This window comes from Oceanospirillum sanctuarii, assembly GCF_002150805.1.
Lineage (GTDB): Bacteria > Pseudomonadota > Gammaproteobacteria > Pseudomonadales > Halomonadaceae > Oceanospirillum > Oceanospirillum sanctuarii.
In genome coordinates, this window is the sequence record NZ_MTBA01000006.1 from 1 (window position 1) to 115,343 (window position 115,343).

At 50.0% G+C, this 115,343-nt stretch carries 104 protein-coding genes and 3 tRNA genes (1 of these 107 running past the window's edge); 49 read left to right on the forward strand and 58 right to left on the reverse strand.

All coding sequences use genetic code 11. From position 1 onward, the window contains the following. The first annotated feature begins 216 nt into the window (after positions 1 to 216). Positions 217 to 1,575: a hypothetical protein gene (locus BV405_RS17705; protein ID WP_176330149.1), complete on the forward strand. Its 1,359-nt coding sequence runs from the start codon at positions 217 to 219 to the stop codon at positions 1,573 to 1,575. A gap of 116 nt (positions 1,576 to 1,691) precedes the next feature. On the opposite strand, the gene BV405_RS12520 is transcribed toward BV405_RS17705, so the two are convergent. The 12 genes from BV405_RS12520 to BV405_RS12575 all read right to left on the reverse strand — a co-directional run bounded on the left by BV405_RS12520 (position 1,692) and on the right by BV405_RS12575 (position 15,160). Beyond that, a complete protein-coding gene (locus BV405_RS12520; protein WP_086481238.1) occupies positions 1,692 to 3,908 on the reverse strand; it encodes a CHASE2 domain-containing protein in 2,217 nt (738 codons plus the stop codon). A 227-nt stretch (positions 3,909 to 4,135) separates the two neighbouring features. Next, positions 4,136 to 4,212: transfer RNA gene (locus BV405_RS12525), tRNA-Met, on the reverse strand. A 160-nt stretch (positions 4,213 to 4,372) separates the two neighbouring features. Continuing rightward, positions 4,373 to 4,449 (reverse strand) — tRNA-Met (locus BV405_RS12530). 81 nt (positions 4,450 to 4,530) lie between these two features. Further along, positions 4,531 to 5,622, reverse strand: coding sequence for a redox-regulated ATPase YchF (gene ychF / locus BV405_RS12535; protein WP_086481239.1), 1,092 nt, complete (start codon positions 5,620 to 5,622; stop codon positions 4,531 to 4,533). A gap of 96 nt (positions 5,623 to 5,718) precedes the next feature. Further along, a complete protein-coding gene (pth, locus tag BV405_RS12540) occupies positions 5,719 to 6,309 on the reverse strand; it encodes an aminoacyl-tRNA hydrolase (RefSeq protein WP_086481240.1) in 591 nt (196 codons plus the stop codon). 31 nt (positions 6,310 to 6,340) lie between these two features. Beyond that, positions 6,341 to 6,961: a 50S ribosomal protein L25/general stress protein Ctc gene (locus tag BV405_RS12545; protein WP_086481241.1), complete on the reverse strand. Its 621-nt coding sequence runs from the start codon at positions 6,959 to 6,961 to the stop codon at positions 6,341 to 6,343. Between the two features lie 127 nt (positions 6,962 to 7,088). After that, positions 7,089 to 8,033, reverse strand: a complete 945-nt coding sequence (locus BV405_RS12550; RefSeq protein ID WP_176330150.1) for a ribose-phosphate diphosphokinase — start codon at positions 8,031 to 8,033, stop codon at positions 7,089 to 7,091. Positions 8,034 to 8,119: 86 nt separating this feature from the next. Continuing rightward, a tRNA-Gln gene (locus BV405_RS12555) sits at positions 8,120 to 8,194 on the reverse strand. A gap of 12 nt (positions 8,195 to 8,206) precedes the next feature. Further along, positions 8,207 to 9,070 carry a 4-(cytidine 5'-diphospho)-2-C-methyl-D-erythritol kinase gene (gene ispE, locus BV405_RS12560; protein ID WP_086481243.1) on the reverse strand — a complete coding sequence of 288 codons (864 nt, stop codon included), beginning with the start codon at positions 9,068 to 9,070 and terminating at the stop codon, positions 8,207 to 8,209. A gap of 197 nt (positions 9,071 to 9,267) precedes the next feature. Next, on the reverse strand, positions 9,268 to 9,942 hold the full coding sequence (gene lolB / locus BV405_RS12565; RefSeq protein ID WP_176330151.1) for a lipoprotein insertase outer membrane protein LolB: 675 nt from the start codon (positions 9,940 to 9,942) through the stop codon (positions 9,268 to 9,270). 27 nt (positions 9,943 to 9,969) lie between these two features. Continuing rightward, positions 9,970 to 11,877, reverse strand: coding sequence for a tetratricopeptide repeat protein (locus BV405_RS12570; RefSeq protein WP_086481245.1), 1,908 nt, complete (start codon positions 11,875 to 11,877; stop codon positions 9,970 to 9,972). Between the two features lie 316 nt (positions 11,878 to 12,193). After that, complete coding sequence (locus BV405_RS12575) at positions 12,194 to 15,160, reverse strand: transporter substrate-binding domain-containing protein (protein WP_176330152.1); 2,967 nt, start codon at positions 15,158 to 15,160, stop codon at positions 12,194 to 12,196. 280 nt (positions 15,161 to 15,440) lie between these two features. Here BV405_RS12575 and hemA point away from each other — a divergent pair, with 280 nt between their 5' ends. The 5 genes from hemA to BV405_RS12600 all read left to right on the forward strand — a co-directional run bounded on the left by hemA (position 15,441) and on the right by BV405_RS12600 (position 20,728). Then, on the forward strand, positions 15,441 to 16,703 hold the full coding sequence (hemA, locus tag BV405_RS12580) for a glutamyl-tRNA reductase (RefSeq protein WP_086481247.1): 1,263 nt from the start codon (positions 15,441 to 15,443) through the stop codon (positions 16,701 to 16,703). A gap of 125 nt (positions 16,704 to 16,828) precedes the next feature. Then, positions 16,829 to 17,914, forward strand: a complete 1,086-nt coding sequence (gene prfA, locus BV405_RS12585) for a peptide chain release factor 1 (protein ID WP_086481248.1) — start codon at positions 16,829 to 16,831, stop codon at positions 17,912 to 17,914. Between the two features lie 4 nt (positions 17,915 to 17,918). Continuing rightward, positions 17,919 to 18,794 (forward strand): peptide chain release factor N(5)-glutamine methyltransferase, encoded by an 876-nt coding sequence (prmC, locus tag BV405_RS12590; protein WP_086481249.1) that lies wholly within the window; start codon positions 17,919 to 17,921, stop codon positions 18,792 to 18,794. Between the two features lie 546 nt (positions 18,795 to 19,340). Then, positions 19,341 to 19,853: an Lrp/AsnC ligand binding domain-containing protein gene (locus BV405_RS12595; RefSeq protein ID WP_086481250.1), complete on the forward strand. Its 513-nt coding sequence runs from the start codon at positions 19,341 to 19,343 to the stop codon at positions 19,851 to 19,853. A 131-nt stretch (positions 19,854 to 19,984) separates the two neighbouring features. Beyond that, the gene (locus tag BV405_RS12600) at positions 19,985 to 20,728 is read left to right on the forward strand and encodes a HesA/MoeB/ThiF family protein (RefSeq protein ID WP_086481251.1); all 744 of its coding nucleotides are present in this window, start codon (positions 19,985 to 19,987) and stop codon (positions 20,726 to 20,728) included. A gap of 38 nt (positions 20,729 to 20,766) precedes the next feature. On the opposite strand, the gene ehuR is transcribed toward BV405_RS12600, so the two are convergent. Further along, positions 20,767 to 22,152: a MocR-like ectoine utilization transcription factor EhuR gene (ehuR, locus tag BV405_RS12605; protein ID WP_086481252.1), complete on the reverse strand. Its 1,386-nt coding sequence runs from the start codon at positions 22,150 to 22,152 to the stop codon at positions 20,767 to 20,769. Between the two features lie 252 nt (positions 22,153 to 22,404). Between ehuR and BV405_RS12610 the strand changes: the two genes are divergently transcribed. Further along, on the forward strand, positions 22,405 to 23,028 hold the full coding sequence (locus BV405_RS12610; protein WP_086481253.1) for a LysE family translocator: 624 nt from the start codon (positions 22,405 to 22,407) through the stop codon (positions 23,026 to 23,028). A 140-nt stretch (positions 23,029 to 23,168) separates the two neighbouring features. Here the strand turns inward: BV405_RS12610 and BV405_RS12615 are convergent, their stop codons facing one another. From BV405_RS12615 to gatC, 11 genes are all read right to left on the reverse strand, one after another. Continuing rightward, positions 23,169 to 23,852, reverse strand: coding sequence for a DNA-3-methyladenine glycosylase I (locus tag BV405_RS12615; protein ID WP_086481254.1), 684 nt, complete (start codon positions 23,850 to 23,852; stop codon positions 23,169 to 23,171). Between the two features lie 100 nt (positions 23,853 to 23,952). Then, complete coding sequence (locus tag BV405_RS12620) at positions 23,953 to 25,293, reverse strand: RsmB/NOP family class I SAM-dependent RNA methyltransferase (protein ID WP_217895652.1); 1,341 nt, start codon at positions 25,291 to 25,293, stop codon at positions 23,953 to 23,955. A 116-nt stretch (positions 25,294 to 25,409) separates the two neighbouring features. After that, on the reverse strand, positions 25,410 to 26,105 hold the full coding sequence (locus BV405_RS12625) for a DUF47 domain-containing protein (protein WP_086481256.1): 696 nt from the start codon (positions 26,103 to 26,105) through the stop codon (positions 25,410 to 25,412). A gap of 20 nt (positions 26,106 to 26,125) precedes the next feature. After that, entirely contained in the window at positions 26,126 to 26,992 is an 867-nt protein-coding gene (locus BV405_RS12630; protein WP_217895653.1) for an inorganic phosphate transporter, read from the reverse strand. Then, positions 26,917 to 27,165 (reverse strand): hypothetical protein, encoded by a 249-nt coding sequence (locus BV405_RS17795; protein ID WP_217895654.1) that lies wholly within the window; start codon positions 27,163 to 27,165, stop codon positions 26,917 to 26,919. Before BV405_RS17795 ends, BV405_RS12630 begins: the two co-directional genes overlap by 76 nt. Before the next feature lie 324 nt (positions 27,166 to 27,489). Beyond that, positions 27,490 to 28,491, reverse strand: coding sequence for a glycine betaine/L-proline ABC transporter substrate-binding protein ProX (gene proX, locus BV405_RS12635; protein ID WP_086481257.1), 1,002 nt, complete (start codon positions 28,489 to 28,491; stop codon positions 27,490 to 27,492). 124 nt (positions 28,492 to 28,615) lie between these two features. Next, on the reverse strand, positions 28,616 to 29,710 hold the full coding sequence (gene proW / locus BV405_RS12640) for a glycine betaine/L-proline ABC transporter permease ProW (RefSeq protein ID WP_086481258.1): 1,095 nt from the start codon (positions 29,708 to 29,710) through the stop codon (positions 28,616 to 28,618). A gap of 24 nt (positions 29,711 to 29,734) precedes the next feature. Beyond that, entirely contained in the window at positions 29,735 to 30,925 is a 1,191-nt protein-coding gene (proV, locus tag BV405_RS12645) for a glycine betaine/L-proline ABC transporter ATP-binding protein ProV (protein WP_086481259.1), read from the reverse strand. 423 nt (positions 30,926 to 31,348) lie between these two features. Continuing rightward, positions 31,349 to 32,794 (reverse strand): Asp-tRNA(Asn)/Glu-tRNA(Gln) amidotransferase subunit GatB, encoded by a 1,446-nt coding sequence (gene gatB / locus BV405_RS12650; protein WP_086481260.1) that lies wholly within the window; start codon positions 32,792 to 32,794, stop codon positions 31,349 to 31,351. A gap of 73 nt (positions 32,795 to 32,867) precedes the next feature. Continuing rightward, positions 32,868 to 34,322, reverse strand: coding sequence for an Asp-tRNA(Asn)/Glu-tRNA(Gln) amidotransferase subunit GatA (gene gatA / locus BV405_RS12655; protein ID WP_086481261.1), 1,455 nt, complete (start codon positions 34,320 to 34,322; stop codon positions 32,868 to 32,870). A gap of 137 nt (positions 34,323 to 34,459) precedes the next feature. Further along, positions 34,460 to 34,747 (reverse strand): Asp-tRNA(Asn)/Glu-tRNA(Gln) amidotransferase subunit GatC, encoded by a 288-nt coding sequence (gene gatC / locus BV405_RS12660; RefSeq protein WP_086481262.1) that lies wholly within the window; start codon positions 34,745 to 34,747, stop codon positions 34,460 to 34,462. A 243-nt stretch (positions 34,748 to 34,990) separates the two neighbouring features. On the opposite strand from gatC, the gene BV405_RS12665 reads away from it, so the two are divergent. From BV405_RS12665 to tldD, 7 genes are all read left to right on the forward strand, one after another. Beyond that, the gene (locus BV405_RS12665; RefSeq protein WP_086481263.1) at positions 34,991 to 36,031 is read left to right on the forward strand and encodes a rod shape-determining protein; all 1,041 of its coding nucleotides are present in this window, start codon (positions 34,991 to 34,993) and stop codon (positions 36,029 to 36,031) included. 185 nt (positions 36,032 to 36,216) lie between these two features. Further along, a complete protein-coding gene (gene mreC / locus BV405_RS12670; protein ID WP_086481264.1) occupies positions 36,217 to 37,098 on the forward strand; it encodes a rod shape-determining protein MreC in 882 nt (293 codons plus the stop codon). A 1-nt stretch (position 37,099) separates the two neighbouring features. After that, positions 37,100 to 37,564, forward strand: coding sequence for a rod shape-determining protein MreD (gene mreD / locus BV405_RS12675; RefSeq protein ID WP_245832319.1), 465 nt, complete (start codon positions 37,100 to 37,102; stop codon positions 37,562 to 37,564). 101 nt (positions 37,565 to 37,665) lie between these two features. Beyond that, complete coding sequence (locus BV405_RS12680) at positions 37,666 to 38,265, forward strand: Maf family protein (protein ID WP_086481266.1); 600 nt, start codon at positions 37,666 to 37,668, stop codon at positions 38,263 to 38,265. A 64-nt stretch (positions 38,266 to 38,329) separates the two neighbouring features. Next, positions 38,330 to 39,793 carry a ribonuclease G gene (rng, locus tag BV405_RS12685; protein WP_086481267.1) on the forward strand — a complete coding sequence of 488 codons (1,464 nt, stop codon included), beginning with the start codon at positions 38,330 to 38,332 and terminating at the stop codon, positions 39,791 to 39,793. A 135-nt stretch (positions 39,794 to 39,928) separates the two neighbouring features. After that, positions 39,929 to 43,870 carry a YhdP family protein gene (locus BV405_RS12690; RefSeq protein ID WP_086481268.1) on the forward strand — a complete coding sequence of 1,314 codons (3,942 nt, stop codon included), beginning with the start codon at positions 39,929 to 39,931 and terminating at the stop codon, positions 43,868 to 43,870. 20 nt (positions 43,871 to 43,890) lie between these two features. After that, positions 43,891 to 45,324: a metalloprotease TldD gene (tldD, locus tag BV405_RS12695; RefSeq protein WP_086481269.1), complete on the forward strand. Its 1,434-nt coding sequence runs from the start codon at positions 43,891 to 43,893 to the stop codon at positions 45,322 to 45,324. Positions 45,325 to 45,426: 102 nt separating this feature from the next. Here the strand turns inward: tldD and yjgA are convergent, their stop codons facing one another. Further along, positions 45,427 to 45,942: a ribosome biogenesis factor YjgA gene (yjgA, locus tag BV405_RS12700; protein WP_086481270.1), complete on the reverse strand. Its 516-nt coding sequence runs from the start codon at positions 45,940 to 45,942 to the stop codon at positions 45,427 to 45,429. 135 nt (positions 45,943 to 46,077) lie between these two features. Between yjgA and pmbA the strand changes: the two genes are divergently transcribed. Continuing rightward, positions 46,078 to 47,448: a metalloprotease PmbA gene (gene pmbA, locus BV405_RS12705; RefSeq protein ID WP_086481271.1), complete on the forward strand. Its 1,371-nt coding sequence runs from the start codon at positions 46,078 to 46,080 to the stop codon at positions 47,446 to 47,448. A 159-nt stretch (positions 47,449 to 47,607) separates the two neighbouring features. Here the strand turns inward: pmbA and mgtE are convergent, their stop codons facing one another. The 12 genes from mgtE to BV405_RS12765 form a co-directional block, all read right to left on the reverse strand. Next, positions 47,608 to 48,963, reverse strand: a complete 1,356-nt coding sequence (gene mgtE, locus BV405_RS12710) for a magnesium transporter (protein ID WP_086481272.1) — start codon at positions 48,961 to 48,963, stop codon at positions 47,608 to 47,610. Positions 48,964 to 49,094: 131 nt separating this feature from the next. After that, positions 49,095 to 49,379 (reverse strand): HPr family phosphocarrier protein, encoded by a 285-nt coding sequence (locus tag BV405_RS12715; RefSeq protein ID WP_086481273.1) that lies wholly within the window; start codon positions 49,377 to 49,379, stop codon positions 49,095 to 49,097. A gap of 14 nt (positions 49,380 to 49,393) precedes the next feature. Beyond that, complete coding sequence (gene rapZ / locus BV405_RS12720; protein ID WP_086481274.1) at positions 49,394 to 50,257, reverse strand: RNase adapter RapZ; 864 nt, start codon at positions 50,255 to 50,257, stop codon at positions 49,394 to 49,396. Between the two features lie 190 nt (positions 50,258 to 50,447). After that, complete coding sequence (ptsN, locus tag BV405_RS12725) at positions 50,448 to 50,897, reverse strand: PTS IIA-like nitrogen regulatory protein PtsN (RefSeq protein WP_086481275.1); 450 nt, start codon at positions 50,895 to 50,897, stop codon at positions 50,448 to 50,450. A gap of 22 nt (positions 50,898 to 50,919) precedes the next feature. Further along, positions 50,920 to 51,228, reverse strand: a complete 309-nt coding sequence (gene hpf / locus BV405_RS12730; RefSeq protein WP_086481276.1) for a ribosome hibernation promoting factor — start codon at positions 51,226 to 51,228, stop codon at positions 50,920 to 50,922. 83 nt (positions 51,229 to 51,311) lie between these two features. Continuing rightward, entirely contained in the window at positions 51,312 to 52,853 is a 1,542-nt protein-coding gene (locus tag BV405_RS12735; RefSeq protein ID WP_086481277.1) for an RNA polymerase factor sigma-54, read from the reverse strand. 25 nt (positions 52,854 to 52,878) lie between these two features. Next, the gene (gene lptB, locus BV405_RS12740; protein WP_086481278.1) at positions 52,879 to 53,604 is read right to left on the reverse strand and encodes an LPS export ABC transporter ATP-binding protein; all 726 of its coding nucleotides are present in this window, start codon (positions 53,602 to 53,604) and stop codon (positions 52,879 to 52,881) included. Then, entirely contained in the window at positions 53,601 to 54,173 is a 573-nt protein-coding gene (lptA, locus tag BV405_RS12745) for a lipopolysaccharide transport periplasmic protein LptA (RefSeq protein ID WP_086481279.1), read from the reverse strand. The genes lptB and lptA overlap by 4 nt, the downstream gene beginning before the upstream one ends. 4 nt (positions 54,174 to 54,177) lie before the next feature. Further along, positions 54,178 to 54,873, reverse strand: coding sequence for an LPS export ABC transporter periplasmic protein LptC (gene lptC / locus BV405_RS12750; protein ID WP_086481280.1), 696 nt, complete (start codon positions 54,871 to 54,873; stop codon positions 54,178 to 54,180). Between the two features lie 3 nt (positions 54,874 to 54,876). Further along, positions 54,877 to 55,416, reverse strand: a complete 540-nt coding sequence (locus tag BV405_RS12755; RefSeq protein WP_086481281.1) for a KdsC family phosphatase — start codon at positions 55,414 to 55,416, stop codon at positions 54,877 to 54,879. 65 nt (positions 55,417 to 55,481) lie between these two features. Beyond that, positions 55,482 to 56,447: a KpsF/GutQ family sugar-phosphate isomerase gene (locus BV405_RS12760; protein ID WP_245832320.1), complete on the reverse strand. Its 966-nt coding sequence runs from the start codon at positions 56,445 to 56,447 to the stop codon at positions 55,482 to 55,484. 11 nt (positions 56,448 to 56,458) lie between these two features. Continuing rightward, positions 56,459 to 57,418 carry a calcium/sodium antiporter gene (locus BV405_RS12765; protein ID WP_086481283.1) on the reverse strand — a complete coding sequence of 320 codons (960 nt, stop codon included), beginning with the start codon at positions 57,416 to 57,418 and terminating at the stop codon, positions 56,459 to 56,461. 234 nt (positions 57,419 to 57,652) lie between these two features. On the opposite strand from BV405_RS12765, the gene BV405_RS12770 reads away from it, so the two are divergent. The 9 genes from BV405_RS12770 (at position 57,653) to hisD (ending at position 64,571) form a co-directional block, all read left to right on the forward strand. Next, positions 57,653 to 58,477, forward strand: a complete 825-nt coding sequence (locus BV405_RS12770; RefSeq protein WP_086481284.1) for an ATP-binding cassette domain-containing protein — start codon at positions 57,653 to 57,655, stop codon at positions 58,475 to 58,477. Then, the gene (gene mlaE, locus BV405_RS12775; RefSeq protein WP_086481285.1) at positions 58,477 to 59,259 is read left to right on the forward strand and encodes a lipid asymmetry maintenance ABC transporter permease subunit MlaE; all 783 of its coding nucleotides are present in this window, start codon (positions 58,477 to 58,479) and stop codon (positions 59,257 to 59,259) included. Before BV405_RS12770 ends, mlaE begins: the two co-directional genes overlap by 1 nt. 1 nt (position 59,260) lies before the next feature. Continuing rightward, the gene (gene mlaD, locus BV405_RS12780) at positions 59,261 to 59,725 is read left to right on the forward strand and encodes an outer membrane lipid asymmetry maintenance protein MlaD (protein ID WP_086481286.1); all 465 of its coding nucleotides are present in this window, start codon (positions 59,261 to 59,263) and stop codon (positions 59,723 to 59,725) included. Between the two features lie 86 nt (positions 59,726 to 59,811). After that, positions 59,812 to 60,474 (forward strand): MlaC/ttg2D family ABC transporter substrate-binding protein, encoded by a 663-nt coding sequence (locus BV405_RS12785; protein ID WP_176330153.1) that lies wholly within the window; start codon positions 59,812 to 59,814, stop codon positions 60,472 to 60,474. A gap of 4 nt (positions 60,475 to 60,478) precedes the next feature. Then, a complete protein-coding gene (locus tag BV405_RS12790) occupies positions 60,479 to 60,799 on the forward strand; it encodes an STAS domain-containing protein (RefSeq protein WP_086481288.1) in 321 nt (106 codons plus the stop codon). A 140-nt stretch (positions 60,800 to 60,939) separates the two neighbouring features. Then, positions 60,940 to 61,197 (forward strand): BolA family protein, encoded by a 258-nt coding sequence (locus tag BV405_RS12795; RefSeq protein WP_086481289.1) that lies wholly within the window; start codon positions 60,940 to 60,942, stop codon positions 61,195 to 61,197. A 28-nt stretch (positions 61,198 to 61,225) separates the two neighbouring features. Next, positions 61,226 to 62,488, forward strand: coding sequence for a UDP-N-acetylglucosamine 1-carboxyvinyltransferase (gene murA, locus BV405_RS12800; protein WP_086481290.1), 1,263 nt, complete (start codon positions 61,226 to 61,228; stop codon positions 62,486 to 62,488). Between the two features lie 18 nt (positions 62,489 to 62,506). Further along, positions 62,507 to 63,151: an ATP phosphoribosyltransferase gene (hisG, locus tag BV405_RS12805; protein ID WP_086481291.1), complete on the forward strand. Its 645-nt coding sequence runs from the start codon at positions 62,507 to 62,509 to the stop codon at positions 63,149 to 63,151. Between the two features lie 109 nt (positions 63,152 to 63,260). Beyond that, positions 63,261 to 64,571 carry a histidinol dehydrogenase gene (gene hisD, locus BV405_RS12810; RefSeq protein ID WP_086481292.1) on the forward strand — a complete coding sequence of 437 codons (1,311 nt, stop codon included), beginning with the start codon at positions 63,261 to 63,263 and terminating at the stop codon, positions 64,569 to 64,571. A 121-nt stretch (positions 64,572 to 64,692) separates the two neighbouring features. On the opposite strand, the gene BV405_RS12815 is transcribed toward hisD, so the two are convergent. From BV405_RS12815 to BV405_RS12870, 12 genes are all read right to left on the reverse strand, one after another. Further along, positions 64,693 to 65,565: a DMT family transporter gene (locus BV405_RS12815; protein ID WP_086481293.1), complete on the reverse strand. Its 873-nt coding sequence runs from the start codon at positions 65,563 to 65,565 to the stop codon at positions 64,693 to 64,695. A 120-nt stretch (positions 65,566 to 65,685) separates the two neighbouring features. After that, positions 65,686 to 66,351: a helix-turn-helix domain-containing protein gene (locus tag BV405_RS12820; RefSeq protein ID WP_086481294.1), complete on the reverse strand. Its 666-nt coding sequence runs from the start codon at positions 66,349 to 66,351 to the stop codon at positions 65,686 to 65,688. A 75-nt stretch (positions 66,352 to 66,426) separates the two neighbouring features. Further along, positions 66,427 to 68,310, reverse strand: coding sequence for a sensor histidine kinase (locus tag BV405_RS12825; protein WP_086481295.1), 1,884 nt, complete (start codon positions 68,308 to 68,310; stop codon positions 66,427 to 66,429). Between the two features lie 206 nt (positions 68,311 to 68,516). Further along, positions 68,517 to 70,112, reverse strand: a complete 1,596-nt coding sequence (gene purH, locus BV405_RS12830; protein ID WP_086481296.1) for a bifunctional phosphoribosylaminoimidazolecarboxamide formyltransferase/IMP cyclohydrolase — start codon at positions 70,110 to 70,112, stop codon at positions 68,517 to 68,519. Positions 70,113 to 70,198: 86 nt separating this feature from the next. Next, entirely contained in the window at positions 70,199 to 70,477 is a 279-nt protein-coding gene (gene fis, locus BV405_RS12835) for a DNA-binding transcriptional regulator Fis (RefSeq protein ID WP_086481336.1), read from the reverse strand. 29 nt (positions 70,478 to 70,506) lie between these two features. Beyond that, entirely contained in the window at positions 70,507 to 71,520 is a 1,014-nt protein-coding gene (gene dusB / locus BV405_RS12840) for a tRNA dihydrouridine synthase DusB (protein ID WP_086481297.1), read from the reverse strand. A 222-nt stretch (positions 71,521 to 71,742) separates the two neighbouring features. Then, a complete protein-coding gene (locus BV405_RS12845; protein ID WP_086481298.1) occupies positions 71,743 to 72,945 on the reverse strand; it encodes a DUF3426 domain-containing protein in 1,203 nt (400 codons plus the stop codon). A 155-nt stretch (positions 72,946 to 73,100) separates the two neighbouring features. After that, a complete protein-coding gene (prmA, locus tag BV405_RS12850; protein WP_086481299.1) occupies positions 73,101 to 74,000 on the reverse strand; it encodes a 50S ribosomal protein L11 methyltransferase in 900 nt (299 codons plus the stop codon). Between the two features lie 203 nt (positions 74,001 to 74,203). Next, on the reverse strand, positions 74,204 to 75,544 hold the full coding sequence (accC, locus tag BV405_RS12855) for an acetyl-CoA carboxylase biotin carboxylase subunit (protein ID WP_086481300.1): 1,341 nt from the start codon (positions 75,542 to 75,544) through the stop codon (positions 74,204 to 74,206). A gap of 56 nt (positions 75,545 to 75,600) precedes the next feature. Then, on the reverse strand, positions 75,601 to 76,053 hold the full coding sequence (gene accB / locus BV405_RS12860) for an acetyl-CoA carboxylase biotin carboxyl carrier protein (protein ID WP_086481301.1): 453 nt from the start codon (positions 76,051 to 76,053) through the stop codon (positions 75,601 to 75,603). Positions 76,054 to 76,171: 118 nt separating this feature from the next. Next, positions 76,172 to 76,630, reverse strand: coding sequence for a type II 3-dehydroquinate dehydratase (aroQ, locus tag BV405_RS12865; RefSeq protein WP_086481302.1), 459 nt, complete (start codon positions 76,628 to 76,630; stop codon positions 76,172 to 76,174). 447 nt (positions 76,631 to 77,077) lie between these two features. Then, positions 77,078 to 77,542, reverse strand: coding sequence for a protein-disulfide reductase DsbD domain-containing protein (locus BV405_RS12870; protein ID WP_176330155.1), 465 nt, complete (start codon positions 77,540 to 77,542; stop codon positions 77,078 to 77,080). Positions 77,543 to 77,895: 353 nt separating this feature from the next. On the opposite strand from BV405_RS12870, the gene BV405_RS12875 reads away from it, so the two are divergent. Together BV405_RS12875 and BV405_RS12880 are read left to right on the forward strand one after the other, a co-directional pair. After that, on the forward strand, positions 77,896 to 78,954 hold the full coding sequence (locus BV405_RS12875; RefSeq protein WP_086481304.1) for a DUF2333 family protein: 1,059 nt from the start codon (positions 77,896 to 77,898) through the stop codon (positions 78,952 to 78,954). Between the two features lie 183 nt (positions 78,955 to 79,137). Beyond that, positions 79,138 to 79,518, forward strand: a complete 381-nt coding sequence (locus tag BV405_RS12880; RefSeq protein ID WP_086481305.1) for a Gfo/Idh/MocA family oxidoreductase — start codon at positions 79,138 to 79,140, stop codon at positions 79,516 to 79,518. 102 nt (positions 79,519 to 79,620) lie between these two features. Here the strand turns inward: BV405_RS12880 and bktB are convergent, their stop codons facing one another. Together bktB and BV405_RS12890 are read right to left on the reverse strand one after the other, a co-directional pair. Continuing rightward, positions 79,621 to 80,799: a beta-ketothiolase BktB gene (gene bktB / locus BV405_RS12885; protein WP_086481306.1), complete on the reverse strand. Its 1,179-nt coding sequence runs from the start codon at positions 80,797 to 80,799 to the stop codon at positions 79,621 to 79,623. A 160-nt stretch (positions 80,800 to 80,959) separates the two neighbouring features. After that, entirely contained in the window at positions 80,960 to 82,600 is a 1,641-nt protein-coding gene (locus BV405_RS12890) for a fatty acid--CoA ligase (protein ID WP_086481307.1), read from the reverse strand. 317 nt (positions 82,601 to 82,917) lie between these two features. On the opposite strand from BV405_RS12890, the gene BV405_RS12895 reads away from it, so the two are divergent. After that, positions 82,918 to 83,949, forward strand: coding sequence for an AraC family transcriptional regulator (locus BV405_RS12895; RefSeq protein ID WP_086481308.1), 1,032 nt, complete (start codon positions 82,918 to 82,920; stop codon positions 83,947 to 83,949). An 82-nt stretch (positions 83,950 to 84,031) separates the two neighbouring features. Here BV405_RS12895 and ppa read toward each other — a convergent pair whose 3' ends face one another. Continuing rightward, the gene (gene ppa, locus BV405_RS12900) at positions 84,032 to 84,565 is read right to left on the reverse strand and encodes an inorganic diphosphatase (protein WP_086481309.1); all 534 of its coding nucleotides are present in this window, start codon (positions 84,563 to 84,565) and stop codon (positions 84,032 to 84,034) included. A gap of 368 nt (positions 84,566 to 84,933) precedes the next feature. On the opposite strand from ppa, the gene BV405_RS12905 reads away from it, so the two are divergent. Next, positions 84,934 to 86,658 (forward strand): bifunctional serine/threonine-protein phosphatase/kinase, encoded by a 1,725-nt coding sequence (locus tag BV405_RS12905; protein ID WP_245832321.1) that lies wholly within the window; start codon positions 84,934 to 84,936, stop codon positions 86,656 to 86,658. 136 nt (positions 86,659 to 86,794) lie between these two features. Further along, positions 86,795 to 87,238, forward strand: coding sequence for a VF530 family protein (locus tag BV405_RS18125; RefSeq protein ID WP_086481310.1), 444 nt, complete (start codon positions 86,795 to 86,797; stop codon positions 87,236 to 87,238). Between the two features lie 289 nt (positions 87,239 to 87,527). Here the strand turns inward: BV405_RS18125 and BV405_RS12915 are convergent, their stop codons facing one another. After that, entirely contained in the window at positions 87,528 to 88,757 is a 1,230-nt protein-coding gene (locus BV405_RS12915; RefSeq protein WP_086481311.1) for an MFS transporter, read from the reverse strand. Between the two features lie 224 nt (positions 88,758 to 88,981). After that, the gene (locus tag BV405_RS12920; RefSeq protein ID WP_086481312.1) at positions 88,982 to 90,247 is read right to left on the reverse strand and encodes a 6-phosphofructokinase; all 1,266 of its coding nucleotides are present in this window, start codon (positions 90,245 to 90,247) and stop codon (positions 88,982 to 88,984) included. A 341-nt stretch (positions 90,248 to 90,588) separates the two neighbouring features. On the opposite strand from BV405_RS12920, the gene mpl reads away from it, so the two are divergent. From mpl to BV405_RS12935, 3 genes are all read left to right on the forward strand, one after another. Then, the gene (mpl, locus tag BV405_RS12925) at positions 90,589 to 91,995 is read left to right on the forward strand and encodes a UDP-N-acetylmuramate:L-alanyl-gamma-D-glutamyl-meso-diaminopimelate ligase (protein ID WP_086481313.1); all 1,407 of its coding nucleotides are present in this window, start codon (positions 90,589 to 90,591) and stop codon (positions 91,993 to 91,995) included. A gap of 147 nt (positions 91,996 to 92,142) precedes the next feature. Beyond that, positions 92,143 to 92,799: a flavin prenyltransferase UbiX gene (locus BV405_RS12930; protein ID WP_086481314.1), complete on the forward strand. Its 657-nt coding sequence runs from the start codon at positions 92,143 to 92,145 to the stop codon at positions 92,797 to 92,799. 32 nt (positions 92,800 to 92,831) lie between these two features. Then, positions 92,832 to 93,350, forward strand: a complete 519-nt coding sequence (locus BV405_RS12935) for a hypothetical protein (protein WP_140054607.1) — start codon at positions 92,832 to 92,834, stop codon at positions 93,348 to 93,350. Positions 93,351 to 93,423: 73 nt separating this feature from the next. Here the strand turns inward: BV405_RS12935 and BV405_RS12940 are convergent, their stop codons facing one another. Genes BV405_RS12940 through BV405_RS12950 form a run of 3 tightly spaced genes read right to left on the reverse strand, consistent with a single transcriptional unit; the run spans position 93,424 to position 96,232 of the window. Next, entirely contained in the window at positions 93,424 to 94,284 is an 861-nt protein-coding gene (locus BV405_RS12940; RefSeq protein WP_086481316.1) for a DMT family transporter, read from the reverse strand. Positions 94,285 to 94,323: 39 nt separating this feature from the next. After that, positions 94,324 to 95,289 carry a GGDEF domain-containing protein gene (locus BV405_RS12945; protein ID WP_176330156.1) on the reverse strand — a complete coding sequence of 322 codons (966 nt, stop codon included), beginning with the start codon at positions 95,287 to 95,289 and terminating at the stop codon, positions 94,324 to 94,326. Next, positions 95,282 to 96,232 carry a GGDEF domain-containing protein gene (locus BV405_RS12950; protein ID WP_086481318.1) on the reverse strand — a complete coding sequence of 317 codons (951 nt, stop codon included), beginning with the start codon at positions 96,230 to 96,232 and terminating at the stop codon, positions 95,282 to 95,284. Before BV405_RS12950 ends, BV405_RS12945 begins: the two co-directional genes overlap by 8 nt. Positions 96,233 to 96,641: 409 nt before the next feature. Between BV405_RS12950 and BV405_RS12955 the strand changes: the two genes are divergently transcribed. The 14 genes from BV405_RS12955 to BV405_RS13020 all read left to right on the forward strand — a co-directional run bounded on the left by BV405_RS12955 (position 96,642) and on the right by BV405_RS13020 (position 109,422). Beyond that, positions 96,642 to 97,898 (forward strand): glutamate-5-semialdehyde dehydrogenase, encoded by a 1,257-nt coding sequence (locus BV405_RS12955; protein ID WP_086481319.1) that lies wholly within the window; start codon positions 96,642 to 96,644, stop codon positions 97,896 to 97,898. Between the two features lie 168 nt (positions 97,899 to 98,066). Then, a complete protein-coding gene (gene nadD, locus BV405_RS12960) occupies positions 98,067 to 98,726 on the forward strand; it encodes a nicotinate-nucleotide adenylyltransferase (RefSeq protein ID WP_086481320.1) in 660 nt (219 codons plus the stop codon). A gap of 199 nt (positions 98,727 to 98,925) precedes the next feature. Beyond that, entirely contained in the window at positions 98,926 to 99,303 is a 378-nt protein-coding gene (rsfS, locus tag BV405_RS12965) for a ribosome silencing factor (RefSeq protein WP_086481321.1), read from the forward strand. Then, positions 99,300 to 99,767 (forward strand): 23S rRNA (pseudouridine(1915)-N(3))-methyltransferase RlmH, encoded by a 468-nt coding sequence (gene rlmH / locus BV405_RS12970; RefSeq protein ID WP_086481322.1) that lies wholly within the window; start codon positions 99,300 to 99,302, stop codon positions 99,765 to 99,767. The genes rsfS and rlmH overlap by 4 nt, the downstream gene beginning before the upstream one ends. 33 nt (positions 99,768 to 99,800) lie before the next feature. Beyond that, positions 99,801 to 101,681, forward strand: coding sequence for a penicillin-binding protein 2 (gene mrdA / locus BV405_RS12975; RefSeq protein WP_086481323.1), 1,881 nt, complete (start codon positions 99,801 to 99,803; stop codon positions 101,679 to 101,681). Next, complete coding sequence (gene rodA, locus BV405_RS12980; protein WP_245832322.1) at positions 101,678 to 102,826, forward strand: rod shape-determining protein RodA; 1,149 nt, start codon at positions 101,678 to 101,680, stop codon at positions 102,824 to 102,826. Before mrdA ends, rodA begins: the two co-directional genes overlap by 4 nt. Positions 102,827 to 102,929: 103 nt before the next feature. Beyond that, positions 102,930 to 103,964 (forward strand): lytic murein transglycosylase B, encoded by a 1,035-nt coding sequence (gene mltB, locus BV405_RS12985; protein ID WP_086481339.1) that lies wholly within the window; start codon positions 102,930 to 102,932, stop codon positions 103,962 to 103,964. A 13-nt stretch (positions 103,965 to 103,977) separates the two neighbouring features. After that, on the forward strand, positions 103,978 to 104,859 hold the full coding sequence (locus BV405_RS12990) for a septal ring lytic transglycosylase RlpA family protein (protein WP_245832323.1): 882 nt from the start codon (positions 103,978 to 103,980) through the stop codon (positions 104,857 to 104,859). A gap of 185 nt (positions 104,860 to 105,044) precedes the next feature. Continuing rightward, positions 105,045 to 106,211 (forward strand): D-alanyl-D-alanine carboxypeptidase family protein, encoded by a 1,167-nt coding sequence (locus tag BV405_RS12995; RefSeq protein ID WP_086481324.1) that lies wholly within the window; start codon positions 105,045 to 105,047, stop codon positions 106,209 to 106,211. Positions 106,212 to 106,451: 240 nt separating this feature from the next. Next, positions 106,452 to 106,721 (forward strand): HP0495 family protein, encoded by a 270-nt coding sequence (locus tag BV405_RS13000; protein ID WP_086481325.1) that lies wholly within the window; start codon positions 106,452 to 106,454, stop codon positions 106,719 to 106,721. Between the two features lie 90 nt (positions 106,722 to 106,811). Next, positions 106,812 to 107,405 carry a lipoyl(octanoyl) transferase LipB gene (gene lipB / locus BV405_RS13005; protein WP_245832325.1) on the forward strand — a complete coding sequence of 198 codons (594 nt, stop codon included), beginning with the start codon at positions 106,812 to 106,814 and terminating at the stop codon, positions 107,403 to 107,405. 36 nt (positions 107,406 to 107,441) lie between these two features. Further along, positions 107,442 to 108,434, forward strand: a complete 993-nt coding sequence (gene lipA / locus BV405_RS13010; protein ID WP_217895659.1) for a lipoyl synthase — start codon at positions 107,442 to 107,444, stop codon at positions 108,432 to 108,434. A gap of 99 nt (positions 108,435 to 108,533) precedes the next feature. Further along, a complete protein-coding gene (locus tag BV405_RS13015; RefSeq protein ID WP_086481328.1) occupies positions 108,534 to 108,821 on the forward strand; it encodes a hypothetical protein in 288 nt (95 codons plus the stop codon). 37 nt (positions 108,822 to 108,858) lie between these two features. Next, a complete protein-coding gene (locus tag BV405_RS13020; protein WP_086481329.1) occupies positions 108,859 to 109,422 on the forward strand; it encodes a CBS domain-containing protein in 564 nt (187 codons plus the stop codon). Positions 109,423 to 109,501: 79 nt separating this feature from the next. Here BV405_RS13020 and BV405_RS13025 read toward each other — a convergent pair whose 3' ends face one another. After that, positions 109,502 to 110,062, reverse strand: a complete 561-nt coding sequence (locus BV405_RS13025; RefSeq protein ID WP_086481330.1) for a D-sedoheptulose-7-phosphate isomerase — start codon at positions 110,060 to 110,062, stop codon at positions 109,502 to 109,504. Positions 110,063 to 110,154: 92 nt separating this feature from the next. On the opposite strand from BV405_RS13025, the gene BV405_RS13030 reads away from it, so the two are divergent. The 3 genes from BV405_RS13030 to aceF form a co-directional block, all read left to right on the forward strand. Next, a complete protein-coding gene (locus tag BV405_RS13030) occupies positions 110,155 to 111,087 on the forward strand; it encodes an ROK family protein (protein WP_086481331.1) in 933 nt (310 codons plus the stop codon). A gap of 431 nt (positions 111,088 to 111,518) precedes the next feature. After that, complete coding sequence (aceE, locus tag BV405_RS13035; protein ID WP_086481332.1) at positions 111,519 to 114,185, forward strand: pyruvate dehydrogenase (acetyl-transferring), homodimeric type; 2,667 nt, start codon at positions 111,519 to 111,521, stop codon at positions 114,183 to 114,185. Between the two features lie 136 nt (positions 114,186 to 114,321). Further along, on the forward strand, positions 114,322 to 115,343 hold the 5' portion of the coding sequence (gene aceF, locus BV405_RS13040; RefSeq protein WP_086481333.1) for a pyruvate dehydrogenase complex dihydrolipoyllysine-residue acetyltransferase. It continues 946 nt past the right edge of the window; the window shows 1,022 of its 1,968 coding nt (coding positions 1-1,022); its start codon is at positions 114,322 to 114,324; its stop codon lies beyond the right edge, outside the window.

Genomic DNA, 115,343 nt, shown 5'->3' on the forward strand with positions numbered 1-115,343 from the left:
CCAGAGCCAACTCCTGAGCCGGAACCAACTCCTGAGCCGGAACCAACTCCTGAGCCTGAGCCAACGCCTGAGCCAGAGCCAACGCCTGAGCCAGAGCCAACTCCAGAGCCGGAACCAACTCCTGAGCAGGCAGCAGGTGAATATCGTGTAGCTGTTGCTACTCCATCATTACGCAGAAAATTTAATATTACATCTGAGAGTAATAAAGATGTGTCTTTGCAGATGTTGGATGGGAAGGTTTACCGAATTGAAGATAAGAACTCGAATAGCAGTGAACTTCTGATTGCTACCAGTGAGATCACTCAAACCACTAAAACAGATGATCACAACACGTATGGCTGGGGTTATTGGACAAGTTTTACTCATAACAACAGCAACATTGAAGGCAATCTGTTCTACTTTTTTGTAGATAGCCTCAATACACCTGATTTGACCTCCCAGGCTTTTGTCAATCAGGTCGCTGAGTTCTCTTTTGCTGGTGGTTATGCGATCGATGCCTCAGGAAGTTCTGCATACGATTTAAGTGAGTCCACCATGAGTGTTAACTTCAGCAGTGGCGGTTTCTCTACAACATTGAGCGCAGTATCAGAGGCTGCAGAGTGGAGTGCGTTGGGTAGCGGAAATTTATCAGACCTTTCCAACCTCAATTTGTCAGGTTCAGTGATTTATTCTGATCAATCCAATGCAGACGTTGCTGGTCTTTGGGATTTGATGTGGGGAGGAGATGAAGGCCAGCTTCTGGGAGGGAGTTTTAAACTGAGCGGTGGCAAAGGGAGATCCAGCGATTACATTGAAGGGGTTGCGGCTTTTGATTCTGATTTAATTGTTTTCGATACTGCAGCAGAGCAGAACAATGCCACCACTTTCGGCCTGATCTCCACTCAATGGGGTGATGCTGGTTCACAGGGAACTGACCTGTTTGCAATAACCTCGCAGACCACTTCTTCAATCACTGAAGAGTTGTATATTAATTCAAATGGCGCTTTACAGTCTTTTGAAACCGGAAGCTCCTGGATCACTTTGACCAATGATCAGCTTGCATTGGTCGAGTCCGGATCCACAACACTGTCAGATGGTTCAGAGGTTAACTGGGGGCGCTGGGGAAGTCTTCAGGCAGCAGACTATGAGGGCACAACAGAGAACCTGCAGCAGCTTCACTATATGTTAGCATCTAATCTGACATCATCTGATGTGCTGGCAGCCAAAACAGGTACTGTCAGTTACAGTCTGATTGATGGAACAACGCCGACAATGATCGCATCGGATGGCACAGTAAGTTTGGCTAGTCTTGATTCAATGACGATCGGTGTTGATTTTGATAATGACTCTATGAATGTTTCGATGCAGGTATCTTCCGAAACACTGGGTGGTGTGCTTTCTGCATCAGGTTCCGGGCATTTAGACAGCTTTACCGGTTCCGGTGTCAGTTTGGATGTATCCGGAGCGACCACCGGCACGGGTAATATTCAGGGGCAGTTTGTTGGAGCCGATGCGGAAGGGATTATGAGCCTGTATGAACTGAATACTGCTGCAGGTGATATCAGTGGAACCTCTTTGTTGGAACAAGCTCGCTAAAGAGGCGGGGGTACATCGTCGCATTGTTCGATTAAGTGAATAGGGTGATCCTGAAACAACAAAAAGCCGGAGAAATTACTCCGGCTTTTTCGTTTCTGTCGCTTAGTCTTGCAGGGCTATTTACTTGTGTGGGTAAAAACGCCATCCCAGTCTGCGCCGGGAGGGTTCTCGCGGTAGAGTTCGATGCGCTCCAGATATACTTCGTAAATCATGCGAGAATCCGCTGCTAACAGCTCTTTAAAGATACGCTCTGCGTAGCCCCACTCCTGTTGTCGGAAGTGTGTTAGTGCCTGACTGTAGCGCTCCAGCAGTTGTTTGGTTTCTGCTTCAACCTCTTCCTTCAGCGCAATCGGCTCAAAAATAGCCACAGGCTCGTGTTTACCTTTCACTTTAACAAGATCAAGCTCACGGTAGAGATAGTCGTCAGCAGCCGCTGCTGTGGTCTCACTGACCATGAGATCCACACCATATTGTTTCGTGAGTCCTTCCAGTCGAGAGCCAAGGTTAACGGCATCACCCAGAACGGTGTAAGCCATACGGAATTCAGATCCCATGTTGCCGACGTTCATCGGGCCGGTATTCAGACCTACGCCGATCTTTAATTCGGGCCAGCCGCGTTTCTTAAACTCTGGTCCCAGCTCCTTCATGATCTGAATCATTCGAAGACCTGCTTCAACCCCGTGTTTGGCATGCATAGGATCTTTCAGGGGAGCTCCCCAGAAGGCCATGATGGCATCTCCCATATACTTGTCGATGGTGCCCCGGTATTCATGAATCACACCTGTCATCGGCGTCAGGAAGGCGTTCATCAGGCGGGTCAGCTCTTCAGGGTTGAGTCCTTCTGAAATTGTTGTGAAGCCACGAACATCAGAAAAGAGCACGGTCATTTCCCGGCTTTCACCCTCCAGAGAGATGCTGCCAGGATCATCATTCATCTCATCAACCAGCTCCGGCGGTACATATTGTCCGAACAGGCGGGTCAGTTGGCGTTTACCTCTGGACTCAACAAGATAACCATAAGCCAGTTGGTAGGCGATAATCAGAGCGCTGAGCAGGACAGGCGTTGCCAGTGGGAATACCCACTTATAATCTGTCCAAAGTAGCAGGTTGCCATACCAGATACCGGTAAAGATCAGAGATGAGCCGATCAGAATCGGAAGTGGGTTGAGTTTCGGCAGGGCGAACGTCAATAATAGTCCCAGAATGGTTAGTACCAGAATTTCACCACCAATGGTGTAGGTGGGCTGGTGTTTAAAGGACTGGTGGAGAATACCTGCAATCAGGTTCGCGTGTACTTCTACCCCGGGATAAACACTCTGGACTGGCGTGGTTCGCAGGTCCAGGAGGCCCGGAGCACTTGCGCCAAGGAGGACGATAGCCCCCTGAAGCTTTTCTTTTGGCACCGTTTGTTTAAAGACATCGATGACAGAGATGTACTCAAAAGTTCCCCGACCGCCGTAGTAGGGCACGAGCGCGCCGGTTTGGTTATCCACAGGAATGCGGAAACCACCAACATCGAGTGCTTCCAGAATGGGGTTCGTCTCATCCCCACTCATAATAAATTCTACCGGCGGCATTCCCAGCACGCTTCGGACAACGCCCAGTGACAGAGACTGGTAATAGTTACCTTTGTACTCCTGAATCATAGGCACACGGCGGAATACCCCGTCCTGATCAACGAGGGGGTTATCAAAAAATCCTGCCGACAGGGCATTGGCCTGGTGAATAGGTTGATTACCGGAAAAGCGCTCAGCTTTGGGTATCGGTAGCAGTGTTGGCGGAAGAGGGCTATTGATAGGTAGTGGTTCAGGCAATACGCCTACTGAGGGCGTTGCCTCCTCCGACTCGCGATCCAGATAAAACCCAAGAATGGCGGGAGTCTGGCTGAGAATTTCTGCCAACTGCCGGTCACCGTCCATTGACTCCAGTAAGGGGGAGATCGTTGGTGTCAGTTCTGGTTGCTCTTCCATTAATCGCTGGAGAACCTCCATTGCGCCACGTCGATCGGGTTCAGGAAAAACAATATCGAAGCCCAGTGCGCTGATGCCGTATTCGCCAAACAGAACATAGAGCAGTTCGGCAACATACTCCCTTGGCCAGGGGAATTGACCGATCTCCCGCAGGCTGTCCTCATCGATATCGATAATCAGAATCTGTGGGTCACCCTCTTTGGGGAGTGTCATATTGATGCGAATATCGTAGGCGATCTGTTCCAGTCGGTTGAACAAACCGATATTCCAGTAGCCAATTGAGTGAAGCAGAAAGACAGCAAGGATGGCGAGACTACCCAGAGGTCGAATCAAGGGCGCAAGAGCTTTTTTTAGCGAGTCCATGGCAGACGGGTCTTTATCATGTGATTGTTTTTTCTGAGCATACTATACAACACGGCATAATGCGGTATCGGGATGCCATTTCCTTTTCAGGTCAGTCTCTTCTTCAGGTGCGCAGATGAATGCAGAGAGGTAGTTTTCTGATCGTTTGAAAGAAAAGGGCGCGGATTACAGATAAGGAATTGCAGGCATAAAAAAAGCCGCTTCATTAGAAGCGGCTTTTCAGAATATGGTGGCTATGGCGGGACTTGAACCTGCGACCCCAGCATTATGAGTGCTGTGCTCTAACCAACTGAGCTACATAGCCAAACTTGATTGAACCTTTCGGTTCGTCAGCAAGTGGCGCAAATTATCTTTACTTCGCTGTGTTGTGTCAAGCTGAAATTAAAATAAATTCAGAAAAAACAACAAGATAGCTTTTGCAGTAAAGAAAAAAGCCGCTTCAGATGAAGCGGCTTTTTAAAATATGGTGGCTATGGCGGGACTTGAACCTGCGACCCCAGCATTATGAGTGCTGTGCTCTAACCAACTGAGCTACATAGCCATTTGCGGGAGCAGATTATACTGTAAATCACTCCCGCTGCAAGCAATAATTTGCTTGTTTTTCGCGTTACCGTTTCAATTATTAAACATTGAAGCGGAAATGCACCACATCGCCATCTTTCAGGATGTAGTCTTTACCTTCAAGACGCCATTTGCCGGCTTCTTTAGCACCCTGTTCACCTTTGAATTCGATGAAGTCATCGTAACCAACAACTTCTGCGCGAATAAAGCCGCGTTGGAAGTCGGTGTGGATAACGCCAGCGCCTTCAGGAGCGGTCGCGCCGATTTTAACGGTCCAGGCGCGAACCTCTTTAACACCTGCGGTGAAGTAGGTCTGCAGACCCAGCAGGCCATAACCGGCACGGATTACACGATCCAGACCCGCTTCTTCCATGCCCAGATCAGCCAGGAACATATCGCGTTCTTCATCATCCAGCTCAGCGATTTCTGCTTCCAGTTTGTTACAAACCGGAACGACGATTGCGCCTTCTTCTGCAGCGATGTCTTTAACCACATCCAGATACGGGTTGTCTTCGAAGCCGTCTTCATCAACATTCGCGATGTACATGGTTGGTTTAACGGTCAGGAAGTTGTACGAACGCAGCAGTTTTTTCTCATCATCGTTCAGGCCAAAGCTACGCAGCGGCTTACCTTCAGCCAGGTGCGGCTGAATTTTTTCCAGCAGGGCTTTTTGGGTCTGAGCTTCTTTGTCACCGCCTTTGGCAATCTTAGTCAGACGGTGGATCGCTTTATCCACAGAGTCCATATCTGCAAGAGCCAGTTCCATGTTGATGATCTCGATGTCCTGAGCCGGATCAACACGGTTAGCAACGTGGATTACATTTTCGTTGTCAAAGCAGCGAACAACGTGAGCGATAGCGTCAGTTTCGCGGATGTTAGCCAGGAATTTGTTACCCAAGCCTTCACCTTTGGAAGCGCCTTCTACCAAGCCTGCGATATCTACAAACTCCATAGTCGTTGGCAGAACACGCTCTGGGTTTACGATTTCAGCCAGCGCATCAAGACGGGGATCGGGCATAGGCACGATACCAGTGTTGGGCTCGATGGTGCAGAAAGGGAAGTTCTCGGCATCGATGCCGGATTTGGTCAAAGCATTAAACAGCGTCGATTTACCTACGTTTGGTAGGCCGACAATACCGCAGTTAAAACCCATGATGATGATCCTGATATGCGTGGTTGAACCGGCGCGTTTGCCTGCTCAAATAATGGCAGACAGAGTCCGGTAAGAAACCGGCAGGGGGAGATGTGATCAGGCGGATTTGAAGCTGTGCAGGCGGTTCATAGCAGCGGGCCATTGGCCTTTCACTGCATCGGGTAAGGCTCTTATGGCTTCATCGATACAGTCATCAATAGCGTGTTGCTCTGACTTAGGTGCCCGACCCAGCACATATCCGGTAACCTTATCGCTACTGCCCGGATGGCCGATTCCAAGCCGTAAACGGTTGAAACCTTTTTCATTACCAAGTTTGCTGATGATGTCCCGCAGACCATTATGGCCGCCGTGACCTCCGCCCTGTTTAAAGCGTGCTGTACCCGGAGGAATATCCAGCTCATCGTGTGCGACCAGAATCGCAGCAGGGGGGATTTTGAAGAAACCGGCAACAGCAATCGTAGACTGACCGCTACGGTTCATGAAGGTGGTGGGAATCAACAGATGAAGGCCTTTACCTTCAAAGCGGGCCTTGGCATAGAGCCCATGGTATTTCTTTTCGGGACGCAGGCTAGCACCGCAGTGTTTCGCCAGCGCCTCGACAAACCAGGCTCCGGCATTGTGACGGGTCTGCTCATACTCTGCTCCGGGATTGCCCAGACCAACGATTAGCTGAATACCTTCACTCATACCGAAACCTCGTTCAGAAAGTCAGCGTGGATTACTCCTCGCCAGCTTCCTCTGCTTCTGCAGCAGCACCTTTAGGAGCGGCAACAGTTACAACAGCTGCATCGTGATCTGCACCTTTGGTCAGCTCAACGATTTCTGCACCTGCTGGCAGTTTCAGGTCAGACAGGTGAACAGTCTGGCCTTTTTCAACTTTAGACATGTCTACGTTGATAGCAGCTGGCAGCTGGCTAGGCAGTGCGCGTACTTCAACTTCAGCTTTCTGGTGCTGAATCACGCCGCCCTGGGTTTTAACACCTTTACAGTCAGCTTCGTTCAGGAAGTGAACAGGAACGTGAACAGTCACTTTGCAGTCTTCGCTTACACGCAGGAAGTCAGCGTGCAGGATAACTTCTTTGTACGGGTGACGTTGCAGGTCTTTCAGGATAACTTGCTCGTTATCACCGCCTTCAATGTTCAGTTCCAGGATGTGAGTGAAGAAAGCTTCGTTTTCCAGCTTTTTGAACAGCTCACGTTGCTCAACTGTAATTGCTACAGGCTCTTTACCCAGACCGTAAACGATCGCAGGAGTAGTACCTTCCAGACGACGCAGGCGGCGGCTCGCACCTTTCCCCTTGTCGCTGCGAACTACAGCATTCAATACGAAATCAGACATGTTTATTTCCTCAATTTATATAAAGTCAGCGCAGGTTACCGCGACCAGAAACCTGCAGCATTTTTCAAACAGATACCTGTTTTGAAAATCGTTCAGCAAAGATGTTCAGCAATTAGCCTTGGGTTAATTAGCGAAACATGGCGCTGATGGATTCCTCGTTGCTGACACGGCGAACCGCTTCAGCCAGAAGACCGGAAAGCGTCAGTTGGCGGATCTTACCGCACTTCTGAGCTGCGTCAGTCAGAGGAATGGTGTCTGTGATGATCAGCTCATCCAGAACAGAATTACGGATATTGTCGATAGCCGGGCCAGACAGAACCGGGTGAGTTGCGTAAGCAACAACACGCTTAGCACCATGGGATTTCAGGGCTTCTGCGGCTTTGCACAGAGTACCTGCAGTATCAACCATGTCATCAACCAGTACGCAGGTACGATCCTGAACGTCACCGATGATGTGCATAACCTGAGCTTCGTTTGCTTGTGGACGACGTTTGTCGATGATCGCCAGATCCGCATCATTCAGTTGCTTCGCGATAGCGCGGGCACGAACAACACCGCCAACGTCAGGAGATACAACAACCAGATCTTCGTAGTTCTGGCGCTCGATATCGTCCAGCAGAATTGGGGAGCCGTACACGTTGTCTACAGGAACATCGAAGAAGCCCTGAATCTGGTCAGCGTGCAGGTCAACAGTCAGAACGCGGTCAACACCAACAGCTACGATCATGTCAGCAACAACTTTAGCGCTGATAGGTACACGAGCTGAGCGAACGCGGCGATCCTGACGGGCATAGCCGTAGTAAGGAATAACAGCGGTGATACGCTGTGCAGATGCACGACGCAGTGCATCAACCATCAGGATCAGTTCCATCAGGTTATCGTTGGTAGGTACACAAGTAGACTGAATAACAAAAACGTCTTTACCACGAACGTTCTCGTTGATTTCAACAGCCATCTCGCCGTCACTGAATTGACCAACCGTGGCATCGCCCAGACGAATGTCTAAACAATCAACAACTTTGCTGGCTAACTGGGGGTTTGCATTCCCCGTGAACACCATTAATTTTGACACGTGTAACTACCTTTGGATTCAGTCTGACGGGAGTAAATGCGGGCCGGGTCTGCAGTTCTTATGACTGTCATACCAGAAAACAGAAATGGCTGGGGTACCAGGATTCGAACCTGGGGATGCTGGAATCAGAATCCAGTGCCTTACCGCTTGGCGATACCCCAACTTTATACCGATTAGATGGCGAGAGTTGAATGCAGCGGGGATCTGTTTTTTCCCCAGGCTACAAAGCCCTGCCAGTGCTCCGGTAACGCTGCCAAAACAGCATCAGCTGTTTCTTTATCGTTAAATCCTGCGAAAACGCAGGCACCGGTGCCGGTCATCTGTGATTTGCCATGCTGACTGAGCCAATCGAGTGCTTCCGCAACCTCTTTATAAGCTGCTTTAGCGATCGGTTCACAGTCGTTATGGCCGCCCTGATCAAGTGCGCGCGTAATTGTCATGATTTCGGTATCTCTTGTCAATTCGGGATGACAAAAAATTTCCTGAGTGGAGATATGACAATCGGGGCAAATCACCACATAACACAGCTCTTTCGGCTCAATAGGGCTTAGTTTTTCACCGACACCTTCTGCCCAGGCGGCAAAGCCACGGACAAAAACAGGTACATCGGCACCAAGAGCCAAACCTATTTCAGCCAGTTCATCAATTGAGCAGCCTAACTGCCAGAGGTGATTCAGGCCGATAAGCGCCGTAGATGCATCTGAGCTGCCGCCTCCTAAACCGCCACCCATAGGGATTTTTTTATCCAGTTCGATGGTTACATCGTTTAGCGGTGTGGTGTTGCCTTTTTCTCGACAGTAGCTGATCAGGCGAAGGCCTGCTTTAACAATCAGATTATCTTCATTGGCAACGCCTGGAATCTCGGGGGTTAAGACGATCACAGGATCTGATGAACTCTTATCGCCCGGGCTGAATGTCAGCTGATCGCAGAAATCAAGAAACTGAAACTGAGTCTGAAGCAGGTGATAGCCATCGTCACGACGACCAATAATATGAAGCATAAGGTTCAGTTTGGCAGGAGCAGGCAGAGTCAGCATTGTTCAGATAACCGCTTTTCAGTTGTCGGTGGCAGGCTGCAGATTAAGGCTGGAGCAGATTAGCAGCGCTGAAAATAATGGGGAGCGATTATAGCGGATGCTGAGATTAGGGAAACAGGCTCGGTGAGCAGGAGCTTATTAAAAAACTCCTGCTTATAGCTAGTGATTGCTGGGGCTGGCTTTAATAGGGGGAGTCGCTATTTCAGTAAAGAGATCTGATGTTCCGGCAGTGACCACTGGTTAATGATAAAGGTCAGCTCCAGCTTTCCCTTAGCGATCTTCATTCGGCCGGGAAGTTTAGGCGCAGCGGAGTCAGAGTTGTTAACAGTGCGATAGCGATCATAGCGAATATCCCAGCCATCCTGTTTCAGGCGGGCTACCTGCTGTTCGTTATTCAGTTCAGATTGATAATCAGATCCGGGGGCGGGCAAGGTGCGAACCCAGTAGAAAAGGCTGCTTAGTGGCAGATCCCAGCCAAAGTGATTATATAGCAGGCTTTCCGGTGAACGATCTGCGAAGCTGCCTTCATCAGGAATCGTCAGTACAACCTGATAAGGCGTACCTTCCAGCATTGCACCGGTCTGGCCAAAAGGGCCGCTTAACGTCAGAGTGTAACTATCCCCTCTCTGTAGCCATTGGATATTAGCGCTGTCGGAACTTTCGGCGGTTTTCAGGCGGATTTTTCCGGCAATTTGCCAGTGGGTCAGTTGCGACAGGTTACGGGTATGCTCATCCATAAAAGGTGAGGAAGCCTGTTGCAGCTTGTCTGTGGTGGTGCAGCCAGCAAGCCCCAGCAGCATAGCCAGAACGAAAGTGGTTAGCAGGTGGCGTTTGGATAAAAGGCGTGATGGCACGTTTACTGGGCTTAGCATAAAGCTCTTCATAATGAGGTTGTTTAATTATTCGTTACGGGAGTCAGCGGTTTCCGCCGGATCGGCAGTATTAGTCTGGCTGTCTGTATTGGCGCGGTCGGTAGGAAGTTGCTCAGCCTGGCTTTTGTCCTGTGCATCCTGAATTTCAGCTTCGGTGACAAGTTCAGGGTAGCGCTGTTCAAGATCTTTAAGCAGTTGGTTATCCTGGAACAGCTGGCGGGATTCCAGTAGCAGAGCGATCGCTTCTTCCTGATGCTGAGACACCCAGTACACCTCAATCAGATGGCTGGCTACTTCCGGATCCTGCAGCTGGTTGTAGGCTTGCTGCAGAAAAAGAATCGCTTCATTCAGCTGACCCAGTTTGTAGTAAACCCAGCCAAGGCTGTCAGTAATCGCGGGATCACCGGGTTTAAGCGCCGCCGCTTTACGGATCAGCAACAGGGCTTCTGAGTAGCGATCTGTGTATTCGGTCAGGGTGTAGCCCAGCGTATTCAGCACCATGGCATTGTTGGGTTCGTTCTCCAGAATCTCCCGAAGATCACGCTCCATGGCATCAATGTCCTTCTGTTGCAGGGAGATCATGGCGCGACTGTAGAGTAACTCGTAATCCGGACCTTCTGAGCTGATCGCTTCTGTCAGCAGCTGGTACGCTTCGTCAGTACGATCCAGTGATTGCAAAAGCTCACTTTCCAGCAGATACAGACGCACGCGATATTCCGGCAGTGTCAGGCGCAAGGTGGCCAGATGTGCGCGGGCTTCATCGATATCACCATTTGCGATCAGCAAACGAGCCGCACGTGCCTGAGCCTGCAGAAAGTCTTTACCACCTTTAACCATGCGATAGTGATCGATGGCGGATTGGGTATCACCTTCCTGCTCCTCAAGACGACCGAGATAATAGTGCGCGGCATCTTCTTCAAAGCCTTTTTCCAGCAGCTTGTTCAGCTCCTGACGTGCCTGATCCGGCAGGCCGTTTTCCATCAGAATTAACGCCAGTGACAGAGTCAGTTGTCCGTTCTCCGGATGATTGTCTGCCATGTTGGCAAAGACTTTCTGTGCCTGATCGATATCACCATCTTTTACCAGGGTTCGTGCCAGTGCTAACTGCAGGCGCAGATTGTCCGGTTGTTTGCGGATCGCCTGCTTCAGTACCTTGATTCCTGCCTGAGGGCCTTCCAGTGTAATCACCAGATCAGCCTTCAGCAGAATGCTGCGTACATTAAGTGGTGAGATCGCAAGGGAGGTTTCAATGGCTTCGCTGGCTTCCTGATGCAAACCGGAGAAATAAAGCAGTTGCGCGGTTGCGGTGAGCAGATCCGGATTATTCGGGTGTGTGCTACGCAAACTGTTCAGGGCGATCAGCAGTTCATTGCGCGTATAGTCATCGGCCTGAGCACTTTGAGCGGCAAGGTAGCTGAAGTGGGTTTCTTCACCCATCGCCAGCAGGTCACTCTGGAAGTCAAAGGCTTCCAGAAAATCACCCTGTTGGATCAGCAAGGTGCTGCTGATGCGGCGCGATTCTACGTTATTGGGATCGGTTTCGCTCCAGATAGCAGCCGCTTCCAGAGTGGTTTGGTTATCCCCTGCATATTGAGCAATATAGGTTGCCCGACGAGCCAGCTCCGCACTTTGCAGGCGTGAAGCCTGTTCCATATAGAGTTGAAGGGCATAGCCCACCTGATTTCGCTGACCTGCAATCTCGGCGGCTAAAAGCTCACGCACCGCTTCACCATCAAGGCCTCTGATCGGTGGTTGTTGGGCGTGGGTTTCGTTAGCGGCCAGAGAGCTTTGCATCTCAGGGCGTTGGTAATTGTTATCAAAGGCGGCGTCGCCACTTTGCTTAACCTGCTGGCAGCCGGAAAGCCAGATCAGTGGCAGCAGCAGACTGGCTCTGATAAGGCGGGATGAAGAGATAAGTGCTGGCTTGCCTTGCATGGTGTCACCCTGAAACCGGTCAATAAGAGTGTGGCGAGGCTGATGAAAGCCGGTGCGTCAGACGGAAACGATACAGGTATCCGGATGTTGTCCGCTTCTTTGCTATCCGTAAGAAGCGGGAGCGGTACGCAAAAACTACCCACAATAAAAACAGAACGAACAACAAATACAGAGCCGATCCTGCAGAAAGTATGAATCAAAACACAGACTCTGGCCGCTCAAATTCTTTCAACAGAGCTTAACCTGTTGCTACTACAGAAAAAACCGTCTTTTTTAATCGGTTTGTGTATATCTGTTTTTGATGAAATTCTGACCGCTAGTCCTGGTAGATAATAACCCGGTTTCTTCCCTGATCTTTAGCTTCGTAGAGTGCTTTGTCCGCCTCTTTCAGTCGGTGACTTAATGTCGAATTCTCATTGGGGGTACTGATCCGGCAACCAATACTGATGGTAATTCTGAAAGCATCTCCTTTGGTTGCAATATCATTTTCGGCTACGGCCTGACGAAGTTGGTGGAGTCTGAGTTCAATATTGTCCGCAGAGATATCTGAGGTGAGTACGATAAACTCTTCGCCGCCGAATCGGATCAGATGATCCTGAGGCTGGTTGAACATTAGACGCATATTCTCAGCCAGACTTTTCAGACAATTATCACCTATGTCGTGGCCATAGGTGTCATTGACCTGTTTGAAGTGATCCGCATCTATCAGAGCCAGACACACAACCTTGGATTGTTTTCGGCACTCTTCCAGATAGGGCTGGAAAGTCTGGTTCAGATAGTTCCTGTTGCCGAGCTCGGTCAGTTGATCTGTGATGCTCAGATAGGCCAGCTTTTCATTAGCGGATTTCAACTGATTGTTGAGTGAACCGAGTTTTCGGTTCCAGAAAAAAAGTGCGAAAAACAGCAAAGCAAATCCGGCGCTTAGCTGCCACAGCAAGCGGTAATTCGCATGCTGTTCTAGTTTGACGGAAAGCCACTCTTGTTCAATATGCCCAAGGTCCTGCGGTGAAATGTTTTTCAGGAGTTTGTTCATTAGCTCAAGTAGCTGGGGGTACTGTGGGTTGACTGCAATAGAGAAATTGCTGTCGATAGGTAATCGCCCGAGCACACGAACATCCCCAAAGCTCTCTTTTTGCAGCAGGTAACTGGTATGGGCTAAACCGCCAATAAAGCCATACAGCTTGCGTTGTCTTAGAAGCTGAATGCCGGAAAGTGTGTCTTCAACTTCAACAAGATTCAGCTGTGGATACTGTCTCTGCAGCAAAACCTGCAAAGCATTATCTTTTGTGATGCCGACAGGCTTATCTCCAAGCTGGCTAACCCTGCTGATAAACGGGGCATCTAAGTTACCCAGTATGACGTTAGACGAGTTATACCAAGGGGCGGTCAGCAGATAATCCTGTTGCAGTTTATGGCTTTGGCTCATCATGGGAATAAAGGCGCAGTCACCCTGCTGAAGGGCTTGCAGACTTTCCTGCCAGCTGTCAGTTGGGTAAAGATCAAAGCCCAGAGTATCCATCCTACTTTGCAGTAGGGTGATAAGGCTGGCGGACATCCCCTCATGCTGATCCTGTCTGCTGATCTGCTCCAGCGGATACCGGTCGGGATTTACACAATATGTCAGACGACCATTCCAGCTGAGAAGCAACTCTTTTTCTTTCTGGCTGAGCTCGATCTGTGCGCTTTGGGACTGGCTTCCTGTTCCCAGCCAACGATTTTCTATGGTGCGCTTTTCCGTCTGGGATAATGTATTAAGCGCCTGATCCAAAATGTCCCGTAACGGCTCCAGCTCCGGTTGTAAGCCTAATCTCAGGTCTTCTCCTGCAAGTCCCGGCAGCTGAAGTTCACCGGCAATTCTGATGTTGGTTAGCCCAAGCTCCCGTATTAAATGATTACCATTGGGCAGTGCAGCCAGTACAACATCAACCTGATTTTCAGCCAGAGCTTTAAACATGAGGGATTGTTCGCTGTAGCTGAATACCTGATCGTTAAATAATGCCCGGACCGCATCCTCGTAGAAAACATCCTCACCAAGTGCGATTCGCAGCCCTTTGAGGTCTGAGGGTTTCTTCACCCTTAGCAGTTTGTCCCGTGTGTAAATAACATTTGGGATACGATGGTAAGGCTGTGTGAAGAGCGTATATTCCCGACGTTCCGGCAGGTCTGAGATATTAGCGATCAGATCCAGATCACCCTGCTTGAAAAGGGTGTAGAGATTGCTCCACTGATCAACAACCGGGATGAACTCGACGCCGATGATATCCTGTAGCCGGTACGATATATCCACGCTAAGTCCCTGAATTATACCGTTTTCAGAGAAGCTGAAAGGCGCGTAATCTCTCATCATTCCGATTCGTAATGGTGGCAGACGTTTCAGGTAGCGCGCTTGTTCAGGCTTGAGTTTTAGCAGGTGGGGGCGCATTGGTGCCTGACCGCCATACTCCATCCATCGCTCGCTCAGGCCATTGAGCCAGTCTTCGGGTAGTGATTGTAATGCCTGCTGTAGCTTCTGGTGCAGCTCGGGACGGCTTTTCAAAACACCCAAACGAAAGTCTTCGCTTTCCATACCGTTAAGGGGAATAACGGCATTTTTGGTCATTTGCAGAAAGCCCTCTTTTTTTGCCAGATAGGTAAGGGTAACTTCGGCGCCAACAATGACATCCACCCAACCAAAAGAGAGTGCCTGTACCAGATCGGTCTGAAGATCGTATTCGATGACCTCCACACCCTCATTTACGAGGACATCCCGGTAATAGATATCCCGGAGAACACCCACCCGATAGCCCTGAAGATCTTTAACAGAAGATATTTTCGGTAGCGGTGTAGCCGCATGATGCATGACGGCAGTCTGGCGAATGTGATACGGATCTGTGAACAGGATCATCTCTGCCCGGTCTTTGCGCCATGATATTTCATCAATGGCATCCAGATCCCCTCTCAAAAAGGCGGCATAAATGTTACTCCAGCTGCCTACCCGATACTCAAAATCAAGTTGGGAGATCTCACTGATTCGGTTAAGAACATCGACGGAAAAGCCTTTTGGGGTTTGGTTTTCGGTGCTGGAATAGGGCTCATTGTTAGCCACAATACCGATGGTGATTTTGGAGTTTGCCGAGTTGACGGATTCTGATGCCTGTGCATGAGTGACAAGTTCAACCAGAAAAAGGAAAAACAGAGCGCACAGCGTTTTGATAGCTGCAAAGCCGGCATCTTTATGGCAAAGGGCTTTTACTGGGTGAAGGTTTGTAGGTGGTAAACAGCAGGTGTTCATTAGAGTTCCCATCGGTAAATCCATACCGCAGCGTGATCGGTTTACAAGGTTCCTAAACCTGTCAGATCAACTCATTGATAATACAGGTCTTTGTAATACGCTATGTGGGGATTTCCATAGTGCAGTTCTCTGTCGGGCAGTACAAGTAAAGTTTGATAAAAGACGACCTTTTTAATGACCTGAATGATTAAAAAACGCCTTACCTTCCATGTGGTTGGAGTGCCACCTTCAACTCTGTTGTGCTATTATCCCCAGCCTTAAAAATGCCGGAACCGTGACAGAATAGTTATCTATGAGCCTGCTTGCCTTTGGAATCAATCATAAAACTGCCCCCGTGGAGATCCGCGAACGGGTAGCTTTTACCCCTGAACAACTGGATGGGGCATTCCAGCAATTAAAGCAGCACCCGCAGATCAGTGAAGTCACCGTCGTTTCCACCTGCAACCGCACCGAGCTTTATTGCGTCGTAGACGGTGATCAGGAAAATCAGCAAGCCACACCCGTACTGGAATGGATGAGCCAGTTCCACAATCTGGATCTGTCGGATCTTGCCCGTTACAGCTACGAATATGTGGATGAAGACGCGGCCCGTCACCTGATGCGTGTTTCCTGCGGTCTGGATTCTATGGTTCTGGGTGAGCCTCAGATTCTGGGTCAGATCAAAGATGCTTACCTGAATGCGCAGGATAAAGGTCTGGTGGGACGTGAGCTGAATCAGCTGTTCCAGCAATCCTTTGCCGTTGCCAAGCAGGTACGTACCCAAACTGCTATCGGTGAAAACCCGGTTTCAGTTGCCTATGCTGCTGTCAGCATGGCTCAGCGCATTTTTGCTGATTTGAGTAAAAGCCGTGCCCTCCTGATTGGTGCCGGTGAAACCATCGAACTGGTCGCCCGTCATTTGCGTAATGCCGGTGTCAGCAAAATGGTGGTTGCCAACCGTACCCTGAGTCGTGCTCAGGCGGTTGCAGAAGAATTTAACGGCGAAGCCGTTGTGCTGAGTGAGATTCCTCATCAGCTCGAAAAGTCCGATATCGTGATCGCGTCTACTGCCAGCCAGTTACCTATTCTGGGTAAAGGTGCGGTAGAGCGCGCCCTGAAAGTCCGTAAGCACAAACCTATCTTTATGGTGGATATCGCGGTTCCCCGTGATATTGAGCCCCAGGTTGGCGAGCTGGACGACGTTTACCTGTACAGCGTTGATGACCTGAAAGAGGTTATCGAAGAGAACATGCGTAGCCGTCAGGAAGCCGCTGAGCAGGCCGAGCAATTAGTGCTGACCGGTGTTGGCAGCTTTATGCAATCCCGACGTGAGCGCGGTGCAGGTCAGGTGATTGGCAGTTTGCGTCAGCAGGTTGAAAGTGTGCGTTCCAGCGAGCTGGAAAAAGCCCTGCAACAGCTGCAAAAGGGTCAGGATCCGGAAGAAGTTCTGAAGCGATTTTCCCAGTCGCTGACCAATAAAGTATTACACGAGCCTATGGTGCAGCTGCGTCAGGCTTCAGCCGATAACCGCCATGACCTGCTGAACAGCGCCCGCACCCTTTTTGCCCTGGATTAGCGACGCTTAATCCCTCTCTTCTGTTACAGACCGCTGCGCTATTTTTGAGGCAGCCTGTCTTATAATTCCGACGAATAATAATCCGAGTTCCACGCCTTCATTAAGGCCCAGCCGGGAAGATAAAAATGAAACCATCCATCCACGCCAAACTGGATCTGCTGAAAGATCGTTTTGAAGAGCTGCAGGCTCTGTTGAGCGATGCTGAAGTGATCTCTGATCAGAAGAAATTCCGCAGCTATTCCCAGGAATATTCCGAACTGGAAGGTGTTGTAGAAACCTTCAACCAGTACGAGCAGGTCAAAAGCGATATGGCGGAAGCCGAGCTGATGCTGCAGGACGGCGATGCTGATCTTCGTGAAATGGCCCGGGAAGAGATCGAGGCCGGTAAAGATGAGCTGGAGCGCCTGGAGCTTGAGCTGCAGAAACTGCTGCTGCCAAAAGATCCGAATGACGAGCGTAACGTCTTCCTTGAAGTGCGTGCGGGAACCGGTGGTGACGAAGCGGCGATTTTTGCCGGTGATCTGTTCCGCATGTACTCCCGCTTTGCTGAGAAAAAGCGCTGGAAGGTGGAAGTGATCAGCGCTAACGAAGGCGAGCATGGCGGTTATAAAGAGATCATCACCCGTATTACCGGTGATCGCGTATATTCCCAGCTGAAGTTTGAATCCGGCGCACACCGTGTACAGCGTGTCCCTGCGACTGAATCTCAGGGCCGTATCCACACCTCTGCCTGTACTGTTGCGGTGATGGCGGAAGCGGATGAAGTCGGTACCATCGATATCAATCCGGCGGATCTGAAGATCGATACCTTCCGTGCTTCCGGTGCCGGTGGTCAGCACGTAAACACCACGGATTCTGCGATCCGTATTACTCACCTGCCAACCGGTACAGTGGTTGAGTGTCAGGATGAGCGTTCTCAGCACAAAAACAAAGCGAAAGCGATGTCGCTGCTGGCCTCCCGTATTCAGCAGGCGGCGGATGACAAAGCTGCGAAAGAGCAGTCCGATGCCCGTCGTAGTCTGGTGGGTAGTGGTGACCGTTCTGAGCGTATCCGTACCTATAACTATCCACAGGGCCGCGTTACCGATCACCGCATCAACCTGACGCTGTATAAGCTGGATGAGATTATGGAAGGCGGTGCCCTGTCTGAAGTGGTTGATCCTCTGGTGTCAGAGCATCAGGCGGATCAGCTGGCGGCACTGAGCGACTAATCTGATGAGCCAGGCGTTCGACCTCTCCGTTTTACCTGATGTGCAGACCGCCCTTAACTGGGCGGTCAGTCAACTGACGGCCAGCGATACTGCACGTCTCGATAGTGAGTGTCTGCTGGCGGAGTGTGTCGGGCAAAACCGAACCTGGTTGTTTACCTGGTCGGATAAGCTGCTGACAGAAGAGCAGTGGCAGCGTTTTCAGGCTTTGATCGCCGAGCGTGCCTCCGGCCAGCCAGTGGCTTATCTGCTGGGCTATCGGGAGTTTTGGGGACTGAGCTTAAAAGTCAGCCCGGATACTCTGATTCCCCGTCCGGATACCGAAGATCTGGTGGCTAAGGTGCTGGAGCTGATACCTCAGGCAGAAGCAAAAGTGGCTGATCTTGGCACAGGCACTGGTGCTATCGCACTGGCGCTGGCATCCGAGAAGCCGGGCTGGCAGATCACCGCCTGTGACTTTAACCCCGGTGCTGTTGCATTGGCGGAAGAGAACCGTAAAACACTGGGCTTTAATCAGGTCAGGGTGCTGCATTCGGATTGGTGTCAGGCACTTGAGGCTGATGCTATCGCCAAGGGTGGCTTTGACCTGATTGCCAGTAACCCGCCTTATATTGAAGATGATGATCCGCATCTGTCTCAGGGTGATGTGCGTTTTGAGCCGTTAAGTGCGCTGACGTCGGGGGCCGATGGCCTGGATGATATTCGTGTGATTACGCAACAGGCGAAAACCTGCCTCAAATCCGGTGGCTGGCTGATTTTTGAGCACGGCTACAATCAGGGAGAGGCTGTGCGGGATATTCTGACGGCTGCGGGTTATCAGGGAGCACAAACCGGTCAGGATATGGCGGGTGTAGACCGGATCAGTTTTGCCCGTTTGCCTTAGTTTTTTATCCTCTATTTTTCCTGACTTGCCTCCGGCCCTTCTTATCCTCTTGTGGATCCGTCTCTACGGCGGGTTGCTTTCAGGCGTTTGTTTCAAGATACCATGCTTGGTTAGTCGCGTGAGTTGGTCATAGAACGTGCTTTCAATTCCCATGTATCTTTTTCTTTGCCCGGCGAAATACAGTTTATTTTGCTGAGCAGCATCAAAGACTGTTTTTCACTGAAGCGGTTAACCTGTGTCCTCAGAGTGAAAATGATCTCAGGCTGCTGAACTTTTTCTCCGGCGGCAGAAAAAACGACTTTCAGAAAGATTTGCTGTCACTGAGCTTTTGATCTGTTTTTATCTGGTCTAAATCGCTAAATCAGGTGGTTTTTTTAAGAAAAAAACCGAACAGAGCTTTTGCACTAGGGATAAAGTCTAATTCAATTAATCCCCTCAGCCCTTGAATTTTGCTACCGCTTGGCGATAAGCTCTGATCAGCAATAATTGCTGGAAGACAGATAATAACTAGCAAAACCTTCTGATTATTGAGACGTTGTTTCCCCTATGAAAGCTTCTAAACCTCGCGCACTAGACCGCATCGACCTGAAAATTCTCGCCTGCCTGCAGGATAACGCCCGTATCTCCTATGTAGATCTGGCAAATCAGGTTGGCCTTTCAACCACACCTTGTCTGGAGCGTGTGAAGCGCCTGGAGCGAAACGGGGTTATTAAGGGCTATAAAGCACTGCTGAACCCTAAGTACCTGCGGGCAAATCTGCTGGTATTTGTAGAGATCAGTCTGGAAACCCAATCCTCCGCCGTATTTGATGAGTTCCGTCGTGCGGTATCCAAACAGCCGCAGATCCAGGAATGTCATCTGGTATCCGGCCAGTTTGACTATATTCTGAAATGCCGTATTCCTGAGATGTCTGCATACCGTCAGCTGCTGGAAGATGTAGTTCTGACTCTGCCGGGTGTTAAAGAATCCAAGAGTTACGTGGTGATGGAAGAAGTTAAAGAAGATGCTTCTATCTACGTACCTGAGCTGAATGAGTTTGATGAGCATCAGCTGACCTAGTCAGAAAATACCGCTGACCTGATAGTCAGCGTTTTCTTGCTCGGGTTAAAATACCCTATAGGGCTTTTGGCATGCGCCGAAGCCCTATTTTTTTACTTATTCCACCATTGCCAGTGATAGAGAGCATTACCATGCAGGATCAGCAGTTATTACGCTACAGCCGTCAGATTATGTTGCCGGAAGTGGATATCGCCGGGCAGCAGGCTTTGCTGGATGCCCGCGTGCTGATTATCGGAATGGGCGGCTTAGGTAGTCCCGCGGCGCTCTATTGTGCGGCAGCTGGCGTGGGAACTCTGGCGATCAGTGATTTTGATGAGGTGGACCTTTCCAACCTGCAGCGCCAGATTGTGCATCGTCAGAGCACGATAGGTCAGCCAAAGGTGGAGTCTGCTAAGACAGCGTTGAATGAACTGAACCCGGAATGCCAGATTGTCACCCTGCCGGAAAAGCTGGAAGGTGACGCACTGCAGGAACAGATACGTCTTGCGGATGTGGTGTTGGATTGCAGTGACCGTTTTTCCACCCGCTTTGCGATTAATGCAGCCTGTATCGCAGAAAAGACGCCCTTGGTTTCCGGCGCGGCGATTCAGTTCGGTGGTCAGTTGGCGGTGTTTGACCCCCGTCAGCCAGAGAATCCCTGCTATCGCTGCCTGTACGATGACAGCGATGATGAAGCGATGCGCTGCGCAGAGAACGGTGTGATTTCACCTTTGGTGGGCGTGATCGGCACAATGCAGGCGCTGGAAGCGGTGAAACTGATTTCCGGTGCAGGTAAGACCGCAACCGGACGTCTTCTGATCTTTGATGCCCTGAATACTCAGTGGCGCAGTATGAACCTGAGCAAAGATCCTGCCTGCCCTGTGTGTCACTTCTGATATGCCTCACATTTGTATACGGGCCTGACGCCACTGCATTAAAAAACCGATAGCGAAGGTTCCGGTTCCTGTCTCAACAGCTCTGCCAGAACCTTCAATCCCCGTTCCAGATGATTTTGCGACCAGGCGCTACTGGACGACAGACGGATCGCCTGAGGTGCCCGATACTGGGCGACGACAAAATTGTCCTCACCGATCACTTTCACGCTACGGCGCTCTGCCTGCAGGATAAACTCACTGCTGCGCCACTGTTCCGGTAGCTCCAGCCAGGCATGCAGGCTATGGGGATTGATCCGGCAGGCAAATTCTCCCAGATACTGACGCATCAGCTGATTACGCTGACTCAGTTCCTGCTTCTGCTCCGCCAGTAATTGCTCGGCAAGGCCGCTGTTGATCCAGCGGGTGCAGATCTCAGCCAAGAGAGGGCTGGTCATCCAATTGGAAGCCCGCAGGGCGTTAGAGATCTGAGTGCGGATCTCATCCGGTGCCACAATCCAGCCCACCCGAATCCCAGCTGCCAGAGTTTTGGAGGCACTGTTGATATAAACCACCCTATCCGGTGCGATCTCAGCCAGTGGCGGCGGGGCGTTTTCCAGCAGGTTAGCGTTTACCGAATCTTCGATAATCCAGACATGATAACGACGGGCGATCTCAGTCAGCGCTTCACGGCGCGCTTCCGACATGATGGCGTTGGTTGGGTTTTGCAGAGAAGGCGTGCAGTAAAGTACCCGTGGTGCGAACTGCTTACAGGCATCTTCAAAAGCGGAAGGGATTACACCTTCCTCATCCATCGCTACAGGTTGAGGCCGCAAACCCAGCTGATGGGTAACTGCCATAAAGCCGGGGTAGGTGATCGCTTCAGAAAGGATCATATCTCCGGAGCGGGTCAGCGCCATCAACGTCAGCAGGATTGCATTCTGGCCGCCACCGGTAATCATCAGTTGATCAGCGTGGGTGCGAAGACCGGCTAAGCCGAGCCATTTAGCGGCTGCTTCCCTGTGTTCCGGCATGCCCACATCCGGCTGATACCCCAGAATCCGGTTCATCTGCTCCGGGTCTGCTGCCAGTTCCGTCAGTGACTGACTTAAAACATCGGCTCTGTCCTTGGCGATTGGCAGGTTCAGTTGCAGATCAACACAATCCGGTTCCGACTCACCGCGAATCATAAAACGATCCCCCTGAGCATGGGGGGTGGAGATAAAAGAACCCCGTCCAACCCGTGCCGTCACCAGCCCTCTGCGCTCTGCCTCGGCATAAGCCCGGGTAATGGTGCCTACGGTCACGCCCAGCTTATCGGCCAGAGCCCTGTGAGTCGGCAGGCGATCGCCATCGCTCAGATCGCCAAGCTCAATGGATTCGGCCATTGCATCAGCAATAGCGACATAGCGGGGGCCGGGGAAGCGTTCGAGTTCTGGAGTCCACATAGTGCCGGTTGTCTCTGGTTTGGGTATTGGTTTTTCTATGATTGTAATGGTGACAATAAAAGGTTTGATTCGATTGTGCTGCTCATTTTATAGTGACAATCGAGTCGGTACAAAGGCATCTGAAGGGAGTTTATGCCAGGGATTGTATCGCGACAATAACCACTTTGGGGTGTATGAGAAGGCAGTCCTGCCTAGGGATAAGCTTTGTCAGGCATCTGTATTTTCCCGCAGGGGAAATGTTGAGGATTGATTATGGATTCGCACGGGCTTTTATTCACATTGGAAGGCTTCTATCTGCCGGTTGCACTTTTTGTGCTCAGTACCGCTGGCACTCCGGGCCCAAACAATATAATTCTGACGGCCACCAGCGCTCAGTTTGGTTACTGGAGAGCCTTGCCTGTGGTCTATGGCATTATCCTGGGGAATGCGACCCAGATTGTCCTGATTGCAGCTGGGCTTGGCATTCTGTTCCAGCAGTGGCCCGTGCTGCACATGGTGCTGAAGTTAGTGGGCGGAGCCTATCTGATCTGGCTGGCGTGGAAGATATTGCGCAGTCCCGCGCAGGCTATTGCTGAGGATGATGATCGTGAACCGGTGGGCTTTGTGCAGATGGCGCTGTTTCAGTACCTGAACCCGAAGGCCTGGGTGATGACTTTGTCGATGGTGTCGGCATTTTCGGTGACAGGAGAGGCTTACTGGCAGTCGATCGGACTTATTATGCTGGTGACCTTTATGGTGATGAATCTGACTCAGAATGCCTGGGCAGGTTTTGGCAGTGCCATTGGTCGTTTGCTGACCTCTGATCAGATTCGGGTGCGCTTTAATATGGTGATGGCAACACTAACGGCACTGTCGGTGTACTTTGTGCTCAGATAACGAGTCTTGGTATAAGTAGCCCTGAGATAAGCAGCCATAAGGTGAGTTGTTTCAGTTGATTTTCTCTTCGCTGAACAATCCTGTAAATAAAAAAAGGGTGACAATTTGATATTGTCACCCTTTTGCGTTTCGGATTAGAGTCAGGCGTAGTTTTCGCCAACACCCATGGCGATTGTACGGCTGATCGCAGCAAAGGAGCGGCCGGATTCCTGACGCCATTGGTTAAAGGCTTCCTGAGCTTCCTGCATCGCTTTTTTACTGGTCGGGCTGGTGGCGCTGACAATCTTATGGGCTTTCAGATACGCCCAGACATCATTGGAGAAGATAAAGGTATCCACACCCAGCTGGCGCAGGGCATAAGGACCGGTATTGCCGCCCAGTCGTTTGCCGTGCTTTTTCAGATATTGCCAAAGGCCGACAATATCTTCTTCCGGCCAGTTGGCGATAAAGTTAGCAAAGCTTTTGTGCTCAAACTGCAGATCGTAGATCATCTGGGCATTGTGCTTGATGGTCATCACCTTGCTCAGGTTGCGGATGATCTTGGGGTCTTTGGCTTTTTGTTCCCACTGCTCATCGCTCAGCAGCAGAAGGGTATCCGGTTCAAAGTTGAAGAAGTGCTCTTCAAAATCCGGCCATTTCTGCTCAACCACCCGCCAGACGAAACCGGACTGAAAAATCGACTTGGAAAACTGGGCCAGAAAGCGACTGTCATCCAGATTTGCCAGTACTTCCCGACTAAGGGTATCGGGTAGCAGAGCTTCAAGTGCAGCTTCGCCGCCTTTGCGTTCTGCGGCTCTCTGATAGATCTGGTCAAAGCGTTCCATATCGGTTCCTTGTTCCCCGTTCTCGGTTATTTTCGTCCGGTTTTTTCGGTTTGCAGGATTTTACGTCTTACTGTTTTTTTTTGGTTTGCTGAGCGGCAGATCAGGCTGTGCGCTTCAGGCGTGCCATATAGAAGCCATCACTGTTCAGGGCAGACGGTAAGATGGTCTTCTCTTCCAGCAGTTCAAAAGCACCGCTGCAGTTTTCAAGGAAGTGAGCAACCTGATCCTGATTCTCCATTGGCAGAATGCTGCAGGTGGCATAAACCACTTCGCCGCCAACCTTAGCCATCTTGCTGTAGCGCTGCAGGATATCCTGCTGGGTTGCGCAGAGTTGTTCAAGGTCTTCAAACAGCGGATTCCACTTAGCTTCCGGATTACGACGCAGTACACCCAGACCGGAACAAGGCACATCCAACAGCACACGGTCTGCACTGGCGCGCAGACGCTTGATCTGAGTGGAGGATTCAATAAGTCGGGTTTCCAGATTGTTCACACCGGTGCGTTTTGCGCGCTTGCGCAGCTGATCCAGCTTGCGTTGCTCTACGTCCATCGCGATGATGCGGCCTTTGTTCTGCATCAGTGCGGCGATATGCAGGGTTTTGCCGCCGGTTCCGGCACAGGCATCCACCGTCAGCATGCCCGGCTTCGGATTCAGCATACGGGCGATGTGCTGAGAGCCCAGATCCTGCTGTTCAAACCAACCGTCGTGAAAGCTTTTGCTACGGAACAGGGGAACGTCACCACGAATAATCAGGGCATCCGGCTGTTTATCCACAGCCTCATTAGGAATCTGCTCTGTTCTGAATTGCTGTTGTAACTGCTCCCGGGTGCCCTTCAACTGGTTCACGCGGATATAGCGCAAAGGAGCCTGAGCCAGAAATTCCCGTTCCAGCGGCCAGCGTTGCCCCAGCTGCTGCTGTGCGATCTTATCCAGCCATTCAGGGCAGCCATCTTTCAGCAGGGGCCATTGATTGGCTTCGGTGATACGACGCTTATCGATACTAAAGCCTGTCTTGCTGCCTTTGCCCTGTTGGCGCGGTGCCCGACCCTGTTCAGTCAGCCATGCCAGCAGCAGGCGCTCTGGAGCTTTTACATCCAGAGCATCATCCAGTTCCGCAATAAACAGATAGAAGTTCAGCCGGCGCAGAATATCGCCGGTGGCGTTCACAATTCGGCCCTGTTCAATTGGTGTCATCTCATTGCGCGAGAAATGGAAGGCGTAACTGCGATCCAGTGGTTTTTGCTCCTGCAAGACATCCTTCAGCAGTGCCATTACCAATGTATTGAATGACGAAGGTGCGGTGGCTGCTGATCGGCCACGGGCATTGCCTGAAGCTAGAGGGCGTCCACGACCTTTATGAATGCGACCGGATGCAGACGGACGGCCAGCATTTTTTGGGGAATTTCTTTTTGGGGATCGTGAAGGCTTTTTAGCAGACATGGAGATAACTCATTCAGGCAAAGGCTTAACAACAAATAAAGCACAAAGAAAACGGGCAGGCATCATAAGTATTTGATCGCCTGCCCGCAATGGTTTTACCGGAGACAAGGCCTGCGTCAGATCAGCTTCACCATAATATCGTGCAGCACATTGGCTGCGGCGTGCAGTTTTCGGGAGCCATCCATCAGGTGGTGGTAGATCTCGCGCTTTTTCAGCATCTCTGTGGTGACCTCGCCCTGAAACAGTTCTGCCAGACTGTGGCGGTAAAGGCGCTCAATCTTGCGATGAGAATGCCGTGCGTTATGAGCAGCTTCTTCTGCGGCAGCAGGATAAACCGCCAAAGCTTCAAAGCCCTGTTGAAGCGCTTCGGAACCCTGAAGCAGCTCTTTGCAGATCGCCTGCATGTGGCTGTCCGGTTCAACGTCCAGATCCAGCAGCTCGTTGATGGTGCTCTTACAGTGGGTGATGATCCAGTCGAGGGACTCAATGGCGCGGTAGATATCTTCCCGGTCGATGGGGGTGGAAAACGCCCGGTTGAGCTGGTGCAGGTTACGGATTTTCAGTGAGTCGGCAGCGTGTTCATCTTCCGACAGAATATTGGCTGTCTGGATATCACTGTGCTGCATATAGAGATCCAGATTGCGCAGGGTCTCTGTCACCATGGCGCTCTGTTCTGCCAGCAGACCAAAGAAGTCAGCGGGTGTCGGAATCATGCGATTGATCAGCCGTTGAAACAGCCCCGGTTTTTTTACCAGCTGACGGGTTTGCTGAGCCTGTTGAGGAAGAGGAGTGTTGGTTTTCTGGTCAGTCATGGTTGTTCTTCTGTCCCTGTTCAGGCGCTAAGGCCGGTAAGTTTTAAAAATCCGTACGCCAGCATGGCGACAACGGCGGAGCCCGGAATGGTGAGCAGCCAGGTAATCGCGATCTCTTTGGCTTTTTTCCAGCGTACCGCATGGGGGCGCTCGCTGGCACCAATACCCATGATAGATGAGGAGACCACGTGGGTGGTGGAAACCGGTGCGCCTATCATAGACGCCAGAAATACAACGCCACCGGAGGTGATCTGAGAGTTCAGTGCATGAAGTGGTCGAATCTTATAGATAGAGAAGGCCAGCGTGCGGACAATTTTCCAGCCCCCCATCACCGTACCTAACGTGATCGCTGTGGCGCAGATCGCGATGACCCAGAAGGGCACTTCAAAGGTGTCGATCTGCCCGCTTAACAGCAGACAAAGAGTCAGGATGCCCATGCTTTTCTGGGCATCGTTAGCGCCGTGGGCAAAGGACAGGCCTGCAGTGGAGATCCATTGTGCTGCTCTCAGTTCACGGTTGATCAGAGGGCTGGCTGCTCTCAGCAGTACCAGTGAAATCCGGTGCAGAATATAGCCAAACCAGAATCCTGCTAAGGGTGACAGAAACAGAGCCAGTAACACCTTGGTGACACCGGTAAAGTGTCCTTCGCTGAGTTGGCTGAAACCCCAGACCACGTGATCCGGTCCAACAGCAACGACGACAACGCCCGCTAAACCGCCGACTAAAGCGTGGGAGGACGAAGAGGGCAGGCCGCGCCACCAGGTGATGAAATTCCAGGCCGTTGCCGCAAATAGTCCGCAAATCACCACGGTCAGTGAGAGTTGAGCGGGTAGGTCATCCAGAGTGACAAACTTACCGATGGTATTGGCAACTGCTGTGCCCCCCAAAACCGGGCCGAGAAGGTGAAGCTACCGACAATCAGTACCGATTGTGCAGGCGTCATCGCCCGGCTGGCGATAACCGATGCCACCATATTGGAGGCATCGTGAAAGCCGTTAGTGAAGTCAAACAGCACGACGATGACAACGGCGAAGATAATAAAAAACCAAACATTTTCCATGGCTTAGCCTGTTTCGAAAACAAAGAGAGCTTGTATAAGCAATAGGTGAAAAGCAGCGCTAAGTGTAACCAAGGCGACAGATACCTGCACTGAAAACAGGGAAATGTTTTTAGACTGGATTAAAACTTTTTTCAGCAGAGAGTTTTGTTTTAGGTGGACTTCAAGGTGTCGGGAGAGTCATGCAGAGGAAAGCATAGCGGGAAAAAGAAACCCTCATCCGAAGATGAGGGTTACGGCAGGATATAAACGTGGAGGCATCTATACCCTGTTAACTGCAGCTCCTGTTTCAGTGGGGTTCAGAAACAGGCGGCAATCACTCAGATCTTATTTAGCAGCTTTTTTAGCAACCTTGATCCACTGATCAAACTTCTTCTGGTTCGCTTTGATCCACTGATCCGCGTGACGCTCGATATCTTTAACAGAATCCTGACCGTTGCTGATCATCATGTTTTCAGCACTTACCGCGTTGATCGGCAGTTTCATGATCTGGAAAAGTTTTGCTGCAGCCGGGTTAGCTTCAGCCCACTCTTTGTTCGCAACGATGCGCTCGGAGTTGATATCAAAACCGTAGTTCTTGCCGTTCGGCAGCTTGGTATCGGTGCCGTTAGGGTTTGCGGAGTAAGGTACTTCCAGCCAAACAACATCTTTACCCGGAACCAGTTTTCCGGATACCCAGTAAGGTGTCCAGGTGTAGTACAGCACCGGCTCGCCATCGTTATAACGGGCGATAGTGTCGGAGATGATCGCTGCATACTGGCCCTGTTTGTGAGTGATGGAGTCACGCAGCTTGAACTCGGTCAGCTGGTGTTCGATCACGCCTTCACAGCCCCAACCTGCCTGACAGCCGGTCAGGTCTGCTTTGCCGTCGCCATCGGTATCAAACAGCTTAGCCAGCTTAGGATCTTTCAGGTCGGTAATTTTGGTGATGCCGTATTTGTCAGCGGTTTTCTTATCGATCAGGTAGCCCTGAGCGGCACCACTGATGTAGGTGCCTTTGCGGTAGAACTTGTCATCGCCACCAGCATTGGCATACATACCGTTGTGTAGTGGGAACCAGTTCACTGCCATATAGGTGATATCACCATTGGCGATCGCGGTATAAGCCGCGCTGTAGTCCACTTCTTTAATCGGCTGAACATCGTAGCCCAGCTTTTCCAGTGCCTTGTTAACGATAACGGTCTGGAACTTTTCTTCAGCAATCGGGCTGTGCACCGCCTGAACTTTGATGCCTTTACCCGGCATGTGGCCATCTGCCATTACCGCGCCGCTGGTGATGGTGGTGCTGAGTGCCAGAGCGGTTAAAAGACTCTTCTTCATTGTTTTCATTCGTGCATCTCCATTTTTGCTTCTTATATTCATTTTCGTCTGTTCGGGGTTGGAACAGCTTCGGGATTTAATTCTCTTGGACCTAATGCTTCTGTCCCCAGGCCCTCTCGGTTGAGGCTTCGGATTAGCTACGGCCTGCCAGACGGCGTGCCATACCTACAGGGCCCGCTTCATACCAGTGGCGGACACCCCGGCTGCGGGCATCCTGACCCAAAGCCTGAGTCATGCGGTCGAGGATGATCGCCAGAATCACAATGCCGACACCACCGACGGTTGCCAGACCGATATCCAGTCGGCCGATACCGCGCAATACCATGAGACCTAAACCGCCCACTGAGATCATGGAGGCAATGACCACCATAGAAAGACACAGCATCAGAGTCTGGTTGACTCCGGCCATGATGGTGGGCATCGCCAGTGGGAGCTGAACTTTAAACAGCATCTGGCGGGGATGAGCGCCAAAGGAGTTGGCGGCTTCGATCAGATCCCCCGGCACCTGACGGATACCCAGGTTGGTCAGGCGGATAATCGGTGGCATGGCAAAGATAATGGTCACCACAACACCGGGCACATTACCGATACCAAACAGCATGACGATAGGAACCAGGTAAACGAAAGCCGGTGTGGTTTGCATCGCATCCAGTGTGGGTCGCAGGATGTGATTCACCTTCTCGCTGCGCGCCATCAGGATACCCAGAGGCAAGCCCAGCAGGGTGCAGAAGAAGACCGAGGTGATCACCAGCGATAGTGTGGTCATCGCTTCGCTCCAGGCACCGATACCGCCCAGAATGATCAGACTGATCACAGTTCCTATGGCTAGGCGTTTATTGGCGAGCTGCCAGGCCAGTAAGCCGAAGATGGCAATCATCAGAAACGGGTGTGCTGAGTTCAGCAGGGTATCGATGGAGGTCAGGGTCGCATCCACAGGTGCTTTAATGGCACTGAAGAAAGGCCGGAAGTTGCCCACAACCCATTCCAGCGCGTTTTCTACCCAGCCTTCCAATGGAATCCAGGCTTGCGCAAAAGGATCTGCGAGGGATACCTGATCCTGAACCACTTCGGCGACATCTTCATTCAGCCAGGCTTCGCTGCTGGTGACCTCTTCTGATGAGCGTTCTGCATTGCCCCAGGGGTTGTCTGCAGGCTCTGAACTTGCGAAAGGATTATCGGCATCGGTGTTTTCATTCTCTGCCGCAAAAGGATTGTTCTCTGTACTCATAATCTTGTCTCCCGATGCTCCTGCTTATATTTCCCGGTCAAGGGTTTCCAGCAGGCGAGCCTTGCTGATATTGCCCAGATACTTACTTTCTTCATCGACTACCGGAACGGCATATCCTGTCTTAGCAACTAGACCGATGAGGTCGCTGATGGAGGTATCTGCGGGAACGGGCTCCTGTTCGGTCAGAAGTGCCTGTTCAAGCTTGAGGTCGGTATGAATTACATCCTTCAGGGAGTCCACGGAGACAACGCCGATAAACTTACCGAGTTTGTCGATCACATAGCCGTAATCACGGTCGTTATCCTGCAGCAGTTTCAGGCCGGTGCGCAGGCCTTCACTGGAATCCTTGCGAACAATGGTGACCTGAGTTTTGCGGGCAATATCTTTAGCGCTGAAGACGTTGGAGACATCTACGCCCTTAAAGAAAGATCGCACATAGTCGTTGGCCGGGTTGTGGAGGATCTCATCCGGGGTTCCGATCTGAACCACTTCGCCACCCTGCATAATGGCGATGCGATCACCAATGCGCATGGCTTCATCCAGATCGTGGGAGATAAAGACGATGGTGCGCTGGTGTTCAGCCTGCAGCTTGAGGAGTTCATCCTGCATTTCGGTGCGGATCAGTGGATCGAGCGCGGAAAAAGCCTCATCCATCAGCATCACATCAGGGTTATTGGCCAGTGCGCGGGCTAGGCCAACCCGTTGCTGCATCCCGCCGGACAATTCATCCGGATAAGAATCAGCGTGGGCAGAAAGGCCAACCTGATCCAGTGCATCCCGGGCTTTGGCGTGACGGGATTCTACGGCTTCACCGGCCAGCTCCAGACCAAAGGCAGCGTTATCCAGTACGCTCATGTGAGGCATAAGAGCGAAAGACTGAAACACCATACTGATCTTTTTGCGGCGGACTTCCCGCAGCTGATCGTCATTCATGGCGGCGATATCTTCGCCATCGATCAGTACGTGTCCGCGGGTAGGTTCAATCAGGCGGTTCAGCAGGCGAACCAGAGTGGATTTGCCAGAGCCTGAGAGGCCCATGATGACAAAGATTTCACCTTCGTTGATGGAGAGACTGGCGTCTTTAACACCAACGGTTTGCCCGGTCTGGGCAAAGATCTCATCTTTGTTGACGCCCTGATCGAGCAGCTTGAGGGCTTTGGCCGGGTTTTCGCCAAAGATTTTGTAGAGATTCTGAACTTCAAGTTTTACCGACATAAATCTGTTTCGGAGTCCTGAGTCGTTTAACGTCATTCCATTAGAGGGCTAATCAAAATAGCGGGGTTTTATTCTGATTGATCCCGTTGGAGATTGGTTTTTCTTATGGCTGTATCTTGTTTTTTACCATACAAGGTTTGTCTTAAATGGTAAATGGCTGTTTTATTTCTGTTTGATGGCGGTTTTTGCACAATTTTTATGCTTTTTAGCTTTACGTTGAAATCTTGAGATCAGATTATTAACAGGTTTTGCATCTTGCTGTAATGATTTGTGGTGTATTCAAATGGGGTGGGTGCAGTTGGTTTGTGGGTAAGTCAGGACTGGCTTGAAGGATGTGTTTTAGAAGAGTGGACAAAAAGCAGACATAAAAAAAGCACCGATGCCTGAGCATCGGTGCTTTTCGGGCAAAGCTAAAGGGTTAAATTAACCCAGCTTCTCTTTCAGCAGTTGGTTAACCATCTGAGGGTTTGCTGTGCCTTTGGAGGCCTTCATCACCTGGCCAACAAAGAAACCAACCATCTTGCCGCGTTTGTCTTCAGGGGCAGCCTGATACTGCTCAACCTGTTGCGGGTTGTTGGCCAGAACCTCATCAACCACCGCTGCGATCGCACCGGTATCGGTAACCTGTTTCAGGCCTTTGGCTTCGATGATTTCATCAGCAGAAGCACCTTCGCCCGACCACAGAGCAGCAAACACCTGCTTGGCGGCCTTACCGTTGATGGTGTCATCCATCACGCGCTTGATCAGGTCACCCAGTTGGGCGGCAGAAACCGGGCTTTGCTCGATCTCAACACCGTCTTTGTTCATCTGGCCGGACAGTTCGCCCATTACCCAGTTAGCAGCCAGTTTGGCGTCGCCGCAACGCTCTTTAACCTGCTCGAAGTACTCAGCCATCGGGCGGGTTGCAGACAGAACACCGGCATCGTAAGAAGACAGGCCCAGCTCGTCGATAAAGCGTTGCTTCTTCTGTTTAGGCAGTTCCGGCATTTCAGCGCGGATGTGCTCGATATAAGCTTCATCCAGTTCAACTGGCAGCAGATCCGGGCAAGGGAAGTAGCGGTAATCGTTCGCTTCTTCTTTGCTGCGCATGGAGCGGGTTTCGTTCTTGTCGGCGTCGTACAGGCGGGTTTCCTGAACCACTTTGCCGCCATCTTCGATCAGTTCGATCTGGCGCTCAATCTCATGATTGATCGCTTTTTCGATGAACTTGAACGAGTTGATGTTCTTAATCTCAGCTCGGGTGCCGTATTTCTCTTCACCTTTCAGACGAACAGAAACGTTGGCGTCGCAGCGCATGGAGCCTTCGGCCATGTTGCCGTCAGAAATGCCCAGATAGGTCACGATGCTGTGAATCGCCTTGATGTAGGCGATCGCTTCTTTGGCAGAGCGCATATCCGGCTCGGAAACGATCTCCAGCAGCGGCGTACCGGCACGGTTCAGGTCGATTCCTGTCATGCCATGGAAGTCTTCGTGCAGAGATTTACCGGCATCTTCTTCCAGGTGCGCGTGGTGGATGCGGATCTGGCGGATTTTGCCCTCTTCCGGTTCCACTTCGATGATGCCGGGACCTACGATTGGCAGATCGTTCTGAGTGGTCTGGTAACCTTTTGGCAGATCCGGGTAGAAGTAGTTTTTACGCTCAAAAACAGACTTCATGCCGATCTCGGCTTCAACGCCCAGACCGAACTTAACCGCCATCTCAACGGCTTTTTCGTTCAGTACCGGCAGAATGCCCGGCAGGCCCAGGTCAACGGCGCAGGCCTGGGTGTTTGGCTCAGCACCAAAAGCGATGCTGGCGCCGGAGAAAATCTTAGACTGGGTGGCGAGCTGAACGTGAATCTCAAGCCCGATGACTGCTTCCCATTCCATAATACTTTTACCTCTATATACAGGTCTGAATACGGTTCGCTTTTAGCGTGATGTCACTGTTTGTTGTGAGCGATCACTGACCGGCGTTGGGTGCCAGCTGGTGCCAGTTGGTTGCAGTCTGGAACTGGTGTGCTGCGTTCAGCAACTGGGACTCTTTAAAGTGTCCCGCCAGAATCTGCAGACCTACCGGACGACCGTTGATCAGTCCTGCAGGTACCGAGATACCCGGCAGACCGGCAAGGTTAACCGCCAGGGTGTAAATATCTTCCATGTACATCTGTACCGGATCGTCGGTGTTGCTGCCCAGATCGAATGCGGCTGTTGGCGTTGTTGGGCCCATAATCAGGTCAACTTCGTTAAACGCATTCAGGAAATCCTGCTGGATCAGGCGGCGGATACGTTGAGCCTTTCGGTAGTAAGCGTCGTAGTAGCCTTCAGAAAGTGCGTAAGTGCCCACCAGAATACGGCGCTGAACTTCTTTACCGAAGCCTTCACCACGGGAGCGCTTGTACAGATCTTCCAGATTTTCCGGGTTGTCACAGCGATAACCATAACGAACACCGTCAAAACGAGACAGGTTAGAGGAGGCTTCAGCAGGAGCAATAATGTAGTAGGACGGGATCGCCAGCATGGTGTTCGGCAGGCTGATCTCCTGTACCGTTGCGCCCAGTTTTTCAAACTCTTTTACTGCAGCCATGATGGCTTCTGACATCTCGGCAGACAGCTCTTTACCGAAGTACTCTTTTGGCAGACCGATACGCAGGCCACTTAACGGTTGGTTCAGATCGGCGGTGTAATCCGGAACGGCTTTCTTCAGGGAGGTAGAGTCTTTTGGATCGAAACCTGCCATCTCGTTCAGAAGCAGAGCGCAGTCTTCAGCAGTGCGCGCCATAGGGCCGCCCTGATCCAGACTGGATGCGTAAGCGATCATGCCCCAGCGGGAAACGCGGCCATAAGTTGGCTTAAGGCCTGTGATACCGCAGAACGCTGCAGGCTGGCGGATAGAGCCGCCGGTGTCGGTGCCGGTTGCGCCCGGAGCCAGGCGTGCAGCAACAGCTGCTGCGGAACCACCGGATGAACCACCGGGAACTGCATTGGTATCCCAAGGGTTTTTCACCGCGCCGAAGAAGCTGTTCTCGTTGGAGGAGCCCATCGCGAACTCGTCCATGTTGGTTTTACCCAGAGAAACCATGCCGGTGGCATTAAATTTTTCAACCACGGTGGCATCGTAAGGTGCGATAAAGTTAGACAGCATTTTCGATGCGCAAGTGGTCAGCACGCCGTTGGTGCAGAAGATATCTTTGTGTGCAATCGGGATGCCGGTCAGGGTTTTGGCGTTACCGGCAGCGCGTGTAGCATCAGCTGCTTCGGCCTGTGCCAGTGCCTGTTCGGGGGTCACAGTAATAAAGCTGTTGTACTGGCTGTCCAGAGCATCAATGCGGCCCAGGAAGTGGCGGGTCAGTTCGACGCTGGAAAATTCACCGTCGGCAAGACCTTTGGCAAGTTCAGCGATAGTCTTGTTATGCATGGGGGATAAAATCCTTTGCTACGGTTTTCTATACCGCTCTTCCGGAGTCCTGGCGTCGGGTTGCCATTTTTATAATGACTTCAGAAGAAAGAGTCGTATTTCAGAGTTGTCGAGAGAGCTGTGTCTCCGGACAAGGATCACTCAATAACTTTCGGTACCAGGAACAGGCCGGCTTCTTTCGCTGGCGCATTCTGCTGGAAGTGCTCGCGCTGGTCGCTTTCAGTCACTTCGTCATGGCGCAGGCGCTGGGTTGCATCCAACGGGTGTGCCAGAGGATCTGTACCTTCGATATCAACCGCTTGCATCTGGTTAACCAGTTCTAAAATGCTGGTCAGATTACGGGTATATTCCGGGATATCGTTTTCTTCGATTTTGAGTCGCGCCAGGTGCGCTACTTTTTCAACATCGGATCTTTCTAGAGCCATGATGTTTCTTCCTGCCCTGATTGAACCATTAATCAGCCTAGGCTCTTTGTTTTGCCGCAGGGATAAAAGTGCTGCAGAAGACAAAGTGGCGATGGCGTGATTTTGATTGGGTTAAATAACAAAATAGGCGCGCAATTTAACATATTTCCGCACCGCTGACACATTTGTATCTTGCCGTAGGGGGCTGCGGTTGATAGAGTTCTGCCAGCACAGGGTAAATCGGATTTAGGTGAAAAAAATCACATGTTTAAACGACTCAGAGGACTGTTTTCGAGCGATCTGTCCATCGACTTGGGTACAGCAAATACTTTGATCTACGTTCGCGGTCGCGGTGTAGTTCTGGATGAGCCATCAGTTGTGGCAATCCGTCATCATGGAAATCAGCGCACTGTCGCTGCAGTTGGCCTGGACGCCAAGCGCATGCTGGGTCGTACACCCGGTAACATCACCGCCATCCGTCCGATGAAAGATGGTGTGATTGCAGACTTCCACGTCACTGAGAAGATGCTGCAGCACTTTATCAATAAAGTGCATGAAAATAGCTTTCTGACTCCTAGCCCTCGTGTTCTGGTTTGTGTGCCTTGCATGTCAACTCAGGTTGAGCGTCGTGCGATTCGTGAATCGGCGATGGGTGCGGGTGCCCGTGAAGTGTTCCTGATTGAAGAGCCTATGGCTGCTGCAATCGGTGCCGGTCTTCCTGTTGAGGAAGCGAACGGTTCCATGGTTGTTGATATCGGTGGTGGTACCACAGAGATCGCGATTATCTCCCTGAATGGTGTGGTATACGCACAGTCTGTTCGTGTGGGCGGTGACCGTTTTGATGAGGCGATCGTATCTTATGTGCGTCGTCACTATGGTAGCCTGATTGGTGAAGCGACGGCTGAGCGCATCAAAGAAGAGATCGGTTGCGCGTATCCGGGCAGCGAGCTGCGTGAGATCGATGTGCGTGGTCGTAATCTGGCGGAAGGTATTCCGCGTAGCTTTACCCTGAACTCTAATGAGATTCTTGAAGCGCTGCAGGAGCCTCTGTCTGCTATTGTTCAGGCAGTGAAGAGTGCCCTTGAGCAGTCTCCGCCGGAACTGGCTTCTGATATCGCTGAGCGTGGTCTGGTTCTGACCGGTGGTGGTGCTCTGCTGCGTGATATCGATAAGCTGATCGCAGAAGAGACTGGTTTGCCAGTTATCATTGCTGAAGAGCCTCTGACCTGTGTGGCCCGTGGTGGTGGTCGTGCTCTTGAAATGATCGATCAGCATACGTTTGACCTGCTTTCTACAGAAGGTTAAACACCGGCAAGTGACCTAAATCACAGCTGAAGAGAATGGCGGTTTGAATACCGCCATTTTTTTGTTTACTCTTCCCTAAATTTAACTCCCACCCTTACATTGAACTGGCGCTTATATCGGTCATTCAATGCCGGACCAGACTGCTTTGGACAAGTAACAGGCTTAAGGAGGCTGCGATTAACCCTTTGTTTGTTAAGGGCCCTTCATTAGGGCTTCGATTATTGGCTTGTCTTGTACTGTCACTGGTGCTGATGTTCTCTGATTATCGTTATCAGCACATGGATCAGGTTCGTTCCGTTCTTACCGTTGCTGTGACACCTTTGCAGTGGGCGGTAGATCTTCCCAGCAGGCTTTGGTCCTGGGGCGCAACAACCTTTTCAGATCGTAACGCGCTTCTCGATGAAAATGCTTTGCTGAAAGAGCAGGCGCTTCAGCTATCCAGCAAGAACCAGCGTATGGCTTACCTGATCGCAGAAAACCTGCGTTTACGCGAATTGCTCAATGCGCAGAAACCTTTCAAAGATAGTTTCCTGCTTGGTGAAGTAATCGGACTTGATGCGGATGCTTTTACTCATCAGGTGCTGGTTAACCGTGGCCGCAATGATGGTGTCTATGAAGGTCAGGCGGTTGTGGATGCATTGGGGCTGATGGGACAGGTGGTATCGGTCAGCGCTTATACCTGTCGCGTTCTTCTGGCAGCGGATACTGCTCATGCTGTGCCGGTTCTTATTAACCGCAATGGTTTCAGAGTGATTGCTATCGGCTCGGGCAATATCGATGAGCTGACATTAAGTCATGTTCCGGACACTGCAGATATCAAAGAAGGTGATCTGCTGGTGACCTCAGGTCTTGCGGATCGCTTCCCTAAAGGCTATCCGGTTGCGGAAGTAAGTCGTGTTCGACATGAGCCGGGCAAGCCTTTCGCATCGGTGTCTGCCAGACCGTTGGCTCAGTTGGAAAGAAGCCGCTATGTGCTGATGCTGAACCCTCAGGATGTAACAGAAGATCCGGGTTCGGAAGAAAACGCAGCCGTTGTCGATGGGGATAAAAAAGAGGAGCAAAACTGATATGGGGATCATTCTTTTTACCTTCGTATTTGCTCTTTTATTGGCTGCGATGCCTCTGCCGGATGCTTTTCTCTGGGTCCAGCCTGAATGGGCGACCATGGTTTTGATCTACTGGTGTATCGCTCTTCCTCACCGTATTGGTGTGTTAGCCGGTTTTTTCCTTGGCTTGTGCATGGACCTGCTTGATGGTTCTCTGCTGGGGCAGAATGCTCTGGCAATGTCCGTCATCGCCTATATTTCGCTGCTGCTTTTTCAGAGAATGCGAAACTATGGCGCTTTGCAGCAGGCCATGATGGTAGGGCTTTTGATCAGTATCAGCCTGCTTATTTTCCAGTGGGTTCAGAATCTGACCAGTGTGGCTGCGGATACCCTGGCGTTTTTGCTGCCCGCGATTACGAGTATGGTGCTTTGGCCATGGTTCTTTATCGGCATGCGTACGATAAGACGTCGCTTCCAGATTCATTAAGTGGCTTCGGTTTTACCGACAATAAGTCTGTAACTTCGATGCACTCAGCCTGCGCTATATTAGGCTGATTAAGATATTCAATTAAAAGAAAAGTCTAATAGATGCAAAATAACGATATCTCTTATGATCTTTGTCTGGCCTCTGCATCTCCGCGCCGGGAAGCCCTGCTGAAACAAATTGGTTTGGATTGTCTGAAGTATCCGGTTGACCTAGATGAAAGTGTTTTACCCGGTGAGTCAGCCCCTTCCTATGTGATGCGTTTGGCTGAACAGAAGGCCTTAGCAGGACAGAAGCGATCTGGAACAGATCTGCCTGTATTGGGCTCAGACACCTCGGTTGTCTTTAATGGGAAGATTTTAGGTAAACCCCGGGATCGTCGCCAGGCTGTTGATATGCTGATGCAGCTTTCCGGTAAGACTCATCAGGTGATGACAGGTGTTGCTGTTTGTCAGCACAACCGTGTCCGGTCAATTATCAGTGTGACTGATGTTTCTTTCAGAGCCCTGAGTGAAGCAGAGTGTCACGCCTATTGTGATACCGGAGAGCCGTTCGATAAAGCAGGTGGATATGGCATTCAGGGGTTAGCTGCTGTCTTTGTTCGCTCCGTTTCCGGTAGTTACAGCAATGTTGTCGGTTTGCCTCTGTTTGAAACGGCGGACCTTTTGAAACAATTTGGTATTCGAGTGCTCGAACCTTCATAGCCAGAATTTTTACTAAAGAGTCATCGGTTCGGGCCGGATTAGATTTATCGCAGGGGGAGAGGCGATGAGCGAAGAGATTTTGATCAATATTACACCGATGGAAACCCGTGTTGCCGTTGTGGAAAACGGTGTGCTTCAGGAAGTGTATATTGAGCGTACCCGCCGCCGTGGCATCGTCGGTAATATCTACAAGGGTAAGGTTGTGCGTGTTCTTCCGGGCATGCAGGCGGCATTTGTTGATATTGGACTTGAACGGGCGGCTTTTATCCATGCCGCCGATGTCGTTCCCGCGAATCGTCCGAATGGTGCAGAAGTTGAAAGCATTAGCTCGTTACTGCATGAAGGCCAGTCGCTGATTGTTCAGGTAACCAAAGAGCCTATCGGTACCAAAGGCGCTCGCCTGACCACACATCTATCGATCCCTTCTCGTTATCTGGTTTATATGCCTCATACGCCTCACACAGGTGTTTCTCAGCGTATTGAAGATGAAGTGGAGCGTGAGCGTCTGCGAAATATTGTAGAAAGTGTTGAGCCCGAGGGAGCTGATAAGCAAGGTGGATTTATTATCCGAACCGCAGCGGAAGGTTTTGGTGAGGAGGAGATTCTTGCTGATACTCACTTTCTTTATCGTCTCTGGGGAGCTGTTGAACGTCGCTGTAAGGGGGCAAAAAATAAGAGCATCATTTATGAAGATTTGCCGCTCTTTATGCGTACCATGCGGGACTTTGTCCGTCCGGAAATTGAAAAGATCCGTATCGACTCCCGTGAGAACTTCACCAAGCTGAAAGAGTTTGTTCAGGAGTTTGTTCCCAGCCTTGAGAATAAGGTGGAGTATTACCCGGGGGAGCGGCCGATTTTTGATCTTTACGGCGTTGAGGATGAGATCCAGAAGGCGCTGGGCCGTAAGGTTCAGCTGAAATCCGGCGGTTATCTGGTGATAGATCAGACCGAAGCCATGACTACAATCGATGTGAATACAGGTGCATTTGTTGGTCATCGGAATCTGGAAGAAACCATCTTCAAGACAAACCTTGAGGCAGCTACAGCAATTGTTCGTCAGCTTCGTCTGCGTAATCTGGGTGGTATTATCATTCTGGATTTCATTGATATGGAAGATCCGGAGCATCAGCGTCAGGTTCTGCGCCTGCTGGAGAAAAACCTGGAGCGCGATCACGCCAAAACCAAACTCACCGGCGTGACTGAGTTGGGTTTGGTCCAGATGACCCGTAAGCGTACTCGGGAAAGTCTTGAGCAGGTGATGTGTGAGCCGTGCCCGACTTGTGAAGCCCGAGGCACACTAAAGACACCGGAGACGGTGTGTTATGAAATTTTCCGTGAAATTCTGCGGGAAGAGCGGGCTTACGGTTCGGATACCTATCTGGTGCTTGCTGCTCAGCCGGTTGTTGATCGTCTGCTTGATGAGGAGTCGGCCAGTGTTGCTGATTTGGAACTCTTTATTAACAAAACCATTAAGTTTCAGGTGGAAACCCTCTATAGTCAGGAACAGTTCGATATTGTTCTGCTCTAATTTGTAACGCTATCCCTGTGGCTTTGTGCAGAGCTCTGTCCGAAGCTCGGGGGGATGTTTCAGGTTGATCTGCTTCAGAGTGACGTGCGTGTTTCTATTTTCTGCTTTAATTGATTGCCGGATACGGTTTTATTAATGTCTTTGCCCCGGCATATCTTTAACCACAGTATTATCTGGTTGGTTCTTCCTATCGTGGTTGTGCTGGCGATGTATGTCAGTATTGGCCGCTACTTCTTTCCATTACTCGAAAACTATCGTGATGATCTGGTGCTGTGGGCAAATGATCAGTTGGCGATCAATTTACAAATTGATCAGCTTGATGGTCAGTGGAATGATTTTGATCCATATATCCGTTTAGATCAGATCGAAGTTTATGCACCGCAAGTTGATCCATCAGATGATATTAAACCCGCTATTGAAGTTCGGAATTTCAGCCTTGAGCTGGATAGTTTCAGTTCTTTTCGCTACCAATTCCCGGTTATTCGTCAGGCTTCTATCCAGGGGGTAACATTGCGTCTGCAGCAGGACGCAGACTCTTCCTGGTATATGAATGGCTGGAATTCAGCTGTCTCAGAGGTAACCCCTGCAGATAAGGGAGAGGATACTCCGTCAATTTCTCGTAGAAGCCGGGATAAAATCCGCGAGGATGTGGCACCTATTACCCGTCTGCTGCAGTTTCTGTTAAGACAGCAACACCTCAAGATGGAACATGTCTGGCTGGAACTTAACGACCAGTACGGCCGTGAATATCGCGCTTATAGTCGACGTCTGGAAGTGTATGAAGTCGGTGGACGTCAGCGACTTCAGGGACAGTTGCAACTGGATCCAAGTTCACCACAGCAGATTGCATTTATTATGGAAGTCAGCGGTGATCCCTTTGATCAGTCATCTCTGAAAGTTGACCTTTATCTGCAGGCTGATTCGCAATCTTTAAGCTCTTGGCTGGAAAAAGTGGCTCATCTGATGCCTTTTGAGCTGCCTGAGCTAAGTGCTGGTATCGAGATCTGGAGCAGTTGGCAGGGTGGCAGGCTAAAAAGTTTAAAGGGTGACCTGAAAGATGCGTCTTTAAAACTGACCTTGCCGAATCAGCCAGAGGTTCGTGTCTCTGATCTTAATTCGACACTTTTCTGGCAACGTGGCACAGAGGGTTGGGAGTTAATCGCTGATCGTTTGCTATTCACTCTTCAGGAGCGGCCTTTTGAATTTGAGCAAATTACCGCGAAATCATCTGATCATGATTGGCAGGTACAGGTCTCTAATCTTGAACTAAAGCAGCTCAGTGAGACCTTGCTTGAATGGCCGGGGTTGCCTGAAAAAGCCCGCGACGCTCTGGTTCGTTTAAAACCCATTGGTCAACTTCATAATGTGACAGCCACAAAATCGGTCAAAGATGGCTTTCTTCTTAAGACAGAGCTGGAATCGGTCAGTGTTGATGCTTATTACGGTGCTCCAATACTGCGTAATGTTAGTGGCTATGTACAAAGTAATGCTGAAGCTGGCTTTATTCGCTTTCATTCCGACGAGTTCTTTATGGGGTATCCGGAACTCTATAGCGGGGGCTGGTGGTTCGATAAAGCATTGGGTGAAGTGCATTGGCAGATTGGCGAAGCTCTCAGAGTTTATGGGGTCGGTCTACAACTGAATCAGGGTGACACTGAAATTGCTGGTGAGTTTGATCTGCTTCAGCCTCCTGATAGTGATGACATCTTTTATCTTAATGTCGGTTTGACACAGGCTGAGGAAGCATTTGGTCTTCAGTTAGTACCTGATCTGATTGTACCGGAGAACCTTACCGAGTGGCTGGGTCAGAGCATTCAGCAGGCTAACGTCGAGCGGGGGGGCTTCGTCTATGACGGTACGCTAAATCTTGAGGCTGAATCCCCTGAGCGACAGATTGCGACGCTCTTATTGCTTGACGTAAAAGAAGGCGAGCTGAAGTTTCTACCGGACTGGCCTCAGGCAGAGGCACTGGATGCTCAGGTAAGACTGGATGGTACCGAGCTTGATGTCACCCTGAACTCCGGTAGCTATCTTGCTAATGGGCGATTAAAAGGTGAAGTTACACTTCGAGATGATGGTGTCGGCAGTGTTGTCGGTTTGAATTTGTTGGGCAATGTTTTCCCTGAGTGGGGATGGCAGATTTTCACCGAAACTCCGCTAAAGGGTCTTGTACCGGGCTCCCTTCACGACTGGCAACTTACCGGAAAGCCTTTGTCGGTTAAAACTGATTTGAGTTTTCCTGTTGATGGCAGGAAGGGGTATGGGCAGGTTTCCGTATTAACAAACGGTAATCAGCTTTTAATTCCAGAGCTATCAACGCCCCTTGCTAACATTCAGGGTAAGGTTATCTATGATGTCGATAAAGGTTTATCCGTGGAGCGAGGCAATGCTGAGTTCCTTGGCGGTAAAGCTGACTTTTCTATTCATACGGATATTACCCGTGGCGCTGTGATTGTGTCCGGTATTGGAAAGGCCAATATGTCCGACATTAATCGTTGGCAGCCGATGCCCTTTTCTTCGTGGTTAAGCGGATTGCTCAGCTATGAGTTTAGTGTCGATCTTGATCGGATAAGCCGGTTGCAGCTTCGTTCTGATCTGAATGGGGTTGGGGTCAGTCTACCTGAACCTATTGGCAAGACGCTTGATTCACAGAAGAACCTGATGCTGGAAATGAGCTTTGCACCCGAGGCGAATCGTTTTTCAGTAGCCTACGATGATTCAGGTTCTGAGGGACAAATTCTGAGTCATGGTATCTGGGGTGGTAGTGAGTCAGGTTATGGCGTTGGCGTTTGGTATGGTGATGCAACGAAGGATGCCAAACCATTGTTAACCTCAAGTAATAGGACTGATCTTTATATTCGACGCGATCAGTTTGAAGCTGCGCCTTGGCTCGATTTTGCTGCGAAGGAAGTTGCTCGGCAATCTCTGGCAAACTCAGTTTCAATCTCTGGAAAAACCGCTGACTCAGACTCAAAAAAGGAAGACCAGGGTTTAAGACTTCACTTGTTCACGCATCTGCTTAAATACAATAGTGTAGGTATTAAAGATCTGACCGTAGATGCTGAAGTTAGCAACAGCTCTGTAGAAGCTCAGTTCGTTAGCCAACAGTTCGAAGGAAAAATTTCTTTGAAACCGGAGCTGGCTAAGCTTGATATGAAGCGGGTCTTCCTCGATTCATCAGATACCGCCGATGCATCGAAGAGCATGAGCAAAGCAGACAAGAAAGAGCTATATGAAAAGATTTTTATGTCTCCCTTGTTAAACTTTGACCTCACTGTTGACGAGTTTGTCCTGTATGGTGTTTCCGGGAAAAAATTGGATGCCAGCTATCGGTTTGATAGAGCATCTCGACGGATGAGCTTGAGAAATTTATCGCAGGGCAGCGTTCATTTTTCAGGTGCTTTGGATTGGTTGGTTCCGGGGCAGTATGAAAATACACAAGCTCAAACTTCGCTAATATTAAATGTGAAGGGCGGAAACCTGAAAGATGTACAGGATGCTTTTGGTGTTCCGGCTGCGGTAACCAGTTCAAAATCAGACTCCTTTTTAAGGTTGAACTGGCAAGGGTTACCCCATGATGTCGCTTCAGAGACCTTGAATGGCCAAGTCAGTGTCAGTCTCGAAAAAGGGGCGTTTGAACAGGTGCAATCGGTGCCAGCATTAAAACTGTTGTCCCTGTTTAATTTCGAATCTTTAGTTCGTCGCCTTCAGCTTGATTTTTCCGACCTTTCCGGTAAAGGCTTATCCTACGACAAAGTAACCGGTCTGGTTGTGATTAAAGAAGGCATAGGCACAATTGAGCAGCCTATCAAGGTTGAAGGAACGGCAACTAAGTTTGAGATGACAGGGCAACTGGACTTCGTCGATGAACAATTTGACCAGGAAATGGTTGTAACTCTTCCTGTTGGAGAAACTTTGCCACTGGCTGCGATCTTGGCTGGTGCACCTCAGATAGGCGGTACGATATATATCGTCCAGAAGGTGTTTGGTAATCTGTTTGATAAGTTTACACAGGCGACGTATACCATTAAGGGTGATTGGGATAAACCTCAAATTGAGCTGAAGCGGGTGTTCTGATCCGCTCTGAGAGAGAAGATATGATTGAACAGGTATCCCGGGAGTTATTGTTGCCCGGTCAGGTAGATATCAACCAGCTGGATCATTTTCTGGCTGAAGCGATGGGACCGGGTATCGACTTTGCTGATCTCTACTTTCAGCAATCGATGAGTGAAAGTTGGGTCCTGGAAGAGGGCATTGTGAAGGATGCCGGTTACAGTGCTGATCGCGGAGTTGGTGTTCGCTCGGTTTCCGGTGAAAAAACAGGATTTTCTTATAGCGGTGACATCAGCGGTCTGGCGATTTCTCAGGCGGCAGAAGCCGCTAGAAGCATCGTGCGCCAAGGTAAGTCCGGTAAAGTAGAAGCACTTCGAAAAGTGGACTTTAAGCCGCTTTATGTACCGGATAATCCGATTCTGGCGCTCAGTTCCGAAGAGAAATTGGCAATTCTTCAGCAGGCGGACACCATTGCGCGGGAAACGGATTCTCGGGTTAAAGAAGTAACGGCTTCGCTTTCTGCTAATTTTGAGCAGGTTCTTGTCGTTGCCAGTGATGGCACACTGGCAGCGGATATCCGCCCGTTGGTTCGGGTAAATGTCAGCGTCATTGTTGAACAGAATGGCCGTAAGGAACGTGGTGCTGCAGGTGCTGGTGGGCGCTACAGCCTAAAGACCCTGATGGATAAATCATTGGCGGAATCTGCAGCAAAAGAAGCAGTCCGTCAGGCTTTGGTTAACCTTGAAGCGGTTGATGCACCTGCCGGTAATATGCCGGTTGTTCTGGGTTCAGGCTGGCCGGGAGTACTTCTTCATGAAGCCGTAGGTCATGGTCTTGAAGGTGACTTTAACCGCAAGGGCTCTTCTGCTTTCTCAGGACGGATTGGTGAACAGGTCGCATCTTCGCTGTGTACTATTGTTGATGATGGCACGATAGCGGATCGTCGGGGTTCTCTGTCGGTTGATGATGAAGGTACACCAACACAAAACACCACCCTGATCGAGAATGGACGTCTTGTCGGTTATATGCAGGATAAGATGAATGCTCGGTTGATGAATCAGTCCGTGACAGGTAACGGCCGTCGGGAATCATTTGCCCACCTGCCGATGCCGCGTATGACAAACACCTACATGCTACCGGGTGAACATAATCCGGAAGAGCTGATCGCCAGTGTGAAGAAAGGCATTTATGCGGTTAATTTTGGCGGCGGTCAGGTTGATATTACGTCCGGTAAGTTTGTTTTTTCTGCCAGTGAGGCTTACCTGATCGAAGACGGTAAGGTAACTGCCCCGATTAAGGGGGCAACGCTTATTGGCAATGGACCCGAAACTATGCAAAAAGTCTCTATGGTCGGTAATGATCTGAGATTGGATGATGGTGTAGGTGTTTGCGGTAAAGACGGTCAGAGCGTACCTGTGGGCGTCGGGCAGCCATCTCTGAAGATTGATGAGCTGACTGTTGGTGGTACGGGTCAGTGATTCAAAGCGCTGGGGCTTGCTTTAAAGTAGCTTCAAGCTCTGAAACCAGGAGTTCAGCAGGCCACTTTTGGCCTGCTGATTCTTCATCTGAGAGAAGGGATTTTATAGTCCGTAAATATCCCGCAGGCTGCGGAAAATCTTACGGGCAGCAGCAGGTGGCTTGCCGTTCTTCAGTTCTTTCTGAGCGGTTCGGATCAGCTGGCGCATCATCTGACGGTCCGTCTCCGGTTTCTCCGCGATCAGAGCATTCAGCGCATCATCACCTTCCGCAATCAGGCGATCACGCCAATGCTCCAGCATGTGGAACTGGCGGTTGTAAGCCTCACTTGTGGTATCGAACAGAGCGATCTTTTCTGCAATCGCTTCAGTATCTTCACGGCGCATTATCTTGCCGACATACTGAAGGTGACGGCGTTGCGCTTCATGAGAGCGAATACGACGGGACTCGTCGATGGCTGACAGCATTTCGTCGGACAGCGGCAGTTGTTTTATCTGCTCTGCATTCAGAGACAGAATCTTCGCTCCCATCTCCTGCAGTGCCTTCATCTCGCGTTTTATCTGGGTTTTACTGGGGCCTTCTTCGTACTCTTCGTAGCCTTCTTGAATATCGTCAGTCATCTTCTTCACTTGTGCAGTTGTTACTTGCGACAAGTTTAACACAGAACCACTTGAAGACAGGCGCGGGTTAGGCATGTACGGCAGGCTAATTACAAATCTGAATTTTATGTTTAATGAATTACAGGAGTATCTGCAATGAATCAGGTGCCATCCTCACAATCCAATGATGCACTCAGTGAGCAGATGCAGGCTTGGAAAGAACAACTGCCTCGTTGTGCTGATCAGGTGCTGGGGCTTGCTAAACAAAAAAGCGCAACCAGTGCGGAGCTTTCTATTGGTGCTAGTAGAGGTTTATCTGTTAATGCCCGTATGGGGGAAGTGGAGACGGTTGAGTTTAATCAGGATCAAAGCCTTTCCCTGACCGTTTATAAAGGCCAGAGAAAGGGGCATGTATCCGTTACTGATCTGACCGATAAAGCTCTGGAACAAGCAGTTGAGATGGCTCTGGCATTTGCCGAACATACCGCAGAAGACCCTTTTGCAGGATTGGCATCTGCCGAGTTGATGGCAAAATCCTGGCAGGATCCTGAGCTTTATTATCCGAAGCCTTTTGATGTTGAGCAGCTGGTTGATTTGTCCCTAGCCTGTGAAAGTGTAGGCAGAGAAGATAGTCGCATCACAAACTCTGATGGCGCAGGCTTTCATGCGAGTGAGCGAACCACTTTGTACGCCAACAGCCATGGTTTTCAGGGACAGCTTTGGGGCACTAACTACTCTGCAAGCTGTGTATTGATTGCCGGTGAAGGTGATCAGATGCAGCGGGACTATTGGTACGACAGTCAGCGTCAGTGGGACCTGTTAAGTTCTCCTGAAGCGATAGGACAGAAGGCTGCGGAACGTACTCTAATGCGAATGAATCCGCAAAAGATTTCTACCCGTAAAGTACCTGTGCTCTTTGCGGCAGAAATCGCTTCCGGGTTGCTCGGGCACCTGATGGGAGCCATTAGTGGTGGTAGTCTCTACCGTAACGCTTCTTTTCTGAAAGACCGACTGGGTAAGCAGCTTTTCCCTGAATTTGTTTCTGTTTTTGAAAACCCACATCTGAAAGCAGGTGTTGCCAGTGCGCCTTTTGATCAGGAAGGTGTTGCGACACGGGATAATATCTTTGTGGCAGATGGTGTTCTCCAGCAGTACATGCTGGGCTCATATTCTGCTCGTAAGCTTGGACTTGAAACCACAGCTAATGCTGGTGGTGCTCGTAACCTCAGGGTTTCGTCCACCGGAGAGAGCTATGAACAGATGCTTCAGACGTTGGGAACCGGTTTACTGGTGACTGAACTTATGGGGCAAGGGGTTAATATGGTAACGGGCGACTATTCCCGTGGCGCAGCAGGTTATTGGGTTGAGAATGGCGTGATCCAGTATCCTGTTCACGAAATTACCATTGCCGGAAACCTGCAGGATATGTTCAAGAATATTCTGGCGATTGGCTCTGATGTGGATACCCGCGGTAATACACAAACAGGGTCGATTCTGATCGAAGAGATGTCTATTGCTGGAGCTTAACCCTTAACTTAACCTGGCGGATGCCGATGGGATTATTGCTGTCAGATGGGCCAGAACACCCTTGAGCAGGCTCGGTAAAATAAAAGGCCGGATAGATATCTATCCGGCCTTTTATGTTTAAAGATGATGGATTTCTATGCAGTCAGGAAGGCATGGGGCTCAAAGATAGAAAGCGGTTGCCAGTCCGAGAAAGGCCATAAAACCGATGACATCTGTTACTGTCGTCAGCAGTACGCTACCGGCTAGCGCGGGATCAATCTTCATCCATTTCAGAGCCAGAGGTAATGCTGCCCCGGCAAGTACTGCGACCAGAAGGTTGATAATAATCGCTGAGCCGATAATAAAGCCCAGTATCAGGTCGTCAAACCAGAGAATAGCCACTCCTGCGACGACCAGGGCCCAGATGGTGCCGTTAATCAGGCCGACGATAAACTCTCTGTTTAACAGCCAGGGGGTGTTACTGGAGGAGATATGACCAAGGGCCATACCGCGAATCACAACGGTGAGTGTCTGACTACCGGCAATCCCGCCCATACTGGCTACGATAGGCATCAGTACTGCTAACGCGACCACTTTCTCGATGGTAGCGTCAAACAATCCGATAACTGCTGATGCCAGAAAAGCAGTTAGCAGGTTAATACCCAGCCACACAGCCCGACGTTTTGCCGTGATCAGTACTGGCGAGAAGGTATCTTCATCTTCATCCAGACCGGCCATACTCATCAGAGAGTGGTCCGCATCTTCCCGGATAACGTCAACCACGTCATCAATGGTGATACGACCCAGCAGGGTACCTTCATCATCAACAACGGGGGCAGAAATAAGGTCGAACTTCTCAAACAGGTTGGCAACGTCGCTGTCCGGCATATCTGCAGGAATAACAATGGTGTCTGTATCCATGACCTCACGAACAGTGATTGAAGGATCGGATACCAGAAGGCGGATAATCGGCAGGGTGCCAATAAAATGATCACCCCGGCTGACGACGAGAACCGAGTCAGTTGAGTCTGGCAGAGACTCGTGACGGCGCAGATAACGCATCACAACGTCGAGGCTGATGTCCGGACGTACCGTAATGGTGTCCGTATTCATCAGGCCACCGGCGGTGTCCTCCGGATAGGAAAGTACGGCTTCAACGCGATGCCGGTCCTGAGCATCCATAGAGACCAGAACTTCCTGAATCAGAGTATCCGGTAGTTGCTGCAGGAGGTCGGCAATGTCATCGGTATCCAGACCTTCAGTTGCGGTCAGGAACTCTTCCGGATTCATCCGCTTCAGGTAGATCGCCTGAATATCATCGACCAGGTGCTGAAGCACTTCACCCTGAAACTCAGGTTCAATCAGGTTCCAGAGTACGTCCCGCTCTTTTGGCGGAGAGGATTCCAGTAGGTGAGCAACATCCTGAGCCGGTAAACCACGGTTAAGCATCCTGCGCACTTGCGCAAAAGAGCCTGAATCCATCGCGTTGGTCAGGCGTTCAAGCATTGGAGGAATATCCTGATTTTCGCTGGCCATAGGTTACCGTGCTGCTAAAGGTTTCGTGAGGGTGCGTCTTGCTGAGCCTGTATTTCGTGGTCTAATGCTTTGATATTAACCAGATTTTATCAGGATGACCAAACAGGTGACATCGTTCGTTAGACGGAGCGTTAGGTTTCGTCGCCAAACCCCTGATCAAAAAGGTCTGAAATGGCTTTTGTAATCACATCTTTCTGGGAGCTCTCGGCATCGATCTCAACTCGAAATACTGTACCCTGAGGAGAGCTCATCATCATCAGAGCCATCATATTACGGCAATCTGCAGACCGGCCGGACTCATCGTGATGTATCACAATTTGAGCATCGGCGAACTCTGACACCAGCTGCAGAAGTTTAGACGCAGGGCGTAGATGAAAGCCTTTGTTATTACTTACCGTCACTGTGAACTCTGCCATAACCGGTGTTTGCCTTAATCTTTGTTCGCCAGGCTCAGGTCTCTATGTCGAACCAGAGTTTGTGGATGTTGATGCTTGAATTTGGTCGCCATTTGTTCGGCAACAAATACCGAGCGATGTTGACCGCCGGTACAGCCAATACCTACTGTAATATAGCTGCGACTGCTGGCAATAATACTGGGTAGCCATTTATCCAGGAAACTTGCTATATCTGAAATCATAGCCCGCACGCTGAAGTCCTGTTCCAGGAAGTCGATTACGGGTTGATCCTGACCCGTGTAGCCCCTGAGGTGTGCTTCCCAGTATGGATTTGGCAAACAACGGACATCAAAAACGAAGTCACAGTCCTTAGGAATACCGCGCTTAAAGCCAAAAGATTGAAACTGAATCGCAACATTTTTTTTGGCAGAGGAGCTTTCCAGTTGTTGAGTGATAATCTCCCTCAGGTCGTAGATGCTGAGGTTACTGGTATCGACTCTCAGATCTGACTGCTCAGCAATCTGCTCCAGAAGGTTTGCTTCCTGCACCAAGGCTTCAGCTAAAGAAACTTTTTCGGAAGACAATGGGTGTTTACGTCTGGTTGCGTTAAAGCGGTCAATCAGGGTGCCATCATCGGAATCGAGATAAATGATTTGGGCATCGTACCCGTCCGCTTTCAGCTTTTCAAAATGAGGCTGAATACCCTGGGGATCAGTGACAATATTTCTGGCATCGATACTCACGGCAACCAGACTATTTGAACCGGGAAGGTTGGCGGGAAGCTGGCTGAGGAGACCAATCGGAAGGTTGTCGATAGCGAAGTAGCCCAGGTCTTCAAGGACATGAAGGGCGATACTTTTACCGGAACCGGATCTGCCACTAATAATAACCAGCTTCATTTTTCATCCCTTTGTTTGTTCTGGCGTGCTCAATACTCTACTCACTAATTGATGCAATCATCGCAAAATGAGTGAGATGCGGACATATATATACTGAGTTTAGCCCCCGATAAGGTCTTGCGTATGACACAGATACCTTATCGATCTACTAAAATAGAGGGTTTGTGTTATCTGGAGGATAAACCGGAAATTAACCCCGTGTCCAAAGCTCGTAAAGGGCTTCAGAGCTGGGAGCTTCTCTCAGTTGACGACAAAAGTCAGGATCAGAGAACTTCTCTGCTAACCCTGAAAGGAGTTGCAGATGCGTATCTGTAGCTTCTTCCGGCACTAAAAGAATAAACAGCAGATCGACAGGGCGGCCGTCAATAGCATCAAAATCAACTTTGTCTTTTAGACGGATGAAAGTGCCCAGGCTTTCAGAACAGTTTTTTACCCGGCAGTGAGGGATTGCAATACCTTCACCGACACCAGTACTTCCCAGCCGCTCTCTGGCAATAAGGCTGTCAAAAACCTCAGTGCTTTCAAGGGTCGGAATCTGCTGGGAGATAAACTTACTGAAGAACTCTAGGAGACGTTTTTTACTGCCTCCGGGAACCCCATCAAGGGTTCTCGGAGGAGTCAGAACTGAATTGAGTAACATGGATATCAGTTATGCTCAATAATTAGCGGGCTGCCGCACCCTGTTTACGGGCTTGGGCTTTTTCTTTGTGCTTGATCAGCTGACGATCAATTTTGTCTGTCAGCATATCAATCGACGCGTACATATCTTCAGCTTCTGCGGTGGCATGCAGATCTGCGCCAGCAACGTGCAGAGTTGCTTCAGCAATCTGGCGCTCTTTTTCCAGCTTAAGAACAACCTGTACGTTAGTGATGTTATCGACGTGACGCTCAAGACGTTCAAACTTGGTAGAAACGTACTCTTGAAGAGCTTCAGTTAATTCCAGGTGTTGACCGGTAATATTTAATTGCATAAATAGCTCCTTATTATTCGCGGTCTTGCAATTTGATTGTATCGCTTTTCAGGTATTTGCAAAGCGTTTTTTGTAAATTGATTTTAAATCAATTTCTTACGTTCGTTTGACGGAGGAATATTCATCGCCTCGCGATACTTGGCGACGGTCCGTCTGGCGACCTTAATTCCCTGCTCAGCTAACATATTAGCCAGCTTGCTGTCGCTGAAAGGTTTCCTCGGTGGCTCATCGGCGATCATCTTCTTAATCATAGCCCGAATCGCAGTAGAGGAAGCTTCACCGCCTGCAGTTGTTCCCACATGGCTGGAGAAAAAGTACTTAAGCTCAAAAATACCTCTTGGAGTATGGATATATTTTTGAGTGGTTACCCGTGAGATGGTGGATTCATGCATACCAATTGCATCCGCGATGTCATGCAGTACCAGAGGTTTCATGCCCTCTTCACCAATCTCAAGAAAAGCCTGTTGGCGCTTCACAATTTCAATGCCTACTTTGAGCAGGGTTTCATTGCGGCTGTGCAGGCTTTTCAGGAACCAGCGTGCTTCCTGAAGCTGGTTTTTCATAAAAGTGTTGTCGCGACTATTATCTGCCCGTTTAATTAGGCCGGAGTATGCGCCGTGGATACGAATTTTCGGAGCAATATCCGGGTTCAGATCCACTTTCCAGTGATCTTCTTCCCTAGTGACAAAAAGGTCGGGAGTAATATATTCCGCATGTTCTGTAGAGATAGAAGCGCCGGGTTTAGGATTCAGACTGCGGATGAGCTCGATGATCTCCTGAAGTTCGGGCTCTTTAACGCGCAGACGGCGCATCAGCTGTGTGAAATCACGACTGCCTAAAAGATCGAGGTACAGCGTGATCAGCTTGCGGGTCTTTTCCATCAGGAAGGCATTGGCATCCAGCGTTTCCAGCTGAACAAGAAGGCATTCCTGAAGGTCTTTTACCGCACAACCAATAGGGTCAAGATGCTGGATAAAGCCCTGAACAGCCTGAACGTCTTCTATCTCAAGCTCGTACTCTTTGTTCTGGAACTCCGGGCGACTCTGCAGCCCCTCATAAATCTCTTCAATGGCTGAGGACAGATAACCATCAGGATCGATACTGTCGATAATAGCTTCAGCAATAATCCGGTCACCTTCAGGAAGGCCGGATAGATTCAGCTGCCAGAGCAGGTGATCCTGCAGGGTTTCGGTGATGGTGCCTCGTTGCTCCAGATAGGATCCATCATCATCACTTGGAGCAGATGACTGGGTGTAGAGGCTTTCCTGATAAACGTCATCCCAGCCGCTGTCTACGGGCAGGTCTTCAGGAATCGATTCCTGCCAGCTGTCTTCGGCGGTAGCGGTGTAGCTTTCCAGTTCCGCATCCTGAGTTTCGGAATTGCTGCCGGAATCACTTTCGGATTTGCCTGGTTCCTCTTTATTGCCCTCGGAATCTGAGTTTGATTCAGCTTCATTGGCTGAGTTGAACTCGTCTTCAAGTTCCAGCATAGGATTCGATTCAAGGGCTTCCTGAATCTCCTGCTGTAAATCAAGAGTCGATAGCTGCAGCAGGCGAATTGCCTGTTGCAGTTGAGGTGTCATGGTCAGGCTCTGACCAATTTTAAGCTGTAAGGCCGGCTTCATAGATTACGGCTTATTCCCAAAGTGGTTATAACTTGAACTCATGGCCGAGATAAACATCCCGAACCTGTTGGTTGTCCATGATATTGGCAGCGTCACCTTCAGCGATGATCTGTCCTGCACTGACGATATAGGCTTTTTCACAGATATCCAAGGTTTCACGAACATTGTGGTCTGTGATCAGGACACCGATATTGCGTGCTTTTAGCTGACGGATAATCGACTTAATCTCGTTGACAGAGATAGGATCAACACCGGCAAAAGGCTCATCCAGCAAAATAAAGGATGGCTCGGTTGCCAGAGCCCGTGCAATCTCAACCCGGCGACGTTCACCGCCGGACAGACTCATACCAAGGCTTTTCCGGATATGAGTGATGCTGAATTCGTTCAGAAGGCGCTCAAGGTGTTCTTTGCGCTCTTTTTTGCTGAGTTCTTTGCGGGTTTCCAGGATGCCCAGAATATTATCTTCCACAGATAGCTTCCGGAAAATAGAGGCTTCCTGAGGCAGGTAACCAACACCCTTTTGTGCTCTGCCGTGCATCGGCAGCGGAGTGATATCCTCATCATCCAGTGTTACAAAGCCGGCATCAGAACGAACGAGGCCAACAATCATGTAGAAAGAGGTCGTTTTACCGGCCCCGTTGGGACCGAGAAGACCAACAACCTGACCCTGATTCACTTCAAGGCTGATATCTTTAACGACCTGTCGTTTCTTATAGGTCTTGGCAAGATGCCCCGCTTTCAGGGTTTTCATTGCGGCTCCTTGTTTTCGGTCGGGAACAGAATGATCTTAACCCTGCCATCATTGGATGGGCTTGTCTGATTATTTCCCTGTCCCCAGGCCTGAATGCGCTTGTTCTGCAGATGGTAACGAATGCGTTCCCCACTGAATTTATCTTTTCCGTTCTCCAGTTCAGCCTGTCGGGTAAGTTCGACTTCCTGGGCTGTAGCCTGATAGATAATGGACATGGCGAAGGCATGAACAACGGCATCTTCGGGATTGGGTTGCTGTTGCATATGGACGCGCTGGTCTTTGCCTTCGGCGATAATTTTGTCAATTTCGCCGTCAGTATTGCGATAGACGGTCACTTTATGGGCTTTGACTTTCAGGCTGCCCTGTTCAATTTCCACACTGCCGCTGTAGATGGCAATCCCCTGATCCGGGTTAAATTCGGCGCTGTCAGCTAAAACGCTAATGGGTTGGCTGGCATCACTTTCAAGTGCAGAGGCAGTACGAAGTGTTAGCAGCGCTGAAAACAAGCCTGCAGCACAAAGCAGCACATATTTTCGAAAACCGGATAGATTGCTGAGACTATTGGTCATTGGGTTATTCCTGCTTCAGAAAAGCTTCATTTCCGGAGTCTTGTGGTCTGACGGATTCGGTATTTTGTTCTGGAAGCTGCAAGGGTGTGGCTCTGGGCTGGTATAACCCCTGAACCTGGCTTTTCAGCTGAATCCTGTTGGTCGTCATATCAGCGAAAAGACCCACGGCGCGAGTATCGCCTTCAGAGTTACTGATCAGTACCGGCTGTTCAGTCGATACTTTGTCATTGTCCAGATCAATATTCAGTTGTTCTGTGGTCAGGCGCAGTTGAACGTTTTGAGATTCTTTGAAGTCTTCAGCTTCGCTTGCAGTCATTTGCCAGACTATAACATTTTGATTTAATTGGAAATGACTGCCATCACCTTCTACTAAACCTGTGCTGGCAGATGCCTGCCACTGAGGGTTGCCATCTGGGGTATAGGTAGTGATCCGGGGCTTTTCCAGTGATGTCTGTTCGGTATCCGGGTAGTGCAACAGGCGCTCGGATTCAAGAGATCGGCTCAGGTTGCCATTGGCATCGTATTCAAGGAACTGACTGTTTACAGTGTAATAGTCCGGTTCAGACTGGGTTTCCGGGATGTCAGAGAAGAGATCAAAGGATTGAGGGCGCTGTACATCAAGAAAGTGCACAGCAAGCCCCAGAATAATTAGTCCAATCAGGCTGATAAAGCGCTTTTTAAGGCGGCTTCCGAATAGCATGCTTTAGCAACCCAGCAGATAGTGGTCGATGGCATCTTGCAGAGTGCCTTGTGCCTGCATGATAAAGTCGCACACCTCACGAACGGCGCCCTGACCGCCCTCGCGATTGGTGCACATATCAGCATGTTGCACCATATACTCAGGAGCATTAGGCACTGTGATGCCCAGTCCCGAGGCTTTGATTGCAGACAGATCGGGAAGATCATCGCCACAGTATGCGATTTGTGACCACTCCAGTTGCTTGCTTTCCTGAATACTTTTCAGAGCAACCAGCTTGTCTTCACGTCCCTGGAACAGGATCTTAATACCCAGAGCTTTGGCTCTCTGTTCAACCATTTTGGAGCGTCGCCCTGTAATAATGGCAACTTCCACACCGCTCGCCTGTAGCATTTTGATGCCGTGTCCATCCAGACTGTTAAAGGCCTTACTTTCACTACCATCTGCGTGAAAGTAGAGGCTGCCATCCGTGAGCACACCATCCACGTCCAGAGCCAGCAGGCGAATAGAACGGGCCTTGTCTTTTGGTGTGTCAGTGCGTGACATAGTTAACTCCAGAGTATGTTGAATATCAGATGTTCGGTGGTTCACATGCGATCAGGTTTGTCGCTTCAGATAACGCCAGCTCTCAGCAGATCGTGCATATTAAGCGCACCAACAGGGGTGTTGTTATCACCGGTGACTAGTAGTGCATTGATCTTCTTTTGCTGCATGATTTCAACGGCTTCAGCAGCCAGTTGATCGGCTGAGACTGTGATTGGCGCTGATGTCATTACATCATCTACCTGAACCTTATGGATATCTAAACCTTGGTCTAGCGTACGGCGAAGATCGCCATCGGTATAGATGCCTAAAAGGGTGCCTTGTTCGGAGACAATACCTGCCATTCCAAGACCTTTCTGGGTGATCTCAAGTAAAACGGCTTGTAATGGAGTACCAGACTGAACCAGTGGCAAGCGATCACCGGAGTGCATAATGTCAGAGACTTTAAGCAGTAGTCGGCGCCCAAGGCTTCCACCCGGATGGGAAAAGGCAAAGTCTTCAGCACTAAAGCCACGGGCTTCAAGAAGGGCTATGGCCAAAGCATCACCCATTACCAGAGCCGCTGTGGTACTGGAGGTTGGCGCCAGATCCAGAGGGCAGGCTTCCTGTTGGATATCGATCAGCAGGTGAGCATCGGAAAACTTAGCCAATGTTGATGTCGTTGAACCTGTGATGCTGATCAGTGGAATTGCCTGACGCTTCAGAAGAGGCAAAAGCGTAGTAACTTCAGAGGTTTCACCGGAATTAGACAGAGCAATAACCACATCACCCCGGGTAATCATACCCAGATCACCGTGGCTGGCTTCGCCGGGATGAACAAAGAAAGCAGGCGTACCCGTGGAAGCCAGTGTCGCAGCAATTTTATTGCCGATATGTCCTGATTTGCCCATGCCGGTGACAACCACACGGCCTTCACAGTTGAGCATCAGCTCGCAAGCGCGACTGAAGTTGTCATCAAGATGTTTGACCTGAGCGGTTACCGCTTTAGCTTCCAGTTCAATGGTGCGTTTGGCAGAGGCGATGTAATCGTGCATTGGAGACTCCATCAAACGGTGGCCAGATAAATAACATAAAGATAGCCGATATAGATAAGGCCAAGCAGACCACCTTCAACCCGGTTGAGCTTCCCTTTCTTACGCATCAGAACAATAAGAGCTGCAACAAGGAACGTCAGGCCCGCCATCGTCAGGTAGTCACGGCTCATCACTTCAGGATCAATAGCAACGGTGGCAAAGAAGCCCGGTACAGGAAGTACTGCCAGCAGATTGAAGATGTTGGAACCTACCACGTTACCCAGAGCGATCTCATGATGGCGTTTTAATGCACTGGCAACACTGGCTGCCAATTCCGGCAGGCTGGTGCCAATGGCGACAATCGTCAGACCGATAATGACATCGCTGACACCAAAGGAGGTTGCGATATTAACGGCACCCCAGACCAGCATACGGGAACTGCCAATCAGGATAGCAAGACCAATCAGTAACCAGAAAATTGCTTTGCCTTGTGGCATGTCAGGAATCTCTTCCTCCTGATCTGCCATAGATTCGGCGTCACCTTTAAATAGCCATAACAGGCTGATCACCAGAGCGGTAACCAGAATCAGCGAGTCAACCAAAGTGATTTGGCCATCCAGCATTACTGCGCCTGCCAACAGGGTGACACCCAGCAGAAGCGGGATCTCTTTACGCATCAGCTTCATATTAATTGGCAGAGGCGCGATCAAAGCGGTAACACCCAGTACCAGACCAATATTGGCGATATTGGAGCCCAGAGCATTACCCACTGCCAAGCCTGGGTTGCCGCCGATGGCCGCGATTGCAGACACCAGAATTTCAGGCGCAGAGGTGCCGATGGATACAATGGTCATTCCGATCAGAAGAGGGGACATGCCGAAGTTACGGGCTGTAGCGGCGGCTCCGGCGATAAATCGATCGGCACTCCACACCAGAAGTGCTAAACCGATAATCAGAGCTGCAATCGAAAAGGGGATGGTATCGGGAATCATAAGGCCTGTTTAAATCTGTTGAATGTCGGGGGGCAATTAAAGAAGTTACCGTGTACGAATGCAAGTCTGAAAGTGTGAATTGCGAGTATAAGGTTTGTAGATAGCTGGCTTTGAAATCAATAAAGCGATCAATTAAAACGCGTTGATTAATATGAAAGCTGTTTTTTTGGTTCCTCTAAGGTAAAGTTCGCCATTCCTAGGATTGTTCAATTTTCACAGGGTTCCCTCTCCGTTATGTCTGATACTGACAATCTGGTTGAGATCAGGTCGATGACTTTCCTTCGGGAAAAGCGCGCTATTTTTTCTGATCTGAGTCTGCGTATCCCTAAAGGCAAAATTACTGCCATTATGGGCCCCAGCGGTACCGGTAAGACAACACTGCTGCGTCTGATTGGTGGCCAGCTCAAGCCAGATCAGGGTGATGTCGTTGTTGATGGCCATTCTGTTCCATCGCTAAGCCGGAAACAGCTTTTCGAATTGCGTCAGCGCATGGGCATGCTATTTCAGAGTGGTGCTTTGTTCTCTGAGTTGACGGTATTTGAGAATGTCGCCTTCCCCTTAAGAGTTCATACCAAGCTTCCGGAAGATATGATTCGGGATCTGGTTCTTATTAAGCTGGAGTCGGTTGGCCTTCGTGGTGCCCGTGACCTGATGCCTTCTGAGCTTTCCGGGGGGATGAGCCGACGTGTCGCTCTGGCTCGTGCGATTGCCCTTGATCCTGAACTTATGATGTATGACGAACCTTTTGTCGGTCAGGACCCCATTACATTGGGGGTTCTGGTGAAGCTGATTCGACAGCTGAATGATGCCCTCAATATGACAACGGTTCTGGTCTCCCACGATATTGATGAATGTCTGAGTATTGCTGACCATGTCTGTGTCTTAAGCGGTGGTAAGGTGCTCGTGCAGGGCTCTCCGGAAGAGATCCTGCAGAGCGATCTCTCGGAAGTGAAACAGTTTATTCAGGGCTTGCCAGATGGCCCGGTTCCTTTCCGTTATCCCGCCAATGATTTTGCTGAAGATATTCTCTTTGCCGGTAAAGATGGAGTTGCAGGTTAATGTTCGGATGGTTGCAACAGATAGGTCATAGAGTTCTTTCTATTGTCGCAGGCCTGGGGCGTTCAGCGCAGCTTCTGCTGGCGGCTCTCATGGGACTGGGATATGTACTAAAAAACTTTCGCCTTTTGATCAAGCAGGTCTACGTTACTGGCGTGCTTTCCATCGCAATTATTGGTGTGTCCGGGCTTTTTATCGGAATGGTGCTGGGGCTGCAGGGCTATTCCATTCTGGTGGATTTTGGCGCAGAAGACGCCTTGGGCCAGATGGTGGCTCTGACACTCTTAAGAGAACTTAGCCCGGTTGTAGCGGCTCTACTATTTGCCGGTCGTGCTGGTTCTGCTCTAACGGCCGAGATTGGCCTGATGAAGGCGACAGAACAGTTGGCGAGTATGGAGATGATTGGCGTTGATCCTGTTAAACGTGTGATTGCTCCCCGCCTTTATGCTGGCATCATAGCCTTACCCCTTCTGTGTATCCTCTTCAGCATTATTGGTGTCTGGGGCGGTATGCTGGTTGGGGTTGAGTGGCTTGGTGTGTTTGATGGTTCCTACTGGGGCAATATGCAGGCTTCTGTCAGCTTCACCCATGATGTCATGAATGGCGTTATTAAGAGTATCGTCTTTGCCTTTGTCGTGACCTGGATCGCCGTATTTCAGGGATACGATCTGGAGCCGACTTCTGAGGGCATAAGCCGTGCAACGACCAAAACTGTTGTGCATGGTTCGCTGGCGGTCCTTGGGCTGGATTTCGTTTTGACTGCGTTAATGTTTGGGGATTTTTGATATGACAACTCGTTGGATCGAGATCAGTGTGGGCGGTTTTGTGATCGCTGGTGCTTTAGCCTTGTTACTGTTGGCTTTTAAGGTCAGTGGTCTAGACATTAATGGCGATGATGAAGACACCTATGTGGTCTATGCACATTTCAACAACATTGGCGGCCTTAAACCTCGCGCCAAAGTAACCATGGCAGGCGTAACCATTGGCCGTGTTGCTGCTGTGGAGATTGACCCGCAATGGTATGACGCCAAGGTGACGCTGAGAATTGATAACAGCATGAAAGATAAGCTATCAACGGATACCACGGCGATGATTCTGACTTCCGGGCTTTTGGGTGAAAACTACATCGGTCTGGTTGTTGGCGCAGAGGAAGATATGCTGGCTGATGGCGGTGAAATCCGTGATACCCAACCGGCTCTGGTTCTGGAAGATCTGATTGGTAAGTTCCTTTCCAGTATGGGTAAAGAGTAGGTTTTCACAGCTATACTGGCTTAACAAGTCTGTAACGAAGCGCTGAAATTTAAAGGACATCATATATGGGCATCAAGGGGAGCATTATGGGTATGCAGCGATCGGTTTTTGGTTTCATTTCATTACTCGTTTTATCTTTGACTTTGTCTGTATCGGTATCTGCTCGGGCGGAAGTTGAAACCCCGAAAGAGGTCATTACCCGTACGGCCAATGAGCTGCTGGGTATTATCTCAGAAGCGCGTGCCTACTATGACGAAGATCCGCAACGCTTCTACGATAATGTCGAGCAGATTCTAGAGCCTGCCGTTGATATGCGTCGTTTCTCTGCCGGTGTGATGGCTAAGTATTATCGCGTTGCCACCAGCGATCAGCGTCGACGCTTTCTTGATGTATTCAAAAGCAGCATGATCCGTACTTATGCGAAAGGTTTGCTGGCCTTCTCGAATGAAGAAATTCGTGTGCTGGATCCGAAAGGGCCATCGCGGGATCCGGAGCGGGATACGGTAGAGATGGAAGTGATTGCTGTGGATGGAACGGTTTATCCGATCATCTATTCGATGCGAAAGGGTAAAGATGATCTCTGGCGTATTACCAATGTCACTGTTAACGGTATTAACCTGGGGCTGACCTTCCGCAACCAGTTCGACAGTGCTATGCAGGCTCACAACCGTGATTTTGATTATGTGATTGAGAACTGGCTGAAAAGCGAATCCGCCTCTGTAATCACCGAAGAGAAATCAGGAGAGTAATCACTTGGCTGCCGATATCATTGCTTCCGAGTCTGGGCTGCTGAAAGTCAGCGGTGATCTGAATTTTTCAACCATCCTTCCGCTTCGTCGAAAAGGAGAGCAACTGATCGCTCAGGGACCGGATGTAATTGAAGTAGACTTTTCCGGAGTACATGCTTCCGGCAGTGCTGCTGTTTCCCTGATGATGTGCTGGCTCAGGGCTGCCTGTCGCTCAAATAAAGCGATCCATTTCACTGCAGTACCTGACCTGCTTGAACGCATTATTGCCGTTTCCGGTCTTGCCGGTCACCTTTCCTTCGAACGTCCTCACCACTGCTGCGAATAAAACTTAACGAATTGATTAGGGGCAAAAATCGCCTTTTGCCCTCATTTCTAATAATATTGTCCTCTTAGCTTTAGTAAGCGTGTTTCATTACCAAAGTGTGCCTTTTTTCAGGAACGCTTAACCCAAACGCGGAGACAAAAATGCAAGCCAGCGAATTGCAAAACATCCTAGAAAGCAAACTGACTGATTGCGAAGTAATGGTTCAGGGTGATGATGGCCGTCATTTTGAAATTATTGTTATCGGTGAGGTTTTTGCCTCTCTGACCCCCGTTAAAAAGCAGCAATATGTATATTCCGGTCTGAATGACCTGATTGCGTCCGGCGACGTTCACGCGGTACAGATTCGCACGTTTACGCCTGATCAATGGAAAGATGCCGCTCAACTCCGCGTAGGCTAATCGCACATTTAATAATTACGGATCGCAGATGGATAAACTACTTATTACCGGAGGTCGCCCACTGGATGGCGACATCCGTATTTCCGGCGCAAAAAACTCAGCACTACCTATTTTGGCGGCAACCCTGCTTGCAGAAGGCCCGGTACGTATTGGTAACCTGCCACACCTGCATGACATCACCACCATGATTGAGCTGTTAAGCTGCATGGGTATCGAACCGGTTGTCGATGAAAAAATGCGTATTGAGGTGGATGCCCGTACGATCCGCAACTGTCATGCTCCTTATGATCTGGTTCGCACCATGCGTGCTTCCATTCTGGTATTGGGCCCACTGCTGGCGCACTTTGGTGAAGCTCAGGTTTCCCTGCCGGGTGGTTGTGCCATTGGTAGTCGTCCTGTTGATCTGCATATCCGTGGCCTTGAAGCCATGGGTGCCGATATTCTGGTTGAAGACGGCTACATCAAAGCTAAGGTTAATGGTCGCCTGAAAGGTGCCAATATCCTGTTTGATACCGTAACGGTAACCGGTACAGAAAACATTCTGATGGCGGCCTGTCTTGCAGAAGGTACCAGTATTATTGAAAACGCAGCCCGTGAGCCTGAAGTTACTGATCTGGCTGAATGTCTGATTGCGATGGGCGCGAACATCACAGGTCTTGGTACTGATCGTCTGGTGGTTGAAGGTGTTGAGAAACTGCACGGTTGCCAGCACGATGTTGTAGCCGACCGTATTGAAACCGGTACTTATCTGGTTGCAGCCGCAGCATCCCGTGGTCGTATTCTGGTTAAAGATACCCGCGCTGATATTCAGGATGCGGTACTTCTTAAGCTTCAGGAAGCTGGCGCTCATATCTCGACTGGTGAAGGTTTTATCGAATTGGACATGAAGGGTAATCGCCCTAAAGCGGTTAACCTGCGTACTGCGCCATATCCTGCTTTCCCAACGGATATGCAGGCGCAGTTTGTTGCGATGAACGCCGTCGCGGAAGGTACCTCCAGTGTGACGGAAACCATCTTCGAGAACCGCTATATGCACGTTCAGGAAATGCTGCGTATGGGGGCTAAAATCGATGTTCAGGGCAATACCGCGATTATTCAGGGTGTTGAACGCCTGAAAGGTGCTCCGGTAATGGCTACCGATCTGCGTGCTTCGGCCAGTCTTGTAATCGCAGGTCTTGTGGCCGATGGCGATACACTGGTTGATCGCATCTACCATATTGACCGTGGTTATGAGTGCATTGAAGAAAAGATGCAACTTTTAGGTGCTAAGATCCGTCGAATCCCAAGCTAACAGGTTTTATTCGTTACTATGAGTCAATCGCAAGAGCCACAACAACTGATTATCGCCCTGTCTAAAGGGCGTATTCTGGATGAGACCCTGCCGCTGTTTGAGCAGGCGGGGATCTACCCTCTGGAAGATGTTCGTAAAAGCCGTAAGCTGATTTTTGATACCAATCTGGATCACGTCAAACTCATCATTATCCGTGCTACTGATGTGCCGACTTACGTTGAACTGGGCGCAGCTGATATGGGCGTGTCCGGTAAAGACGTACTGATGGAGCACGGTGCTAAAGGTATCTATGAGCCTCTGGATCTGAATATTGCCCGCTGTCGTCTGATGACTGCAGGCATGAAAGGTCAGGAGCGTCCGGATGGCCGTATCCGTGTGGCGACCAAGTTTATCAACGTCGCGAAGCGCTACTATGCTGAGCAGGGTGTTCAGGTTGACCTGATTAAGCTCTATGGTGGTATGGAGCTTGCGCCTATCATGGATCTTGCAGACGAGATCGTTGATATCGTTGATACCGGTAATACGCTGAAAGCCAATGGTCTGGAAGCCCGGGAAGATATCGCTCATATCAGTACCCGTTTAGTTGTCAGTCAGGGTGCTATGAAAATGAAGCATCAGCTGATTCAGCCGATTATCGAGCAACTGCGTTCTGCGGTTAGCTGATAAGACGCAGGCGGAACGACTTACCCTAGGTGGTTTCGCTTTCTGTCCGGAGGTTACGTTCTGCCTCCGGTCACTTTTCCTTTAGTCTCTTTTGAACCGGAAAATCCCTATGTCATCGAACGTTTCTGTAAAACGACTTGTTTCTTCACAAGCTGATTTTTCCCAACAGCTTGATACCCTGCTTGCCTGGGAATCTGTATCCGATACTGCGGTAAACCAAGCGGTTACCGATATCCTGCATCAGGTTAAAAGCCATGGCGACAAAGCAGTTATGGAATTTACAGAGCGCTTCGACCATCTGCATACGGATGACTTCTCTCAGCTTGAGATGAGCAAAGAGCGTCTTCAGGAAGCTCTTGATGGTCTGCCTGCCGATCAGTGTACGGCACTTGAACAGGCTGCTGAGCGCGTTCGTCGCTACCACGAAAAACAGGCTCAGGGCTCCTGGGAATACACCGAGGAAGATGGCACTCTGCTGGGCCAACAAGTGATGCCAATGGATCGGGTTGGTGTTTACGTACCTGGTGGTAAAGCCTCATACCCATCCTCTGTACTGATGAATGTTATTCCGGCTAAGGTTGCCGGTGTTAAAGAGATCATCATGGTGGTTCCTACTCCTCGTGGTGAACTGAATGAGCTGGTACTGGCAGCAGCCTGCATTTCCGGGGTTGACCGTGTATTCACGATCGGTGGTGCTCAGGCGGTAGCTGCACTGGCTTACGGTACTGAAACCGTACCGCGTGTGGATAAGATCGTCGGTCCGGGTAACATCTTTGTGGCGACAGCCAAGCGTATGGTATTCGGTGCCGTGGGTATCGATATGATCGCAGGTCCGTCTGAGATTCTGGTGGTGTGCGATGGCAAAACCGATCCGGACTGGATTGCCATGGATCTCTTCTCTCAGGCTGAGCACGATGAAGACGCCCAGCCTATCCTGCTGAGCTGGGATAAAGACTTTATTGATCAGGTTGAAGCGAGTATTGAAAAGCTGATGCCAACCATGGAGCGTGAGCCGATTATTCGCGTCTCTATGGCAGAGCGTGCTGCCCTGATTCAGGTGAAAGATCTGGCTGAAGCGATTGAAGTAACCAACCGTATCGCCCCGGAGCACCTTGAACTGTCTATTGAAGATCCTCAGGCGATTGTTGGTCAGATTCGCCATGCCGGTGCGATCTTTATGGGTCGTTATACAGCTGAGGCTCTGGGTGATTACTGCGCGGGACCTAACCACGTATTGCCGACCTCAGGAACGGCTCGTTTCTCATCACCGCTGGGTGTTTACGACTTCCAGAAGCGCTCTTCACTGATTATGTGTTCGGCTGAAGGTGCGTCAGAGATGGGTAAAATTGCTTCGATTCTGGCTCGGGGTGAAAGCCTGACGGCTCACGCCCGTTCTGCCGAGTACCGCATTAAAGATTAAGCGTCTTCACAGGGCTTAAACAAAACGGCGCAGTGTGAATTCACCTGTGCCGTTTTTTTATATCCCGAGTTTATAGGTCATAGCCTATAGCTCAGATGAAATATGACATCTCCAACATTTGCTATGATGCAGGGGTTTCTGCGGCCGTTTTTATTTTGGGAGGGTTTGCGATGAGACCTCCTGTGAGCACCAAAATCAGAGCGGTCAAAAGAATCAGACTCCACTCACTAATACCTGCGAGAACCAGACTGACAGCGGTGATCAAAGGCGCAGCAAAGCTTGATATGGCGAGTAGTGATCGGTTGCCATGTTTCATACCGCTATCCCACAGATAGAAGGCGCCACCGACAGGGCCTAAACCTAACAGTAAAGCACCAATGAACTCTTTTGAACTGAGAGGCCAATAGCTGGTTTCCAGAGTCAGATGAGCAGCAAGAGATAACAGGGCTACCGCTAAGGAAAGCCAGCCGATATCGTCAGAATGGCCTGCTGTTTTCGAAAGCGACCAGGAATAGGTCGACCAGATCAGCGCACAGCAGATAGCTAATGCATACCCACTGATATATTCGGCTGCTATAGCAGATGTTCCACTATCGTTCTGTGTGATTACCAAACTAACGCCAATAAAGCCCAATACACCGCCTAGCATGGCACGTTTTCTATGGCCCGGGGTTGCGACCAGTAAGGTGAGCAGTAGGGGCCACAGATAGACAATCAGGCTGACCTGAATGGCCGGTGCGAACCTCAGGGCCATAAAGTAACAAAAGTGGAAGCCAAAAAGTCCTGCTATGCCAATCAGCCATTGGCGCTTGGTCATATCCGGTTTTTGTAAGGCAGGGCGCTTTTGCAGTAAACGATTAAGGAGCATAAGTCCGGCTGAAATAGAGAAACAGAGAAACAGCAGCTGAAACGCTGGTATCTCAGTGGTCATAGTGCCAAGAAGTGCGAGAGAACCCCACAGGGTGATAGCGGATAAGCCCAAAAAAGTTGGCATCATTCTTTTCCTGCGATGACGTTAAATTGGAATGTAGAGGCTTATTCTACGGGCGGATAAATATCTTAATGTGCTGAAAAGCTGGTTTGATGTTCTGCAAAGACGTTGTAACAGCCGGTATCAGGATGAACGACATGCTTTTGGGGATTGCCCCCAGTAGCTCAGGAAGCGGCGGCTGAAGGCCGAGGCATCGTTGTAACCCACCTGCTGAGCGATCAGGGCAATAGGGGTATCGCTGTGACTCAATAAGGCTCTGGCTTTTTTCATCCGAAGCTGCAGCAGATACTGTAAAGGTGCAACTCCGGTAACTTCTCGAAACCTCTGTTTGAACTGGCTCAGACTAAGACAGGCTATCGCGGCCAACTCTTTGAGTTCCGGGGTGTGGCTCAGGTCTGTTTCAAGTGCCATTAGAACCCGCTCAATTCGTTTATCCGTCAGATTATAAGCCGTTTGTTGTGCCAGCAGTCGAATAAAAATAGCAGCCATGGAGGCTTCAATAACCGGATCAAACTGACTGTTTAGCTGATTTTCAGTGAAGAGACAAAACTCAAGAAAGTGTTCATTTACACTCAGAAGAGGAGAAGTTTCGGCGCTTAATGGTTTTGGCAAATCAGGCAGATCCGCAACCAAGAAGCGGGCATTTTCGTGTGATGAGAACCGATGGGTTAAACCCTTTTGAATCAGAACCGCTTGTCGTACACCGAGTTGAGCTTCCAGTAGGGGAGTGCCAGCCGCGGTATCAGTAAGCAGATCCAGTGTGATTTTGCCCTGCAGAGGAACCACCACCTGGGCATGATCATGGTGATGCCTTCTGGGGTGTTGGGTATAGGACCGAATAGATAGCTTGGCTTGCACGTTAGCTTAGCTGCCGACAGACAGTGTTTCCGGCAGTGGTGGTAGCTGAATTTTAATTTTAAGACCCTGTCCCGGTTCGGATTCAGCCTGAATGCTGCCGGTTAATGCCTGAGAGACCTGATTATAAACAATGTGCATTCCTAAGCCGGTACAGCCTGTATTGCGTTTGGTGGTGTGGAAAGGCTCGAAGATTTTATTCAGCGCATCCTTTGGCATACCCGCGCCGTTATCTTCATAACACACCGTCAGCCCCTGAGTGGTTTCGATAATAGAGATGCGGATCAGATTATCCGGATTGGCCTCTTCAAAGCCGTGGATAATACTGTTGTCGATCATCTGATGGAAAATCTGCACCCAGCTCTGAGTAATCGTTGGCCAGTTGAGATTATCTTCGCACTCCAGCTGAACACTGATCTGCTTTTTCTGCAGCTTCTGTTGTAAGCCAACAATCACATCGCTTAACAGTTGCTTCACATAAACAGATTCAACACGGTTCTGACCGTTTTGGGCTGCGGTCTGTTTGAATACCTGAACCAGTCGCACAACACGCTGCAGATTATCCTGCATCAGCTTGTAGGCTTCGTAGTTGTAATCACTCTTTGATGTCGGTTCCAGCATGCTACCAGCGGTTATGGCAACACCAAGGGGAGTGTTGATCTCGTGAGCAATGCCTGAAATTAACGAGGCCAGCGAAGCCATCTTTTCCCGTTCGATCAGCTGGTTCTGGGTGATTTCCAGCTCGTGCAGAGATTTCTCAAGTTGTAGGGTGCGCTGAACAACCCGTTTTTCCAGAGTTTCATTGAGATCCTGCAGAGCCTGCTCAGCACGTTTCTGGGAGGTGATCTCAATGGCTGAACCGCGCATAACGGCACTTTGCGATTCAGATTTGACCACTTTGCCATTAAAGACAAAGATGCGTTCGGTTTCAGCGATGGAGAGTTTTACCTCTAGCCCTTTAAAGTCATGGCGATTTTCAATCGCTTCAATCAGAGCTTGATTGGGAATCAACTCAATAAAGTTACGGTTGTATGCCTGAATATCGATCAAGCCCATCTGTAGCAGCATCTGTTCAGAAGCAAAGATGAGCTTGTCGTCTTCATCGGTTTCCCATAGCCAGTCAGAAGCAGCATTGGCAAAGTCGGTAAAGCGGTCACGTTCAGTTTCGATTTCTTCGTAGAGACGATTCAGGGTATGGCTTAATTGGTTGATCGAGAGTGCCAGAACACTGATTTCATCCCGCTCAGAGGTGACAAAAGGTGTCTGTTCCAGCTCCAGAGGCAGATGGCGCTGATTCGGGCGGAAGTGATCCAGATAACCAAGGATCCCTGTGATGCGACGGTTAACGCTGAGCTGGAAAACCCAAAGAATCAGAGCCGATACAATAAAGGTTTTAATCCCATTGGTGATCAGCAGCGAAAGGAAGGTTTCAAGCAGTTGCTGGTAGATGCGGTCGCTGGAGGATTCCACATAGAGCTGACCCAGCATAAAACTGGAGTCACTATCCTGATTGCTGTATTCGAGCGGGATCAGTTGGCTGATCTTATCCCCCTCAACCTGACTACCGGCCTGCCAGAATTGGCTGCCTGTGGCTGAGGTAACTTTAATAAAAGAGATGTCGGGCAGCTTCACCAGACCTTCAAGTCGAATATTGAGTTGGCGCTCATTAAATTCCCAGAGATTGATGGTCAGGGATTCGACGTGAACATCTTTCAGTTCCTGAAAGCGTGTCTCAACGGCACTCACCTCGTGACGGTAATCGCCATAAAGTTGAATGATGGTGGAGATGAAAGTGATCAGGCTGCTGATAATTACCAGAATGATAATAATCCGGCGCCCGATAATACTGGCAAAAGGATGTCGTGAGAGTTTATTGGCGTTCGACAGCTGCATAGAGACTACCGGTCTCCCAACGAAGAAATCTTCTATAAATAATTGTTTTTTTCAGCATAAAGGCTGAACACAAGGCTGGCAACTTTATTCGGTGCTAATAGCCTGATCAAAAAAACAAAACCCCGGAATTGCTTCCGGGGTTTTGTCAGACAGGCTGCCTTTTTGAGTAAAAGACACTGTGCTTTATTGCGTTCAGAGATGCGGTATTAGTGACGGAAGTGACGCATTCCGGTAAATACCATCGCCATGCCGTGTTCGTCAGCTGCATCGATCACTTCCTGATCGCGCATAGATCCACCCGGCTGGATCACAGCAGAAATACCTGCTTTCGCTGCGGCATCGATACCATCCCTGAACGGGAAGAAGGCATCAGATGCCATTACAGAGCCCGGTACTTCAAGACCTTCGTCTTCCGCTTTGATACCGGCAATTTTCGCGCTGTAAACACGGCTCATCTGGCCTGCGCCCACACCGATCGTCTGGCCATTTTTCACGTAAACAATAGCGTTAGACTTAACGAATTTAGCGACTTTCCACGCGAAGGCCAGATCGCGCATCTGTTCTTCAGTCGGTGCTTTCTTAGTCACAACTTTCAGGTCTTCGTCAGTTACCATGCCCAGGTCACGATCCTGAACCAGCAGACCACCGTTCACACGCTTGTAATCCAGACCGTGATCACGCTCACCTGGCCAGTTGTCACCGCAATCCAGCAGACGAACATTGGCTTTAGTCGCAACGATAGCGCTGGCTTCTTCGGATACTCCCGGTGCAATGATCACTTCAACAAACTGACGGTCAACGATCGCTTTAGCCGTTTCAGCATCCAGAGGACGGTTGAAAGCAATGATGCCGCCAAAAGCAGACGTTGGATCAGTCTGGAAAGCCAGCTCGTAAGCCTGCAGTGGGTTGTCAGCAATTGCCACACCACATGGGTTAGCGTGCTTAACGATCACACAGGCTGGTTCAATGAAGGATTTAACGCATTCGAAGGCTGCATCGGTATCAGCAACATTGTTGAAGGACAGCTCTTTGCCCTGCAGCTGCTTGGCGGTGGATACGCTGGCTTCAACCGGGTTCTTCTCCACATAGAAAGCGGCTTTCTGGTGTGGGTTCTCGCCATAACGCATCTCTTGCTTCTTCTCGTACTGAACATTGTAAGTACGGGCGAAGTTCTCGCTGCCACCTTCAACCAGACGGCCGAAGTAGTTAGCAATCATGCCGTCATAAGCAGCAGTGTGTTCAAAGGCTTTGATCGCCAGATCAAAGCGGGTCGCCTGTGCTACAGCGCCTTCGTTGGCATCCATATCCGCCAGAATACGGCTGTAGTCGTTGACATCAACAACGATAGTAACAAATGCGTGGTTTTTTGCTGTGGAGCGAACCATGGTCGGGCCACCGATATCGATGTTTTCCACAGCCATTTCCAGGGTGCAGTCGTCACGGGCAACAGTCGCTTCGAACGGGTACAGGTTTACTGCAACCAGGTCGATACCCTGAATACCGTTTTCAGCCATTACTGCATCGTCCATGCCGCGACGGGCCAGGATGCCGCCGTGGATTTTCGGGTGCAGGGTTTTCACACGGCCATCCATCATTTCAGGGAAGCCGGTGTAATCAGAAACTTCAACTGCTGGTACGCCCTGCTCTTTAAGCAGTTTGTACGTGCCGCCGGTGGACAGAATTTCAACACCGCGCTCGTTCAGAGCCTGGGCGAATTCAACAACACCTGTTTTGTCCGAAACGCTGATAAGCGCGCGGCGAACAGGCAGGTTTTGTGCTTTGGCAGACGTTGTGGCTGACATAGTTTGCTCTTCTTTCTCAAAGGGTGATAAGAAAACAGAAAGCGGCAGAGGTTATCTGCCGCTTTCATTAAAAAGTCGGTTTCGGGTTACAGCATGCCGTAGGTCTTGAGCTTTTTACGCAAGGTGCCACGGTTCAGGCCGAGAATCTCGGATGCCTGGCTCTGGTTATCCTTGGTGTAAGCCATAACAGCTTCCAGCAAGGGAGCTTCTACTTCCGCCAGTACCATCTGATAGAGATCGGTTACCGGTTGACCATCGAGATGGGCGAAGTAGTTCGACATCGCTTCTTCAACACTGCTACGCAGTGTGCGCGGGTTGATTTCCGCTTGGCTCATCATCTCGGGTGTGTTCTCGGAGATATCCATATTGCTCATGTTCTTATTGGTTATTGCTGTCATAACAGGGCGTCCGCTTCTGACGGTTCATGCCGGAGGTTAAGCTGCTCCGGCTGAAGAATAAATTGGCGGATCGCTTCATGCTGTTCTGTAGGCTGCTCAAGCCGATTGAAAAAGCGTCGGAAGTCAGTTCCGTTTTCCTGGGTGCCCAGATACCAGTTCACGTGTTTACGGGCGATACGGACCCCCATCAGCTCACCGTAAAAATCGTAAAGTTCGTCCAGATGACGGCTGAGAATATCGTGTCTTGTTTGCTCGTCCGGTTCAGGCAGATGTTCGCCAGTGGCCAGGTAATGGCTGATTTGGCGGAAAATCCAGGGGCGTCCCTGAGCTCCACGGCCAATCATCACGGCATCGGCACCGGTATAGTCCATAACATAGCGGGCTTTTTCCGGAGATGTAATATCACCATTGGCGAATACCGGAATGGAAATTTCCTGCTTAATGCGGGCGATGGTGTCGTATTCGGCTTCGCCTTTATAGGCATCTGCCCGGGTTCGGCCGTGAACGGCCAGCGCCTGAATACCGCTTTGTTCCGCGATTTTGGCAATCGTCACGCCATTACGGTTTTCGGGATTCCAGCCTGTGCGTATCTTGAGGGTAACCGGGATATCCACAGCCCCAACAACGGCTTCCAGAATATCCGCAACCAGCTTTTCATCTTTCAGTAAGGCGGAACCTGCGGCTTTATTGCAGACTTTTTTTGCCGGGCAGCCCATGTTGATGTCGATAATCTGAGCGCCGTGTTCGGCATTAAGTCGGGCAGCTTCGGCCAGCATCTCGGGATCACCACCTGCAATCTGCACAGAACGGGGTTCATCTTCACCGCTGTGATCCATACGCAGACGGGATTTACGGGTGTTCCAGAGGCTGACATCAGAGGTCACCATTTCGGACACCACAAGACCTGCCCCCATTTCACGACAAAGCTGTCGGAAAGGGCGATCTGTTACGCCAGCCATAGGGGCAAGAATAACCGGTGACGCTAGGGTGTATGAACCGATCTGAACCATGGTTAACCGTAAAATTTATCGCTGTCAGAAAGACAGTTACAAAATGGCAAACGGCATGCGAAGAAATCGCTCAAAGCCGTGCCAATCGGGCGTATCGAGGGGCGCTAATGATACTAGGAATCCTGAGCGTGTAAAGCTGAAGCGGGGATATTTGATTAAAAAATAGCCAGAAAATAACGCCTCCCGATCAAGGAGGCAGGTTATCTGTTTGTTTTGCTGAAATTAAAGCTCTGCAGCAGGGTAATAGCGAACGGAAAGGTTCTCAATATCGCTGACTTTCGCCTGTATTGGGAAGGAGAGTGCAACAGGTAATTCTGGCGGCAGAATATGATCAGCGAAAGGTTTGCCTTTCAGATAACTATCCGGCTGATAAAGTACCTCGGCGATAATTTTACCGCTGCGATCTCTTAGCTCCAGCAAAATAGCAGGAAAAGGCAGAGGGTTCGCCGTTGGGTTGTTCAGAACCAGTTCTGCGGTCAGCTGGTTGTTGATCTCAAAAATAGCCAGTTGTGACGCTTTCAGTTCCTCAAAATCTGAGGGCAGATAGTGATCGCAACTGCTCAATCCGCAGATCGCTTCGGCAAAACCGGATAGCCCCGGTGATTCGCTCAAGGTGCGGGTGTTGCCCCAAAGCAGAACCAGTATCAAGAGGATAAGACTTGCGGCCAGTGTTGCCGGAATCCAGGGCAGACCTGTTGCGGCCTTAGTTGGTGTGCTTTCCTTCGGCTTCTGTTCTACGTGGTCATTGTCCGGTTCTGCTCCAAAATGCAGGTCAGGCGCAAAATCAGGTGCTTCCTCATTACGGTTGGCGGACAGAGAAACTTCAAGTTGGTGATGGCGCAATTCGGGAGCCAGGCGGGCTTGGCGAATATCTGAGAGATCTTCGTCATCCAGCATCATATCCGGGGTGTCAGGCAGCATTTGCAGAAAATCTTCTGCGTTTTCCGGTACTTTTTTTGTTGCCGGTACTTTCTTGGCTTCCGGTGCTTGTTCTGCTTCAGGCTTAATCTCTGCTGGCTTTTGAGGTGCAGGTGCTTTTTCTGATTGCGAAGCAAGCTTTGTCTCAGTTTCAGCAGTAACGGCTACATCTGAGGAATAAGCAGAGAGATCGGGGGTATCTGAATCGGTATCAGCTGGAATTGAGGTCGATATAGCCTCGCTTTTTCCCACTGAGTGAGTTTCTTGCTCGGATGCAGACTTTTGACTTTGTGCCAGAGCCTGTGATTGCTCAGAAGAGAGGGGCTGGAGAGATTCTACCGGTGATGAGCTTTCATCCGCTTCCAGCTCAAAAAGGTGGTTTGCAGCATTGAAAATTTTCTTGCAGCGGCCACAGCGGGCAACGCCAAAAGCCTGTTGCAGGTCAGCATCAGAAACAGCAAAACAGGTTGAGCAGTGGGGGCAGCGGGTTAGCCGGTCATCCATCATCGGTCAGTCATTCTTCCAACAAGAGTCTGAGTTACATCATAAGATTATGAAAGCAAACAGGCAATCCCGTTCAAATGGGACCACCTGTTTATAACAGCTTCAAGTTATTGAGGAAAGTATGCTTTTTGACCGCCAGGGCTAGTGTCTGACAAGGATCAGGACTGTACTTTAACGGCGCTCAGGCAAACCCACTCTTCCTTCTGTTTAACCGGATCAAAGTTAAACCAAGGGGCGTAAGCTGCCATAACATCATCCGCCTGATGGGAAAGAATACCGGAAAGTACCAGCTTACCCTGATCCTTAACCAGAGCTGAAATGGTCGGTGCCAGGTCGATCAGTGGTCCGGCCAGAATATTGGCCAGCATCAGGTCTGCTTTAACATCACCAATTTTGCCGGGATAGAAAACATCAAAGCTTTCAGCAGGCAGGCCATTTCGATCGGTATTTTCCCGGGTAGCAACCAGTGCCTGTGGATCGTTATCAACACCATAGGCTTTTTCGGCTCCCAGTAGCAGAGCAGCCACGCCTAAAATGCCGGAGCCACAGCCGTAATCCACAACGGTCTGACCAGCGACATCATTCTCATCCAGCCATTGCAGGCACATAAAGGTGGTTGGGTGCGTGCCTGTTCCGAAGGCAAGACCCGGATCCAGCTGAAGGTTAGTTGCTTCCGGGTTAGGTGCTTCTTTCCAGCTTGGGCAGATCCAGAGGCGGTTGCCGACCTGAATTGGGTGGAAGTTTTCCATCCACTCGCGTTCCCAGTCTTTATCTTCCAGAATCTCAATGCGTGGCGAAGGGAAAGCCTGATCCGGAAATACTGATGCCCAGCCCAGTTGCAGACCCTGAAGCATCGCTTCGCTGTCCTGTTCGGCATCAAACAGGCCGGTGATACGGGTCTGTGTCCATAAAGGTGTAGTGCCCCGGATAGGCTCGAACAGGGGTTGATCAGCACCATCTTCCAGAGTGACCGCATTAGCACCTGCGGCCAGCAGAAACTCTTCCAGTACTTCAGCGTGAGCTGGATTGGTGTCCATTTTAATTTGAAGCCAAGGCATCTTTGTCTCCGGGGTGTATTCAGCCTGTGATTCTGAGCCGTAAGGCTCGCTTGGGGCTATTGTACACCGAATTATTATCCGGTGTGCTGTTACGTCCTGGGTTGGGTTTAAGGAAAAGGATTGCTTTATAGCGGGGGGGCTTTAGACAGGCGAAAAAAAACCGGAAGCGATGCTTCCGGTTTTTTTAGGTTCTGTAAGCAAGCTTACAGAGACAGTTTCTTCTCAAGGTAGTGAATGTTCACACCACCTTCCATAAAGCCACTGTCACGAACCAGATCCTGCTGCAGGCCAATGTTGGACTTGATGCCTTCAATAACAATTTCGTCCAGAGCATTACGCATACGGGTCAGCGCGATCTCACGGGTTTCACCCCAGGTGATCAGCTTACCGATCAGGGAATCGTAGTAAGGCGGTACGGTGTAACCATCATACAGGTGGCTGTCCATACGCACGCCCAGACCGCCAGGAGCGTGGAAGTGATCCACTTTACCCGGAGACGGCAGGAAGGTTTTTGCATCTTCCGCGTTGATACGACACTCAAAAGAGTGACCACGGATAACGATGTCTTCCTGTTTGATAGTCAGAGGCAGGCCGCTGGCGATGCGCAGCTGCTCTTTAACAATATCAACACCGGTTACCATCTCAGATACCGGGTGCTCAACCTGAACACGGGTATTCATTTCGATGAAGTAGAAGCCGCCGTCTTCATACAGGAATTCGAAAGTACCGGCACCACGGTAGCCGATTTCGATACAAGCCTGTACACAACGCTCCTGAACTTCGCGACGTACGTCTTCAGGAATGCCTGGTGCTGGTGCTTCTTCCAGAACTTTCTGGTGACGACGCTGCAGAGAGCAGTCACGGTCGCCCAGATGGATCGCATTGCCCTGACCATCGGCCAGAACCTGGATCTCAACGTGGCGTGGGTTCTGCAGGAATTTTTCCATGTAAACGGTGTCGTCACCGAAAGCTGCTTTTGCTTCAGCTTTGGTTACCTGAACAGCGTTTACCAGGTGTGCTTCAGTGTGAACAACGCGCATACCACGACCACCGCCACCGGCAGCCGCTTTGATGATCACTGGCAGGCCGATACGGCGTGCAGTCTGAACCACAAACTCAGGGTCGTCCGGCAGCGGGCCGTCAGAACCCGGAACCGTAGGAACGCCTGCTTTCTTCATCGCGTCAATTGCAGATACTTTGTCACCCATCAGGCGGATAACGTCTGCTTTAGGACCGATGAATTTGAAACCGCAACGCTCCACCTGTTCGGCGAAGTCGGCGTTTTCAGCCAGGAAGCCGTAGCCCGGGTGGATGCCTTCTGCATCGGTAACTTCAGCAGCGCTGATAATTGCCGGAATGTTCAGATAGCTATCGGTAGAAGAAGCCGGACCGATACATACAGATTCGTCTGCCAGACGAACATGCATCAGATCACGGTCTGCTGCAGAGTGAACGGCTACAGTCTTGATGCCCAGTTCTTTACAGGCACGCAGAATACGCAGCGCAATTTCACCCCGGTTTGCAATAAGTACTTTATCAAGCATGATCGAGCCTTATGAATTCTGGAGTCAAAAAAGGGTTATCTGTCGTAAGCGGTTGCTTAAACGATAGAAACCAGCGGCTGATCGAATTCAACCGGCTGACCATCTTCAACCAGAATTTCACCGATAGTACCGTCTTTGTCTGCTTCGATCTGGTTCATCATCTTCATCGCTTCAACGATGCAGATAGTGTCGCCTTTCTTAACCTTCTGACCTACTTCAACGAACACTTTAGCGCCCGGAGCCGGAGAGCGGTAGAAAGTACCAACCATTGGAGATTTAACCAGGTGACCTGCAGGAGCTGCCGCCGCAGGAGCTGCTTCTGCAGCAGGTGCCGCTGCTGGTGCAGCAACAGGAGCCGGAGCTGCAACAGGAGCCGGCGCGTACTGAACCTGAGCACCGCTCATGTTACGGCTGATGCGTACAGACTCTTCGCCTTCCTGAATTTCGATTTCAGCGATGTTGGATTCTTCCAGCAGCTCAATCAGTTTTTTAACTTTACGAATATCCATGATTAATCTCTTTCACTTGTGTGTGGAACATGAGCCCAAGCGATGCATAGGCTATTGTGAGTTTTCTGCCGAAGCAGAGAAAAAGAACCGGCGGATCAGCACTAAAAGGTTTAATCCGTCAGACTAATTTGGGCTTTTTGTCGCTGATAAATTTCAAAGCTGCCGTTAAAGCAAAGTCATAACCCTGAGCGCCAAGTCCACAGATTACTCCCACTGCGACATCAGACAGATAAGAATGATGACGGAAGGCTTCACGGGCATGGACATTAGACAGATGCACTTCGATAAAAGGGATCTGAACACCCAGTAACGCATCGCGAATAGCAACACTGGTATGGGTAAAAGCTGCAGGATTGATGATGATAAAGTCGACAGACTCATCACGGGCGGCATGGATACGATCGATCAGAGCATGTTCAGCATTGCTCTGGAAGCATTCCAGTTGATGTCCCTGGCTTGAGGCTGTTACCGCAAGATGTTCTGAAATATCAGCCAAAGTCTGACTGCCATAAATTTCAGGCTCGCGGGTGCCGAGCAGGTTCAGATTGGGGCCGTTTAACACCAGAATGGAAGCCATAATCAACAGAGTATCCGGGTGACAAAAAAGCAAAAATAAAAAGCAAACAGTTGTTTGACTCTGTTTGCTGCGAAAATCGTTAAAAAGAAGTTTAACTGCATTTAATATCGGTTAAATGATGATGAAACTGCAGTTTTTACTTCGCAAGCCAGTGTAGTTTGCCGAATTTGACAGTTCTTGTCCAGTTTTCGTCTGTTCCGCTTTGTTTGGCTGCTTTTTACTGCGTGTTACTGAATTTTACCTGTTTGTACTCTGTCGGGTGAAATTTGTATTTCAGTGATCTGAATCAGGCAAAAATCAGTTGATAATGATGTGATTTATCAGCCTCTTTTAAGGCTGAAACATGCAGGCTGTTGAACAGCCCGCGATGTGGGTGCTTTTGGCGACTTAAACAAGAGTCTGTACATCATGGATTTGTGATGTTTTTCAAAAAAGCTTTGCGAAAATCTACTTCTGAGTCAGGTTTAACCGCTGGCGATGAGGGGGATAACAAAGTCCCGCTTCCGCACATCCCTGAAAAACCACTTCAACAACGACCCCTTGTTTAAGCTCAGTGGCTGAGGTTTCAAACTGATAGCTCAGCTCGGCTTTATGACGCAGGATTTCCACCCGTCCCTGAAACTCATCATCAACCTTCTCTCCCTTTGGCATGCTAAGAGGATTAAGTGCCGTACTTTCGGGAAGCAGGCTTGTGACCTGAAATCGCGACAAGTAGAGATAGTGACCGGGTTCGATATCCCATGTCAGAGTCAGTGTAGTTCCTTTCAGCTCTCCTTCAAGGTGAAAGGCTTCCTCGACAGGAAGAAAGCCATCGGCAGAAGCGCTGCCGAAGCCTGCTGGTTTGGTGTCGAAAAATCCTGCTTCAGTTGCTGGCGGGTAAACAGCAAAGGCTAAAAGGCACAAGGTAAACATAAATATAGTAGCCAGACGGCGAAGTAAGACTGTAGATGGGCTTTTCAAGAACGTGCTTCCTGTAATGTGTTTCGGTGATTCTGCTCTGAACATAATTTTCTGACCTGCTTATTTCAGGCCTCAGACCTAGGCGTCTGCAAGTCTAGGTGCCTTCAAGCTTAAATGTCTTCAAGCTTAGGTATCTTCAATCTTAGATGACTCAAGCTTGGGTATCTTCAGGCGGAGCCAGGTGCTGCATTGGGTTTTCCACTAAGAAGCCCCATAATACAGAGTAAAGACAGTTATATAAGATGCTGTCAGTATCACAGGGTTCCGGCCTAAGTGAAATTATCAGCACGCATGAGGAATATAGAATGTTAAAGCAGCTAGGAGCGAAAGTCGCTGACCAGTGGGATAACCTCAGAGATCGTTTACCCGGCGGTTTAATGGGTAAAGCCGTGGGCGGCGGTCTTGCGGTTTACCTGATCGGTGCTGCCGGTGTGGGTTGGTACTGGAGTCAGGAACCTGAGCCTTTTTCAGTGGCTGAACATGTTCGTGTGACTGCTGAGATGAATGGTCAGGCGTCGGATGCCACCAAGGTAGGTTATGCAACAACAACGACGATGATACGTATCGCAGAAACTCTGTTAGATAAACCGGGCGGTTATCTTTCTAATGATCGTTTTCCGCCGGGGCTTTGGCTGGATAACATCCCGAACTGGGAATATGGCGTATTGATTCAGCTTAGGGATATGAGTCGCTCTCTGCGCAAAGATATCTCCCGCTCCCAGTCTCAATCGACCGAAGACAAGGATCTGACCATTGTTGAGCCTCAGTTCAACTTTGACAGTAACAGCTGGATTCTGCCTTCTACAGAGGGAGAATACCGTCAGGGTATCAAAGCCCTGATCCGTTACCGTGATCGTCTGGTGGATGACAACCAGAACGATGCGCAGTTTTATGCCCGTTCCGATAACCTGAGAAACTGGCTGATGGATGTGGAAACACGTCTGGGTAGCTTGTCTCAGCGTCTGAGTGCCAGTGTGGGTAAGTCACAGGTGAATATCGATCTGGCAGGCGATCCTTCTGCCGAGCAATCGACCCGCAAGCCGGATCTGCAACAGGTTAAGACTCCCTGGTCTGAAATCGACGATGTTTTCTACGAAGCGCGCGGTACCGCATGGGCACTGATTCATATTCTGAAAGCGGTGGAGACCGATTTTCAGGGCGTGTTGAAGGATAAAAATGCCGAGGTCAGCCTGCGTCAGATTATTCGTGAGCTGGAGGCGACTCAGGAGCCTCTGTGGAGCCCTATGATTCTGAATGGCAGTGGCTTTGGCATGTTTGCTAACCACTCTTTAGTAATGGCGTCTTATATCTCCCGTGCCAATGCAGCCATTATTGATCTGCGGGAGCTATTGTCACGGGGTTGATACCAACGATTGTTACGGTTTCAGCGGGCAGGTGGAAATATCCCTATGATCTGACTCAAATTAATGGTTAATAGTCTTTGGCTTACAACAGAAACCGGCTTTGCTTGCTTTGCAACAGCCGGTTTTTTTGTCACTCTCAAGCAGCGTTTTAGCCAATAAAACAAAGAATAAAGGATTAATAAAATGAATACGGAGCATTTTAAAATTGCTGTTATCGGCGCAGGACATGCCGGTATTGAGTTGCTGCAGAAGCTGTTTGAAGCGGAATTTGTCGATATTGTGGGTGTTGCTGATACCAAGCAGGATGCACCGGGCATGCTGTTAGCCCGTGAGCATCAGATCCCGACAACAACCGATATGAATAGCCTGTTGGTGAATAGTTCTGAAATCGACATCATCATTGATGTAACAGGTGTTAAAGCGGTACGTGATGCCCTTCGCAGCCACATGCAGGAAAGTGGCAACTACCATACCGTGATTATGCATGAGCGTATTTCTGCACTTCTGCTATCACTCTTTAACGGTGAAATGGTACAAACCAAAGCCAGTGATGATTTCTATTAAGTTCTGTTGCGCTCAGTGATTCAGGTTTTTACCTGACCTTAAAAAGGCTCCCTCGGGAGCCTTTTTGCGCATTGGTGTTAACCTGAGTTGAGCGAGTGGTTTTTAACGCTCAATCAGCATAGCGATACCCTGACCACCACCGATACACAGACTGATTACCGCGTATTTACCTTGTACACGCTCCAGCTCATAAAGCGCCTTCACCGTGATAATGGCACCGGTTGCGCCAACCGGGTGACCCAAAGAGATACCACTACCATTTGGATTCAGCTTTTCTTCCGGAAGCCCCAGATCTTTGGCCACAGCCAGTGCCTGAGCCGCGAATGCCTCGTTCACTTCCCAGACATCGATATCGTCAACGGATAGTTCGTGTTTTTCCAGCAGTTGGCGGATCGCAGGAACCGGACCGATACCCATATATTTAGGTTCAACTGCTGCAAAGCTATAGCCCACCAGCTTCGCCATTGGCGTCAGGCCAAGTTTTTGCGCTTCTGCTTCAGACATCATAGTGACCGCTGCAGCCGCGTCATTGAGGCCGGAGGCATTACCCGCAGTTACTGAGCCTTCTTTCTGGAAAACAGGACGCAGTTTGCCCATATCATCAGCGCTGCAGTCAAAACGGATGTGCTCATCGGTTGCGAATTCTGTGGTGCCTTTACGGGTTTTCAGCTCAACCGGCATGATCTGATCTTTGAAGCGACCCTGTTCTGTTGCAGCCTGAGCGCGTTGATGGCTCAAAGCGGCCAGTGCATCCTGTTGTTCGCGACTGATCTCCCATTTTTCTGCTACGTTCTCGGCGGTAACGCCCATGTGGTAGTTTTCCATCGGACAGGTCAGAGCGCCTGTCATGGAATCCACGATCTGGCCATCACCCATGCGCTGACCAAAACGGGCAGCGGGAACCCAGTACTGAGCGCGACTCATGGACTCAGCGCCACCGGCAACTGCGGCATCGCAAACACCCAGCTCAATCTGCTGAGCGGCAGTCACAATCGCCTGCAGACCACTACCGCACAAGCGGTTTACGGTTAGTGCTGGAGTGTTGACCGGCAGGCCAGCCTCAAGGGCTGCCACGCGGCTGATATACATATCACGACGATCTGTGTGCAGTACGTTACCAAACACGACATGGCCAATCTGCTCCGGTTGCAGGTTGGCTCGGGCAACTGCTTCACGGGTTACCGATGCCGCCAGAGTGGTTGCCGGAACATCCTTCAGGCTGCCACCAAAACCGCCGATTGCTGTACGAACACCACTGAGAAAAACTACCTTCTGTGTCATGCCTTGCTCCTGAGTCCCGCGATTCAGTCTGATCGGGGATGAGTTATTGGGGAATAAAATTAAATCGGGCAGTTTGCTGCCTGAGCCTCTCAGCCTCCTGTCTCTGTTTTAGGAGAAGGCTGAAAGGCTGGGCCCGTTTTACAGGCTGGAAAGCTTGCGCTTATGCCAGCTGCGCACGGATCTCTTTTTTGTTGATCTTGCCGACCGACGTTTTCGGAATATCGTCCACCATGCGGATCTGATCCGGAATCGCCCATTTGGAGATATGACCGGTTTCAACGTACTGGCTCAGATGCTGCTGAAGATCTTCCTGAGTCAGATCTGGTGTTTTAGGTACGACCATAGCGAAAGGACGCTCACCCCATTTTTCATCCGGCACGCCGACCACAGCCACAGCAGCAACATCTGCGTGCTGGCTGATCAGGTTTTCCAGTTCGATAGATGAGAGCCATTCGCCACCGGTTTTGATCACATCCTTGATTCGGTCTTTGATTTCGACAAAACCGTTCTCATGAATACTGGCAACATCGCCAGTATGCAGACGACCGCCTTCCCAAAGTTCTTCCTGCTTTTCGTTCTCTTTAAAGTAGCCCTGAGTCAGCCAGGGTGCCTGTACGGTAATTTCACCAACCGCCTGGCCATCATGGGCCGCCAGATCACCGTTTGGCTCGGTAATCGTCAGGTCAACCATGTTCGATGCGACACCGGTCAGGGTGCGGTATTTCAGTTGTTTCTCGATTGGCAGCGCCCGTTGTTCCTGATTCAGGTGCGTCACTGTCAGTAGTGGGCAGGTCTCGGACATGCCATACGCGGAATAGATGTCAGCACCCTTATCGATAGCTGCTTGTGCCAGACCTTGTGGCAGAGCGCTACCACCGATCAGAATTTTCCAGTTATCAAAGCGCGCCTGCTTGCCGGACTCACAACCCAGCAGCATCTGCAGAATAGTCGGTACACAATGAGAGAAGGTCACCTTGTGCTCACGAATCAGGTTCACCAGCATGTCCGGCTCATAACGTCCCGGATAGATCTGGGTACAGTTCAGCATCACTGCAGCGTAAGGCACACCCCAGGCGTGAACGTGGAACATAGGTGTGATCGGCATATAAACCGAATCCGAACGCAGTAGCGGCAGGCCGGCATAGCTGCCCAGCATGCCCACCATATTCAGAGTGTGTAGTACCAGCTGGCGATGGCTGAAGAACACGCCTTTTGGATTGCCTGTGGTTCCTGTGGTGTAGAAGGTAGTCGCAATACTGTCTTCGTCAAAATCCGGGAACTCACAAACCAGCTCTTCGGCACGCAGCAGCGCTTCGTATTCACCGATAAAGTCCACATCACCAACCGCTTCACTGTTGGCCTGATCGGTCAGACGGATATAGCCATCAACTGTTTTCAGGTGTCCATCCAGCTGCTGAATCAGAGGCACAAAGTCATCATGTACCAGAACCAGCTTATCTTCCGCATGGTTCATGGTGTAGGCGATCTGCTCTGGAGACAGGCGAATGTTTACATGGTGCAGAACCGCACCGAGCATAGGCACAGCAAAATAACATTCTAGATAACGGTGACTGTCCCAGTCCATTACGGCAACGGTATCGCCAGCTTGTACACCGGCAGCTTTCAGAGCATTAGCCAGTTGCTGAACACGCTGATGAAAATCACGGTAGCTGAAGCGGGTTTCTCCGCGATAGATAATCTCATTGTCCGGCTCAAAGCGTCCTGCTGAAGCAAAGATCTGTTTAATCAGCAGGGGATAGGATTTTGCTGCTTTAGCACCTGGCAAAATTTTAGTTGGCATACTGCATCTCCGATTGTTTTTGTTATGAGATTGAAAGTGGCCCCAACCTGCATTGGTTGAGATAGCTTCCAAAGTGATCCGAGAGTCTTTGTAAGTTGTGCCCAGAAACTGCGTTAAATGAACTGCTGAGCGTTTGCTCTCAAATCAGCTGATCCTGATTTTTGAGCGAAACTCTGTTTATCAACAAGGTGTTGACGCTTATAGAATGGTTAATGGCGTGAAATGATAATTTATTTGCCCTAATATGGAGCTTCTTTTAAAGGCAAAATAGCGACTTATGAGTCACTGAAATAGCGCACTTGCAACCGGATCAGTTCATGCTCAGACAGACAGAACGCTATCAAAGTACAGTTATTGGTAGTTGGCCGTTGGTGATCAGCCGGGCGTTGGATCATTACCATATTGATGGCGGCTCTTTGCTGGCTCGTGTGGGAATTGATCAGAGTATGGCGAACCAGCCGGAAACCCGTTATCCCCTGGCTACGATTGACCGGCTGTGGCGACTGGCCCGAAATCTGACCGATGATGAAGCGGTCGGGCTGACGGTTGCACGGTTCGTAAGACCGACATCCTGGCATGCGTTGGGCTTTGCGATCTGGGCCAGTGATACCCTGATGGAATGCTTCAGAAGACTGGGGGAAAACCTGCGCATGTTCGCTGATTATGGCGAGATAACGATTACACCTTTTGGTTCTGATGTTGAGATCAGTGTTTATCGTCGTCAGGGGCTGAGCCGGGAGCAGTTGGCGCCGGAAGAGATGGATGCTTTTATCGGTACCTCGGTGCTGACCGCACGACATATTTACCGGCCTGGTTTTTCCCCGAAGAGTGTCTGGCTCAGCCGGCCTCAACCCCTTGATCCTACTCCCTGGCAGCGGCTGTTTAAGTGTCCGGTATTCTTCAATGCCGCTCATGACAAAATTATCTTTGAAGCAGCAGCTATGTATCAGCCTCTTCTGACGGCGAGTCCCGAATTAGCGGAGCAGAATGATGCTCTCGTTGCCGAGTATCTGGCGCGATTGGATCGGAGTGACCTGAGAACCCGGCTGGAATCTTTGCTGCTAAACCATCTGCCGCTGGGAAGTCTTTCGATTGATGAGGTGGCTGGATCACTTAATCTCAGCCCACGAACCTTGCAGCGACGTTTGCAGGAAAAAGACATCAGTTATCAGCAGGTACTGGATGAATTGCGTCAGAAGCAGGCGCTGCATTGGGTGAGGCTGAATTATCTGACGATTGGTGAGATCAGTTACCGACTGGGTTTTAATCACCCTGCCAACTTTACGCGTGCTTTTAAGCGTTGGTTTGATGAAACGCCTAAGAAGTTACGTCAGAGTCTTGTGAACTGAGATATGGCTTTTCTGAGCATATTGTACGGGCATAAAAAACGCCGGATTAACCGGCGTTTTTTTCGACTCATAAAACGTAAGCTTATTTGCTTGCGTTGAATGCTTCGATAGATTTAACGATTGCGTCACGTGCTTCAGCAGCGTTGCCCCAACCTTCAACCTTAACCCACTTACCTTCTTCCAGATCTTTGTAGTTCTCGAAGAAGTGAGTGATCTGCTCGCGCAGCAGAGTAGGGATATCGTCTACATCCTGAACTTCTTTGTAAACAGTAGTCAGTTTGTCGTGAGGAACTGCAACCAGTTTCGCATCAGGACCTGCTTCGTCAGACATGTTCAGAACGCCAACAGGACGGCAGCGGATTACTGAACCCGGCAGTACTGGGTATGGAGTGATAACCAGCACGTCCAGAGCATCGCCATCTTCAGACAGAGTGTTCGGGATGAAACCGTAGTTTGCAGGGTAGAACATAGGGGTTGCCATGAAGCGGTCAACCATGATCGCACTGTAGTCTTTCTCAATCTCGTATTTGATTGGAGAGCTTTGTGCCGGAATTTCAATAGCTACATAGATATCGTTAGGAGCATCTTTGCCCGCTGGAATTTTATCAAAATCCATAATTCTGACCCCGGAAATAGGAAATTGTGAATAGAAAAGTAGGGACTGGCCCCTTTAAAAGCTGGCAGGATTATATAGTCAGTGCCTTTTGATTGCTATTCTCACGCCTTCGATTCCTACTAAAGAACACACTGTGCGCGGCATTAACATTGGAATGGGGCAGGTGCTCAGGTACAAAAAATTACCTGAGTTTTAACAACTTCGTCAGGGACGGGGATAGGCAGGCTGGCAGGCACTATTGCATAATATTTGCATAGTCTGGGATGAGTTAATCTACCCCGGATTAATCTCTAAGCAAGGCTGCTTTTTGGCGCAGAAAAGCAGTGTTAAAACTGTGCAGTTAATGGAAAACGACCCGAGTTGGTGCAATGACCCGAGACAGTCAACTAAAAATCAGTTATGGCCAGGCCTTTATTGCGCCGGACAGAAGCTCTATCCGCTCCACCATGTCTGTCAGAATCCCGGAAGGCTCAGGTCTTGCGGCGAAAGGCATCTCTGCGGTAGTTGCTGACTCAACCTGGCGAAATGTGATTGCCAAGCAGGCCGCTGAAACCTGTGTGCGCGGCTTTTTGGCAGATTACTACGCTACGCCGGATAACTGGGATGTTAAAACCTCAGCCACTAAGGTGCTGAGTGCACTCAATGGCTGGCTGTTCAGTCAGGGTAAAAATGTCACCAACGGCAACTACATCAGCTCCTTCAGCGGTGTGGTACTTAAGGGGCGTCATGGGCATCTGTTCCACATGGGTGACACTTTGGTTTACCGTCTGCGGGGCGGTGAATTTGAGCAGTTAAACCGTGAACATACCAACTTTATTGGTGGCTACCGTTATCCATCACGCGCCCTGGGGCTCGATCCCAGTGTCGATATCGATTATCACCAGTTCTCAATTAAGCAGGGCGATATCCTGCTATTCACCACTCAGGCCAGTAAGGGCACCCTGGTTGCCTCGGATTATGTACAGCAGATCCGCCATAACGCCTCTGATCTGAACGAGGCCTGTGATCAGCTGCTGAATATCGCTATGGAAAAAGCCAGCGCCCGGGGTTACAGCAGTACTCATTTCTGCTTCCAGCTGGTGCGTATCGATTTACTACCGGAAGAATCCGGAGACACAATCGGAGAAGCTTTTGGCGCGCTTCCGGTTCCACGGGAGCTCAATGTCGGTGATGATCTGGATGGTTATCGGGTGCTTGAAGTGCTCAACAAGAGCAATATGAGCTGCATCTATCGGGTCGAAGATAAACATACCGGGCGTGAGATGGTGCTGAAAGCGCCTTCTCCACAGCTTGAGAGCCGTAAGGATTTTCTGCGTCAGTTCATCATGCAGCAGTGGGTCGTGGAGCGGGTCAACTCTCCCTACGTTGCTAAGATTGTTGATGCCTCCCGGCCGCGTAACCATCTCTATTATCTGAGGGAGTATGTTGACGGCCGTACTTTGACCGAGTGGATGGCGCAGAACCCCCATGCCGAACTGCGTCGTTTGATCGACCTGATCGAGCAGATGGTAAAGGCGATTCGTGCACTGCATCGACGGGATATTCTCTGCCAGGGGCTGCATCCGGATAATATTCTGGTGGATCAGCAGGGCATGATTAAGCTGATCGATTTTGCTTCCTGTGCCGTTCCGGGCACCGATGATCTGCCATCGCCCTTGTCTATTCAGCGGATGGTGGGGTTAACGCCATACAGCGCACCGGAATATCGATTGAACCGTGAACCGGGACCGAATGCGGATCAGTTCTCGCTGGCGGTGATCGCCTACTGGATGCTGACTGGCCAGCAGCCTTATGCCGATCAGATGGAAAATTTCCATAGCCGGGCAGATTTCTCCCGGCTGGAATATCTGCCGAGTTACCAGTTTAACCCTATGGTGCCAGTCTGGCTGGATGGTGCGCTTCGTCGGGCTCTGCAGCCAAACCCTGAGCTGCGTTATCGCCGGTTGTCGGAGTTTATCTACGATCTGAAAAAGCCTAACCCTCACTATATGAAAGAGGGGAATATGCCTCTGGTGGAGCGCAATCCACTGATGTTCTGGAAGGCCTTATCGGGTATCCTGCTACTCTTACTGATAGGCAGTATGATTATTTAGATGAGTTGTTAACTTTATCTGCATCGAAATAAAAAGGAGCTGATATGGCTCCTTTTTATTTTCCGGATTCAGACTGTCTTACAGCCGCTGCATATCCGCAATAGTTTAAACATCCCTTCGACAAATGAGTTTCTCAATGACCGACAAAGCACAACCGGGTTCATCAGCTAAGAATCCTTCTCGTCAGGACAACTCTCCTCAAAGAAACTTTCCTCAAAGCAACAAGGACCCTTTGCATGGTGTTAAGTTGGAGCAGATTCTGAAGGAATTGGTTGCTGAGTACGACTGGGCTGGTTTGTATCAGAGAGTTGCGGTGAATTGTTTTAAATCTGATCCAAGTATCAAGTCCAGCCTTAAGTTTCTGCGTAAAACTCCTTGGGCAAGACAAAAAGTTGAGAGCCTTTATCTTAAGATGAAAGGTTTTTCCACAGCTAAGAGAGCGACTAAGACAGAGGCTCAGCTGGTCGCTGAGGTGAAGAAAAGTATTCGACAGAACAAAGGCGCTTCGCCAGATTCCGGTAAAGGTAAGGCGGAGGGAATCTGGGCTGCTGCCCGTAAAAATCTGGCGGATAAGGATTAAAAAGAGCTTTATAAAAAGGCCTTTAAAGGTACTACGAGAAGTGTTTTTAAAGACAAGACATGATCTGAAGTATTGAGAGAAAAAGTGAGGCGTCCTGCCTCGCCGTCATCCGTTACGGCTATTCCATACAAGCTTTCCTGAAAACGAAACCGGCCTGCAATATGACAGGCCGGTATCCAGATTGGCTAAACCCTAAGATCCACCGCTATTGGATCTCAGATTGAAGAGGACCTGTTTCCCTTCAACCTGAGCACACCCTAACGGCTGGCTATGACACTCTGATGACAGTTTAAGCGGGTTTAAACTCAGCTTGTGCGAAGCGCTTTGGCGTTAGCGGTAAGTGGACCAGAGCCGCCAGTAAACCAAGGCCAGCACTCAGGCTCAGGGCAATGCTGTAATCCCCGTACCATTCAAATAGCAAACCACCCCACCAGCTGCCAAAGAAGGCGCCGATCTGATGACTGAACATCACGATGCCAAATAATGAAGCCAGATTTTTGGTGCCGAAAAGATGGGCTACACAGCCACTGGTCAGAGGGACTGTCGAGAGCCAAAGCATTCCCATCACCACAGAGAAGGCATAAAACACTTCATAACTCGGTGGCAGTATCATCAGCATAATGATCAGGAGGGTTCTCAGGCCGTAGATGAGTGTCAGCAGGTAGGGTTTGTGCCAGCGATCTCCTGCCCAGCCAACGGTTACCGCTCCGATTACATTGATCAGGCCAATCAGAGCAATAGAGTTTGAGGCAACGCTGGATGGCAGTCCGCAGAAATTCACAAACCCTGCCATGTGAACTGTGATAAAGGCGACATGAAACCCGCAGACAAAGAAGCCGATATTTAGCAGCTGATATTCCGGAACCTTCATCGCTTGTCCGATCGCCTGCCAATCAAAAAGCCGCTTGGGAGCGGAGATCTGAGCCTCTCGACGCTCTTCGCGTAGTTGTTTGCTCTCCGCCAGTAGCCAGGCCAGTGCAAAGATCACCAGTGTGGAACCGGCAAACCACATAAAGGTATCGGACCAACCGATAACAGGACTGATTTTGCCGAGTATAAAGGCATAGCCAAACTGTCCCAGTGAGCCACCGGCACTGGCGATACCAAGAGCCAGCGTGCGTTTATGGGCGGGGAATTTCTGGCCTACAGCCGCGAGAACAATCGGGAAGGTAGTCGCGCCAACGCCAATGCCGACCAGCAGAGCATTACCGATAAAGAACAGAGCGTTGTCCTGGGCAATAGCAGCCAGCACCATACCCAGTCCATAGAGTACCGCACCGATAAGCAGCACTCTGACCGTGCCGAATCTTTCCGCCAGCAAACCAGCAACCGGTGATACAGCACCCCAGAGTAGATTCTGTACCGCAAAACCAAAGGCAAGGTCGGCCTGACTGATACCTATATCGCGATTGATATCCGGAATCAGCAAACCCGTTGAGAGGCGAACGCCCATGTTGTAGGCCAGAATAATTCCGGCTGCCAGAACAACCCACCAGGGGTTAATACGTGTGGTGTTCATATTCAGTCCTTTTCAGCAGAGCCTCTTAGACGAGGATCGAATATGTTCCTGCAAAAAAGGAATTAAGGGAAATGAGTTTTCTGAATGAGGGTTATTCGCCAGAAGTGTAGCTTCTGGTATCAGAGCGGGTGAGGTTGGTCATTTGGGTATTCAAAATGAAAAAGCCCCGATGAATTTATCGGGGCTTTTTATTGTCGGTTCTAAAGCAAGATATCTAAGGGATATTAAGCTTTAAACTCCGGCAGTTTTTTCTCAGCCAGAGTGTGGCTCAGACGCACGTAACGTGGCAGTCCGGTTTTCTCGTCGTAAGGCAGTTCTGCTTCACCACGGATCAGCGGTTCCAGATATTCGCGGCAAGCTTCGGTGATACCGAAACCGTCTTCGGTGATGAAGTCGCGTGGCATGAACTTCTCAACGTTAGCCACTTTATCCAGAGGTGCTTCTTCGATAACCCACTCGAACGGTGCATTGCTCTTACGGATGATCGCTGGCATTACCGCGTTTTTGCCTTCAACTGCCATTTCAACAGCAGCCTGACCTACGGCGTAAGCCTGCTCAACGTCAGTTTTGGAAGAGATGTGACGGGCTGCACGCTGCAGGTAGTCAGCAACTGCCCAGTGGTATTTGTAACCCAGATCTTCACGAACCATGTTCGCCAGAGTTGGTGCTACGCCGCCCAGCTGAGTGTGGCCGAAAGCATCTTTGGTACCGGCATCAGCCAGGAAAGTACCGTCTTCATAGTGAGCGCCTTCGGAAACCACGATTACGCAGTAGCCATTGTCTTTAACGCTCTGATCCACTTTCTTCATGAAGGCTTCACGGTCGAAAGCGATCTCAGGGAAGATGATGATGTGTGGTGGCTGACCTTCAGCCTGCTGTGCCAGACCACCGGCTGCTGCGATCCAGCCAGCGTGACGACCCATTACCTCAAGGATAAATACCTTGGTAGAGGTTTCGCACATGGATTGGATATCCAGACCCGCTTCCATAGTGGACAGCGCAATGTACTTAGCCACAGAACCAAAACCCGGGCAGGTATCAGTGATCGGCAGGTCGTTGTCCACAGTCTTAGGAACGTGGATCGCTTTGATCGGGTAACCCAGTTTCTCAGAGATCTGAGACACTTTCAGACAGGTATCCGCAGAGTCGTTACCGCCGTTGTAGAAGAAGTAGCCGATATCGTGGGCTTTGAATACTTCGATCAGGCGCTCGTACTGCTCGCGGTGAGTCTCGATATCTTTCAGCTTGTAACGGCAGGAACCGAAAGCACCACCCGGAGTGTGACGCAGAGCGGCTACATCCTGCTCAGAGATCGCATTAGTATCGATCAGCTCTTCAACCAGCGCACCAATGATGCCGTTCTGACCTGCATATACGGTACCGATTTTGTCGCTGTGTTTACGTGCGGTTTCGATGACACCACAGGCACTGGCATTGATAACTGAGGTAACACCACCTGACTGGGCATAAAACGCGTTTTGCTTGCTCATCTCTGAACTGGCTCCTGAGAGTCGTTGAGGTCTATAAATATGCGGCCTAAGCGAATGAGGTTTTATTCTCAAACGAAACTTTTTCGGCCCCGAAAAATGTCGGCAATACTACTCGAAATTGCCCTCTTTTGCATGACCGGAGGCAGCTTTTTTCATGCTTTATTAGCATGGGCTGTGTAAGCGTCTGTTTTATGGTTGATATTCTGTTACTCAAGCAGATTTATCCGATGTCTGAGTTTGGGCGAAAAGCCTTCTCATGCTAATCTTCTGGCATTTTTTCAGGCTCGCACCGGATGCCTTATTACAACGGCTGCGTGATCAAAATGCTTTAGGGAGTTTTTATGCATCTGCATATTCTGGGTATCTGCGGAACCTTTATGGGCAGTCTGGCGATTCTTGCCCGTGAGTTGGGCTATAAGGTCACAGGCTCCGACGCTAACGTCTATCCGCCGATGAGTACTCAGCTGAAAGAGCAGGGCATAGCGATCACGCAGGGTTTTGATCCTGATCAGCTTGAACCGGCACCTGATCTGGTGATTGTCGGTAACGCCATGAGTCGGGGTAATCCTGCAGTTGAGTATGTACTGAATAAAGGCATCCCTTATACCTCAGGTCCGCAGTGGCTGGCCGAGCATGTGCTGAAGGATAAGTGGGTGATGGCGGTTTCCGGTACTCACGGTAAAACCACAACCACCAGTATGCTGGCGCAGATATTAGATTATGCCAAGATGGCACCGGGTTTTCTGGTGGGTGGTGTTCCGGAAAACTTCGGTATCTCCGCCCGTTTAGGTGAAACCCCTTTCTTTGTTATCGAAGCCGATGAGTATGACTCGGCATTTTTCGATAAGCGCTCCAAGTTTGTTCACTATCACCCGCGCACTCTGATTATGAATAATCTGGAGTTTGATCACGCGGATATCTTCCCGGATCTGGCGGCGATCCAGCGTCAGTTCCACCATCTGGTTCGCACCGTGCCTTCTGAAGGTCTGATTGTCTATTCAGATTGTGAGCCGCTTAAAGGTGTTCTGGAGCAAGGCTGCTGGACACCAACTCAGGCGATCCAGGCGGGTGCGATCAAAAGTGCTGAATCGGGTAAGGGGCGCTGGTCTACGCAGATGCTGCGTGAAGATGGTAGTCGCTTTAAGGTGTTGTTAAATGATGAAGCAGTGGCGGAAGTGAACTGGTCGCTGTCCGGTCAGCATAATGTGGCGAATGCTGTAGCTGCGATTGCTGCCGCACGCCATGTTGGTGTGACACCTGAGATTGCGGCACAGGGACTGGCAGAATTCCGGAATGTGAAACGTCGTATGGAGCTTCGTGGCGAAGTTGATGGCGTTAAGGTTTATGATGACTTTGCCCATCACCCGACAGCGATCAATACCACTCTTGATGGTGCAAAAGCCCAGTTGGCGCTGGATCCTCATCTGCAGGAGGGAGAGGGGCGTATTATCGCGGTCATTGAGCCCCGCTCGAATACCATGCGTTTAGGAACGCTTCAGGCGCAGCTGATCGACTGTACCCAGCATGCCGATGAAGCCTTCTGGTATCAGCCGCCGGGCCTGGACTGGAATCTGGGGTCAGTCGTGGCAAACGCTCCTGTACCTTCTGAGCTGGTCGGTGATCTGGAACACCTGATTGTTCGGCTGGTCGAAGTGAGTCGTCCCGGTGATCGTATTGTCGTGATGAGCAATGGCGGTTTTGGTGGGATTCATCAGAAATTGCTGGATGCTTTGGCCTGTAAGCCCTGAGTCAGCTGATAACTTCTCTTTAAGCTCCAAAGCCCGGATATGTACGTAAATGCATCTGCGCTTTGGAGTGCAGTCTAATTCGGGGATGGCTTGAATAGACTATCCTGAATAAGTTTTTTCCCTTTCTTTCTTTGCTAAGAGCCCTGCATGAGTCACTCAGAAACAACGCTTGCTTCTTCAAAAGCTCCTTCATCTTTAAGCGCTGATCAGCGTGTGACTGTTGCTCTGACCGGAGCCTCCGGCGCTCAGTACGGTATCCGCCTGATTGAGTGCCTGGTGGCATTGGGTTGTGAAGTGTCTGTCATGGTTTCAAAGGCAGCTCAGGTCGTGATCGCAACTGAGACGGAAGAGAGCTTCCCGTCTGCCAGCGATAAGCTTCAGGCTTATCTGGTTGAGCGTTTTAAAGCTGAGTCCTGGCAGATTAAGGTTTATGGTCGGGAGAACTGGATGGCACCGGTTGCTTCTGGTTCTGGTGCACCCCACAAGATGGTGGTTTGCCCTTGTTCAACAGGAACACTGTCCGCAATCGCTACCGCAGCCAGTAATAATCTGATTGAACGGGCAGCTGATGTTGCTCTTAAAGAGCGTCGTCAGCTGATTCTGGTGCATAGGGAAGCGCCCTATCACGAGGTTCATTTGCAGCACATGCTGACTCTCACCCGTATGGGGGCTCTGGTGATGCCGGCAAGTCCTGGCTTTTATCACAATCCGCAAAGCATTGAGGATATGGTGGACTTTATCGTCGCCCGTATTCTGGATCAGCTGGGTTTTGAACAGAAGCTGATGCCTAAATGGGGTGAGTAGCCCCTGATAGATCCAACGAAACAAGGATGTTTATGTATAAACAATCAGGTCTAGCATCTGTTATGGCGTTATCGGTTCTGTTGCTTTCCGGCTGCGTTGGTTATATTGGAGGCGATCTGGAAAATATCGAAACAGAGCATTCCGTTTCCTATTGCTGGAACGAGCCTAAGCGTTATCAGTTAAGGGTGCACACCGATGCGCCCTACGACTACGCCAGTGAAAACCCCTCTGGCTATATCTCCTCATGGACCTTTGGAGTTATTCCTACCTATTGGCTCGACTTTGAAGAGAGTCAGGTTGAAATTCTTGATACAGAAACTGACTTGGAGCCGGTTTTTCAGCGGGAAGATCACAGCCGAATTCACAAATTTTACGGCATTCTCTGGATGTTGATTCTGCCTGATACTGAAGATGCGCTGGCGTCGGATGAAGGAGCTGGCATTCGTGTGCCTGAGGGGATCAGAAGAAGGGCTATCGATAAAACGCTGAATCAATTACCTGACGATATCGACAGAGATCAGCTTTGTGTTCAATCTGGTGACCGGTACTGAGTGTTAGCAGATTTCGGCTTAAATCAGTTTTCCTGCTCAAGCCTTCTTCTTTCACAATCCTTCATTGTCTTACTTAAGCTTTCTTCTTGCTCAGAGTCTCATTTACCGCTGCTGCGATAATCAGGCTGCCACCGATCAGCGTCATGGTTTCTGCCTGTTCACCTAAAATCAGGAAAGCGAGAAGAGCACCGTAAACCGGTTGCAGGCAGGAGATAAGGCTGATACTGGCGGCTTTCAGATAACGAAGGCTGTTAGCCAAAAGCGTGTGAGGTGCAGCAGTAAACACGGTCGCCAGCAGGAAGAGCTGGAACCACTGCTCACCGGGTAGAGTGAAGAGCTTGCCTGTGACAAATGGCAGCAGCATCAGCGCAACTAATAACGATTGCCAGCCCATGGTCAGAAGAGGGCTGTACTGGCTGTAATACTTCTTCATAAAGAGGTTGCGCAGTGTAAATAGAAAAGCGGAAATCACACCCCAGAAGACGCCCAAAGCGATAGGGTCATCCGGATTTAAAGAGGGTGTCATCAGGGTGATACCTGATACAACAAGCAGCGCCGCGAACAGATCTTTACCCTTGAGACGCACCCGATCAAAGACAGGTTCTAACAGAACCGTCATCACCGGAAAGGTAAACAGAGCCAGAATCCCCACCGTTACTCCGGCAATCTGCATGGAGTGGAAGTAAGTCACCCAATGCAGCCCCATAAGAACTGATAAGCCGAGAATGCCGATGTTGTGCTGTTTCAGGCTGAAGCCAAGGGGCTTACCTCTTAGCTTCAGCCAGCCGAGCAAAAGAACGCCTGCAATCAGGCAGCGCCAGGCGGTCATATCCAGTGCATTAAGATTCAGAGTCTGAGAAAAGAGGGCGGTGCCACCAAACAGCAGTAAGCCTCCATGCAGACTGGCAAGGCCTTTCAGGCGATCAGACTGCATGGGATTTCTGTTTGGTTAGCATAGGGATATTGGCAGGCATCAGAGAGCATTCTGGCTATGCAGGTCAGGGTCGCCCAGCGCCCGTTCCAGAAATTGCTGGGCATCTTCACTGGCTTGGAGAGTAACCGGGTTTAGTCCCAGATCCTGAGTAATGGCTGAAAGCTCCAAATGATCGGCAATCTGTTGAATCAGTCGTTCCTTCAGGACAATACAACCGTTAATCGAGGTGTTGGGCAGTAATAGCAGAAAACTGTTGTCACTCATGCGGTAGATCTCATCACCGGTACGGCTGACATCTTTCATAGTATTTGAGACTTTGAGCAGCAAGTGACGTGTTTTGTATTCGCCCTGACGCAGGGTGATATCTTCCATGTTGTGGATGGTAAACAGCAGAGCGGACAGTGGACGGCGGGTCGCTTTTGCCCGGGCAACTTCAGCCAGTAAGCGCTTGTTCACCTGATTCGAGGAGAACGCACCTGTGAGGCTGTCCTTTCCGCTCAGACGTTCCAGAGTTCGAGTCTGACTCTCCTGGGTGTAAGCAAAGATAAAGCTGATGCCTGAGAAGAGACTTAGGTTAATCGCCAGATCGCCAAGAATCAGAGGGTTGATCTGCTCTACCGCGAAAATCACGAACAGCGAGAAAAATAGCAGCAGGCTGATAGAAGCCTGACGCACCGGCAAAATAAAGTAGGTCAATACCGGAATCATATAGAGCCACTGACGGTACAGAGGGTCAAATAAGGGGCCGCTGTTAAGAACAACCAAGCCGATAATGATCAGAAGTGGGTAAGGTGTCAGATCCCGCCCTTCTTTGCTCTGAAAGAAACGGATCAGAGCCAGTACTAGAACAAAGGGGCTGGATAACGCAGGCCAAAGGATCTGTGTGTAGTGGCCCAGCATGTAGTGATACCAGGCGATTACGGCCAGTGCGACGGCTAAGGATAGATAGAGTCCAGCGGTGACGTTATCCCGCATCTTGGAGAGGTTCTGGCCCAGATCAATCATAGAGTTCCTGCTCATTCTGGATATCAATAAAGTCACTCTTCAGATAGAGCGGAGCGTTTACATCCTGCTGAGATGCAAAAGTGATGGCTGCCGCTGCTTTATCCAGCAGTTCCTGCTCGGTTTCATGCTCACCGGGAACTACAGCTGCCAGATGCATACGTTCATTAAAATCGTTGTAGTACTGGTAACAGATACTCAAACTGTCCCGGAATGACCCCGATGGCGTCAGTGCAATCAGGTAGTCATCAACCCGGTACAGGCGATCAAAAGGGCGAAGAGCTTTGTGGAGGTGTTGGGCGCTTTTTCGCAGTGTCAGCTCAGGATGTTCTTCCCGTCCTTTAAAACAAAGCAGAGCCAGACTGGTGTTTTCACGATCTGCGCGCGCCAGTTCCCGTGGCAGGTCGTCCATCAGCTGCTGTGTGTTGTAGGCTGAGCTTTCTGCATCAAGACTGACAAGTTGCTGAAGGTGTTGCTGCTTTTCACGGTTGGTAAAAATGAAAATGCAGGCAACGGAGGTTGCTGACCAGAACAGATACAGCACCTGAAGTCGCTCAATTCCACCTAGCTGAACAGTCGTTGAAAGATTGAAAACCAGTGCGTAACCCAAGGTCAGCGAGAGTGCTGTTCTGAAAGGCAGAAGGCTGAACAGGTACAGTGGCAGAATATAGGCCCAGTGAGCCGTCAGCACGACAGGTACCCAAAAACCGGCAATGGTCAGTGTTGCCACAACGGCCAGAACCAGTAATGGCAACAGGCGGGAGGGTTTATGGGTAAACCAGAAATTATAGATACCTGTGGTTAGCAAGGTGACACTGACCAGCATGAGAGCCTGACCGGCCTCCGGTAATTGATTCAGGTACTGAGTCCAGCCCAGCAGAAGGGTAAATGCACCTGCCAGGATAAAGTAAACCGCATTCAGGCGTGCTTTGTACTTGGTGTCCATTCGCGTATAGTTGCCTGTTCTGGAAATGATTACAGCGAATTATAACGGTTAAAGTCCTTAAAGGTAGGGGCGTTCCGGATATATTTGCTGTTCAGATCAAGAGTTTAGGCTTTCTTTTATCGTCACTGTTTGGCTTCTGTTACCCACTGAGCTTTTTGACAGGCTGATCCCGGAAAACCGATTGAACTCTCTCCGGATAAACTGGCTGAGATTTTGGCCATTTAACTTCAGGCACACATCGTCTAACAAACTCGTTTCACGCTGTTTCGTGAAGGCTTAATCGGTAACGGATTGATGTGACAGCCAAAAAATAAAGTGTGTTCCCATCAGAGATTTATCTTTGCATTGAACACGGGGTATGACAGTGAATGTCTGCCCACGAATAATGAGAGCATCAGGGTTTAACACCATGAATATCAAAGAGTACATGCAGGAGATGGGGCAGAAAGCCCGTCTTGCTTCCCGCGCCATTGCAAAAGCTGATACCGGACTGAAAAACAAGGCCCTTCTGGCCACCGCAGATGCCCTGGATGCGGCCCGACCGGTACTGACAGAAGCTAATGAAAAAGATCTGGAAAATGGTCGCAATAATGGTCTGGACAGTGCGCTGCTGGATCGTCTGGCACTGACGCCTAAGGTGATCGATACCATGATCGAAGGTCTGCGTCAGGTAGCCGCCCTGCCGGACCCTGTGGGTGAAATTACCGATATGAACTACCGCCCAAGCGGTATTCAGCTGGGTAAAATGCGTGTACCTCTGGGTGTGATCGGCATTATTTATGAGTCCCGCCCGAATGTAACGGTAGAAGCTGCCAGCCTGTGTCTGAAGTCTGGTAACGCTGTGATCCTGCGTGGTGGCTCTGAAGCGATTCACTCCAATCAGGCGATCGCCAAGTGTCTGGCTCAGGGGCTTGAGGCTGCGGGTCTGCCGGCGGCAACGGTTCAGGTGGTTGAGACCACGGATCGTGCTGCGGTGGGTGAGCTGATCACCATGCCTGAGTTTGTTGATGTTATTGTGCCTCGTGGTGGTAAAGGTCTGATCGAACGCATCAGTAAAGAAGCTTCTGTTCCAGTGATTAAACATCTGGACGGCATCTGCCACGTTTATATTGATGATCAGGCGGATCTGGAAAAAGCCGTTAAGATTGCTGTTAACGCCAAGACCCATCGCTATGGCACCTGTAATACCATGGAAACGCTGCTGGTAGCTGAGTCAGTTGCTGCTAAAGTGCTGCCGCTGCTGGCGGAAGAGTATGCTGCCAAAGGTGTTGAGCTGCGTGGTTGTGAGAAAACTCGCGCCATTCTGGCTGATGCTGTACCTGCGACCGATGAGGACTGGAGCACGGAATATCTTGCACCTGTTCTGGCGATTAAAGTGGTAGCAACCATGGATGAGGCGATTGATCATATTAATGATTATGGCTCGCAACATACAGATGCCATTGTCACCGAAAACTACACGCTGGCGCGCCGTTTCCTGGCGGAGGTGGATTCCAGCTCTGTGATGGTGAATGCATCGACCCGTTTTGCCGATGGCTTTGAGTATGGCCTGGGTGCGGAGATCGGTATCTCCACCGATAAGATCCATGCCCGTGGGCCTGTAGGGTTGGAAGGTCTGACCTCTCAGAAGTATGTTGTCTTCGGGGATGGCCACATTCGCCAGTAAGCGCTTTTGCTCTCAAGGCGAACAAGAGCCGTACAAATATTCTGAAACAGCAACGGCAGACCTCTGAGTCTGCCGTTGCTGTTTCAGGGATTTACCTTCTCAGGTAATGGTATAAGCGAATCAACTCGCGACATATTTTAAGTTGCGACATACCCGAAAGCAGAATGTATGACTGAAAAAGCAAATGTTATCGCTGTAATGGGGGGGACGTTTGATCCTGTTCATAATGGCCACCTTCGCTCAGCTCTGGAACTGAAAGAGTTGCTGGCGCTGGATGAAGTGCATCTTGTTCCCTGTCATCAGACGCCTCATCGCAAACAGCCCGGCAGAACCAGTCAGCAGCGGCTGGATATGCTGAAACTGGCCGTTAAGGGTGAAGAAGGGCTCTGTATCGATGACAGAGAACTGCGCCTTGATCAGCCGTCATATTCGGTGTTGACCCTGCAAAGTCTGAGGGATGAGTTGGGCGATAACGCCGTAATCTGCTGGGTGATGGGTGTGGATGCGTTTGCTCACTTTACCCGTTGGCATCAATGGCAACGTATTCTCGAACTTGCCAATCTGGTGGTGATGACACGTCCGGGCTTTGAGCTTGATCCTGATTCTGAAGAGGCCAGACTTTGGCGCGATCTGCAGCTGGACCCTGTGAAATTAGAGGGGCAGTCTCAAGGCCGAATTATTCCTGTTCGCCTGCCCTCTCAGTTGGAAATTTCAGCCACTTACATTCGTGATCAGCTGGCTGTGAAGCGATCAGTTCGTTATTTACTGCCGGAATCGGTGGTGGATTACATCGCCGAAAATCGTCTCTATGCCGGAACACTCGCCTGAGTTTTGGCGACCTTTCTCGTTAATCTTGCTTTGTTTAGAGCTTCTTTGGCTTGCTGTGCTGGTATTTCATCGGTAAATGACGAGTTTTTACAGTCAAATGAACATTAAGGCTACAAAGCTGCTCTAAGTTGTAAGACAATTACGCCCTTATTCGATTAATCCTGAATATGTCTGGTTAATCCTGGAAATCTGAGGTCCTATGCAAACAGAACAACTCAAGCAGCTGGTAATTGACTCGCTGGAAGAGATGAAAGGTAACGAAATTGTCGTGCTTGATGTCAGCGCCAATACCAGTGTTACTGATTTTATGATTATCGCCAGCGGTACATCCAGCCGCCATGTGGCCTCTCTGGCTAACAATGTTGTGGTGAATGTGAAAGAACAGGGTGTGCGTCCTCTGGGTGTCGAAGGTCAAGCCGGCAGCGAGTGGGTTCTGGTGGATCTGGGTGACATCGTTGTTCACATCATGCAGCCTGCTACCCGTCAGTTCTATGATCTGGAACGTCTGTGGAGCGATCTGCCGGATGATGCTGAGCAGGCTCCTGATACTCAGGAATCGGCGGAGAGCCATTCTTGAAGATCAAGCTAATTGCGGTGGGCACCAAAATGCCCAAGTGGGTGGAGCAGGGCTACGACGAGTATGCCAAGCGTCTGCCCCGGGAGTTTTCTCTTGAGTTGATTGAGATCGCTCCCGGCAATCGCGGAAAAAATGCTGATATTGAGCGTGCGATCCGCAAAGAGGGTGAGCTGATGATGTCAAAAATCAGCCCATCCGATCATGTGGTTGCCCTCGAAGTGCTCGGTAAGCCCTGGTCAACGGAGCAGTTGGCTAAAGAAGCGGAAGGCTGGCAGATGTTGGGTAGTGATGTGTGTTTGCTAGTGGGTGGTCCTGAAGGACTGGCTCCGGAATGTAAGCAACGTGCAAATCAGCAGTGGTCTTTGTCCCCTCTAACGCTACCGCACCCCATGGTAAGAATTCTTCTGGCTGAGCAGGTTTATCGCGCCTGGAGCGTGATTCAGGGCCATCCCTACCATCGCTAACAATCTCTTCTTTTCAAGAACGGTGACAACCGGATGTCAGAAAAACGCACACTGAAAAACCTCGACCTTGAGTATCGCCTCTTCAAGGAAAGGATCTTTGTTGCTTTTGCCATCGTTATCCTTCTTGTAATGGTGCTGATCTCCCGTATGGTTTACCTGCAGGTTTACCAATACGATGTCTACAGCACCAAGTCTGATAAAAACCGTATGCACGTGCGCGCGATTCCCCCTACCCGAGGCCTTATCTTTGATGGTAAAGGTCGGGTTCTGGCGGAAAACCTGCCCAGTTACAACCTTATGTTTGTCCGTGAACAGGCCAAAGACATTCAGGGCGTGCTGAACACACTCGCAGAAATTCTTGAGCTGGATGAAGAGCAGCGTGAAGAGATCGCGACTCAGGCGTACAGTCAGCGCCGACCTTTCCATTCGGCACTGTTATTGAGCCAGTTGACCGAAGAGCAGATCGCCAAGATCTCGGTGAACCGTTATCGCTTACCGGGTGTTGAGATTGAAGCACAGCTGATTCGTCACTACCCCTATGGCCCGATGACGGCCCATGTTCTGGGTTATGTGTCCCGTATCAGTGAGCGGGATCTGGAAAAAGTCGATCGCTCCCAGTATGCAGGTACTTACTATATCGGTAAGAGTGGTATCGAGCGTCAGTACGAAGAAACCCTGCACGGTAAAGTGGGCGTGCAGACCGTTGAGACGAATGCACGAGGCCGTGTGCTGAGTGTTCTGGATGAAAGCCTGCCTCAACCGGGTAAGTCGCTGAAGCTTCATCTGGATACGGATCTGCAATATGCCGCCATGCGTGCGCTGTCCGGATTCCGTGGGGCGATTGTGGCTATTGATCCTAAAACCGGTGGCATTCTGGCGATTGTCAGTACCCCAAGCTTTGATCCCAACCTGTTTGTATCCGGCATTGACAGCAAAACCTATAAAGAGCTGATCACCTCCCGTGATCTGCCGATGTTTAACCGCAGCATTCGTGGTAACTATCCTCCGGCTTCAACGATTAAGTCCTTTATGGCGATCGCAGGTCTTGAAGAGGGTGTCATTACTGAAGGCCACACCATCGAAGATCCCGGCTGGTATCAGCTGCCTAACGATGATCGTTATTATCGTAACTGGAAGCGCAGCGGCCATGGTACCGTCGATATGAAAAAGGCGATTGTTGTGTCCAACGATACCTATTTCTACGATCTGGCGTTTAATCTGGGTATCGACCGGATTCATCCCTTTATGCAGCGCTTTGGCTTTGGTCTGAACACCTCGCTGGATATGCCTCAGGCATCACCGGGTCTTATGCCCAGCCGGGACTGGAAACGTATTAAGCGTAAATCCTCTTGGTTCCCGGGTGAGACCCTGAGCGTTGGTATTGGTCAGGGTTACTGGCAGGCAACCCCTTTGCAGATCGCGACTTCTATGGCAGTACTGGCGAACAAGGGGAAATGGATTCAGCCGCGAATGGTGAAAAGCATCGGAGGGGAAGATATTCCGTTGAAAACCCCCGAAACACCGGCTGATATTGTTTTGTCCGATGAAAAGTACTGGGATGAGGTCATCGATGCCATGGTGGCGGTTGTACACAGTAACCGGGGTACTGCCCGTAAAGTCGGTGACAAGATTGACTACATCATGGCGGGTAAAACCGGTACCGCTCAGGTGAAAAGTATTAAGCAGGATGAAGTTTACGATGAAAGTAAACTGGCAGAGCGACACCGTGACCATGCTATGTTTGCGGGATTTGCTCCTGTTGAAAATCCAACGATTGCATTGGCGGTTATTGTTGAAAATGCCGGTAGTGGTAGTGCAACGGCGGCACCCATTGCTCAGATGGTGTTCGATGCTTATCTGAAAAAAGGTGACAAAACAGTGAGTATGTCTGAAGCGGAGGGTCGGCAGCAGTGAGTACCAGAGACTTTCTTCACCGTCTTCCGGGAGCGACCCATGCGTTCCAAAGACCTGCTGGCTGGCTGGAGCGGGTGCATATCGATTTTTGGCTGTTGATGATTCTTTTTGTTCTGATCGGCAGTGGTTTGTTTGTGCTTTACAGTGCATCCGGTGAAAGTGCCCATGATGTTCAGCGTCAGGGAATGCGCTTTCTGGTCGCTCTGGTTGGCATGTGTGTGATTGCGCAGATAGAGCCACGACATCTGCAGCGCTGGTCGCCAGTGTTCTATTTTGGCGGAGCTGTTCTTCTGCTTTGTGTGCTGCTATTTGGTGTCGGAGCCAAGGGCGCTCAGCGCTGGATTCAGGTTCCCGGTGTTGGTTTTCGTTTTCAGCCTTCGGAAATTATGAAGCTGGCAATGCCGATGATGGTTGCCTGGTTTCTGGCAAACAGACCTTTGCCACCGAGTTGGAAACATTTGTTTATTTCTGCGGTCATTATTGGTGTTCCGGTTCTGATGATTGCCCGTCAGCCCGATCTGGGAACCTCGCTGCTGGTAGCAGCCGCTGCCTTGTTTGTTGTTTTGCTGGCAGGTCTGAGCTGGAGGCTGATTGGCGGTTTTATCGCTCTTGGCATCTCAGCGTTACCGGCGCTTTGGTACGTTATGCATGACTATCAGCGTCAGCGGGTACTGACGTTCCTGAATCCGGAGAGTGATCCCTTGGGATCGGGCTGGAATATCATCCAGTCAAAAACAGCTATCGGTTCTGGCGGTCTGGATGGTAAAGGCTGGCTTGAGGGGACTCAGTCTCAGCTGGAGTTTCTCCCTGAGCGCCACACGGACTTTATTATTGCGGTTTTGGCTGAAGAGTTCGGTCTGATCGGAGTTTGCCTGATTCTGATGGTCTATCTGGCAATTATCGGTCGGGGACTCTTTGTTGCGCTGAATGCTCAGGATACATACGGGCGTTTGGTTGCTGGCAGCATCACGCTGACCTTCTTTGTTTATGTGTTTGTGAATATCGGTATGGTAAGCGGTTTGTTGCCGGTGGTTGGGGTTCCATTACCACTGGTCAGTTTTGGGGGGACATCCATTGTAACCCTGATGGCAGGCTTCGGTATCTTAATGTCGATTCATACACACCGAAGTCTGGTTAGGAAGTAGCCTCAGGCTTCTGAATATTAATGTTTTTAATTTGCCTGTTTGATAGAGTGCTGACTCTTAAACAGGTGAATTCAGTTTTGGAAATTACAGCATGGGATATCTGATGAGTATCAAAGCCACTCTTCGTCGCTGGTTAGGGCGTGGTACCGTAGTAACGCTGGCCGTTGTACCCGTAGGTTGTGCTACAGCAAATACACCTGAGCAACCCGCGCAGACTGAATATGAGCGAAATGTCCTGATTGAGGATTTTGTCACCGAGATGGTGCGGGATCATGGCTTTACCCCGTCACCGCTGAAGGCGGTACTGGATCAGGCTGAGAAAAAGCAGAGCATTCTGGATGCTATCTCCCGCCCGGCAGAGAAGACGCTGGAGTGGAAGGATTACCGTAAGATCTTTATCACCCAGAAGCGCATTGATGGTGGTGTACGCTTTATGCGTAAGCACCGTGCTGTGCTTGAGCGTGCGGAAATGGTTTACGGTGTCCCGAAAGAGATGGTTACCGCCATTATTGGTGTGGAAACCTATTACGGCCGTATGGCGGGTAACTATCGTGTTGTTGATGCGCTGAGCACCCTGGCGTTTGATTATCCTCCACGTGCTGAGTTCTTCCGAGGTCAGTTAAAAGAGTATTTCATTCTGGCCCGTGAAGAGGGTATCGATCCTTTATCCATTAAAGGCTCTTATGCCGGTGCCATGGGCTATGGGCAGTTTATCCCGAGCAGCTACCGCCACTATGCCGTTGATTTCGACGGTGATAAAAAGCGTGATATCTGGACAAACCCGAAAGATGCGATCGGTAGTGTCGCTAACTACTTCAAAGAGCATGGCTGGGGCTCCGGCGAGCCGGTTGTTGTTCCTGCCAGTGTCAATGGCGAAGCTATCAATGAATTTCTGAATGTTAGCCTCAAGCCTGAACTATCCGTTGAAGAGCTTGCCGCTAAGGGTTTCACGCCTCTGGATCGTCGTCGTTACACCGGTTTAGCTACCGCGATGGAGCTTCAGGGTGAAAAGGGTGTGGAGCATTGGTTAGGGTTGAAGAACTTCTACGTTATCACTCGCTATAACCACAGTAAGCTTTATGCCATGGCTGTTTATCAGCTGAGTCAGGAAATCAAAAAAGCTGATCAGCAGGGATAGGTGAAAAAGAACGATGCCGGCGACATTCTCTGGTGCAGCGATGCTGACTTCAACTAATGGTGTGTTCAGTCAGAACTGGCTTGGACGTTTCTCCTGCTATGGTGTTTTGCTGGCATTTTTTGCTTTGCTGAGCGGTTGCTCATCGGCGCCTTCAGATTCCCGATACGAAATGCAGCACGATGCGGCCCCGGATGAAGTCTTTGATATGAGCAAGATCAAGGAGCTGAATCCTGTATATGAGCCACCAAGCCGTGCCGGTAATAAGTCTCCTTATACGGTTTGGGGCAAAAGCTATTCGGTAATGCCTTCCAGTAAGGGATACAAAGCGGAAGGTGTTGCTTCCTGGTACGGAAAGAAATTTCATGGTTATCACACTTCAAACGGTGAGATCTATGATATGTACCAGCTATCTGCTGCTCACAAGAGTTTACCGCTTCCCTCTTATGTTCTGGTTACCCATCTCGGCAATGGAAAGCAGGTTCTGGTTCGGGTCAATGATCGCGGTCCTTTCCATGATGGGCGTGTGATTGACCTTTCCTACGCGGCAGCTGCCCGACTGGATATGTTGGGTACGGGTACGGCACCTGTCCGTATTGAAGCAATAGACCCTGTAACCTGGAAAGGTGGAATGGATCTGGCTGTTAATCAGTTACAACCACCGGTTCTGGTTCAGGTTGCTGCGATGAGTCAGGAGGCTTCGGCACGACAGCTGGGCTCACGCCTTGAGAAAAACACCGGTCAGAAGATGACAGTTGTGCCGGCGACGGTGAATAGTCGTTTACTGCATAAAGTGCAATTGGGGCCGGTTGAATCCCGCTCAGATCTTCAGCGTCTGATTGATCAGTTGGCCAATGATGGTTTTGTTCGCCCTATCATTATTCCATTGGCGCATTAATTTTCGCCGTGAAACCCGAAACTGAATGATGGTCATAAAAAGCGCATCGGCAGCACTAAGTTGCTCAGGTGCGCTTTTGGTTCGGCATGATATACTTGCCGGTTTTAACAGCTTTGCCCTCCTTTTGGGCAATGGACACACACGCAGTACCCTGCTGCACACATAAAGGTTAAGAGTTAGTCATCATGAGGATTTTCCGACAAATTCGAGCAAAAGCTGTAGTCATCTTCTCGATTCTGGGCCTTTTTCTATCGGTAACCGCCCAGGCTGCGCTGATACCTGCGCCTCCAAAACTGGCAGCAAAATCCTACATCCTGATTGATGCTGACAGCGGCCGCATTCTGGTAAACCATAATGCAGATAAGCGCTTGCCACCTGCCAGTCTGACCAAGATGATGACCGCTTATCTGGTTGAGTCGGAAATCTCCAAGCATAACCTTAGCCCTGAAGATAAAGTACGTGTCAGCGTTAAAGCCTGGAAGGCTCCGGGTTCCCGTATGTTTATCAAAGAAGGGGACTTCGTTGCGATTCAGGACTTGCTGAAAGGCATTATCATCCAGTCCGGTAATGATGCGAGTATCGCCGTTGCAGAACATATTGGTGGTAGTGAAGCGGCTTTTGCTGATCTGATGACTCAGCATGCTCAGATGATGGGTATGGAGAATACCCAGTTCCTGAATGCTACCGGTCTGCCAAAAGAGGGTCATTACTCTTCAGCCCATGATCTTGCGATTCTGGCGAATCACATCATTAATGATTTTCCGGATCTGTACAGTGTCTATTCTCAGCAGTACTTCACCTATAACGGCATTCGTCAGGCTAACCGTAACCGTTTGTTGTGGCGTGATAAGTCTGTTGATGGCCTGAAAACCGGTCATACTGATGAAGCTGGATACTGCCTGGTGTCTTCTGCGAAGCGTGGGGATATGCGTCTGATCTCTGTGGTTATGGGAACCAGTAGTGAAGAAGCCCGTGCCCGTGAGAGTCAGAAACTGCTGGCCTATGGATTCCGTTATTTTGAGACTCTGAAGCCGTACTCTGCCGGTGATGTACTGAATGAACCAAAAGTTTGGGGCGGCCAGCAGGAAGATGTGAAGCTGGGTATTCGTGATGATCTGGATATTACGATTCCTCGTGGCCAGGCTAAGCGCCTTACCGCCAAGCTGAATGTGAATAAAGTGATTAAGGCTCCGATCAGCGAAGGCCAGAAGATGGGTGTTCTGCAAATTAGCCTGGATGATGAAATTCTGGCTGAGCGCCCGCTGATTGCTCTGGAGTCTGTGGAGCAAGGTGGTTTCTTCAAGCGTCTGTGGGATAGCATCGTGCTCTTCTTTATGGGGCTTCTGGACTAGAAATTTGCCTGAGTAACCCCTATATCGCTTTTATAGCGGGTTATAGCATTAAAAGATAAAGACCAACTGGATTAGTTGGTTAAAACCAAAGACAATACCGAGCACTTTGGTTAATTGCTTGCCGGCTACTTCACCGGCAAAGAGGACGGGGCCTGAGGCCCCGTTTTGCTATTTGTAAGCCTGATTTGGCTTGGTTTTTGACTGATCAGTCTCGGTTAATGGTTTCAAAGGTTGTACAGAATGAGTAATCAAGAAGCGCCGAAAATTGAATTTCCCTGCGACTATCCTTTAAAAGTAGTGGGGCGTTCTGGTGATGATTTCCAGAAAGTTGTGCTGGATGTTATCGAGGTTCATGCCCCCGGTTTTGATCAGACAACAGTCAGTATTCAGGAAAGCAGTGGCGGTAAGTTCCAGTCAGTACGGGTTACCATTACTGCGACCGGTGAGCCTCAGCTGAAATCCATCTTTGAAGATCTGAAAGCCACTGGCCGTGTCCAGATGGTAATCTAAGGGGCTGCTTTGACTGAACAACAGAAGTCGGCACCAGCGCTGAAGGTATGCTACCTGGGTCAGGTTCCTTATGAGGAAACCTGGCAACGGATGCAGGAATACACCAATGTCCGGACACCTGATGATGCGGATCAGATCTGGATGCTGGAGCATCCACCGGTATTTACTCAGGGATTGGCAGGTAAAGAAGAACATCTGCTGGCACCCGGAGGTATTCCAGTGGTTCAGGTTGACCGAGGTGGGCAGGTGACTTTTCATGGACCCGGACAGTTGGTGGTTTACCTGTTGCTGGATGTGAAGCGTCTGGGGACTGGAGTGCGTCAGCTGGTCACGCTGATGGAAACCGCTGTGGTTGAGTCTCTCAAGCAGGCGGGAGTGAACGCCTATCCCAAGCCTGATGCACCAGGCGTTTATGTTCGGATTGAAGGTGAGGAGTGTAAGATCGCCTCTCTTGGGCTTCGAATTCGCCGCGGTTGTTCCTTCCATGGCCTGGCGTTCAATCTGGATATGGATACGTCTCCGTTTTTAAGAATCAATCCCTGTGGTTATCAGGGATTGCGAATGACACAGCTTAAAGAAGTTGCCCCTCAGGTTACCCCTGAGCAAGCAACACAATGGGTTCTGAATCACCTTATCGAGGGATTGGGGAATCCGACTATCACAGAACAGAAGGGGCTGGATTAGTCTATGAGTGATACGCGCTCACAATTCGTTGATGCAATGGCCGATGTGAATGAGAACAACGGTCAGAAAGTGGTGAAAAAAACCGGTAAAGTTGAGCAGGGTGTCAAACTGCGCGGTGCCGATAAAACGGACCGTATCCCGGTAAAAATCATTCCGACGGTAGAGATTCCCCGTAAGCCTGAATGGCTGAAAGTTCGTATGTACGCCACACCTGAAGTACGACGTATCAAAGATACCCTGCGTACCCGCAAGCTTCACACGGTTTGTGAAGAGGCGGCTTGCCCTAATCTGGGTGAATGCTTCAATGGTGGTACTGCGACCTTTATGATCATGGGTGATATCTGCACCCGTCGTTGTCCATTCTGCGATGTGGCTCATGGCCGTCCGAATGCGTTGAATCAGGATGAGCCTCGTGAGTTGGCTGAAGCGATTGCCGATATGCGTCTTAAATATGTGGTGATCACTTCCGTTGATCGTGATGATCTGCGTGACGGTGGTGCTCAGCATTTTGCCGACTGTATCTCCGAAACCCGTAAGCGCATGGACAGTATTGAGATTGAAGTGCTGGTGCCGGATTTCCGTGGTCGTATGGATGTTGCTCTGGATATCCTGGAGCAGACGCCTCCAGATGTGTTTAACCACAATCTGGAAACTGTACCGGCTCTATACCGAAAGGTGCGCCCGGGTGCCGATTATCAATGGTCTCTTGATTTGCTGAAGCAGTACAAAGATCGCTGTCCTGATGTTCTGACCAAGTCTGGTCTTATGCTGGGTGTTGGCGAGACCAAAGAAGAAGTAGTTGAAGTGATGAAGGATCTGCGTGCCCATAACGTCGATATGCTGACGCTTGGTCAATATATGCAGCCTTCCAAAAATCACCTGCCAATCGATCGCTGGGTTCATCCTGACGAGTTTGATGAACTTCGTGTCATCGCTGAAGAGATGGGCTTTAAGCATGTTGCCTCAGGTCCTCTGGTTCGCTCGTCATATCATGCGGACAAGCAGGCTCACGGCGAGACTGTGAAGTAATGAATGAAAAGCCTTTTGTAATATGCAAAAGGCTTTTTTTATTGCCGTGCCGGAAATTCTTGTCTAAGCTGATAATGAAAAGGTAGCTGGGACGTCTCTATGTATCGTTTTTCATTGACCTTATCCGTATTAGGCTTTTTCCTGTTACTGCTTCTCCAAGGAAACAGTATTCAGGCTTATGAGCCGTCGGAAGATATGTTGGCTGTTGTGGTCGATGTAGCTTGTGATACTGATAATGGCTCTGATGATCCTGTTTTACCGTCTAAAAAAACGAATTCAACTGCAGAGCCTGTATCTGCCGTTGTTTTTGCTCCTTTGTTATCTTCTGAATTAGAGCATTCTGCCTCTAACTCTCCTATTCGTGCTCCTCCTGCAGTGACCGTCTGATCTAACTATTTTTTTTCATTTTTAAAAGGTCATTGTCATGAAAGCACTACAACTATTACCTGTGGGTAACGACTATCATCTGGTTCACCCTGAAGAGTTCAATCATCTGGACCCGAGTGCACCCGCATTAGCCATCTTCACTGATTTCAAAAAGCATGTTCCTCAGTCTGTTATGGCAGATCTGGCTGCTGTTCATGCTGAATCTTTAATGCGAAAAGCGCACGTTCGAATGAAAGTCGTGCTAGATAAAGATGGTGAGTTGGTGGGGATTGTCAGTCTGAATGAACTGGATGATCAGAACTTTTTTAAGATTCAGCACGAAGAGCGGATTAAACACGATGAGGTGCTGGTGCAGCACCTGATGATTCCTCGGCAGGATTTGATGGCTCTGGATTATTCAGAACTGGCTGAAGCGAATATCAATCAGGTTCTGGAAACACTTAAGCAGAACCGGCAGCAGCACTGCTTGGTGGTTGATAGTGAGCATGAGCAGATCAGAGGGCTTATCTCTGCAACCGATATCGCCCGTCGCTTGCACATTCCATTAGAAATTGAGAAGCCTACGACCTTCTTCGATATTTTTATGGCGATTAAGCATTAACAGAGTTTTGTAGATATTCTGGAAATAAAAAGCAGCCCTCGGGCTGCTTTTTTGATCTGCGAAAAGCGGGAGCTTGAGATTACCCTGCGAAGCGCTCATCCATCGCTTCACATAGCCAATGGCCGATAACCATATGGGCTTCCTGAATACGAGCTGTTTCTGCAGAAGGCATGCGAAGTGTGCTATTAGCAATATCAAGAAGCTTGCCGCCGCTTTCACCGGTCCAAGCGTAGGTATAACAGCCAATTTCTTTGGCCACTTTGATCGCATCAATTACGTTTGCGCTGTTACCGGAAGTGGAAAGACCTATCACGATATCTTCCGGGCGGGCCAGAGCTTCCATCTGACGGCTGAAAACAGTGTCATAACTATAGTCGTTCGAGTGAGCGGTCAGGATAGATGTATCAGTGGTAAGAGCAATTGAGGCTAATGTTGGGCGCTCTTTCTTATAGCGCACAACAAATTCAGCAGCCAGGTGTTGGCTGTCAGCTGCGCTGCCACCGTTGCCCATAAAGATAACTTTGCCGCCCTTGCGAATCGAATCTTCTACTTTGTCAGCAAGTTGCTGGATTTGACTCTCAAGCCCTTTCAACTGGCTAAGGGCGTCCATGTGGCGTTGTAAGGCAGCCAAAAAGCTCATAACGTATACCTGAGTAAGAAAATTCAGAGTGATGAATTGTACAATAGATTAAAGCCTGCAGCAGTTAGTTGCTGGCATTGAGGCGCAACAAAATGTATCTGGGAATCGATCTTGGTGGAACAAAAGTTGAAGCGGCGGTGTTGCGTGGCAGAAGTACGGCAAGTTCAGGCGAGATTCTGTTTCGGGAGCGTATAGATACACCGAAAGATGATTATCTAGCCACTCTGGATGCGATAACTCAGTTGGTGGAGAGAGCTGAGAGTCAATTTGGTACTTTCAATGCATTTGGTCTGGGTACTCCGGGAGCTGTTTCTGCAAAGACAGGTGCAATGAAGAACTGCAACTCGACCTGTTTAAATGGTCAAAGGCTGGTTGAAGACCTTGAGTTGCGGCTTGGTAAACAGGTTGTTCAGGCTAATGATGCCAACTGTTTTGCGCTCTCAGAAGCGGTTGATGGCAGTGCTGATATCGACGGGGTAGTCTTTGGTGTCATTCTGGGCACAGGTGTCGGCGGAGGCATTGTTGTTGATAAGAAAGCTCTGCGTGGGATAAACCGTATTGCAGGTGAGTGGGGGCATAACCCTTTGCCTGTATCGGTACTGTCTGAAGGTAAAAAACGAGCCTGTTATTGCGGTAAAGACAACTGTGTTGAGACTTATTTATCTGGCCCTGGTTTTGCGAGAAGCTATCTGGAGTTGAAAGCTGAACGGGGAGTTGTCACTGATGCTGAGGTCAGTGCCCGTGATATTGCTCTGCTATTGGATCAGAAAGATGATGTCGCTCTTAAGGCGATTGATATCTACAGTCGCCAGCTGGCCGCAGCTTTGTCGGTTGTGATCAATATTCTTGATCCTGACTCCGTAGTACTCGGTGGCGGTATGAGTAACGTCAGTGGGCTTCGTGAGAAAGTTGAACAATATCTGCCTGAGTTTGTCTTTTCAGACTCAGTGGAAACGCGAATTAAACTTCCCATGTATGGCGATTCCAGTGGAGTGAGAGGGGCGGCTTGGCTAACGATACGCTAAAACTATACCTGATTACCCTTTGTAGTGAGTTGCCGGTCAGATAGTGGTGAATTCGCCTAACTGTCTTTTTTTCTGCTACCTTTGTCTTAAGAGTGACCAATTAGGTGGGTCTTATCCACTCTAATTTTTGTCTTTAATTTTTTTTTGTAGTATTTTTACAAAACTGACTGGCCGGCCACAAAATTGCTGGCTTCAGTGTGATTAAAGACAGACCGGCTATCGTGGGTCTGCAGTTCTTTAAATCATTTCGCACTCGCGATATGAAATGGTCGCAAAACTTCAGTTAAAAGCCTGAATTTTTTGCTTCAGATTAAAAAGTCCGAAATGTTCCTGGTGTAAATAAACTACAAGTGCTGTACAAAGCATGAGGACAGGAACCGTCACATGATCTGTGACTCGGCTGAATCGGAAAAATGCGGAGAGTTGATAATATGAGTCTGGATACACGAGCAGATCTTGATCCGATAGAAACCCAGGAATGGCTAGATTCGCTGGATTCTGTGATGGATCGCGAGGGAGAAGATCGTGCTCAGTTTCTATTGAGCGAACTGGGTAACCGTTTACGTCGTGAGGGTGCTCAGCCCCCTTTCTCTATCACTACACCACACCGCAACACTATCCCGGTTCACCGTGAAGCTCGTATGCCGGGTGATCTGTTCATGGAGCGTCGTATCCGCTCTGTGATTCGTTGGAACGCTATCGCTATGGTGATGCGCGCGAACAAGAAGAACCCTGGTATTGGTGGTCACATCTCAAGTTTCATGTCCAGCGCTACGCTGTATGACGTGGGCTTTAACTATTTCTTCCGTGCACCTAAAGATGATTTCGAAGGTGATCTGGTTTACATCCAGGGTCATACCGCACCGGGAATCTATTCCCGTTCTTTCCTGGAAGGTCGTCTGAGTGAAGATCAGCTGGATAAATTCCGTCAGGAAGTAGATGGTGATGGCCTGTCATCTTATCCTCACCCTTGGTTGATGCCGGACTACTGGCAGTTCCCAACAGTATCTATGGGTCTTGGCCCTCTGGGCGCGATTTATCAGGCCCACGTCATGAAGTATCTGGACAGCCGCGGCAAGAAGCCGATGGATGACCGTAAGATCTGGGCTTTCCTGGGTGATGGTGAGTGTGATGAGCCGGAAACTCTGGGTGCCATCTCTCTGGCTGGTCGTGAAAAGCTGGATAACCTGATCTTCGTGATTAACTGTAACCTGCAGCGTCTGGATGGTCCGGTTCGTGGTAACGGCCGTATTATGGATGAGCTGGAAGGCGTATTCCGCGGTGCTGGCTGGAACGTTATCAAGGTTGTTTGGGGGCGTTTCTGGGATCCACTGTTTGAGCGCGACAACAAAGGCATCATGCAGAAGCGCATGGATGAAGCTGTTGACGGCGAATACCAGAACTACAAGCAGAAAGGTGGCGCGTATACGCGTGAACACTTCTTCGGCAAATACCCAGAACTGGCTGATATGGTTAAGGATATGTCTGATGAAGACATCTATCGTCTGAACCGTGGTGGTCACGATCCGTACAAGGTTTACGCCGCATATCATGAAGCGGTTAACACCACAGGTAAGCCAACCGTGATTCTGGCCCATACCGTTAAAGGTTACGGTATCGGTGAAGATGGTGAAGCGAAGAACGATACCCACTCTGTGAAGTCTCTGCAGATGGCGGGCCTGAAGAAGTTCCGTGATCGTTTCGGTATCCCTCTGACGGATGAGCAGCTGGAAGAAGTTCCTTACTACAAGCCAGCATCTGACAGTCCTGAAATGCAGTACATGCAGGCCCAGCGCGAGCGTCTGGGTGGTTATCTGCCTGCACGCCGTAAGAGCTTTGAGCCACTTCAAATCCCGGGTCTGGATGACAAGATTTTTGATGCTCAGCTGAAAGGCTCCAACGGTCGTGAAATCTCTACGACAATGGCCTTTGTTCGTATTCTGTCCGGTCTGGTAAAAGACAAGCAGATTGGTGAGCGTGTTGTTCCTATCGTACCTGACGAAGCCCGTACCTTTGGTATGGAAGGTATGTTCCGTCAGCTGGGTATCTACACCTCTGAAGGCCAGAAATATAAGCCTGAAGATGCTGACCAGATCATGTACTACAAGGAAGACAAGAAAGGTCAGATCCTTGAAGAAGGTATTTCTGAAGCAGGTGCTATGTCTGCATGGGTTGCAGCAGGTTCCAGCTATAGCAACCATAACTATGCTCTGATTCCTTTCTACATCTACTACTCGATGTTTGGTTTCCAGCGTATCGGCGATATCGCCTGGCTGGCAGGTGACATTCAGGCGAAAGGCTTCCTGGTAGGTGGTACTGCTGGTCGTACAACGCTGAATGGTGAAGGTCTGCAGCACCAGGATGGTCACAGCCATATTCTGGCGGGCACTATTCCGAACTGTATTACTTATGATCCGGCTTACGCTTATGAGATGGCCGTGATCATTCAGGATGGTCTGCGTCGCATGTATCAGGATCAGGAGAACTGCTTCTACTACCTGACAGCGATGAACGAGAACTATGAGCAGCCAGCAATGCCGGAAGGTGCTGCTGAAGGTATCCTGAAAGGTATGTACCTGTTGCAGGAAGGTGGCGAGAGCAAGCTGAAGGTTCAGCTGATGGGCTCCGGTACTATTCTGCGTGAAGTAATTGCAGGTGCTGAACTGCTGAAAGCTGACTTCGGTGTAGATGCGGATATCTGGAGCGTAACCAGCTTCAACGAGCTGCGTCGCGATGGTCTGTCTGTTGATCGTCATAACTTCCTGAACCCGGAAGCTGATGAGAAAGAAGCGTACATCACGTCTTGCCTGAAAGGCCGTAAGGGTCCTGTTATCGCATCGACTGACTACATGAAACTGCACGCTGATCAGGTTCGTAGCTTTATCCCGACCGATTACCGTGTACTGGGTACCGATGGCTTTGGTCGTTCTGATACCCGTGAGAAGCTGCGTCACTTCTTCGAAGTTGACCGCTACTTTGTCGCTGTAGCAGCACTGAAAGCGTTGGCAGATCGTGGTGAAGTTGAGCGTAAAGTGGTTGCTGAAGCGATCAAGAAGTACAACATCAACCCGGAAAAATGTGACCCACTGACCTGTTAATAGCCGTCAGTTTGAGGCTGGGGCGGTAAGCAAATCCGCCCTGATTTAACAGCCAAGCGTTATTAACAGGTAATAGTGTTGGCCCGGATTCATCCCTTTATTACCGGGCCAAACCAATCGAATAGGAGCGAGAGCTTTGAGTACTGAAATCATCAAAGTGCCGGATATTGGCGGAGATTCTGATGTTGAGGTCATCGAGGTCTGTGTTGCAGTGGGCGACCGTGTTGAAGCAGAAGACTCTCTGATCGTACTGGAATCTGATAAAGCATCTATGGACGTACCGAGTCCTAAATCCGGTGTTGTGAAAGCGATCAAACTGAATGTTGGTGATCAGGTATCTGAAGGTCACGATATTCTTGAGCTGGAAATTGAAGGTGGTGCAACTGAAGCACCAGCAGAGCCAGCACCGGTATCTGAGCCGGTAGCGGAAGCCCCTGTTCAGGCGGCACCTCAGGCTGCTCCTGCAGCTGCATCGGTAGCCCCTTCTGTGCAGACCGTTAATGTGCCGGATATCGGTGATGACGGTGAAGTAGAAGTTATTGAGATCAGCGTTTCTGTTGGTGATGAAATCGCTGAAGAAGACTCCATCATCGTACTGGAGTCGGATAAGGCTTCAATGGAAGTACCTTCTCCGGTAGCGGGTAAGGTGGTTGAGATTCTGGTGGAAACCGGAGCCAAAGTATCTGAAGGTACTCCGGTTCTGCGCGTGGAAACCGCAGGGGACGCTGTTGTTGAAGCGGCTCCTGTCGCAGCCGCTCCGGCAGAACCAGCAGCTCCGGTAGCTGCACCAACCCCTGCTCCTGTTGCAGCAGGTCCTGTGCGCAAAGAAATTTTTGTTCCGGATCTGAGTGGTAACAATGATGTACCTGTTATCGAAGTGTCTGTTGCTGCAGGTGCAGATCTGCAGGAAGAAGACGCGCTCTTCGTTCTGGAAACGGATAAAGCAACGATGGAAATTCCGGCTCCTTTCGAAGGCAAGCTGGTCGAGTTCTTTATCACTGAAGGTCAGACGGTAAATCAGGGTGATCTGGTTGGTGTGATGGAAGTTATGGAGGCGGCTCCTGCTCAGGCAGCAGCACCTGCAGCGGCATCTGCTCCTACTCAGACGGCTGCGGCAGTAGCGCCTGCGGCTTCTGCTCCGGTAGCTGCACCAGTTGC

Bases quoted from the DNA above. Each gene is read 5' to 3' on its own strand.
- BV405_RS12520 (WP_086481238.1), bottom strand. From the start codon at position 3,908: ATGGACTCGCTAAAAAAAGCTCTTGCGCCCTTGATTCGACCTCTGGGT.
- ychF (WP_086481239.1), bottom strand. From the start codon at position 5,622: ATGGGTTTTAACTGCGGTATTGTCGGCCTACCAAACGTAGGTAAATCG.
- pth (WP_086481240.1), bottom strand. From the start codon at position 6,309: ATGAGTGAAGGTATTCAGCTAATCGTTGGTCTGGGCAATCCCGGAGCA.
- BV405_RS12545 (WP_086481241.1), bottom strand. From the start codon at position 6,961: ATGTCTGATTTCGTATTGAATGCTGTAGTTCGCAGCGACAAGGGGAAA.
- ispE (WP_086481243.1), bottom strand. From the start codon at position 9,070: ATGCTGACTCTGCCTGCTCCTGCCAAACTGAACCTTATGCTTCATATT.
- lolB (WP_176330151.1), bottom strand. From the start codon at position 9,942: ATGCTAAGCCCAGTAAACGTGCCATCACGCCTTTTATCCAAACGCCAC.
- BV405_RS12570 (WP_086481245.1), bottom strand. From the start codon at position 11,877: ATGCAAGGCAAGCCAGCACTTATCTCTTCATCCCGCCTTATCAGAGCC.
- BV405_RS12575 (WP_176330152.1), bottom strand. From the start codon at position 15,160: ATGGGAACTCTAATGAACACCTGCTGTTTACCACCTACAAACCTTCAC.
- hemA (WP_086481247.1), top strand. From the start codon at position 15,441: ATGAGCCTGCTTGCCTTTGGAATCAATCATAAAACTGCCCCCGTGGAG.
- prfA (WP_086481248.1), top strand. From the start codon at position 16,829: ATGAAACCATCCATCCACGCCAAACTGGATCTGCTGAAAGATCGTTTT.
- prmC (WP_086481249.1), top strand. From the start codon at position 17,919: ATGAGCCAGGCGTTCGACCTCTCCGTTTTACCTGATGTGCAGACCGCC.
- BV405_RS12595 (WP_086481250.1), top strand. From the start codon at position 19,341: ATGAAAGCTTCTAAACCTCGCGCACTAGACCGCATCGACCTGAAAATT.
- BV405_RS12600 (WP_086481251.1), top strand. From the start codon at position 19,985: ATGCAGGATCAGCAGTTATTACGCTACAGCCGTCAGATTATGTTGCCG.
- ehuR (WP_086481252.1), bottom strand. From the start codon at position 22,152: ATGTGGACTCCAGAACTCGAACGCTTCCCCGGCCCCCGCTATGTCGCT.
- BV405_RS12610 (WP_086481253.1), top strand. From the start codon at position 22,405: ATGGATTCGCACGGGCTTTTATTCACATTGGAAGGCTTCTATCTGCCG.
- BV405_RS12615 (WP_086481254.1), bottom strand. From the start codon at position 23,852: ATGGAACGCTTTGACCAGATCTATCAGAGAGCCGCAGAACGCAAAGGC.
- BV405_RS12620 (WP_217895652.1), bottom strand. From the start codon at position 25,293: ATGTCTGCTAAAAAGCCTTCACGATCCCCAAAAAGAAATTCCCCAAAA.
- BV405_RS12625 (WP_086481256.1), bottom strand. From the start codon at position 26,105: ATGACTGACCAGAAAACCAACACTCCTCTTCCTCAACAGGCTCAGCAA.
- BV405_RS17795 (WP_217895654.1), bottom strand. From the start codon at position 27,165: ATGGAAAATGTTTGGTTTTTTATTATCTTCGCCGTTGTCATCGTCGTG.
- proX (WP_086481257.1), bottom strand. From the start codon at position 28,491: ATGAAAACAATGAAGAAGAGTCTTTTAACCGCTCTGGCACTCAGCACC.
- proW (WP_086481258.1), bottom strand. From the start codon at position 29,710: ATGAGTACAGAGAACAATCCTTTTGCGGCAGAGAATGAAAACACCGAT.
- proV (WP_086481259.1), bottom strand. From the start codon at position 30,925: ATGTCGGTAAAACTTGAAGTTCAGAATCTCTACAAAATCTTTGGCGAA.
- gatB (WP_086481260.1), bottom strand. From the start codon at position 32,794: ATGGAATGGGAAGCAGTCATCGGGCTTGAGATTCACGTTCAGCTCGCC.
- gatA (WP_086481261.1), bottom strand. From the start codon at position 34,322: ATGCATAACAAGACTATCGCTGAACTTGCCAAAGGTCTTGCCGACGGT.
- gatC (WP_086481262.1), bottom strand. From the start codon at position 34,747: ATGGCTCTAGAAAGATCCGATGTTGAAAAAGTAGCGCACCTGGCGCGA.
- BV405_RS12665 (WP_086481263.1), top strand. From the start codon at position 34,991: ATGTTTAAACGACTCAGAGGACTGTTTTCGAGCGATCTGTCCATCGAC.
- mreD (WP_245832319.1), top strand. From the start codon at position 37,100: ATGGGGATCATTCTTTTTACCTTCGTATTTGCTCTTTTATTGGCTGCG.
- BV405_RS12680 (WP_086481266.1), top strand. From the start codon at position 37,666: ATGCAAAATAACGATATCTCTTATGATCTTTGTCTGGCCTCTGCATCT.
- rng (WP_086481267.1), top strand. From the start codon at position 38,330: ATGAGCGAAGAGATTTTGATCAATATTACACCGATGGAAACCCGTGTT.
- BV405_RS12690 (WP_086481268.1), top strand. From the start codon at position 39,929: ATGTCTTTGCCCCGGCATATCTTTAACCACAGTATTATCTGGTTGGTT.
- tldD (WP_086481269.1), top strand. From the start codon at position 43,891: ATGATTGAACAGGTATCCCGGGAGTTATTGTTGCCCGGTCAGGTAGAT.
- yjgA (WP_086481270.1), bottom strand. From the start codon at position 45,942: ATGACTGACGATATTCAAGAAGGCTACGAAGAGTACGAAGAAGGCCCC.
- pmbA (WP_086481271.1), top strand. From the start codon at position 46,078: ATGAATCAGGTGCCATCCTCACAATCCAATGATGCACTCAGTGAGCAG.
- mgtE (WP_086481272.1), bottom strand. From the start codon at position 48,963: ATGGCCAGCGAAAATCAGGATATTCCTCCAATGCTTGAACGCCTGACC.
- BV405_RS12715 (WP_086481273.1), bottom strand. From the start codon at position 49,379: ATGGCAGAGTTCACAGTGACGGTAAGTAATAACAAAGGCTTTCATCTA.
- rapZ (WP_086481274.1), bottom strand. From the start codon at position 50,257: ATGAAGCTGGTTATTATTAGTGGCAGATCCGGTTCCGGTAAAAGTATC.
- ptsN (WP_086481275.1), bottom strand. From the start codon at position 50,897: ATGTTACTCAATTCAGTTCTGACTCCTCCGAGAACCCTTGATGGGGTT.
- hpf (WP_086481276.1), bottom strand. From the start codon at position 51,228: ATGCAATTAAATATTACCGGTCAACACCTGGAATTAACTGAAGCTCTT.
- BV405_RS12735 (WP_086481277.1), bottom strand. From the start codon at position 52,853: ATGAAGCCGGCCTTACAGCTTAAAATTGGTCAGAGCCTGACCATGACA.
- lptB (WP_086481278.1), bottom strand. From the start codon at position 53,604: ATGAAAACCCTGAAAGCGGGGCATCTTGCCAAGACCTATAAGAAACGA.
- lptA (WP_086481279.1), bottom strand. From the start codon at position 54,173: ATGACCAATAGTCTCAGCAATCTATCCGGTTTTCGAAAATATGTGCTG.
- lptC (WP_086481280.1), bottom strand. From the start codon at position 54,873: ATGCTATTCGGAAGCCGCCTTAAAAAGCGCTTTATCAGCCTGATTGGA.
- BV405_RS12755 (WP_086481281.1), bottom strand. From the start codon at position 55,416: ATGTCACGCACTGACACACCAAAAGACAAGGCCCGTTCTATTCGCCTG.
- BV405_RS12760 (WP_245832320.1), bottom strand. From the start codon at position 56,447: ATGCACGATTACATCGCCTCTGCCAAACGCACCATTGAACTGGAAGCT.
- BV405_RS12765 (WP_086481283.1), bottom strand. From the start codon at position 57,418: ATGATTCCCGATACCATCCCCTTTTCGATTGCAGCTCTGATTATCGGT.
- BV405_RS12770 (WP_086481284.1), top strand. From the start codon at position 57,653: ATGTCTGATACTGACAATCTGGTTGAGATCAGGTCGATGACTTTCCTT.
- mlaE (WP_086481285.1), top strand. From the start codon at position 58,477: ATGTTCGGATGGTTGCAACAGATAGGTCATAGAGTTCTTTCTATTGTC.
- mlaD (WP_086481286.1), top strand. From the start codon at position 59,261: ATGACAACTCGTTGGATCGAGATCAGTGTGGGCGGTTTTGTGATCGCT.
- BV405_RS12785 (WP_176330153.1), top strand. From the start codon at position 59,812: ATGGGTATGCAGCGATCGGTTTTTGGTTTCATTTCATTACTCGTTTTA.
- BV405_RS12795 (WP_086481289.1), top strand. From the start codon at position 60,940: ATGCAAGCCAGCGAATTGCAAAACATCCTAGAAAGCAAACTGACTGAT.
- murA (WP_086481290.1), top strand. From the start codon at position 61,226: ATGGATAAACTACTTATTACCGGAGGTCGCCCACTGGATGGCGACATC.
- hisG (WP_086481291.1), top strand. From the start codon at position 62,507: ATGAGTCAATCGCAAGAGCCACAACAACTGATTATCGCCCTGTCTAAA.
- hisD (WP_086481292.1), top strand. From the start codon at position 63,261: ATGTCATCGAACGTTTCTGTAAAACGACTTGTTTCTTCACAAGCTGAT.
- BV405_RS12815 (WP_086481293.1), bottom strand. From the start codon at position 65,565: ATGCCAACTTTTTTGGGCTTATCCGCTATCACCCTGTGGGGTTCTCTC.
- BV405_RS12825 (WP_086481295.1), bottom strand. From the start codon at position 68,310: ATGCAGCTGTCGAACGCCAATAAACTCTCACGACATCCTTTTGCCAGT.
- purH (WP_086481296.1), bottom strand. From the start codon at position 70,112: ATGTCAGCCACAACGTCTGCCAAAGCACAAAACCTGCCTGTTCGCCGC.
- fis (WP_086481336.1), bottom strand. From the start codon at position 70,477: ATGGATATCTCCGAGAACACACCCGAGATGATGAGCCAAGCGGAAATC.
- dusB (WP_086481297.1), bottom strand. From the start codon at position 71,520: ATGGTTCAGATCGGTTCATACACCCTAGCGTCACCGGTTATTCTTGCC.
- BV405_RS12845 (WP_086481298.1), bottom strand. From the start codon at position 72,945: ATGATGGATGACCGGCTAACCCGCTGCCCCCACTGCTCAACCTGTTTT.
- prmA (WP_086481299.1), bottom strand. From the start codon at position 74,000: ATGCCTTGGCTTCAAATTAAAATGGACACCAATCCAGCTCACGCTGAA.
- accC (WP_086481300.1), bottom strand. From the start codon at position 75,544: ATGCTTGATAAAGTACTTATTGCAAACCGGGGTGAAATTGCGCTGCGT.
- accB (WP_086481301.1), bottom strand. From the start codon at position 76,053: ATGGATATTCGTAAAGTTAAAAAACTGATTGAGCTGCTGGAAGAATCC.
- aroQ (WP_086481302.1), bottom strand. From the start codon at position 76,630: ATGGCTTCCATTCTGGTGTTAAACGGCCCCAATCTGAACCTGCTCGGC.
- BV405_RS12870 (WP_176330155.1), bottom strand. From the start codon at position 77,542: ATGTTTACCTTGTGCCTTTTAGCCTTTGCTGTTTACCCGCCAGCAACT.
- BV405_RS12875 (WP_086481304.1), top strand. From the start codon at position 77,896: ATGTTAAAGCAGCTAGGAGCGAAAGTCGCTGACCAGTGGGATAACCTC.
- BV405_RS12880 (WP_086481305.1), top strand. From the start codon at position 79,138: ATGAATACGGAGCATTTTAAAATTGCTGTTATCGGCGCAGGACATGCC.
- bktB (WP_086481306.1), bottom strand. From the start codon at position 80,799: ATGACACAGAAGGTAGTTTTTCTCAGTGGTGTTCGTACAGCAATCGGC.
- BV405_RS12890 (WP_086481307.1), bottom strand. From the start codon at position 82,600: ATGCCAACTAAAATTTTGCCAGGTGCTAAAGCAGCAAAATCCTATCCC.
- BV405_RS12895 (WP_086481308.1), top strand. From the start codon at position 82,918: ATGCTCAGACAGACAGAACGCTATCAAAGTACAGTTATTGGTAGTTGG.
- ppa (WP_086481309.1), bottom strand. From the start codon at position 84,565: ATGGATTTTGATAAAATTCCAGCGGGCAAAGATGCTCCTAACGATATC.
- BV405_RS12905 (WP_245832321.1), top strand. From the start codon at position 84,934: ATGACCCGAGACAGTCAACTAAAAATCAGTTATGGCCAGGCCTTTATT.
- BV405_RS18125 (WP_086481310.1), top strand. From the start codon at position 86,795: ATGACCGACAAAGCACAACCGGGTTCATCAGCTAAGAATCCTTCTCGT.
- BV405_RS12915 (WP_086481311.1), bottom strand. From the start codon at position 88,757: ATGAACACCACACGTATTAACCCCTGGTGGGTTGTTCTGGCAGCCGGA.
- BV405_RS12920 (WP_086481312.1), bottom strand. From the start codon at position 90,247: ATGAGCAAGCAAAACGCGTTTTATGCCCAGTCAGGTGGTGTTACCTCA.
- mpl (WP_086481313.1), top strand. From the start codon at position 90,589: ATGCATCTGCATATTCTGGGTATCTGCGGAACCTTTATGGGCAGTCTG.
- BV405_RS12930 (WP_086481314.1), top strand. From the start codon at position 92,143: ATGAGTCACTCAGAAACAACGCTTGCTTCTTCAAAAGCTCCTTCATCT.
- BV405_RS12935 (WP_140054607.1), top strand. From the start codon at position 92,832: ATGTATAAACAATCAGGTCTAGCATCTGTTATGGCGTTATCGGTTCTG.
- BV405_RS12940 (WP_086481316.1), bottom strand. From the start codon at position 94,284: ATGCAGTCTGATCGCCTGAAAGGCCTTGCCAGTCTGCATGGAGGCTTA.
- BV405_RS12945 (WP_176330156.1), bottom strand. From the start codon at position 95,289: ATGATTGATCTGGGCCAGAACCTCTCCAAGATGCGGGATAACGTCACC.
- BV405_RS12950 (WP_086481318.1), bottom strand. From the start codon at position 96,232: ATGGACACCAAGTACAAAGCACGCCTGAATGCGGTTTACTTTATCCTG.
- BV405_RS12955 (WP_086481319.1), top strand. From the start codon at position 96,642: ATGAATATCAAAGAGTACATGCAGGAGATGGGGCAGAAAGCCCGTCTT.
- nadD (WP_086481320.1), top strand. From the start codon at position 98,067: ATGACTGAAAAAGCAAATGTTATCGCTGTAATGGGGGGGACGTTTGAT.
- rsfS (WP_086481321.1), top strand. From the start codon at position 98,926: ATGCAAACAGAACAACTCAAGCAGCTGGTAATTGACTCGCTGGAAGAG.
- mrdA (WP_086481323.1), top strand. From the start codon at position 99,801: ATGTCAGAAAAACGCACACTGAAAAACCTCGACCTTGAGTATCGCCTC.
- mltB (WP_086481339.1), top strand. From the start codon at position 102,930: ATGAGTATCAAAGCCACTCTTCGTCGCTGGTTAGGGCGTGGTACCGTA.
- BV405_RS12990 (WP_245832323.1), top strand. From the start codon at position 103,978: ATGCCGGCGACATTCTCTGGTGCAGCGATGCTGACTTCAACTAATGGT.
- BV405_RS12995 (WP_086481324.1), top strand. From the start codon at position 105,045: ATGAGGATTTTCCGACAAATTCGAGCAAAAGCTGTAGTCATCTTCTCG.
- BV405_RS13000 (WP_086481325.1), top strand. From the start codon at position 106,452: ATGAGTAATCAAGAAGCGCCGAAAATTGAATTTCCCTGCGACTATCCT.
- lipB (WP_245832325.1), top strand. From the start codon at position 106,812: ATGCAGGAATACACCAATGTCCGGACACCTGATGATGCGGATCAGATC.
- lipA (WP_217895659.1), top strand. From the start codon at position 107,442: ATGGCCGATGTGAATGAGAACAACGGTCAGAAAGTGGTGAAAAAAACC.
- BV405_RS13015 (WP_086481328.1), top strand. From the start codon at position 108,534: ATGTATCGTTTTTCATTGACCTTATCCGTATTAGGCTTTTTCCTGTTA.
- BV405_RS13020 (WP_086481329.1), top strand. From the start codon at position 108,859: ATGAAAGCACTACAACTATTACCTGTGGGTAACGACTATCATCTGGTT.
- BV405_RS13025 (WP_086481330.1), bottom strand. From the start codon at position 110,062: ATGAGCTTTTTGGCTGCCTTACAACGCCACATGGACGCCCTTAGCCAG.
- BV405_RS13030 (WP_086481331.1), top strand. From the start codon at position 110,155: ATGTATCTGGGAATCGATCTTGGTGGAACAAAAGTTGAAGCGGCGGTG.
- aceE (WP_086481332.1), top strand. From the start codon at position 111,519: ATGAGTCTGGATACACGAGCAGATCTTGATCCGATAGAAACCCAGGAA.